This is a genomic window from Streptomyces sp. NPDC111744 (assembly GCF_055634995.1).
This window is the reverse complement of record NZ_JBVKCG010000001.1, coordinates 396273-509176: the sequence shown is the minus strand read 5'-3', so window position 1 is coordinate 509176 and position 112904 is coordinate 396273. Positions and strand designations below refer to the sequence as shown.

The following is a 112904-nucleotide window of genomic DNA, read 5'->3' as shown; positions in this document are numbered from 1 at the left end:
CTCGACCGTCGGCGCAGCGAACTCGCCGAGCAGCTGCGCAAGCTGCTGGTGGTGGTCGCCACGGAAGGGGTCACCGCCCCCGCAGCGGCCCCGGCCGGCGGCGCGACCGCCTTGCTCAAGCGGGCCGTCAAGGGTGCCGCGACCCCCGCGGGCGGGATCAACAGCGACCTGCTCGACGCCCTGCTGGCGGTTGCCAACAAGGCTCTGGAGTGCGGTTACAACGACGAGCTGAACCTCGCCCTGGTGATCAGCGACACCGTGCTCGCCCAGCGCAAGAACTCCCGCGCCGGCTGGCGGCTGCGCGCCCGCATCCTGGAGGGTCTGGGCGAGGAGAACGAGGCCGTCGAGGCCTACGAGCGCTACCTCGAACTCACCAAGGACGACGGTTTCGGCGTCGCCAACCGGATCTCCGGCATGCGCCACGCCGCCGAACGCGAGCGCGAACTCCTGGAGCTCCTCAAGCGTCAGGTCCCCACCGCCACGGACCACGTCCGCGAGGTCGCCACGGCCACCTGGGCCGAGGGTCTCGCCCTGCACGCCATCGGCGACTGGCAGGCCGCCGAGCCCCGCCTGGTGGGCGCCCTGCTCGCCCTCTTCGCGGACGAGGCGCCGGTCAACGACCGGCAGGAGCTGCTCAGCCAGTACCTCGACCTGCGCCTCGCCGAGGGCGGTGACGCCGGTCTCAGCGAGGCCGTCGCGCTCTACGCCGAGCAGCGCCGCTCCCGGATGCGCGGCCCGGTCGGCAACCCGACGATCGACGGCGTGCAGTGGATAACCCTCGGGGAGTTCCGCAACCAGATCGCCGGCAAGTCCGTCTGCCTGATCGCCAACTCCGGCCGCGTGGGCGTCAGTGGCATCGGCAAGGAGATCGACGACTACGACCTGGTCGTGCGCTTCAACTCGTACAAGATCGACCCGAAGCACACCGGCGAGCGCACCGACATCCACGTCAGCATCCACAAGCACGCCTTCAACTGGGAGAAGCCGGTGACCACCCGGCTGATCTTCGGTGGCATCTCGGGCGACTGGAAGCACTCGCTGCGCAACAAGCTGGTGCCCGGCGCCCAGAAGTTCCTCGGCGACGAATCGCTGCGCTGGCCGCTGCGCAACATCGGGCAGGTCGGCGCCGAGACCTGGTCCGGCATCCCGACCTCCGGGTTCAACATGCTGTGGCTGCTCGACTTCCTGGACGTCAGTCCGACCCTGGACCTGATCGGGTTCGACTTCTACGAGAGTGGCGCCTACCGCGTGCAGGAGGCCATGAAGCTGGCCATCACCTCCGTGCACGAATACACCAGCGAGAAGGATTGGGTCATGCGGCGGGCCCAGAGCGTGACCGACATGAGGATCTCCCTGCGATGACGACCACCTTCACCCCGGCGATACCCAACACCAACGCGAGCGCCCTCACCAAGAAGCGCCGGATCGCCTTCGCGTCCTACGTGGACGAGAACTACCTCCCCGGCTTCCTGGTCCTGCTGCGCAGCCTCGCCCTGTCCAACCCGGGCGTCTGCGAGGACTTCGTCGTGCTCTACGACGACCTGCGTCCGGCCTCCATCGCGAAGATCCGCGCCCTGCACCCGCGCATCGTGCTGCAGCGGGTCAACGACACGCACTACGACTCGTACGTCAAGGGCGACCAGGACAACTACCTGGTCCGCAAGGCGTACTTCATCCTCGACATCTTCCGGCTGCGCGACTACGACACGATCATCACCCTGGACACCGACATGGTCGTCCTCGGTGGTCTCGGCGAACTCCTCGAACTCCGCGAGGGCCTCGCGGCCGTGCCGCAGTTCTTCTACGGGCAGCACAAGCTGAACTCCGGTCTTCTGGTGATCCAGAAGGAGTACCTGTCCGACGAGTTCTGCGCGAAGATCGACAAGACCGGCCGCAGCGGCGACTACGAGCTGGACAAGCACGACCAGGGCATCCTGAACGCCGTCCTGGACGGCGACTTCGTCCGCCTCGACGCCAAGTACAACTTCGTCAAGCGGCGGCTCTCCGGCGACCTCCCGGTCCCCGAGGACACGAAGATCCTGCACTTCACCGGGCGCCACAAGCCCTGGCAGGGCGGCGAGTCCGGCTACGCGCAGGCCGAGGACCGCTGGCGCGAGTTCGAGATGACCGACGCCGACTTCCACGCGGCCTACTTCGCCTCCTCCGGCGGCCTCCACCACGACCTGGTCGTCCACTTCGGCGCCCCGCACGTCAAGCGCACCGGTGACGTGGAGATCGCCCGCAAGGTGGCCGCCGCGCACATCGCGGCCGGCGACTACCAGGACGCCGTCGACGTCCTCACCAGCGTCCGCATCCCGCTGGACGAGGCCTGGCCGCACGAGGTGCTCGGCCACGCCCTGATGAGCGTCTCCCGCTACGACGAGGCCAAGACCCAGCTGCTGCTCGCCACCGCCGGCCCCAACCGGGCCGCGACCGCCTTCGCCCGGCTGGCCCAGATGGCCTGGGTGCTCGGCGACAACACCGAGGCCCTGCGGTATGCCACCGCCGGCCTCACCGTCGACCCCACCCACCGCCCCAGCCGCCTGTGGGCCCAGCGCGCGGCCGCCGTCCCCTCCCAGGAGCAGGGCAGCGCCGAGGACCAGCTGGCGCACGTCGCGTTCTACATGGACCGGCAGGGCAACGCGGGCGACAAGCTGCTCCCGGAGACCGTCCGGCTGGGCTTCGGCCCGGACACCACCTCCCGGCGCTGGCACTCCGTGCACGCCCACCGGTACTTCGACCAGGCCGCCCTGGAGCGGGTCAATGCCCGCCGGGGTCTGGTCATCGGCGGCGGCGGTCTGTTCATCCCGGACACCATGCCCAACGGCAACAGCGCCTGGCAGTGGAACGTCCCGGACGAGCACCTGCGCGCCATCGACGTCCCGATCATGGTCTACGCGGTCGGCTTCAACGCCTTCGACGGCCAGTCCTACCGCGCGACCCGGTTCAACGAGAGCCTGCGGCTGCTGGTCGAGAAGTCCAGCTTCTTCGGCCTGCGCAACCACGGCTCCATCGCCAAGGTCCGCGGGATGCTCCCGCCGGAGCTCCAGGACAAGGTCGTCTTCCAGCCCTGCCCGACCACGGTCATGCGCCAGCTGGTGGCCGGCTGGAGCGACCCGCTGTACCGCGAGGACACGGTCATGCTCAACGCGGCCTACGACCGCGCGGGGCTGCGCTTCGGCCACGACTACGCCCACTTCCTCGCCGAGATGGCCAAGGCCGTCCGCAAGATCGGCGAGCACACCGAGGTCAAGTGCGTCGCCCACTCGTTGGACGACGAGAAGATCGCCTTCGACCTGCGCCGCGAGCACGGCATCTCGCTGCCGGTGATCCCGATGTACGACTTCTCCAACGACGAGATCCGTGAGACGTACGCCAAGACCCGCCTGGTCATCGGCATGCGCGGGCACGCCGGCATGATCCCGTTCGGTGTCGGTACGCCCATCATCTCCCTCATCTCGCACCCGAAGATGGCGTACTTCCTCAACGACATCGAGCGGCCCGAGTGGGGTGTCTCGGTCCACGAGCGCGACCTCGGCGAGATCCTCACCGAGCGCGCGATCGACATCCTCGACAACCACAGCCGTACGGTCGCCGATGTGCACGACCGGCAGCAGCAGCTGTGGAAGGTCACCCAGGAGAACGCGGCCCGGATCAAGCAGATCCTCGGCCGGTGACGCCGAAGGGGCGGGCCCGATCCGGACCCGCCCCTCGACAGCGCCCCAAAGGGGCGCGGGGCTGTATGGGATGTGCGGCTACCGCCGCGTGGGCGCGACAGCCACAACGGCGCCGCAGACGAACGACGGCATGGCGCGCCGCTTCCAGCGGAGCGCCTAGCGGCGGACGCCCCGGCGCAGGTTGCGCGCCTTGCGGGCCATCCGGCGGACGGTCGGGTTGCGCGGCAGGAAGCCCAGCTGGGCCGGCACTCCGCCGGGCAGCGCGAGCGAGGTCAGGCGCTTGCGCTTGAAGTAGCGGATGATCGTGTCGTTGAGATGTCTGGTGAGATAGCGCTCGGTCTCCTGGCGCAGCTGCGGGTAGATCTTCGGCTGCATCGCGAAGCCCACCGCGCGGATCAGCTCGCCGAGTTCCGCGACGGTCAGCAGCGCGCGCTGCTCCTCCACGGCCTTGAGGTCGGTGAGCGAGGGCAGCAGCGCGTCGACGACGGTGACCGGGACGCGGTTGCTGTTCTCGTACGGGGTGAGCTTGTCGAGGAGCGTGTCCGTGCCGATCCGGGCGGTCGGCAGGCCGTACAGCGCGGACGCGGTGAGCAGCGCGGTGGAGAAGCAGCCGACGACCAGCGCCGGGCGCATCTTCTGGTACAGCACCTCGGCGAGGACCGTGGTGTCCAGGACGGTGAGGTCGACCTCGAGCTTCTCGGCCTCCTGCTCCAGGGTCCGCGCGAAGCGGGCCGGGGCGGAGGGGTGCGGCTTGAACACGACCTTGGTGTGGCCGAGTTCGACGGCGCCCTTCAACATCCGGACGTGCAGATCCTCCTCCTGCTCGGGGGAGAGGATGCCGAGCGCGGAGAGGTACTGGCCGAGCAGCATGGCCGGTTCCTCGATCTGCGGCAACGCGTCGCCACTGGGCGCCAGTTCGGCCAGCACCTTGGTGAAGGCCGCGGTCGGCACGACCTCGCCCGGGACGCCGAACTCGGTGAGCAGCATGGGCTTGAGGCCCGGCACCAGGTCGAGGTGGAGGACCCGGTCCACCCGGGTGCCGATCAGCGGGTCGATCTTGTTGCGGGTCGGGCCGTAGCTCATCAGGCCGTCGGCGTAGACCGTGACCGGGGCGCCGGTGAACATCTGGGTGAGGCTGAGCGAGGGGTTGACCTGGATGGACTCGACGGCGAACTCGACGTCGTCGTCGCCGAGCCGCCACTCGTGGCGCATGAAGCGTTCCCACAGGGGGAGGTCCTCCAGGCGCGGGGCCCAGCCGCCGGGGTGGAACGGGAAGATCGTCTCGTTGTACGAGATCACGTCGTCGAAGCGCTCGCGCAGCCGCTCGAAGCCGGGCGCCTCGTCCAGGCCCGGGGTGGTCTCCGGGGTCGCCGCGTTGTTGCAGACCAGCAGGATGCGCCGGTCGGCCGGGCGGAAGGCGCCGGAGTCCAGTGCGGCGGCGAGGGTGGCCGTGCCGTAAAGGGTGGACGCCTGGAAGATCTGGGTGGTCACGCGGCGGCCCCCGCGGGAGCGGGACGGCGGCGCAGCCGGCGCAGCTTGGTGGCGCGCTGGAGGTCCATGGAGTCCAGGGCCTCGGCCAGCACGTCCTGCGGCATGCGCCGCAGTGCGGCGGCACTCATGGATTTCAGCTTCTTCGCCACCGCGGGCTCGAACCTTTCGATGGATCCCAGGTGATGGGAAATGATGGCGCAGTAGGTACGGACGGCCTTCGGCAGGAGTTCCTTCGCGTCCGCGTCCTGTGCGGTCTCCTCGATCACCTGGTCGAACGCGCGAATGAAATCGAGCTGACGGACATCTCCGATCTGCGTGAGTGACGAGGCTACGCCACGCCGGTAGAAGACGCCGAGCAGGTTCACCGCCGCGAAGGATTCGGCCTCCCGGTGCAGCTTCCAGATCCACGGCCGGTCCTCGGCAGTGCGCAGCCCGTCCGTGAAGTGGATGAGCCCCTTGTCCACCAGACGGCGGTGGTAGACACCCGCCCACGCGTACGCGTAGTCGACGGAGGTGGACCGGTCGGCGGGCAGGATCGCGTCCCGCGGGTTCATCACGGTGTTGCGGCGGCCGACCGGCACCCGGTGCACGATCCGGGCGCGCGCGGTGCACTGCACATGGTCGGTGCGGACGAAGTCGCAGCCCAGCGACTCGATTGCGTCCACGAGGTCCGGGTAGTAGCCGGGCGCGAGCCAGTCGTCGCCGTCCAGGAAGGTGACGTACTCGCCGCGTGCTTTGTCGATACCGGTGTTGCGCGCGGTGGCCAGCCCTCCGTTCAGCTCGTGTCTGACGTGGACCGCGCCTGGCAGCTCGCGCTCGGCTCGCGCGAGAATCTCTGGCGTCCCGTCGGTCGAGCAGTCGTCGACGAGAATGAATTCGAAGTCCTCACGCGCGTTCGCACGCAGGCTCCTCAGGGTGTCGGGCGCGTATTGCTGCACGTTGTAGAACGGCACGATGACGGAGAGCTTGACCACGTGCAGGACGTTAGATGGGCGCCCGTCATCCGTCTTGACCGTCGCCTTGACATCAGGTGAACGGCATGTGGCGAAGCTATGAACCAGGCCTTCTCCGGGGCTTATCCCGGGCTGATTCGCCATTCGGCGATGTGTTGTTAACCTTCTGTTGGATTCGGGTTCGGGAGATCCTCGGAATGCCTTCCTAGCGTCTTGGGTGTGCCAGCAAGTGCAACGAAGTCCCTGCGGGTGGCCGTCCTGGCGGATTCCGATACTCGGTGGAAGTGGGGGGCGCTCACCGCGAAGCGCCTGATTCCCAACGAAAGCGACAATTCGGACGTCCGGCTCGACGGTTACCTTCTGCGTGGCCGTGCCACCCCCACCGCCCGCCAGCTCCAGGAAGTCGGCGTCCACGCGGACTCGCTCCGCGAAGTGACGGCCGTCGAGTTCCTGCGTGCCATGGAAGCCGACCCCGAGGGCCCCGAGGGCACGGAGTCGTACGACATCCTCGTGCTCTCCCTCGTCGGCGGCGGGGTGCAGGCGATGCTGCACGGGCTGCGCAGTGCCTGGGCCGGCCGCGAGAAGCGGCCCGTCGTCGTCACCGGCTATGTCGGCGTCGTCTACGAGAAGCTCGCCGACGGCCTGCTGCTGCGGCACGGTGCGGACCTGGTCCTCGCCAACTCCCGCCAGGACGCGGACCGGTTCCGGGCCGTGTACGACGGGGTCGGCGCCGACTCCTCCGCGGTGACCGAGGTCGCGCTGCCGTTCCTCGGCGGGGCGCCCTACGAGGGCGAACACGACCCGTACACCGTGGTGTTCGCGGCCCAGCCCTCGGTCCCCGAGAGCCGCAAGGACCGCACCTACCTGCTCAACCGCCTCATCCAGCACGCCCGTCAGCACCCCGAGCGGGAGGTGCTGCTCAAGCTGCGCTCCAAGCCCGGCGAGCACACCACCCACATCGAGGAACTGCCGTACCAGAAGCTGGTCCAGGGCAAGGACGTGCCCGCCAACTTCCGCCTGGTGTACGGACACATGGGCGAGGTACTCGACCGCACGGACCTCCTGGTCACCGTCAGCTCGACGGCCGCTCTGGAAGCCCTGCACCGCCGGATCCCCACCGTGGTCCTCACCGACCTCGGTGTCCGCGAGATGCTCGGCAACCACCACTTCGTCGGCTCCGGCTGCCTCGCCTCCTGGGACCAGCTCGACGCCGGACACCGCCCGGTGCCCGACGCCGAGTGGGTCTCGCGGCAGGGCGTCGCCGCCGACGGCACGTACGCCACCGCGTTCGACGCGGGACGTGAGCGGATCGCCAAGCTGCTCGGCCGGCCCGGCGGTCTGCCGCCCCTGAACCCGTACTACACACCCGAGACCGCGCCCGGTTATCTGCCCGGCATCCTGGCCCGCCACCACCTCGGCCCCGACGGCGTGCCGCTGCCCGGCGCACCGGCCGCCGACAAGGCCCCGGGCCCCGTCCGCCAGATCGTGCGACGGGCCGCACGCGGCGCCTACCGCCACGGCGTCCAGCGGGTGGCCCCCGTGATCCGACGAATGGGAGAGCTGTGAGCGACCGGATCCCGCGCCAAGGAGCCCAGCTCCACGCATCCGAAGGAACAGAGCCGATGTCCCACCCCGAAACGGCCGTCGTACCCCGGGTACTCGCCGTGATCCCCGCGCGCGGCGGCTCCAAGGGCGTGCCCGCGAAGAACCTCCTCCCGGTCGGCGGCGTCCCGCTGGTCGCCCGCGCGGTGCGCGAGTGCCGCGCCTCCCGCCTGGTGACCGACGTCGTCGTCTCGACGGACGACCAGGCGATCGCCGCGGCCGCCCGGTCCGCCGGCGCCGAGGTCGTGCTGCGCCCCGCCGCCATCGCCGGCGACACCGCCACCTCCGAGGCCGCCGTCCTGCACGCCATGGACGCCCACGAGGCCCTGCACGGCGCCCCGGTCGACGTGGTGCTGCTCGTGCAGTGCACCAGCCCGTTCATCATCCGCGAGGACCTCGACGGGGTGGCCGGCGCGGTCGTCGAGAACGGCGCCGACACGGCCCTCACCGTGGCCCCCTTCCACGGCTTCGTCTGGCGCGACGAGGTGGACGCCCCGGTGCCGGCCGGCGTCGGCGCGGCCTCGGCGAGCGGCGGCTTCGGCGTCAACCACGACAAGTCCTTCCGCCCCCGCCGCCAGGACCGCCCCCAGGACTTCCTGGAGACCGGCGCCGCCTACGCGATGCGCGCCGACGGCTTCCGCGAGCACCAGCACCGCTTCTTCGGCCACACCGAGCTGGTGCGCACCGACCCGGCCCGCGTCCTGGAGATCGACGACCCGCACGACCTGGCCCGCGCCCGCGCACTGGCCCCCCTCTTCGACGCGGACCGCCCCGGTTCGCTGCCGACCGCCGACGACATCGACGCGGTCGTACTGGACTTCGACGGCACCCAGACCGACGACCGGGTGCTGATCGACGCCGATGGAAAGGAGTTCGTCTCCGTGCACCGCGGCGACGGACTCGGCATCGCCGCCCTGCGAAAGAGCGGGCTCAAGATGCTGATCCTCTCCACGGAGCAGAACACGGTCGTCGCCGCTCGGGCCCGGAAACTCCAGATCCCGGTCCTGCACGGCGTCGACCGCAAGGACCTCGCCCTCAAGCAGTGGTGCGAGGAGCAGGGCATCGCTCCCGAGCGCGTGCTCTACGTCGGAAACGACGTCAATGACCTCCCGTGCTTCGCCCTCGTGGGCTGGCCCGTGGCGGTCGCGAGCGCCCACGACGTCGTACGCGGCGCCGCACGCGCGGTCACCACCGTCCCCGGTGGCGACGGCGCGATCCGAGAGATCGCCAGCTGGATCCTCGGCCCCTCTCTCGATTCCCTCCCGAAGTAAGGACACCCCACAGTCATGAGCAACTCCCGCCTGCGCACGTTCGGTTCCCGTGAGGTCGGCCCCGGCAAGCCCGTCTACATCTGCGGCGAGATCGGCATCAACCACAACGGTGAGCTGGAGAACGCCTTCAAGCTGATCGACGTCGCCGCCGAGGCCGGCTGTGACGCCGTCAAGTTCCAGAAGCGCACCCCGGAGATCTGCACCCCGCGCGACCAGTGGGACATCGAGCGTGACACCCCCTGGGGCCGCATGACCTACATCGACTACCGCCACCGCGTGGAGTTCGGTGAGGACGAGTACCGTCAGATCGACGAGTACTGCAAGAGCAAGAACATCGACTGGTTCGCCTCCCCGTGGGACACCGAGGCCATCGCCTTCCTGGAGAAGTTCGACGTCCCCGCCCACAAGGTCGCCTCCGCGTCCCTCACCGACGACGAACTGCTGAAGGCGCTGCGCGCCACCGGCCGCTCGGTCATCCTCTCCACCGGCATGTCGACGCCGAAGCAGATCCGCCACGCGGTCGAGGTCCTCGGCTCGGACAACATCCTCATGTGCCACGCCACCTCGACCTACCCGGCGAAGGCCGAGGAGCTGAACCTCCGCGTGATCAACACGCTGGAGAAGGAGTTCCCGAACGTCCCGATCGGCTACTCCGGTCACGAGACGGGCCTGCAGACCACCCTCGCCGCGGTCGCCCTGGGCGCCACCTTCGTCGAGCGTCACATCACCCTGGACCGCGCGATGTGGGGCTCCGACCAGGCCGCCTCCGTCGAGCCGCAGGGCCTCGTCCGCCTCGTCCGCGACATCCGCACCATCGAGGCCTCCCTGGGCGACGGCGTCAAGAAGGTCTACGACTCCGAGCTCGGCCCGATGAAGAAGCTGCGCCGTGTCGCCGGTGTCGTCGCCGAGGCGGAGATCGCCGCGGCCGCCGGCGAGCCGGTCCAGGTCTGACACCCCTGAGGTTCTGAAGTTACTTCTGTTGTCACGACGACGGGACGGTCGTACGTCGATGAGCCCCCGCGCCGGTAACACCGGCCCCCACACACTCGCGTTCGTCGAGAGTCCGGTGCAACTGCTGAACGTGCTGGAGTGGGCGCATGTCCACGCCCTGCGCGGGGCGGTGGAGCCGGTGCCGACGGTGCCCTCACAGGCCCGCCGCGCATCGGCCGCCATATCGGCGGCGGCACCCGGCGCGGAACTCACGATCGTCGTCCTGTCCCCGACGGACCCCATGACCCGGGGCCAGCTGCGCCGTATGGCGGACCTGGCCCGTGACGCGGGCTACCGGGTCCGCTGGGAGGAGGCACGGGGCGGCACCACCGCCCCCTTCCAGACGATCGGCGGCCTGGCGGGTTCCCTCCGCCGGGCCGACCGGATCGTGATGGGGGATCCTTTCTCCCGCTACGTACAGCTTCTGCTGACGATCACCCGCGCCCGTGACCTGGTCATCGTCGACGACGGCACGGCGACGATGGAGTTCGTCTCCCAACTGGCGAGCGGCGAACGCCTGGTCCGCTGGCACCGCAAGGGCGGCCGCCCGGGGGCGAGGGATCTGCTGTTCGCCCCTGTCGCGTCCTCCGCCCGTCGCCGCCTCACCCCCAGTGACCGCCGCCGGGTGGAGGTCTTCTCCTCCATGCCGATGACGGAGACCCCGGCGGGAGTGAAGGTCACCGCGAACGACTTCGGCTGGACCCGTGCCCGCTTCGGCCCGCCGCGCATCACCAAGGGCGCCGACATGGTCGGTACGTCGCTGGTGGAGACGGGCGTCGTGGACGGCGACCGTTACCTGGCGGCCGTCCAGTCCCTGGCCAAGGCACACGGCGCCACGCGCTACTTCGCGCACCGCCGGGAGAGCACCGAGAAACTGCGCCGGCTCGCGGCCGAGACGGGACTGGAGATAGTCCGCCCGGATCTCCCGCTGGAGCTGATCGCCCGCCGCGGCCCGATCGGCAGTACGATCCTGAGCTTCCCGTCGACGGTAGTCCACACGCTTCCCCTTGCCCTGGTCGGCACGGGCGTCCGCGTCGCGGTCTGCGACATCGACCCAGCCTGGCTGACGGCGAACGCGTCACCTCGCGCGCAGGGGTTCCTGTCGGGCGTCACGGGCACGGCGAAGGACGTACACCGGCTGGCGGCGGTGACGAGCCCGGCTTAGGCGGCGGTTCGCTCACCGCACAGTGATCACGGCCTTTCCGCGGGCGTGGCCCCGCTCCACATGGCGCCCGCCCTCGGCGGCGTCGGCCGGCGGACAGGTGCGGTCGACCGTGGGTGCGAGCTGCCCGGCCTCGTCGAGCGCGGTCACGGCGAGGAGATCCTGGTGCGTCGGCCCGTCCGGGACCGCCGGGAGGATCGGCCGCAGCCGCTGCCGTACCCCTTCGTCACCGCCATGAGCCGCGTCGGGCCGCGAGCCGGCCTGGCTGGACCTGGGTAAGAAGAAGGCAAGCATCGCCGTTTTCCGGGTTCGCCTCGGCGCATGCTTATCCGCACGTTACGTTGCATGCAATTAGCCTCGATCGGGGTATCTGAGCCTGCCCTCTCGCAACAGGGAGGTGTTCCGTGGATGCGGCAACCTGGGGGCTCGTCGCGGCGTCGTTCGTGGCCTGCTTCGTAGAGATGGTCGAGGCGAGCACCATCGTCATGGCCATGGGATTCACTCGCGGCTGGCGCTCGGCCCTTGTCGGAGTGGCCGCCGCCCTGGCGGTGCTCGCGGTACTCACGTCGATCGCCGGGTACGCGCTCGGCCGCTGGTTCCCCGAAGCGGCGCTCCAGCTGGTGATCGGCGGCCTGCTGCTGACGTTCGGACTGCAGTGGCTGCGGAAGGCGATCCTTCGGGCGTCGGGCCGCAAGGCCACGCACGACGAGGACGCGATCTACCGCGAGGAGACCGAGGCGGCGAAGGCCGCCGGGAACAGCGTCGGCCGACTCGACATGTTCGCCTTCATGGTCTGCTTCAAGGGCGTCCTGCTGGAGGGTATGGAGGTCGTCTTCATCGTGATCACGTTCGGGCTGAACGCCCACAACGTGCCCGCCGCGGGCCTCGGTGCCGCCGGCGCGGTCGTCACCGTCCTCGGCATCGCCTTCGCCGTGCGTCGTCCGCTCTCGATGATCGACGAGAACCTGCTCAAGTACGGGGTGGGCCTGCTCCTGGCCTCCTTCGGCACCTTCTGGGCCGTCGAGGGCATCGGCCTCTTCCGCGCCGACGGGGCAAGCCTTCACTGGCCGGGCCAGGACCTCTCGATCCTGGTCCTCCTGGCCGGCTGGTTCCTGCTGAGCAGGCTGTGGGTGAGGGCCCTCACAAGGTCCTCGCGTCCGACCTCGACACACCCCGCCACCGCCGACACCGTCGAGGAGAAGACCCCATGAACCTGCTGAAGGCCTTCGCACGTTTCTGGTACGACTTCATCGTCGGCGACGACTGGAAGATCCCCGTGGCGGTCCTCCTGGCGCTGGCGATCCTGGCGGTGACGCTCTCCCTGGGGCTGTTCGGGGACGCCGTACTGACCGTCCTGGGCGGCCTTCTCGTACTGGCGGCCTTCTCGATCAGCCTGGTGATCGACGTCCGATCCCACAGGTCGTGACAGGACCGGGGTGAGGGCGCTCTTCGGCACATCGTGCGGGCTGGAGCCGGGGCGGGACGGCTCATGTCCGTCGGCTGCCGGAGGGTGTCCCCTCGGCCGGGCTGGGAAGTCGGGGGGTGCGGAGAATCCGCGTTCGGTGGCGGTGTGGATGGAGGGCGGGTTCGCGTGCGTACCGTCGGAGTGGAGGAGGAGCTTCTGCTCGTCGACCCGGACACGGGGGAGCCCAAGGCCTCGGCGGCCGCGGTGCTGGCCCGGGCCGCGCTGACCGCTCCGTGGCAGGACGTGTTCGAGAAGGAGCTCTACGGGCAGATGCTGGAGTTCGCCACCCAGCCGCAGTCGGAGATGGCGGACCTGGGCGAGGAGATCGTGCGCTGCCGGAAGGAGGCCGCCCGGCTTGCCGGGGAGCTCGGCTGTACCGTTGCCGCGCTCGCCACCTCCCCGCTGCCGGTCAGCCCCTCCGTCAGCGTGAACGGGCGCTACCAGTGGATGGCCGAGCAGTACGGGATCGCCACTCGTGAGCAACTGGTCTGCGGGTGCCACGTGCATGTGGCCGTGGAGTCCGACGAAGAGGGCGTGGGCGTTCTGGACCGGGTGCTGCCCTGGCTGCCCGTGCTCGTCGCTCTCAGCGCCAACTCCCCCTTCTGGCAGGGCAGCGACACCGGGTACGCCAGTTATCGCCGCCAGGTGTGGGCGCGCTGGCCGTCCGCCGGTCCGGTGGAGGTGTTCCGGTCACCCGCGCGGTATCACCGGCTGGTCGCGGACATGGTGGCCACCGGCGTCATCCTGGACGAGGGGATGGTCTACTTCGACGCCCGGCTCGCCCGGCGCTATCCGACCGTCGAGATCCGGGTCGCCGACGTGTGTCTGCGCGCCGAGACCGCCGTCCTCGTGGCCGCGCTCGCGCGTGCTCTGGTGGAGACCGCCGCGCGCGAGTGGCGGGCCGGACAGGAACCCGTCGACCACGGGGTGGGGCTGGCGCGGCTGGCCGGCTGGCGGGCCGCCCGGTCGGGGCTCGGCGGGGAGCTGCTCGATCCCGTCACCCTGCGGCCCCGGGCGGCGGAGGCGGTCCTGGGCGCGCTGCTGGCGCACACCCGGGACGCCCTCGTGGACAGCGGTGACCTGGCGATGGTGGAAGAGGCTGTTCAGCGGCTGCTGCGGGACGGCAACGGTGCCGACGAGCAGCGGCGGCTGATGGAGGAGACCGGGAGCCTGCGGGACGTCGTCACCGAGTGTGTGCGCCGCACCCAGGCCTGACGTCCCCGGCCGCGGTGCGCCGGGTCAGCCCGGCTTACGGGCCAGGACGAACGCCCGGGGCCATTTCTCCTGGTCCACCGGCTCACGGATCAGGGTGGCCGCCACCTCCAGACCCGCCTTGGCGAGCATGTCGCCCACCGCGTACGCCGGGCGCCAGTAGTAGCGGAGGTCGATCTCGTGGCCGAAGCGTTCGGTGAGGTGGAGGCCCGGTTGCTCGCCCTTCTGGAACGCCAGCAGGACATGGCCGCCGGGGACCAGGACGCGGTGGAAGCCGGCGAAGGTCGCCGGGAGGTGGTCGTCGGGGATGTGGATGATCGAGTAGAGGGCGAGGACACCGCCCAGGGTCTCGTCGGGCAGCTCCAGGGACGTCATCGAGCCCCGGTGGAAGCGCAGGGCGGGGTGGGCCTCACGGGCCAGGGTGACCATGGCGGGGGAGAGGTCGATGCCGAAGGCCGGGACGCCCAGGTCGTTCAGATGGGCGGTGATGTGGCCGGGGCCGCTGCCCAGGTCGGCCACGGGGGCGGTGCCGTTCGCCTTCACCAGCTGGGCGAAGGCGGCGATCATGGACAGGTCCACCGGTAGGTCGGGGAGACCGGGGTAGGCGGCGGAGTAGTCCCTGGCGATCGCGTCGTAGGACGTACGGGTGGTCTCTATGAAGTCGGTCGTCTCCGAGTCCGTCACGGTCGCGCACGCTACCGGGCGGGCGGCCCACGCGTGGCGAAGTCGTCGTTCCGGCTCGCTTCCGTTCCGGTACGTGGACACAAACGGCGTGATTGCCGTGCGGCGTGGTATGCGTGGAAGAGGAAACATAGGTTTTACCCAGCCACGTCCGAGGTCATGCTTCCGCGGTCAGCATTTCTTCCCCTAACGGGCTGAACTTTTGTTGATCTCCGGGCAGTTGACCCTCCGGGCGTCCTACCCTTCAGAGGGTGAACCAATTGATGTCCCTAGAGTCCGAGGCCGACCTCCCAGGGGATGTGCTCCCCGGCGTACTCAGCGAGGAGCTGCACGCCGAACTCGTAGCCTTCCGGCGCGATCTGCACATGCACCCGGAGCTCGGCAACCAGGAGTTCCGTACCACGGCCGCGATCAAGGAACGGCTTGAGAAGGCCGGCCTGCGGCCTCGCGTCCTCTCCTCGGGAACCGGGCTCATCTGTGACATCGGGCCGGGGGCCGACGGGCTGCCCGTGCTCGCGCTCCGTGCCGACATCGACGCCCTGCCCATCCCGGACATGAAGACCGAGTGCGCCTACCGGTCCACCGTGCCCGACCGGGCGCACGCGTGCGGGCACGACGTGCACACGGCCGTCGTGCTGGGCGCCGGACTGGTCCTCGCCGAGCTGCACGAGCGGGGGCTGCTGCCGAGGCCCGTACGACTGCTCTTCCAGCCCGCCGAGGAGGTGCTGCCCGGCGGTGCCGCAGACGCCATCGCGTCCGGGGTGCTGGAGGGGGTGGGGCGGATCATCGCCGTGCACTGCGACCCCAGGGTGGACGTGGGCAGGATCGGGCTCACGACCGGGGCCATCACCAGCGCCTGCGACCGCATCGAGGTTGCCCTGGACGGGCCCGGCGGGCACACCGCCCGACCGCATCTCACCACCGACATGGTCACCGCCGCCGCCCGGGTCGCCGTCGACGTGCCTGCGCTCATCGCGCGGCGCGTGGACAGCCGCAGCGGGCTCGCCGTGACCTGGGGGCGGATCGAGTCCGGGCACGCGCCCAACGTCATCCCGCAGCACGCCGAGCTCTCCGGGACCGTGCGGTGCCTGGATCTGACGGCCTGGCGGCAGGCTCCGGACGTCGTGCACGCGGCGATCGACGAGGTCGCGACCCTGCACCGGGCCAAGTCCGAGATCAACTACGTGCGTGGGGTGCCGCCGGTCGTCAACGACCCGGTGATCACCGAACTGCTCCGGGACGCGATGACCGCCCGGCGCGGCACCGACTCCATCGAGGGGACCGAGCAGAGCCTGGGCGGCGAGGACTTCTCCTGGTACCTGGAGCATGTGCCGGGCGCGCTGGCGCGGCTCGGGGTGCGCACGCCGGGCGAGAGGACCGTGCGTGACCTGCACCAGGGTGACTTCGACGCCGACGACCGGGCCATCACGGTCGGGGTGGAGCTGTTCACGGCCGCCGCTCTCCTCGACGCGACCCGCTAGCAGCAGCGGCTGGAGAAACGGTCGGCCGGCCGCGGGGACGAAGGTGCCCGATCAGGACCCCTTCGTCCCCTTGTGTCACCCCGGTGTAACCGGCGATCTCCACTTGTAACCCGGGGGCGGCACGGTTCGATAACGGCCAGGAGAAACCCCGTTCCCCTCCCCTTCTACGCGCGTTACTGTGCGCCGAAATCGCCACCAGAGGTGGCCGATTGGGGAAGCGGGCCGGTGACGGTGCCGTGGGGACGAAGGGGTGCTTGCTGTGCGTTCTGTCTCTAGGGGAATCTCTCGCAGGTCGAGGGTCTCCCAAGCCGCGGTGACCGTCGCCGTCATCGCCCTCGCCGCCGCCGGGTGCGGTAAGTCCAGCCAGGACAGTGGTGGCACCGCCACGACCTCGTCCGGCAAGTACAACGGCAAGGGCATAGGCCTTGCCTACGACATCGGCGGCAAGGGGGACCAGTCCTTCAACGACGCCGCCTACGCCGGTTTCCAGAAGGCGGAGGCGGAGTTCAAGATTGGCGGGCGGGACGTCGAGCCGAGCGACAACGAGACGGATGCCGACAAGGCACAGCGGCTTGAGCAGCTGGCCAAGGCGGGCTACAACCCGATCATCGGTGTCGGCTATGTCTACGCGCCGGCCGTGAAGGAGGTCGCGGCCAAGTATCCGAAGATCACCTTCGGCATCATCGACGACAACAACGACAAGGCGAAGAACGTCGCCGACATGGTCTTCCATGAGGAGCAGTCGTCGTATTTGGCCGGTGTCGCGGCCGCCACGGCGACGAAGAAGGACCACATCGGTTTCATCGGTGGTGTGGACATCCCGCTGATCCACAAGTTCCAGGCCGGCTTCTTGCAGGGGGCCAAGTCGGTCAACCCGAAGATCAAGATCGAGTCGCAGTATCTGACCCAGACTCCTCAGGAGGGTGGCTTCTCCAGCCCGGACAAGGGTGAGAGTGCCGCGAACGGTCAGATCGACTCCGGTGCGGACGTGATCTACGCGGCCGCCGGTCTCTCCGGCCAGGGTGTGATCAAGTCCGCCGCCGAGCACAAGGTGTGGGCCATCGGCGTGGACTCCGACCAGTACAAGCAGGACGCGCTCGCGAAGTACAAGGACTACATCCTCGGCTCCGCTCTGAAGAACGTCGGCGGCGCGGTGTACGACCTGGTCAAGTCCGTCGTCGACGGCAAGCCGCTTTCGGGCGAGATCCGCGGCGACCTGAAGTCCGGTGGCGTCGGCTTCGCCGACTCCAACCCGAAGTACGTGGCGATGAAGAACGTCGTCGCCGCCGTCGAGAAGGCCAAGCAGGACATCGTCGGTGGGACGGTCACTGTCAACACGCAGTGAGTGTGCCGTCGGCCTGCGGCCCGACCTGCTGACGAGGAAGCCCCGGGGCCAACGCCCCGGGGCTTCCGTATGGTGTCCGCGAGCGAGTGCGCCCTCTGGACGGCGAGGGTCAGAGCCTGTCGGTCTCGACGCTCATTTTGTAGACCTCGACGCCGGACTTCTTCGTGTCGGTGGTGCAGACGCCCTTGGACGTCTCTTTGTCACGGGTGTTGACCCACTTGCCGTAGACGTTGAACGTGCTGCCGGTGGGGCCGATGCAGACCACCTTGACGCGGTGGACGTCGAAGCGGGTGTCTCCGCCGGTGCACTTGCCGTAACCGGTGGACCGGTCCGAGGACGTCCACGTGCTGCAGTTCGTCGAAGCCATGGCGGGCGTTGCCACACCCACCACTGCGGCCGACAGAGCGATGCCGATGCCGCCGTAGCGGCCGTGATCTTGCTCAGTTTCATGATCTTCCCCAAAGATTCAAAGACATACCGCAGGTGGTCGGCCTGCGGGGTGCGTGACTCGATCATGGATCGTGGCGCAGGGCGAGCGGCGAAAAGATCCTTCCGCAGAGGAATCTTTGGCCTGCGGGTGGCTGGTACATGACACTGGTGAGCTCATGCCGGGTCCAGAGTTCGAAACGGTCGGATAACACTCTGGCAAGGCCGGGTTCTCTGATTTGTCTACGCGCGTTACGCTGCGGCGGAACCAGCGCCTGGTATGGGCGCTTGCACAAAGGAGTCTCGTACCATGCGCAGGGTGTCCCGTATTGCGATCGCAGGTGCCGCAACCGCGGCCCTCGCCGTCACCGTGTCCGCCTGTGGGAGCAGCTCGACCAGCTCTTCCACCGGGGGAGGCCAGAGCAAGGGTATCGGTCTCGCCTACGACATCGGCGGCAAGGGCGACCAGTCCTTCAACGACGCCGCGTTCGCCGGTTTCCAGAAGGCGGAGGCGGAGTTCAAGATCGGTGGGCGGGACGTCGAGCCGAGCGACAACGAGACGGATGCCGACAAGGCGCAGCGGCTTGAGCAGCTCGCCAAGGCGGGCTACAACCCGATCATCGGTGTCGGCTATGTCTACGCGCCGGCCGTCAAGGAGATCGCGGCCAAGTATCCGAAGATCACCTTCGGCATCATCGACGACAACAACGACAAGGCGAAGAACGTCGCCGACATGGTCTTCCATGAGGAGCAGTCGTCGTACCTGGCCGGTGTCGCCGCCGCCACGGCGACGAAGAAGGACCACATCGGTTTCATCGGTGGTGTGGACATTCCGCTGATCCACAAGTTCCAGGCCGGCTTCGTGCAGGGGGCCAAGTCGGTCAACCCGAAGATCAAGATCGAGTCGCAGTACCTGACTCAGACGCCTCAGGAGGGTGGTTTCTCCAGCCCGGACAAGGGTGAGAGTGCCGCGAACGGTCAGATCGACTCCGGTGCGGACGTGATCTACGCCGCGGCCGGTCTCTCCGGCCAGGGTGTGATCAAGTCCGCCGCCACGCACAAGGTGTGGGCCATCGGTGTGGACTCCGACCAGTACAAGCAGAGTGCCCTCGCCGCGTACAAGGACTACATCCTGACCTCGGCCCTGAAGAACGTCGAGGGCGCGGTCTACGACCTCTCCAAGTCCGTCATCAAGGACAACAAGCCGCTGTCGGGCGAGATCCGCGGCGACCTCAAGTCGGGCGGCGTGGGTATCGCCGAGTCCAACCCCGCCTTCAAGAACAACGCCGCCATGCAGGCCGCGATCAAGAAGGCCGAGGACGGCATCAAGAACGGTTCGATCACGGTCAAGACCTCCTGACCCAGGGGTCATGACCATGTCGTAGCCATGGTCAAAGGCGCGCCGTAATGGCAGCGTTACGGCCACGGAACGGGGTGCGGGCAGGATCTTCCTCCCGCGCCCCGCCGTAGACCCGGATCCCGACGGGCTACGGCGGGGACCCACCCCGTTCGCGCGGCAGAATGCTCGGAACGGATCGAGAGTCAAAAAAGCTCGGTCAGGTCCGGGCACTATTTAAAGCAGGGGCGCTACGCGCGTAGAGCGACCCCTTTCCCGAGGAGAGTGCGCCATCGACGCGTCCAGCAGCCCTCCGCTCACCGCAGAGACGACAGCCGCGGTCGAGCTGGCGGGGATCACCAAGCGATTCCCGGGTGTCGTAGCCAACCACGACATCCACCTTTCGGTCCGCAAGGGCACCGTCCATGCCCTCGTCGGTGAGAACGGGGCCGGCAAGTCGACCCTGATGAAGATCCTCTACGGCATGCAGAAGCCGGACGAGGGCACCATCGCGATCGACGGCGAGCAGGTCACCTTCTCGTCCCCGGCCGACGCCATCGCGCGCGGCATCGGCATGGTCCACCAGCACTTCATGCTGGCCGACAACCTGACCGTCCTCGAGAACGTCGTGCTCGGCAGCGAGAAGCTGTACGGCATCGGCGGCAACGCCCGGAAGAAGATCCGCGAGATCTCCGACCGCTACGGCCTCGGCATCCGCCCGGACGCCCTGGTCGAGGACCTCGGTGTCGCCGACCGGCAGCGCGTGGAGATCCTCAAGGTCCTCTACCGCGGCGCCAAGACCCTGATCCTCGACGAGCCCACCGCCGTCCTCGTCCCGCAGGAGGTCGACGCACTCTTCGACAACCTGCGCGAGCTGAAGTCCGAGGGCCTGTCGGTCATCTTCATCTCCCACAAGCTCGGCGAGGTTCTGTCCGTCGCCGACGACATCACCGTCATCCGCCGCGGTACGACCGTCGGAACCGCGATCCCCTCCAAGACCACCCCGCGCCAGCTGGCCGAGCTGATGGTCGGCAGCGAGCTGCCCACCCCGGAGACCGCCGAGTCCACGGTCACCGACAAGCCGGTCGTCACCGTCCGCAACCTCACCGTCTACGCCAGCGGCGCCTCCCTCGGCGAGGTCGGCGCGCTCGCCGAGACCGCCACGCCCGGCGCGGCCGGCGCCACCGCCCGCGGCGACGTGCTGGACGAGGCCACCACCCCCGGCGCGGCCAAGCGCGTCCTCGACGACGTCACCTTCACCATCCACGCCGGCGAGGTCATGGGCATCGCCGGCGTCGAGGGCAACGGCCAGACCGAGCTGGTCGACGCGCTGATCGGCACCCGGCACGCCGACTCCGGCTCGATCGAGTTCCTCGGCGAGGACGTCACCCCCTGGGGCACCCGCAAGCGCCGCGAGGCCGGCGTCGGCTACATCCCCGAGGACCGCCACCGCCAGGGCCTGCTCCTGGAGTCCCCGCTCTGGGAGAACCGCATCCTCGGCCACGTCACCGAGAAGCCGAACGCCAAGGGCTTCTGGCTGGACATCAAGAGCGCCCAGGCCGACACCCGCCGGATCGTCGAGGAGTACGACGTCCGCACCCCCGGCATCGACGTCACCGCCGCCTCCCTCTCCGGCGGCAACCAGCAGAAGCTGATCGTCGGCCGCGAGATGAGCCACAACCCGAAGTTCCTGATCGCCGCCCACCCCACCCGCGGTGTGGACGTCGGCGCCCAGGCGCAGATCTGGGACCGCATCCGGGACGCCCGCCGCGAGGGCCTGGCCGTGCTGCTGATCTCCGCCGACCTGGACGAGCTGATCGGCCTGTCGGACACCCTGCGGGTGATCTTCGACGGAAGGCTGGTCGCGGACGCCGACCCGGCCACCGTCACCCCGGAGGAGCTGGGCTCCGCCATGACGGGTGCCGCGTCCGGCCACCTGGAACACGTAGAAACCACCGACGAAGGCGCCGCTGGTCCGGAGGACGAGGCCCGATGAAGAAGTTCGACAAGGAGCGGGTGCTCCTCGCGGTGGCCGGCCCGGTCATCGCGCTCGTCCTCGCGATCGCGCTGACGTCGATCGTGCTGCTCGCCTCGAACCGCAACCCGTTCGAGCCGTACGTGCTGATGCTCCAGCAGCTGCCGTACTCGGACATCCAGGTGCTGATCATCAACCAGGCGGCGATGTACTACATCGCGGCCATCGCGGTCGCCCTCGGCTTCCGGATGAACCTGTTCAACATCGGCGTCGACGGCCAGTACCGCCTCGCCGCCGTGATGACCGCGGTCGTGGGCGCCAACATCGGCCTGCCCGCCTTCCTCCAGATCCCGATGCTCCTCCTGGTCGCCATGTTCACCGGCGCCTTCTGGGCCGGAATCGCGGGTGTCCTCAAGGTCACCCGGGGGGTCAGCGAGGTCGTCTCCACGATCATGCTGAACGCCATCGCCACCAGCGTCATCGGCTATGTCACCCTCGCCAACGTCTGGGGTGTCCAGGTCGGCAACAACCTGACGACCGGCGAGATGAAGAAGTCCGGCTGGTTCCCGGGCATCAACCTGGGCTCCGACGTCGGCGAGATCTACGGCATGGTCTTCGTCGCCATCGCCCTCGGCATCGTCTTCTGGCTGGTCCTCAACCGCACCCGCTTCGGCTTCGACCTGCGCGCCACCGGCGCCTCCGAGTCCGCCGCGGCCGCCTCCGGCGTCGACGCCAAGCGCATGGTCCTGGTCTCCATGCTGATCTCCGGCGCGGTCTCCGGCCTCGCGGGCCTCCCGCTGCTGCTCGGCGACACCCACACCTACAGCCTCAGCTTCCCGGCCGGCCTCGGCTTCACCGCCATCGGCATCGCGCTGCTCGGCCGCAACAACCCCGGCGGCATCGCCTTCGCCGCCCTGCTCTGGGCCTTCCTCGACAAGGCCTCGCCCGCCCTCGACTACGCGACCCCGGTGGCGTACGAGAAGGAGATCGCCACGATCATGCAGGGCCTGATCGTCTTCTCCGTGGTCATCTCCTACGAAGCCGTACGCCAGTGGGGCCTGCGCCGCCAGCAGCGCCAGGTCGGCGCGGAGCTCGCCGCGGCCGCCGCCCAGAACACCAAGAAGGAGGTGGCGGCCTGATGTCCACCGCGACCATCGCCAAGCCGCAGGCGAAGCAGCCCGGCAAGGGCGGCCGCCGAATGTCGCTCCCGGTACTCCTGCTGGTCATCGCCGGCGTACTGATCCTGACCTCGGCCGTCCGCCTGATCACCGGCGCCGACGGCATCACCTCGACCGGCCAGATGTCCACCGCGCTGCGCCTCGCCGTGCCGATCGGCCTCGCCGGTCTCGGCGGTCTGTGGGCCGAGCGCGCGGGCGTCGTCAACATCGGCCTCGAAGGCATGATGATCCTCGGCACCTGGTTCGGCGCCTGGGCCGGTTACCAGTGGGGTCCCTGGGCCGGTGTCGCCTTCGGCATCCTCGGCGGCGCGCTCGGCGCCCTGCTGCACGCCGTCGCGACCGTCACCTTCAACGTCAACCACATCGTCTCCGGTGTGGCCCTGAACATCCTCGCCCTGGGCGCCACCCGCTATCTCTCGAAGTTCACCTTCGAGAACGCCCCCGGCGGCTCCTCCAAGCAGTCCCCGCCGATCGACTCGCTCGGCACGTTCAGCGTCCCGGGCCTGTCCGATTGGCTGAACACGCTCAACGAGAAACACTGGTTCCTGATCTCGGACCTCGGGGGCCTCGTCGGCGGTCTGCTCACCGACCTCTCCCCACTGACGGTCGTCGCCGTCGCGCTCGTCCCGATCACCTGGTGGGTGCTGTGGCGCACGGCCTTCGGCCTCCGGCTGCGCTCCTGCGGTGAGAACCCGGTGGCGGCCGAGTCCCTGGGCGTCAACGTCTACAAGTACAAGTACATCGCGGTGATCATCAGCGGTGGCTTCGCCGGCCTCGGCGGCGCGTTCCTCTCGATCGTCGCCTCCAACGTGTACCTGGACGGCCAGACGGCCGGTCGCGGTTACATCGGTCTCGCCGCGATGATCTTCGGCAACTGGATGCCGGGCGGCCTTGCGCTGGGCGCGGGCCTGTTCGGTTACACCGACAGCCTCAACCTGCGCGGCGGCACGGTCAACGTGCACGCGCTGATCCTGCTGCTCGCGATCCTGCTGGTGTTCGGCGCGGCCTACCTGGCCTGGCGCAAGAAGTACGTCCCGGCCGCCATCACGATCGTCATCTCGGTCCTGATGTTCATCTGGTACGCCTCCACCAACGAGGTCCCGCGTCAGCTCGTGACCGCGACCCCGTACCTCGTCACACTGCTGGTGCTCTCGCTGTCCGCGCAGTCCCTGCGGATGCCGAAGGCGGACGGCCTGCCGTACCGGAAGGGACAGGGCAAGTGACGACCGCCGCCGACTTCGACTGGGAGGCCCTGCGGGCCGAGGCGCGGGAAGCCATGTCCCACGCCTACGCGCCCTACTCCGGCTTCCCGGTCGGGGTCGCCGCCCTGGTCGCCGACGGCCGCACGGTCTCCGGCTGCAACGTGGAGAACGCGTCGTACGGCCTGGGCCTGTGCGCCGAGTGCGGCCTTGTCTCCGAGCTCCAGCGCACGGGCGGCGGCCGGCTGACCCACTTCACCTGCGTGGACGGCACGGGCGGGCTTCTCGTCCCGTGCGGCCGCTGCCGCCAGCTGCTCTACGAGTTCGGCGGCCCGGACCTCCTCCTGGACACCCCGGAGGGCGTCCTGCCCCTCTCCGAGATGCTGCCCCAGGCCTTCGGCCCGGACCATCTCGCCAAGTAACTCCCGTACGGCCCCTCCTCGCCCGGAGGGGCCGCGCGCTTCGCAATGCTTCGAAGGGAACGTCATGGCCATGGACGCCATCTCCGTCATCCGCACCAAGCGGGACCGCGGTGAGCTCAGCGACGAACAGATCGACTGGGTCATCGACGCGTACACGCGCGGCGAGGTAGCCGACGAGCAGATGTCGTCGCTCGCGATGGCCATCCTCCTCAACGGCATGAACCGTCGGGAGATCGCCCGCTGGACGGCGGCGATGATCGCGTCCGGTGAGCGCATGGACTTCTCGTCCCTTTCCCGTCCCACGGCCGACAAGCACTCGACGGGTGGTGTCGGAGACAAGATCACCCTCCCGCTCGCGCCCCTCGTGGCCGCTTGCGGCGCGGCCGTCCCCCAGCTCTCCGGCCGGGGCCTCGGCCACACCGGCGGCACCCTGGACAAGCTGGAGTCGATCCCGGGCTGGCGCGCGCTGCTGTCGAACGAGGAGATGCTGAGCGTCCTTGACGGCACCGGCGCGGTGATCTGCGCGGCGGGCGACGGCCTGGCCCCCGCGGACAAGAAGTTGTACGCGCTCCGCGATGTCACCGGCACGGTCGAGGCGATCCCGCTGATCGCCTCCTCCATCATGTCGAAGAAGATCGCCGAGGGCACCGGCTCGCTGGTCCTGGACGTGAAGGTGGGCACGGGCGCCTTCATGAAGACCATCGAGGACGCGCGCGAGCTGGCCTCCACGATGGTGGGCCTCGGCACCGACCACGGAGTGAAGACGGTCGCGCTTCTCACGGACATGTCCACCCCCCTCGGCCTCACGGCGGGCAACGCGCTGGAGGTCCGCGAGTCGGTTGAGGTCCTGGCCGGCGGTGGGCCCTCCGACGTCGTCGAACTGACCCTCGCCCTGGCCCGCGAGATGCTGGACGCGGCCGGTGTGAAGAACGCTGATCCGGCCAAGGCGCTGGCCGACGGCTCGGCGATGGACGTCTGGCGCCGGATGATCGCGGCCCAGGGCGGCGACCCGGACGCGGAGCTGCCGGTGGCGAAGGAGCAGCACGTGATCAAGGCGCCGTCCTCCGGTGTCCTCACCCGCCTGGACGCGTACGGCGTCGGCGTCGCCGCCTGGCGCCTGGGCGCGGGCCGCGCCCGCAAGGAGGACCCGGTGCAGGCGGGCGCGGGCGTCGAACTCCACGCCAAGCCCGGCGACACGGTCACGGCGGGCCAGCCCCTCCTCACCCTCCACACGGACACCCCGGACCGCTTCGAGTACGCGCTCCAGTCGGTGGAGGGGTCGTACGACATCGCGCCGGCGGGCACGGAGTTCAAGGCGTCGCCGGTGGTGCTGGAACGTATCGCCTGACCAGGTGTTTCCTCGTATGGATGAACGGGATCGGTGGACCTGCACCGGTCCCGTTCGGCATGCTGGGATCGGTGACGCACCGATAGGAGACCGCCGTGAGCGCACTCACCGTCAGCCAGGACCCCGACCAGAACTGGGACGACCTCGTCCGGTACTGGGAGGAGATGGAATGGCCCGAGGGCAGCAAGGTGGAGATCATCGAGGGGATCATCACCGTGTCACCTGCTCCCGCCGTCCGCCACAACGTGATCGCGGCCCGTATCCAGCGTCGCCTCTACTCAGTGATCCCAGAGGAGTGGGAGGTCTTCCAGACCCTGGCGATCTCCGTGCCGTCCCGGCTGGGCATGCTCATCCCGGATCTGGTGGTAACCCAGCTGCCGGAGCACCCCGAGGCGGACTCGCACGTCCCGGCTGCCCTCGCCGAACTCGTCGTCGAGGTGACCTCCAAGTCCAACGCCCGGCACGACCGCGTCAGCAAGCCCGCCGCCTACGCCACCGCGGGCATCCGGCTCTACCTCCTGATCGACCGCTGGGCCCCCGGCGGTCCCACAGCGACGCTCTACGGTGAGCCGAAGGGGGATGTCTACCGGGTCCTCAGCGCCGTCAAGTTCGGCGACCCCATCAGGCTGCCGGAACCGTTCGACCTCACGATCGACACCGGCGAGTTCCCCGTCGACTGACCGGCCCGTCACCCGAACAACGCCGCCACCACGACCAGCACCGGTACCGCCAGCACCGTCGACAGGAGGATCGAGTCGCGGGCCAGTTCCTCGCCCACGTGGTAGGTGCCGGCGTAGGTGTAGAGGTTCTGCGCGGCCGGGAGGGCCGAGGTCACCGTGACGTCGAGGAGTGGGGCGCCGTGGAGGTCGAAGACCGCTGATGCCAGGGCCCAGGCGATCAGCGGCTGGCCCACCGACTTCAGGGCCACTGAGAGGAACACCGGGTGGCGGTCGCGGCCCCGGCCGGGCGGGGTGCTGCCGTGCAGGGAGATGCCGAAGGCGAGCAGCACCGCCGGGACCGACATGTTGCCGATCAGGGTCAGGGGGTCCATCACCGGTCCGGGGAGGCGGATGCCGAGCCCCGAGACCAGGACCCCGGTGAGGGAGCCGACGGCTATCGGATTGCGGAGCGGGGCGAGGAGCCTGCGCCACCAGGGGCCCTTCTCGCCCATGCCCGACAGGTCCAGGACCGTCAGGGCGACCGGGGTGAGGACGACCACCTGGAAGAGCAGGACCGGGGCCACCAGGGACGCGTCGCCCAGCACGTACACCGCGATCGGGATGCCGAGGTTGCCGGAGTTGACGTAGCTGGAGCACAGCGCGCCGATGGTGGTGCGTCCCACGCCCCAGTGGCGCCCGACACCCACCGCCACGAACGCGCCCGCCGCCGCTGCCGTGCTCAGGGCCGTCACCAGGAGGCGGCTGGAGAAGATCACCGCCAGGTCGGCCTTCGCGAGCGTGGTGAAGAGCAGGGCGGGGGAGGCGACGTGGAAGGCCAGTTTGGTCAGGACCTCGCGGCCGTTGACCCCGAGGTGGCCACCGCGCCCGAGGACGTATCCGACCCCGATGACGATCGCGATGACCGCGAAGCCGCTCAGCACCCCCTGCACGGGACCCCCTCGCGGGGGAGGAGACCGTCGGGTGGGTAGGGCTTCGCTGATCGGTGGGACATACAGCTAACCCTCGGGGTCGGTCAGGTGCAGGTCAACGCTGCGATCCCTGTGATCTGCGCGACGACCGTACGGAAGCCCGCCACCCTACCGATGAGTTGTCGAGCCGACGGCGGTCTACCGGTTCGTGGATGCCATGCCCCCCGCTGTGCTCGTGCTGCCCGGCCCCGTCGCCAAGGACGCGGTGCCCGGGCTGTGCGCCGAGGTGCGCATGCTGCTGGCGGGCGGCGCGACCGGGATCGTCGTCTGCGATGTCGCCGGGATCGGGCCGCCCGGGCTCGCGGCCGTCGATCTGCTGGCCCGGCTGGAGCTGACCGCCCGCCGGGCCGGAGGGCGGATACGGCTGCGGGACCCCGACCCCGCCCTACGCTCCCTCCTCCGCTTCGTCGGTCTTCGCCTCCAGGAGGAGGGGGAGGTCGAAGAGCGGGAACCAGCGCTTGGTGTCGAGGAAGAAGTGGAACCCGGTCAGCCGGCCGTCTGAGATCTCCAGGACCTGGACCGCCCAGGGGCTCCAGCCGCCGGTGTCCGGGTCGGGCTTGTACTGGGCGAACCCGGGCAGGCCGTTGACCTGGACCGGGAACAGCCGGGAGCCCTCGCAGGCGGAGCCGGTGGTGGTCATGAAGCCGGCGATGTCCTCGTGGCCGACGAGCCACAGGTCGAACGGCGGCATCGTCATGATGGCGTCCTCGTGGAGGAGCGCCGTCAGCGCCGTCATGTCGTAGCCCTCGAAGGCCGCGACATACCGCTCCAGGAGCTTCTGCTGTTCCTCGTCGAGCGGGTCGGAGACCTCGGCGGTGGCGCCCGACTGCTGCTGCTCGGCCAGTGTGGCCCGGGCCCGCTGCAGGGCGCTGTTGACCGACGCGACACTGGTGCCGAGCAGTTCGGCCACCTCGTTGGCCTTCCAGGCCAGTACCTCGCGCAGGATCAGCACCGCCCGCTGCTTGGGCGGCAGCTGTTGCAGCGCGGCCATGAAGGCGAGGCGGACCGACTCCTTGGCCACGGCCGCCTCCGCCGGGTCTTCCACGGTCGGCAGCACCCGCGCGTCCGGCACCGGCTCCAGCCAGGTGTTGTCGGGCCGGGGCGACAGTGCCGCTCGGGCGAGCGGGGTCGACTCGGAGAGGTCCATCGGGCGGGCGCGCTTGTTGCCCGCGGACAGCATGTCCAGGCAGACGTTGGTCGCGATCCGGTACAGCCACGACCGCAGGCTGGAGCGGCCCTCGAACTTGTCGTAGCTCCGCCAGGCCCGCACCAGGGTGTCCTGCACGGCGTCCTCGGCCTCGAACGACGAGCCGAGCATCCGGTAGCAGTACCCGGTCAGCTCGGTCCGGTGCTTCTCCAGTGCGACGTCCAGCTCCGCCGTCGCCGTGCTGTTGCTCATTGCCGTCCACCCACCCCTGTGGCCGTTCCTGCCCGCGCGCCGTTGCGCTCCAGCACTTGGAAGCTACCGCAGCCCACTGACAATGGCCCCCGAAGTACGGAAAAGTCCAGGTCAGACCGGTTGTTTCATGGACATGAGCAGATGCTGGTGGGCGCTGCCGGAAGACAGCAGCGCCCGCTGCCCGGCCCCCAGCAGCTCCAGCCGCAGGCCGGGCCCCTGTACGCCGGGTCGAAGCCCCGCCCACCTCCTCCGGCGGCCGGCTGCGTCGTCACGTCAGCCGGCGTGCGAATTGCGCTGGTGTCGCCTGGTATTGCTTCTTGAAAGCGCGGATGAAGTGGCTGCTGTCGGTGAAGTGCCAGCGCGCGGCGGCCTCGGAGACGCTGGGCCGTGATCCGGAGGCGGTGAACACCACGGTGTGGATGCCCGCGCCTACCGACGAGGAGCGTGGCGTACGCGGCATCGACCTGTTCGTCCGCAGCGACGCGGAGCAGCCGTCGCACCCGGTGGAGCTGATCGACCGGGGCGAACTGCGCGTCGAGGTCGCCCGGCGGGTGCCGCTGGCCGAGCTGCCGGCCCTGCACGCCGACGCCGACGCGGGCGCACTGCCCAGCGGCAAGGTCGTCGTCGCGCCCGGCGCCTGACTCCCACCTGACTGACTTCCGAGGAGACGACCACGATGATCCCCGACGACGATCCGTCCCGCTCGCTGACCGTGGCGGACCCCGACGATCCCGGCACGACGTACATCTCGCTGGTGGGCAACACGTACGCCATGCTGGTCACCGGCGAGCAGACCAACGGCCGGTACTGCCTGCTGGACATGCGCGTCCCCGACGGTGGCGGCCCGCCGCCGCACCGGCACGACTTCGAGGAGATGTCCACGATCCTCGAGGGCGAGGTCGAGTTCACCTTCCGCGGCGAGAAGCACACCGTGCGGGCCGGAGCCACGATCAACATCCCGGCCAACGCGCCGCACAACTTCCGCAACACTTCGGGTGCGCCGGCCCGGATGCTGTGCATGTGCACCCCCGCCGGCCAGGACGAGTACTTCCTGCGCATCGGCGATGTCGTCGCGGGCAAGGACGCGCCGCCGCCGCAGCTGTCGGAGGACGAGCTCGCGGAGCGCCGCCGCGCGCGGCCGAGTTGGCCTCGACCTACCGCAGCGAGTTCCTGTAGCTCGCAGGGCCGGCATTCGGAACCGCATGTGACGAACCCGTTGATCGCGCCCACGCGGCGGAGCCGCATGTCAGATACGGCCCCGCGCTCCTGACGGGGCGCTTCAGCCGGCGGTGGCCACGACTTCCCGTCGGGCCGCCACCGAGCCCAGTACCGTGAGCGTCACGACGCCCAGGATCGCCAGCAGGCCCACGCCCACCGTCCCGGACCAGCCGCTCGCGTGGAAGGCCAGCGCGCCCACCGTGCTGCCCGCGCTGGAGCCGACGTAGTACGCGGACTGGTAGATGGCGGAGGCCTGGGCCCGGCCGTGGGTGGCCGTCTTGCTGACCGCGGAGGAGGCCACCGCGTGGCCCGCGAAGAAGCCCGCGGTGATCAGGACGAGGCCCAGCAGGACCAGCGGGAGCGAGTCGGCCAGGGAGAGCAGGAGGCCCGCGGCCGTCGTGCCGCCGCCCAGGTAGAGGGCGCCCCGGCGGCCCAGACGGCCGACCAGACGGCCCGCCGTCGACGCCGACACCGTACCGACCAGGTAGACGAGGAAGATCGAGCCGATGATGCCCTGGGGGAGCGAGAACGGCTCCTCGGTCAGGCGGTAGCCGATCACCGTGTAGACGCCGCCGAAGACGGTCATGAACAGTGCGCCGATCGCGTACAGGCGGCGCAGCAGCGGGTTGGCGAGGTGGTCGCGGATCGTGGCGAGCAGCCGGCGCGGGTGCAGCGAGCCCGCCTTGAAGTGCCGCGGGGCCGGGAGAAGCAGCCGGAAGGCCACCGCACAGCCCACCGCGATCACGCCGATGACGCCCACGGCGACCCGCCAGCCCCACTCCTGTGCGACCCAGCCGGTGATGACCCGGCCGCTCATCCCGCCGACACTGTTGCCCGCCACGAACAGGCCTATCGCCGTGACCAGCGCCCTGGGGCGGACCTCCTCGGCCAGGTAGGCCTGCGCCGAGGCCGGCAGCCCGGCCAGCGCGGCGCCCTGGATGCCCCGCAGCACCACCAGCACGCCCAGCGACGGCGCGAAGGGGACCAGGAGGCCCACGGTCACCGCCACCGCCAGCGACGCGGTCATGACCGTACGGCGTCCGAAGCGCTCGGACAGGGCGCTCATCGGGATGACGAACAGCGCCAGACCGCCGGTCGCCGCCGCCACCGTCCAGCTCGCGTCGCTCGCGCTCACCCCGAAGCCGTCCGAGATCAGCGGCAGCAGGGCCTGCGTGGAGTAGAGGAGGGCGAAGGTCGCGACACCGGAGAGGAAGAGGGCGAAGCTCATCCGGCGGTAGCCGGGGCCGCCCGGGCTCATGCGGGAGTCGGAGACGTCGGAGGCGGGGACGGTGGCTGCGGCGCCCACAGTGGTGGACGCCCCGGTACTGGCGGGAGACATACCTCGAACGTACGGACCCCTCTTTGATCCGTCCAATGCATGGAATCGCCATAATCGTTCCCATGAAGCATCAGCAGAGGTCAGCGGAGCGCCTGTCACCGTCCAGTGACACAGAAGACATGACGACGTTGCTGGCTCCACGCCTCGCGTACTTCGCCGGAGTGGCCCGCACGGAGCATGTCACCAGGGCCGCGCAGGAGCTCAACGTCCCCCAGTCCACCCTCTCCCGCGCGATGGCACGTCTGGAGCAGGACCTCGGCGTCGACCTCTTCACCCGCCACGGCCGCACCGTCGCCCTCACCCCCGCCGGCCGGACCTTCCTCACCTCGGTCGACCGCGCCCTCGCCGAGGTCCAGCGCGCCGCCGACGAGGTACGCGCCGACGCCGACCCCACCACCGGCAAGGTCGCCTTCGGCTTCCTGCACACGATGGGCGCGGAGACCGTCCCGGGCCTCCTCCAGGCGTTCCGCGTCGACCACCCCCGCGTCCGTTTCAGCCTCGTCCAGAACTACGGCGAGGCGATGATCGAGAAGCTGCGGGCGGGGGAGCTGGACCTGTGCCTCACCTCCCCGGTGCCGGACGCCCCCGACCTGGTCGGCCGCCGCCTGGACGAACAGAAGCTGCGCCTGGTGGTTCCCGCGGACCACCCCCTGGCCGCCCGCAAGCGCATCCGGCTCGCCGAGGCGGCCGACGAGACCTTCGTGACCCTGGAGCCGGGCTACGGTCTGCGCCGCATCACCGACGACCTGTGCAAGGAGGCCGGGTTCCGGCCACGCGTCGCCTTCGAGGGCGAGGAGGCGGAGACGCTACGGGGCCTGGTGGCGGCGGGGTTGGGCGTGGCCCTCCTGCCCCCACCGGTCTTCCCCCGCCCGGGAGTCGCCGAACTGACGGTCACGGCCCCGAGGGCGGCCCGGGAAATCGGCGTGGCGTGGCTCCAGGGCCACCCGGACACACCCCCGGTGGCCGCCTTCAAGAAGTTCCTGCTGATGAGGAAGGGCAACCTGCTCCCGACCTAGGTGAACGCGCGACCAGCCACAGATCACCCGCAGTCCGGACGCAACGCGACCTCCCGCCCCCTACCGCCGCAACGACCTACCGAACCCCGCAGCCAACGGCATCCGCAACCCGATGGGCGGCGGAGCCGCCAACGCATCCTCCACCGGCCGCGAAACCGCATGCCCGAACAACGCCCCCAGCACGAAGTCCGAAGCCAGCGCGAGCACTTCGTCCCGGTGCTGATGCAGGCCGTGCCCGTCCGAGTGCACCTCGAACCGGCACACCTCCCGGTTCGCCTTCTTCGCCCGCGCCGCCAGCCGGAACGACAGCTCCGGATCCGTCCGCTCGTCGTTCGTGCCGTGCACGATCAGCACCCGGCGCCCCACCAGCTGCCGTACCGGTTCCTCGGGCGCCGCCACATCCGTCTCCGGCAGCCAAGGGGCGACGGAGACAACGGAGTTGACGGCCTCATGGCCACCCGCGCGCAGCGCGGCCCGGCCGCCCATGCCCAGGCCCAGCAGGCACACCGGGACATCGCCGTACCGCCGTACCACCTCGTCGGCCGCCCAGCTCGCGTCCCCCGCGAGATGCGCCTCGCTGCCGTTCCAGCCGCGATAGCGGTAGTGGACGATATGCGCGGCCAGCCCCTCGTCCCGGCCGTCCCGGGCGAGCCGGCGTCCGAGTGCGCGGACGAAGGGCGTCGCCCATACGAGGGACGGTTTGCGGGCGGAGACCTCCTCGCCGCCCGGGAGCAGCAGGACCGCTCCGCTCACCGTCGTCGGCTCCTGGCCGACTGCCCTGCTCAGGCTGGCCGTTCGGACCGGCGTCGCTTGCTGTGCCATGACAGAACAGTGTCAGAAGAAGCGGTGTACGCGACCCGTCCGTGCGGTCACCTTTGCGTATCGACAGAGAACGGGATTCGCAGAGTGCCGAGCGATCTACGCGCGTAGGAGTTACAGTGCGGAAATGACGAGCCAGAGCATCGCGAACACCCCGACACCGGAGCAGATCCGCCGGGCACCGAAGGTTCTGCTGCACGACCACCTGGACGGCGGTCTGCGCCCCGGTACCGTCGCCGACCTCGCCCGGGAGACCGGGTACACCGAGCTTCCCGAGTCCGATCCGGACAAGCTCGGTGTCTGGTTCCGGGAGGCCGCCGACTCCGGCTCGCTGGAGCGGTACCTGGAGACCTTCTCGCACACCGTCGGGGTCATGCAGACCCGGGACTCCCTGGTGCGGGTCGCGCGCGAGTGCGCGGAGGACCTCGCCGAGGACGGCGTCGTCTACGCCGAGGTGCGGTACGCGCCCGAGCAGCACCTCGAGAGGGGCCTGTCCCTCGAAGAGGTCGTCGAGGCCGTCAACGAGGGCTTCCGGCAGGGCGAGGCCCTCGCCCGGGAGAACGGCCGGCGGATCCGGGTCGGTGCCCTGCTCACCGCCATGCGGCACGCGGCCCGCTCCCTGGAGATCGCCGAGCTCGCCAACCGCTACCGGGACCTGGGCGTCGTCGGCTTCGACATCGCCGGCGCCGAGGCCGGCTACCCGCCCACCCGGCACCTCGACGCCTTCGAGTACCTCAAGCGCGAGAACAACCACTTCACCATCCACGCCGGCGAGGCCTTCGGGCTGCCGTCCATCTGGCAGGCCCTCCAGTGGTGCGGCGCCGACCGGCTCGGGCACGGTGTGCGGATCATCGACGACATCCAGGTCCATGAGGACGGCACGGTCAAGCTCGGCCGCCTCGCCTCCTACGTCCGTGACAAGCGGATCCCGCTGGAGCTGTGCCCCAGCTCCAACCTCCAGACCGGGGCCGCCGACTCCTATGCCGAGCACCCGATCGGGCTGTTGCGCCGGCTGCACTTCCGGGCCACCGTGAACACGGACAACCGGCTGATGTCCGGGACCAGCATGAGCCGGGAATTCGAGCACCTCATCGAGGCGTTCGGTTACACGCTCGACGACCTGCAGTGGTTCTCCGTCAATGCGATGAAATCAGCGTTCATTCCTTTCGATGAACGACTCGCCATGATCAATGACGTCGTCAAGCCGGGGTATGCGGAGCTGAAATCCGAATGGCTGTTCCGGCAGACCGCTTCCACCAGCGGTTCTGTCGATTCGCAGGGCTGATCGGACGCCCCGGCGGGGCACACGATGCGGACGGTCCCGCACCGGCCGTCCGCATTCCGGTGTTTGCGGTGGGCGGTCCGGCATGTTTACGGTCGTGGACCGCTCAGCGCTTTCAACGATCCCCGTCACCGTATTCCAAGGACGCAATCAACAATGAAGCAGTCTGCTGCCAAGACCCTCGGTGTCGCCGCTCTCGGTGCCGCCTTCGCCGCCGTCGGCGCGGGTGCGGCCAACGCGGCCCCGGCCGTCCCGGACTCCTCGCAGGCCCTGGACACCGTCACCAAGACGCTGCCGGCCGAGAACGTCTCCAAGGCCCTGCCGGGCGCCGGTGAGGCCGTGGCGCATGGGCAGACCGCCCTCGCGGCCGGGCTCGCCGCCGCCCAGCCGGCCGCCGAGCAGCTTCTCGCCGGCGGCGGCCCGACCAAGCCCGTCGCCGGCCTCCTCGGTGGACTGCCGGTCCAGGGCATGCCCACGCACGGCCTGCCGGTGAACGGGATTCCGATCGGCTGACCTCTCCCCAGCCGATCGGCAACGCCGTTGGGGCGCACCGGTATCGACCGGTGCGCCCCAACGGCGTTGCCCCGCGCAGCTGTCACCAGGCGGTGGCCTTCTCCTCCGAGGGGAGGAGGATCCACAGCGCTATGTAGAGCAGGAACTGCGGGCCCGGCAGCAGGCAGGACAGCAGGAAGATCACCCGCATCGTCGTCGCGGAGGTGCCGAAGCGCCGGGCCAGCGCGGCGCACACTCCGCCGATCATGCGGCCATGGGTGGGGCGGGCGAGGCTGGACATCCGCGGCTCCTTCGTGAGCGTCCGGTTCGAGGCGGCCCGTGCGGCCCCTCATCTGCCCTCCACGGTACGGAGACGAACCGGGTCGAAGCGTCGCTCTACGGGGCGATCCCGACCCTGGGAATCGTCGGGGTACGACCCTGAACCGCGTCCTCCTGGGGGAGGGCCACGGGGCGTCGCAGCTCACGCCGGCGGCGGAGCCGGGAGCGGGCCGCCGGGACCACCGCCAGATGCGCGACGACCACGCCGACCGTGTTGAGGAGGATCGAGTCGACGTCCACCACCCGTCCGGGCACCCCGGTCTGCAGCAGGGCTATGCCGAGCGAGATCAGGGTGCCCGCGGCGGCGGTACGGATCAGGGAGGCGAGCGGGGAGACGCGGAGTCTGCCGTGGACCGTCGGGAGCAGTACGCCCAGCGGGGCGAGCAGCGCGAGTCCCTCGCCGATCCGGTGGGCCGCCTCGCGCGGGCCCAGCGCCAGGTCGGCACGGATACCGGCGAACGGGTGCAGGTTGGCGGGCATCACCCACGGCACGTCCAGCGGCCGCAGCATCAGCCAGGCGACGAACGCGAGATGTGCGACAAGGAGGACACCCCCTGTCACACGGACGCGGATCGCGGCGCTGCCGCCGATGGAGCCTTGACGCTGCACTCCCCCCTAGACGCGCCCGCGCACGCGAACGGTTCCGGATACGCGGGTGAGGTCTCAGACACACGGCGCCCAAGGCACGCCCCAAAGGGACGCCAGGAACTCCGCGGCCGGCCCCCACCGTGCCGCACCCGCCGCACAACCCTCCCCGGCACCCCATGAGGCGCCGCAACACCCCTCAGCGAGAAGAAACCTCACTGGACGGCGGCCGGTTCCCGCTCGGAGAGTTCCGTACCGGGTCCGTGCACTCGTACCGCAGCAGCGGCTCCCGCCCCGGCCCGCCCAGGATCACCGAACCGTCGCCCTCGGCCGCGGCCGAGTCGGAGAGCGTGCACACGATCTGGCCCAGCGCGTACGACGTCAGCTGCGTCGGCGAGGTGCTCAGCCGCAGTGTGTCCTCGGGGTCGCCGGCGCGTGGCCCGACGACCGACATCCCCCCGCGAACGTACGTCGTGTAGCCCGCCGCCTTCTCGGCGGCCGTGGGCGTCTCCGCGAGCTGGTCCAGCAGCCCCTGGGCGACGATCACCCGCCGCTGCGCGTCCGCCGTACCCTCCGGGACCCGTACCTCCCGGTCCACGGTCACCAGCGAGGAGCCGCACAGCAGGAACACCTGCACCGGCACCCCGCGCGCGGACTGCGTCGACAGATCCGGCTGGGTCATCGAGCACGGCACCCGCGAGGGCGCCCCGCCGAAGTCGGTCGGCACCTCGGTGGCCCGGATCCCGCACCCGGAGAGCGCGAGCGCCAGACCGGCGACGGCCAGGAGTCTTCGTACGTGCATCAGGCGCCCTTCTCCCCGGCATCCTTGGTCTCCTCGGTCAGGGCCGAGGCGTCCCGGGGCAGCCGGAACGTGAACACCGCACCGCCCTCGGGGGAGTTGGCGGCGGTGATCGAGCCGCCGTGGATACGGGCGTTCTCGGTCGCGATGGACAGGCCCAGGCCGCTGCCCTCGGAACGCGGCCGGGAGGCGCTCGCCTTGTAGAACCGGTCGAAGACGTGCGGCAGGACGTCCTCGGGGATGCCGGGGCCGTGGTCGCGTACGGCGACCACCAGGTCGTCGCCCTCGATCCGCACCGACACCCGCACCGGCGAACCGCCGTGCTTGAGCGCGTTGCCGATCAGGTTGGCGAGGACGACGTCGAGGCGGCGCGGGTCGAGGCGGGCGTGGATACCGCGCTCGGCGTCCAGCTCCACCGCGTCCAGCCAGGCCCGGGCGTCGATGCAGGAGGTGATCTGGTCGGCGATGTCGACGTCGTCGAGGACCAGCCGGGCCGTCCCGGCGTCGAAGCGGGTGACCTCCATCAGGTTCTCGACGAGGTCGTTGAGGCGGCGGGTCTCGCTGACGACCAGCCGGACGGCGGGCTCGATCATCGGGTCCACCGACCCCGACTCCGCCTCCAGCTCCTCCTCCAGGATCTCGGTCACGGCGGTGATCGCGGTGAGCGGCGTACGGAGTTCATGGCTCATGTCGGCGACGAAGCGACGCGAGGCGTCGTCCCGCGCGGCCATGTCGTCGACCCGCTTCTCCAGCGCCTCGGCCGCGTCGTTGAACGTCCGTGAGAGATCGGCGAGTTCGTCCGTCCCCGACACCCGCAGCCGGGTGTCCAGCTTGCCCTCGCCGAGCCGCCGCGCGGCGACTCCGAGGCGGTGCACGGGCTTCAGTACGGTCGTGGCGGCGGCCTGAGCGAGCAGCGCGGAGCCGATGAGGGCAAGACCGGTGGCGATACCCAGCGACCACGCCAGCGAGTTGAGGTCCTTCGCCTCCGGCCCCAGGGACTTCATCATGTAGCCGGTCGGACCGCCGCCGATCAGCCGCGTCCCGGCGACGAGATACGGTGTGCCGTGGTCGACGACCCGCTGCCAGTACAGGTGGTAGGCCGACTTGTTGGAGTCGGTCAGCTTCTGCTGCTTGTCGACGGCGTTCCGCAGCGGCTTCGGCACGTCGTCGAGCGCGAACGCGCTGAGCCCGTCCGAACTGCCGTACACCGTCTTGCCGCCCGTGTCCTCGCCCACCAGCAGCACGCTGAAGCGCTGGCTGCTGTTGGCCATCTGCCCGGCCGTGCGCTGGAGTTCGTCCTGGGTGGGATGGACGGGCAGCGCTCCGGCCCGGTTCTGCATCTCCTGCTGGAAGTCGCGCAGCACCGCGTCCTGGGTACGGGTGAGCACGGCCTCGCGGTTCAGCCAGTACGCGATGCCGGACGCGGACACGGCCGCGGTCAGCGCGACCAGTCCGAAGACCACGACGAGCCGCAGCCGCAGACTGGTGAAGCGCAGCCGGGAAACGGCTCCCTTGCGGTCCGCGGCCCAGCCGCGGAATCCCCCTTGCCGGTCCGTCACTGAGGAGCGTCCAGGCGGTAGCCGACACCACGCACGGTACGGATCAGGGTCGGGGAGGAGGGCACGTCCTCCACCTTGGCGCGCAGCCGCTGCACACAGGCGTCCACCAGCCGGGAGTCACCGAGGTAGTCGTGCTCCCACACCAGCCGCAGCAGCTGCTGACGGGACAGCGCCTGCCCGGGCCGCCGGCTCAGTTCGAGCAGCAGCCGCAGCTCGGTGGGCGTCAGCTGGAGGTCCTCGCCGTTCTTCGTCACGGTCATCGCGGACCGGTCAATGACGACGTTGCCGTAGGTCGCCGAGTCGCTGGACTCCCGCTCCCCGCGGCGCAGCACGGCCCGGATCCGGGCGTCGAGCACCCGGCCCTGGACGGGTTTGACGACATAGTCGTCGGCCCCGGACTCCAGCCCGACCACCACGTCGATGTCGTCGCTGCGCGCGGTCAGCAGAATGATCGGCAACTGGTCCGTGCGCCGGATCCGCCGGCACACCTCGAACCCGTCGATGCCGGGCAGCATGACGTCGAGGACGATCAGATCGGGCCGCTGCTCACGCAACAGCTTCAGACCGTCCTCACCGGTCGCAGCGGTGGCCACCCGGTGCCCCTGGCGCGTCAGTGAGAGCTCCAGGGCCGTACGGATGGCGTCGTCGTCCTCGATCAGCAACAGGGAAGGCACGGGCTCATTCTGGCCCATGCGGGGGCTGTCGTACGACCTGTGCGGCTCGGAGGTGTCCGCAAACCTCTGTACCGCCACCACCTGTGCATCTTGTGTGGACTCTCTGTGCCGAACCCCTGTGACAGGTCTGTGACAGTCGGCGGATACGGCCGTGAAGGTGGCCCGGCAGAGTTCTCGGCACAGGCAAGGAAACGGCCTGGGCAAGCCGAACTACCGGAAGTCCACGACGGGGGGCGCTAGATGAACACGCTGCAAGGCCACAGCACCAGCGCAGTGATCACGCGCCTGCACGACGTGAACCGGGGTTCCGAGAAGTCCGGTGCCGTGAGCGGGCGGGGGTGCGCTCGCGGCACCGGACGTCAGCACACCGCCTATATGACGGTGGTTGACAGCCGTACGGGGGAGCCGCAAGGGGGATCCGCATACGGGGAGGACACGGGGGAGCGTCGCTCGCTGAGCGAGGCGGAGTTCACCGCCTACGTCCAGGAGCGCCGCGCCTCCCTGTACGCGACCGCCTACCACCTGACCGGTGACCGCTTCGAGGCCGAGGACCTGCTGCAGAGCGCGCTGTTCTCGACGTACAGGGCGTGGGACCGGATCAGCGACAAGGCGGCGGTCGGCGGCTATCTGCGCCGCACCATGACGAACCTGCACATCAGCGCCTGGCGGCGGCGCAAGCTCAACGAGTACCCGACCGAGGAACTGCCGGAGACGCCCGGCGACACGGACGCGATGAGCGGCACCGAGCTGCGCGCGGTCCTGTGGCAGGCGCTGGCCCGGCTCCCCGAACTCCAGCGCACCATGCTGGTCCTGCGCTACTACGAGGGCCGCACGGACCCGGAGATCGCGGAGATCCTCGACATCAGTGTCGGCACGGTGAAGTCCAGCATCTGGCGGTCGCTCCGCCGGCTGCGCGAGGACGACGTCCTCAGCTTCGGCCGTGACGAAATGAACGCCTTCGGGGAGCTTGTCGCCTGAAGGTAAGGGGATCCGGGGGGATCCCGACGGGGAGGGCCCGGGGGGACTCACGGGGGATCGCGAGTCAGGGCCCATGGGGGAGGCACGGGGGAAAGCGAGTCCGGGGGGACTCGGGGGGAAAGCACGGGGGAGCTCCGCACGGGGGACACGGGGGTGTTCGGCGGAGCGACGGGGGAGCGGGACTGGAGGGCCGGGGGGTCCATCCAGTCCCGCTCCCCTTTGCGCCTGGACCGGTGCCGCTCTCGCGGACGTGGTTGCTCGCCGTCGTGGTCCCTCAGTTGATGGTTGCGGTGGTCTTCGCCGTGCCGTGGTGCCCGACGGCCGCCGACGCCAGCCGGCCCAGCGCCTCGTCCCGGTCGCACGGGTGCGCGCCCAGCGACACCTGGCGGCTCACGATCGCCCGCTCCGCGCGCATCAGCCGCCAGCCGCGGCGCAGCAGGAACGGCACCGACTTACGGCCCTCCTTGAGGTCGCGCAGGAAGCGGCGCCGGAAGGTCCGCATCGGGCCCCGGCTCAGACAGAGCGCGTCGGCCAGCAGCCCCAGCTCCCGGCAGCGGTCGACGATCTCGGCGGCGAAGATGCCCTCCGCGATGAACAGCGGGGTACGGCCGATGTGCAGCGTCTCCGCGCCGGTACGGGCGCTCAGCGAGATGTCGTACACCGGCACGGGCGCCGACCCCGTGGCACAGAGCTGGGCGATGGCCTCGACCGCGACATCCGCGTCCCAGGACTCCGGGTGGTCCCAGTCGATGTCCGAACTCCCCGCCACCAGCGGCAGAGTCGGGTCGTCGCCCTCCTTGTAGAAGTCGTCGAGGCGCAGCACGGGCAGCCCGGAGCGGGCGGCGACGAGTGACTTGCCCGAGCCGGAGGGGCCGCACAGCAGCACGACACGGGCGGGAGACGGCGGATGAATGCTCACGGAACACCAGTTTGACGCATGGGGGGCCTCCTGCCGACCCCGCGGGTCGGCTTTGGAGCGTGAGTCACACCTCAACTACCCTGTGTATCGAAACGATTACCCTGCGCACCCAAAGGTGGCATCAGCAATGGCCCGAACCGCGTCCTCCCCGACTCCGACCGCCCAGCGCGCCCTGGTCGCACTCGCCACGGCGGGGGTGGCGCTCGGCGCGGGCGCCGCGACGGCCGCCGCCGACACCCAGCACATCCTGGGCCCCTCGGTGAACACCCGGCCCAGCTCGCTCGGTCACATCGACCCGAAGGCGGGCATGCAGGCGCTGGGCGCCATGCTGCCGTATGTCACGGGGCCGGTGGCCGGGCTGAAGCCCAACCCCCTTGCCGGCACGGGTGTCGACCCGCTGGACAACGGCGTGGGGACGCAGGTGGCCGACTTCCAGCCGGTGTCGTCGAAGATGCTGACGGGGCCGGTGGCGCAGGCGGGGTCGGTCGGGGAGATTCCGGTGGTGGGGCAGGCGGCGGGGGCGCTGGGCCGCTGACCTCGCGGAGCGCCGCGCCTCCTCCGGGTTTGCGAGCAGGCGCGGCCCCTGTGGTCTGCCCGCTGTTCAGGCAGTTCTGCGAGGTGGGTGACCAGGATGTGGGTCACGTCGTCGTCGATGACGTAGAGCACCCGGTCGCGCCGGCCGGCTGTGGTCGCCGTTGCGGCGGGGTCCTGGCCGCCTCGGTGACGCTGGCGACCGGTTCGGGATTCGCCGAGGGTGCGGTGGTGGCGCGGGTCATGGACCCGACGCCGGCTCCGACACCCACGACGTCCGTCCCGGCGTCGGCGGCACCCCTGCCGGCAGCGGTGAGTCCCGCACCGGTACCAGTGAGTCCGGTACCGGTGAGTCCCGCGCCGGTCGTGTTCGTGCCCGCCAAGGCGCCGCCCTCGTGCTCGTGGTCGGTGAGGGCGATTCGTCTTGTATGCATCACGGTGGAGTCGAGGGCCGCGCCCCTCCGGACGGGGACGAGGCGCGGCCCTCCGCTCAGGGGGCCGTCGCTGTCAGTACGACGATCCCGACGCGCCCAGCGCCCCCGTCGGGTGCCAGACCGTCTTCGTCTCCAGGAACGCCGTCATGCGGTCGGTGCCCGGCGTCCGCGTCCAGTCGTCCACAGGCTGTGGACGGAGAACGCGCTTGAGATTGTCGGCCGCCGCGATCTCCAGCTCCTTCGCCAGCGCCTCGTCGGCGCCCGCGAGGTCGATCGCGTTGACGTCCTGGTGGGCGGCCAGGGGCGCCGCGATCTCCGCCGTACGGCCGGAGAGGACGTTGACCACTCCGCCGGGGACGTCGGAGGTGGCCAGCACCTCGGCCAGGGAGAGGGCCGGGAGCGGGGACTTCTCGCTGGCGATCACCACCGCCGTGTTGCCCGTGGCGATCACCGGGGCCACCACGCTCACCAGGCCCAGGAAAGACGACTCCTGCGGGGCCAGGACGGCCACCACGCCGGTCGGCTCGGGGGAGGAGAGGTTGAAGAACGGGCCCGCGACCGGGTTGCCGCCGCCGACCACTTGGGCGATCTTGTCGGTCCAGCCCGCGTACCAGACCCAGCGGTCGATCGTCGCTTCCACGACGGCGGCCGCCTTGGACTTGCCGAGGCCCTCCGCGTCGGCGACCTCGCGCACGAACTGGTCCCGGCGGCCCTCCAGCATCTCAGCGACGCGGTAGAGGACCTGGCCGCGGTTGTAGGCCGTGGCCCCGGACCAGCCGCCGAACGCCTTGCGCGCGGCGACGACCGCGTCCCGGGCGTCCTTGCGGCTGGACTGCGGTGCGTTGGCCAGCCAGTTGCCCTTCGAGTCCGTCACCTCGTACACCCGGCCGCTCTCGGAACGCGGGAACTTCCCGCCGACGTACAGCTTGTAGGTCTTGAAGACAGACAGGCGATCAGACATCGAGGTATGCCTCCAGGCCGTGGCGGCCGCCCTCGCGGCCGAAGCCCGACTCCTTGTAACCGCCGAACGGCGAGGTGGGGTCGAACTTGTTGAACGTGTTGGACCAGATCACGCCCGCGCGCAGCTTGTTGGCGACGGCCAGGATCCGGGACCCCTTCTCCGTCCAGATGCCGGCGGAGAGGCCGTACGGGGTGTTGTTGGCCTTCGCCACCGCCTCGTCCGGGGTGCGGAAGGTCAGGACCGACAGGACGGGGCCGAAGATCTCGTCGCGGGCGACGGTGTGCGCCTGGGTGACGTTCGTGAAGAGCGTCGGGGCGAACCAGTAGCCGGCGGACGGGATCTCGCAGGCCGGGGACCAGCGCTCGGCGCCCTCCGCCTCGCCCTGCTCGACGAGGGAGGTGATCCGCGCGAGCTGCTCCGCGGAGTTGATCGCGCCGATGTCGGTGTTCTTGTCCAGCGGGTCGCCGAGGCGAAGTGTCGACAGGCGGCGCTTCAGGGAGTCGAGCAGCTCGTCGTGGATCGACTCCTGGACGAGGAGGCGGGAGCCCGCGCAGCAGACCTGGCCCTGGTTGAAGAAGATCCCGGTGACGATCCCCTCCACGGCCTGGTCGATGGGGGCGTCGTCGAAGACGATGTTGGCGCCCTTGCCGCCCAGTTCGAGGGTGAGCTTCTTGCGGCTGCCGGCGACCGTGCGCGCGATCTCCTTGCCGACGGCGGTGGAGCCGGTGAAGGCGACCTTGTTCACGTCCGGGTGGGCGACGATCGCGGCGCCCGCGTCACCGTAGCCCGGGAGGATGTTGACGACGCCCTTGGGGAGGCCCGCCTGGCGGCAGATGTCCGCGAAGAAGAGAGCGGACAGCGGGGTCGTCTCGGCGGGCTTCAGGACCACCGTGTTGCCGGTGGCGAGCGCCGGGGCGATCTTCCACGCCAGCATCAGGAGCGGGAAGTTCCAGGGGATGACCTGGCCGGCCACGCCGAGCGGCCGGGGCTCCGGGCCGAAACCGGCGTGGTCGAGCTTGTCGGCCCAGCCCGCGTAGTAGAAGAAGTGCGCGGCGACCAGCGGGAGGTCGGCGTCCCTCGTCTCCTTGATGGGCTTGCCGTTGTCCAGGGTCTCCAGGACGGCCAGCTCACGGCTGCGCTCCTGGATGATGCGGGCGATGCGGAAGAGGTACTTGGCGCGCTCGGAGCCCGGCAGCGCGGACCACTTCTCGAAGGCCTTGCGGGCGGCCCTGACAGCCCGGTCGACGTCCTCGGCACCCGCCCGGGCGACCTCGGAGAGGACCTCCTCGGTGCTGGGGCTGACGGTCTTGAAGACCTTGCCGTCGGCCGCGTCGGTGAACTCACCGTCGATGAAGAGGCCGTAGGCGGGCGCGATGTCGACGACGGAGCGGGACTCGGGCGCCGGTGCGTACTCGAATGCGGTGGTCATCTTTTCCTTGGCCATGGTCGATCAGTCCACCGTCACGTAGTCGGGGCCGGAGTAGCGGCCGGTGGCCAGCTTCTGACGCTGCATCAGCAGGTCGTTCAGGAGCGAGGAGGCGCCGAAGCGGAACCAGTGGTTGTCCAGCCAGTCCGCGCCTGCGGTCTCGTTGACGAGGACGAGGAACTTGATCGCGTCCTTGCTGGTCCGGATGCCGCCGGCGGGCTTGACGCCGACCTGGACCCCCGTCTGCGCGCGGAAGTCGCGCACGGCCTCCAGCATGAGGAGGGTGTTCGCGGGCGTCGCGTTCACCGCGACCTTGCCGGTGGAGGTCTTGATGAAGTCGGCGCCGGCCAGCATGCCGAGCCAGGAGGCCCGGCGGATGTTGTCGTACGTCGACAGCTCGCCGGTCTCGAAGATGACCTTGAGCCGGGCGGCGCCCGAGGCCTCCTTCACGGCGACGATCTCCTCGTGGACCTTGCCGTAGTTCCCCGCGAGGAACGCCCCGCGGTCGATGACCATGTCGATCTCGTCGGCACCCGCGGCCACGGCGTCCCGCACGTCGGCGAGCTTGACCGGCAGCGCCGCGCGGCCCGCCGGGAAGGCGGTGGCGACCGAGGCGACCTTGACACCGGAGCCGGCGACGGCCTCCTTCGCGGTGGCCACCATGTCGGGATAGACACAGACGGCGGCCGTGGCGGGGGTCGTACGGTCCGTCGGGTCCGGGTGGACCGCCTTGGCGCCGAGCGCCCGGACCTTGCCCGGGGTGTCCGCGCCTTCCAGCGTCGTCAGGTCGACCATCGAGATGGCGAGGTCGATGGCGTACGCCTTCGCGGTGGTCTTGATGGAACGGGTGCCGAGGGAGGCGGCACGTGCCTCCAGGCCGACCGCGTCGACGCCGGGCAGCCCGTGAAGGAAACGGCGCAGCGTGCTGTCGGACGCGGTGACGTCAGCAAGTGCGTGGGGTGCGGTGGTGGGCATGGTCACCAGCCGAGCATATCTACGCGCGTAGCGGCTGTACACCCCGAGGGGCCTGTTCTTGTCAGGGGCGGTGGGGCAGACGCCCCTGAAAAGGGCGCGGGGAACTGAGCGAGCAACCACGAACCACCCGCACCCGCGCACGAGACGTATCCCTCACGGCGCGAAGGCGCACGGCTGAGGCAGAATCGCGGCATGACCACGCCCCTCGTCAAGGACCGCATCTACCGCTCGCCCCAGGCGCTGATCGGCGGCGTACTCCTGCTCGCGATCGTCTGCTGGCTGGGCATCGACGCGCTGTTCCGGGGCCACGGCCAAACCCCCTGGCTCGCCCTGGCCGCCCTGATCCTCATCGTGCCGCTGGTGGCCGCCTTCACCCTGCGCCCGGCGGTGTTCGCGGGCGAGGACCGGCTGCGGGTACGGAACCCCTTCCGGGTGATCACGTTGCCGTGGGGGGAGATCGCCTCCCTGCGCTCCGGCTACTCGAACGAGGTGATCGTCAAGTCGGGCGCGAAGTACCAACTATGGGCGATCCCGGTGTCGCTGCGGGGCCGCAAGAGGGCGGCGCGCCGGCAGGCGAAGTCGGAGTCGGACGCGCGGCGCGGGCGGACGGGGTCCGTCGGGCGGGGAGGCGGTGGGTTCGGTATGGGCGGCTTCGGCATGGGCGGTGGCGTGGGTGGTGGCGCGTTCGGGGGCCTACGGGAGGCCGACGACGCGACCGGGCCGGTGCGCGCGGAGACCGACAAGATCATGGACGAGCTGCGGGGGACGCTGGAGAACCGGGGCCCGGCCGAGTCCGCGCAGGGCGAGATCACGGTCCGCTGGGCGTACGAGGTGGTGGCGCCGGCGGTCGCGGGGGCGGTGCTGCTGGCGATCCTGCTGGCGGTGGGCTGACCGACGCGCCGGGAAGCATCCGGAGACGGAACTGGTGGATGCGCGCCCGTTGGTGCCGGGTGTGCCGGAGCTGGGCGAGGGGCCCGACGTGCAGCTCTGGCCCCACCTGCACGGTTGCGCCTGCCCCAAACCGCTGGAGGCACACCGCGCACGCGGCCGCACCGCCGGCGGCTCACGGCGCTCCCGCCGGCGAATCACGGCGCGCTCGGCCATACCAGCAGCATGTACGCCCCGCAGTACGCCGACCCCGCCACCGCGGCCGTCAGCGCGAGCACCCGCAACCGCCGTGAGGCGCGGGCGAGATACCCGGCGACGGGCAGCAGCAGCGGGAAACCCGGGAGGAGGAAGCGGGCCCGCGGGAAGTAGACGCCCCCGCTCGCCACCACGATCACCAGCAGGACCGCGCCGTACACCAGCAGCGGCACCGGCTGCCGGTCCGCGACCGCGAGCCCGAACAGGACGACCGACGCGATGATCGTCAGGCTCACCATGATCAGGAACAGCTCCGGCCGCGCGACCTGCCCGAACAGGTGCCGCAGCCAGCGCAGGGTCTCCGCGCCGCCGTCCAGCTCGTTGTGCCACAGCCGCTGTACGGCGAAGTAGCCGTCCCAGCGGCCCAGTCTGAGGCCCACCCAGCCGACGTACGCGCACCAGCCCAGCGGGGCCAGCACGGCCGCCGTCAGGGCGCGCGCCGAGAAACGGGAGCGCAGGGAGAGCAGGGCGGTGACCGTCACGGCGGCGGCCACCGCGATGCCGGTCGGCCGGGTCAGCCCGGCGAGGACCGATCCCGCGGCCGCCCACAGCCAGCGCTCGGCGAGCACCGCGTACAGCGTCCACGCGGCGAACGCCGTGAACAACGACTCGGTGTAGCCCATCCACTGCACCAGACCCACCGGATACGCCGCCCACAACACGGTGAGCAGCACCCCGACCCGGCGCCCGGCCAGCCGGTCGCCCACCGCGAACACGCCCCAGGCCGCGACGAGCGAGGCCAGCCAGGCGAGGGCGAGCCCGGTGCTGGCCCGGGTGCCGGGGGTCACGACGGCCACGGCCTTGACCAGCAGCGGATACAGCGGGAAGAAAGCCAGGTTGTTGTGGTCGTAGGCGGTGCCCAGTGCGTGTGTGTACCCGTGGTCGGCGATTCCGAGGTACCAGCGGGAGTCCCACTGCGTCGCCAGCATCGGCCACACCCCGTGGTGACGCCGGTGCGCCCAGACGGCGAGGAACAGCAGGCCGGTGAGGCGTACCGCGAGATACCCGGCGAGGGCCGGTGCCGCCCGGCGCAGGGCGTGCCGGGGGGCGGTCGCCGTGGGGAGGTGGGGTCGCCGGGTGCCCGGGATGTGTCCGCTGGGGGCGGTGTCGGGGGCGGTCGATGACACGGCGGCGGCTCCAGTGCGACTACGACGGCTGCGGCGGGCGGTACGGGCGGTACGCGGTACGGGCGGTACCGGACCACCGTTCCCCGGGAGCCGGGGCGGGGCGCGGTGGGTGGGTCGGTCGCCGTCGCGAAATCACCCGTAGGGGTGCCCCCGGGCGGAGGGGCACCCCTACGGGGCGTCAGAGCTGGTGTCAGAGGGCGGGTGAGAGGGGGGTGTCAGATGCCGGCCGCCGTCGACAGGTCCCGCTTGATCGCGGCCAGGGTCTCGGTCGCCTTGGCGCGGGCCGCCGGGAGGTCGGCGTGCGTGGCCACCGGGACGACGACCTCCAGGTAGCACTTCAGCTTGGGTTCGGTGCCGCTGGGGCGGACGACGACCCGGGCGCCGGTGAGGGCGTACCGCAGGCCGTCGGTGGGCGGCAGCTTGTCCGTGCCCTGGGCCAGATCCTCCGCCTTGGTGACGGGGAGGCCCGCCAGTTCGGTCGGGGGCTGCTCGCGGAGGCGCCGCATCGCGTCCGCGATGACGGAGAGGTCCTCGACGCGGACCGAGAGCTGGTCGGTGGCGTGCAGGCCGTGCTCCACGGCGAGGTCGTCGAGGAGGTCGAGAAGGGTGCGGCCCTCCTCCTTGAGGACCGAGGCCAGTTCGGTGATCAGGAGGGCGGCCGTGATGCCGTCCTTGTCCCGGACGCCCTCGGGGTCGACGCAGTAGCCGAGGGCCTCCTCGTAGCCGTAGCGCAGGCCGTCGACGCGGGCGATCCACTTGAAGCCGGTCAGGGTCTCCTCGTAGGGGAGTCCGGCCTTCTCGGCGATACGGCCGAGGAGGGAGGAGGAGACGATCGACTCGGCGAACACGCCGGTCGCTCCGCGCCGGACCAGGTGGGCGGCGAGGAGGGAGCCGACCTCGTCGCCGCGCAGCATGCGCCAGGTGCCGTTGTCCTTGACGGCTGCGGCGCAGCGGTCGGCGTCCGGGTCGTTGGCGATGATCAGGTCGGGGTCGGTGGCGCGGGCCTGGGCGAAGGACAGGTCCATCGCGCCGGGCTCCTCCGGGTTGGGAAAGGCGACGGTCGGGAAGTCGGGGTCCGGTTCGGCCTGTTCGGCGACCAGCAGCGGCTCGGGGAAGCCGGCCCGCGCGAAGGCGGCGAGGAGGGTCTCCTTGCCGACGCCGTGCATGGCCGTGTAAACGGTCCGGGCGGTGCGGGGGGAGCCGGGGGCCAGGACGGCGTCCGTACGGGCCAGGTAGGCCTCCAGGACGGCGTCGTCGAGGGTTTCCCAGCCGGCCTCGGGGCGGGGGACGTCGTGCAGGCTCGCGATCGCGTCGATCTCGGCGGCGATCTCCGCGTCCGCGGGCGGGACGATCTGGGAGCCGTCGCCCAGATAGACCTTGTAGCCGTTGTCGCGGGGCGGGTTGTGGCTGGCGGTGACCTCGACGCCGGCGACCGCGCCGAGGTGCCGTATGGCGAACGCCAGGACCGGGGTGGGGAGGGGGCGGGGGAGTACGACGGCGTGAAGGCCGGCGCCCGTCATGACGGCCGCGGTGTCGCGGGCGAAGTCGGCGGACTTGTGGCGGGCGTCGTAGCCGATGACGACGACTCCGCCGGTATGGCCGTGCTGCCTGAGGTAGGCGGCGAGGCCTGCGGCGGCGCGGATGACGACAGTGCGGTTCATGCGCATCGGGCCGGCGCCGAGCTCGCCGCGCAGGCCGGCGGTGCCGAACTGGAGGGTGCCGCTGAAGCGGGCCGACAGTTCGGTGATGTCCTCGGCGTCGATCAGCTTGGCCAGCTCGTCGCGGGTGTCGGGGTCCGGGTCCTCGGCGAGCCAGGTCCTGGCCCGGGCGATGAGATCGTCTTGCACGGTCGTCGTCCAACCTCTCTCGTGTCGTGCCTGCGGCGCATGCGCGGCTTCGGTGGGGGCGCGCGTAGCGCCTGCGGTTCGGTGGTGGGTCGGGGCCGGGGCGGGGGTATCCGTCCTCGGTCCGGCGGTGCTGTCTCTCAGGGGCATGCTCGGCGACGGACGCCGGCCGCTGCGGGCGGACACCCCCACCCCGTCCCCTTCCCGCCGCGGGCGGCCAACGATCCGCGGCGGCCGGCGCCTGGTCAACGATCCGCCGCGAGTGGTGGATGGTGGGCGGCGGGCCGACGGTCCGTCGTGGGCGCCGGGTGCCCGTACCCGCCCAGGGGGGGCCGGGGAACTGCGCGACCGGCCGCGGCGGGCCGCGGGCGCTCTACGGCCTTCCGTGGCAACCCCTGTCGCGGCGGTTACAGCCTCGACGGTCCGTCGTGGGCGCCGGGTGTCCGTACCCACCCAGGGGCGCGGGGAACTGCGCGACCGGCCGGCGGCGGGGCCGCGGACGCTCTGCGGCCTTCCGTGGCAACCCCTGTCGCGGCGGTTACAGCCTGCCCAGCACCTGCGCCAGCAGTGAGCCCATCCGTGCCGCCGAGTCGCGGCCCGCCTGGAGGACCTCCTCGTGGTTCAGCGGCTCGCCGGTCATGCCCGCCGCCAGGTTGGTCACCAGGGAGATGCCCAGGACCTCCGCGCCCGCCTCGCGCGCGGCGATCGCCTCGAGGACCGTCGACATGCCCACCAGGTCCGCGCCGATGACGCGGGCCATGCGGATCTCGGCCGGGGTCTCGTAGTGCGGGCCGGGGAACTGCGCGTAGACGCCCTCTTCGAGGGTGGGGTCGATCTCCTTGCACAGGGCACGCAGGCGGGGGGAGTACAGGTCCGTCAGGTCCACGAAGTTCGCGCCGACGATCGGGGAGGTCGCCGTGAGGTTGATGTGGTCGCTGATGAGGACCGGCTGGCCGGGACGCATGCCCTCGCGCAGGCCGCCGCAGCCGTTGGTGAGGACGATCGTCTTGCAGCCGGCGGCTACGGCGGTGCGGACGCCGTGTGCGACGGCGGCGACGCCGCGACCCTCGTAGTAGTGGGTGCGGCCCAGGAAGACCAGCGCGCGCTTGTCACCGAAGGAGTACGAGCGGATCTTGCCACCGTGCCCCTCGACGGCCGGCGGCGGGAAGCCGGGCACCTCGGTGACCTGGAACTCGGCGTCAGGAGCGCCCAGGGCGTCGACGGCCGGAGCCCAGCCGGAGCCCATCACGAGGGCGACGTCGTGGGTCTCGGCGCCCGTGAGCTCGCGCAGCCGCGCGGCGGCCGCGCCGGCAGCGGCATGGGGGTCGCCCTGGATGTGGTCCGGAAGAAGAGATGCGTTCACGCGGATGAGAGTAGCCGGTCCTGGCCTACGCGCGTAGATGACTGAGCTCACGGGATGGCGATCGTTGTCTTGTCGTTTCCAACGAGCGCTGTGACGCAAGTAACTTTGTGCCACCTGTAGGTGGTCTGTGCGGCTTGGGCCTCGATGGGGGACGCCGACGGGGTCACTCGTCGGTCACGGGGACGTGCCGCGTGAGGCCGGCAGGGCGATGCCCCTGTGGAACGCGATGCGCTGACGATCGTCCAGCTCGACGCGTCGGTTCCACAAGTGCAGGGACGCGGCGTGTCAGCAGGGCCGCTTGCGCAGCTCCATCACGTAATCGTGTGGTGCGCCGGCCGACTCGGCGGCGTCGGCGATCTCGCCGAGGTAGCGGGCCGAGGGCAGGCCGCCCTCGTAGCCGTTGAGGACGTAGAGCCAGGCGCTCTCCTCGCCCTCCAGCGTGTGCACGCGCACACGTGCCCGGCGGTAGATGCCCATGCCGACGCCCTCCCAGCGGTCCATGGACTCCTCGTCCATCGGGGCGAGGTCGTAGAGGCCAACGAAGACCTGGGAGAGGGGGTCCTCGACGATCGTCGCCAGCGCGCCCTCCCAGCCCATCTGCTCCCCGCCGAAGGTCAGCCGCCATCCGTTCAGCCAGCCGGTGGCGCGCAGGGGCGAGTGCGGAGCGCGGCGCGACATCAGCCGTGCGTCGAGATTGCCGGCGTACGCGGCGTAGAGCGACGACATGGGGAGAGGGTACGGCAGCCGTCCCAGGTACCTCCCCAGCCCCAGGAAGCGTCGGGTGGCGCCCCCGGGCAATAGCACCTTGAGGGGTGCGGGACAATGGAGTACGTGACTCGGATCGTGATCATCGGTGGCGGACCCGGCGGCTATGAAGCGGCGCTGGTGGGCGCGCAGCTCGGCGCGGAGGTGACCGTCGTCGACTGCGACGGTCTGGGCGGAGCGTCGGTGCTGACCGACTGCGTGCCGTCGAAGACCCTTATCGCTACGGCCGAGGTGATGACCAACTTCGACTCCTCGTACGAGGAGCTGGGAATCATCGTCGCCGACGACACCCCACCGCTGGAGCAGGCGGCACGGGTGGTCGGGGTCGATCTGGGGAAGGTCAACCGGCGTGTGAAGCGCCTCGCCCTCGCGCAGTCGCACGACATCACGGCCTCGGTGACGCGTGCCGGTGCGCGGGTCATGCGGGGTCGCGGGCGGCTTGAGGGCATGCAGGCCCTGGACGGGTCGCGCAAGGTCGTCGTCACCGCCGCCGACGGGAGTGCGGAGACCCTGACGGCCGACGCGGTGCTCATCGCCACCGGAGGCCATCCGCGCGAGCTGCCCGACGCCCAGCCCGACGGCGAGCGCATCCTGAACTGGACCCAGGTCTACGACCTCGACGAGCTGCCCGAGGAGCTCATCGTCGTCGGGTCGGGTGTGACCGGTGCCGAGTTCGCCGGTGCCTACCAGGCGCTGGGGTCCAAGGTGACCCTGGTGTCGTCCCGGGACCGCGTGCTGCCGGGCGAGGACCCGGACGCGGCCGCTGTCCTGGAGGACGTGTTCCGCCGCCGTGGCATGAACGTCATGGCCCGGTCGCGGGCCGCCGCCGCCAAGCGGGTCGGGGACCGGGTGGAGGTGACCCTCGCCGACGGGCGGGTCATCACCGGCACGCACTGCCTGATGGCCGTCGGCGCCATCCCGAACAGCGCGGGGCTGGGTCTGGAGGAGGCGGGCGTCAAGCTGCGCGACTCCGGGCACATCTGGACCGACAAGGTGTCGAGGACGACGGCTCCGGGCGTGTACGCCGCCGGTGACGTGACCGGGGTCTTCGCCCTCGCGTCGGTGGCCGCCATGCAGGGGCGTATCGCCATGTACCACTTCCTGGGCGACGCCGTGGCCCCGCTGAACCTGAAGACCGTGTCGTCCAACGTCTTCACCGACCCGGAGATCGCGACGGTGGGCTACACGCAGGCCGACGTCGACTCCGGAAAGATCGACGCGCGCGTGGTGAAGCTGCCGCTGCTGCGCAACCCGCGCGCGAAGATGCAGGGCATCCGCGACGGCTTCGTGAAGATGTTCTGCCGGCCGGGTACGGGGATAGTGGTCGGCGGTGTGGTGGTCGCGCCCCGCGCCTCGGAACTCATCCACCCCATCTCGATCGCCGTCGACAACAATCTGACGGTCGAACAGATCGCGAACGCGTTCACCGTGTACCCCTCCCTTTCGGGGTCGATCGCGGAGGTCGCGCGGCAGCTGCACACCCGGAAGACCGGCAGCGAAGTCTGACGGCCAAAACCGACTCCCCGCTGGTCACGGGGAGTTGTCGAGCATGCGTACGGCATAGTCGCGCGAGGTGGCTCCTATACCACTTGTGACCCTGCTGTGCGAACAACTTCTGCTATTCGGCGCAAACTGCTGAAACCAGACGGTCGTTGGGGTTACTGTCAGTTTCGTGTTCGCTGCAGAACGTCGCCAATTGATCCTCGAAATGGTGCGCGCGAACGGGGCCGTATCGCTCCGTGAGCTCGCCCGCGTCGTCCAGACCTCAGAAGTGACCGTACGGCGGGACGTGCGCGCACTGGAGGCAGAAGGACTCCTCGACCGCCGGCATGGCGGTGCGGTACTGCCGGGCGGGTTCACGCGGGAGTCCGGCTTTCCGCAGAAGTCACATCTCGCGACCGCCGAGAAGACGGCCATCGCCGATCTCGCCGCGGGTCTCGTCGAAGAAGGCGAGGCCATCGTGGTCGGGGCGGGTACCACCACCCAGGAACTCGCCCGCCGGCTGGCGCGGGTCCCCGGACTCACCGTCGTCACCAACTCGCTGCTGGTGGCGCAGGCCTTGGCCCATGCCAACCGGGTCGAGGTCGTGATGACCGGCGGGACCCTGCGCGGCTCCAACTACGCCCTCGTCGGCTCCGGCGCGGAGCAGTCCCTGCAGGGGCTGCGCGTGTCGAAGGCCTTTCTGTCGGGCAGTGGCCTGACGGCGGAGCGGGGGCTGTCCACGTCCAACATGCTGTCGGCGTCCGTCGACCGGGCGCTGGTGCAGGCCGCCGCGGAGGTCGTCGTCCTCGCCGACCACACCAAGCTCGGTACGGACACGATGTTTCAGACCGTGCCGACGGACCTCATCACCCGACTGGTCACGGACGAGCCGCCGCCTCATGACGACCGCGCGGCCACGGAGCTTCAGGCCCTCGCCGATCAGGGGGTGCAGATCGCTGTGGCCGGAGCGTCGGGAAACCCGGGGGGTGATCAGGTCCCGGCGCGGCAGCAACAGCATCAACAGCGTCGGGACGTATCCCTTCCGGGGCCGCGGCGGAGTCAGGTGCCGGGGTCGGGGTTGCGGTCGGCATCGATGCTGGGCGGCGAACAGCCGACGGGGGCCGAGCGGGGGCGGGTCGCCGATATGCGGCGGCGGTGAGGGGCGGAGTGCGTCGCCGGGGGTTCGGTTCGCGCGCGGGTGCGGGTCGCGTGCCTTGCCGGTCGCGCCCACGCGACGGTAACCGCATATCGCCCGGCCCCGTGCCCCTACGTCAGTCCTCTCAGCGTCAGTTGCAGCAACCTGTCCGCCAGAGCCGGGTCCTGCGGGGACTCCTCCGCCGCCAGGGCGATGGCGTGGGTCAGCTGAAGCAGGTCGGCGATATGAACGTCGGCCCGCACGGCGCCCGACTCCTGGGCGCGTAGCAGCAGTGCTCCGCCCGCCTCCCTGATCGGGGTGCCGCACCGGGCCAGGGCCGACGCGGGGTCGGTCGACGACACCGACATCAAGGCCCTCGACAGGCCCCGGTACTCGGCCGCATGGCCGACCACCTCGTGGAGCCATGTCAGCAGGGCCCTGCACGGCTCGGGGGCCGTCAGCAGCTCGCGGGCCCTGGCGAGGAGTTCGTTCACCGCGTCCTCGAAGACCGCGCTCATCAGCGCGTGCCGGTTCGGGAAGTGGCGGTACAGGGTGCCGATACCCACGCCCGCCCGCCGGGCCACGTCCTCGAGCGAGGCGTCGGTGCCGTACTCGGCGAACACGACACGGGCCTCGGCGAGCAGCCGGTCATGATTGCGGCGGGCGTCGGCGCGCATGGGCCGTTCCAGAAGTCTAGGGGTTTCGGCGGATCAGGTCGGCCGTGAGAAGCGGCGCGTCCTGGCCGGGCCGAGCGGGCTCTGGTGCAAGTGGCCGGCTGAGGCGGGAGCAGGGAGTCGACGCCGAGGGGGACACCCTCGGCCGAAGTCCGGGGGACGTCGGCGACCGACGGCAACGCCGCAGATTCACGCACCAGGGCCTGTGACGCCGAGATGATCCGCCGGACATCCCGTGGGTGCCCGGCGAACGGCTGGGTGCCGTTCGCCGGGCGGTGCGGTTCGGGGCGTCGTCAGTCCTTGATCTCGCAGATCACGGCGCCGGAGGTGAGGGAGGCACCGATCTCGGCGGCGAGGCCCTTGATGGTGCCGGCCTTGTGCGCGTTCAGCGGCTGCTCCATCTTCATGGCCTCCAGGACGACGATCAGGTCGCCCTCCTTGACCTCCTGGCCCTCCTCGACCGCGACCTTGACGATCGTGCCCTGCATCGGTGAGGCGAGGGTGTCACCGGAGGCGACCGGGCCGGACTTCTTGGCGGCCCGGCGCTTCGGCTTGGCGCCGGCGGCGAGGCCGGTGCGGGCCAGGGTCATGCCCAGGGACGCCGGCAGCGAGACCTCCAGGCGCTTGCCGCCGACCTCGACGACGACCGTCTCACGGCCGGCCTCCTCCTCCGCCTCGGCGTCGGCCGGGGCGGCGAAGGGCTTGATCTCGTTGACGAACTCGGTCTCGATCCAGCGGGTGTGGACCGTGAACGGGTCCTCGGAGCCGGTCAGCTCGGGCGCGAACGCCGGGTCCCTGACCACCGCCCGGTGGAACGGGATCGCCGTGGCCATGCCCTCGACCTGGAACTCGTCCAGGGCGCGGGCGGCCCGCTCCAGGGCCTCCTTGCGGGTCCGGCCGGTGACGACCAGCTTCGCCAGCAGGGAGTCCCAGGCCGGGCCGATGACCGAGCCGGCCTCCACGCCCGCGTCCAGGCGGACACCGGGGCCCGAGGGGGCGTCGAAGGTGGTGACCGAACCGGGGGCGGGCAGGAAGTTACGGCCCGGGTCCTCGCCGTTGATCCGGAACTCGAAGGAGTGACCGCGCAGCTGCGGGTCGTCGTAGCCGAGTTCCTCGCCGTCGGCGATCCGGAACATCTCGCGGACCAGGTCGATACCGGCGACCTCCTCGGTCACCGGGTGCTCGACCTGGAGGCGGGTGTTGACCTCCAGGAAGGAGATCGTGCCGTCCTGGCCGACCAGGAACTCACAGGTGCCGGCGCCCTCGTAGGCTGCCTCCTTGAGGATGGCCTTGGAGGCGCGGTACAGCTCGGCGACCTGCGCGTCGGACAGGAAGGGGGCCGGGGCCTCTTCGACGAGCTTCTGGTGGCGGCGCTGGAGCGAGCAGTCACGGGTCGACACGACGACCACGTTGCCGTGCTTGTCGGCGAGGCACTGCGTCTCCACGTGCCGCGGCCGGTCCAGGTAGCGCTCCACGAAGCACTCCCCGCGGCCGAAGGCGGCCACCGCCTCACGGACGGCGGAGTCGTACAGCTCCGGGACCTCCTCGAGGGTGCGGGCGACCTTCAGCCCGCGCCCGCCGCCCCCGAAGGCGGCCTTGATGGCGATCGGCAGGCCGTGTTCCTCGGCGAACGCCACGACCTCGTCGGCACCCGAGACCGGGTCCGGGGTGCCGGCGACCAGGGGGGCGCCGGCCCGCTGGGCGATGTGCCGGGCGGCCACCTTGTCGCCGAGGTCGCGGATGGCCTGCGGCGGCGGCCCGATCCAGGTCAGGCCCGCGTCCAGGACCGCCTGGGCGAACTCGGCGTTCTCGGACAGGAAGCCGTAGCCCGGGTGGACGGCGTCGGCCCCCGCCTCGCGTGCCGCGTTCAGGACCTTGTCGATGTCCAGGTAACTGGTGGCCGGGGTGTCACCGCCCAGGGCGAACGCCTCATCCGCGGCGCGGACATGCAGAGCGTCCCGGTCCGGGTCTGCGTAGACGGCCACGCTCGCGATCCCTGCGTCCCGGCAGGCCCGGGCCACGCGGACAGCGATTTCGCCACGGTTGGCGATGAGCACCTTGCGCACGATTGAGGCTCCCTCCTTGAAACAAGCCGAGTTTAGGGAAGGCCGACACGGCACTTCGACCCGTCCCCAATGGTGAGCTTGCCCACACGGAGCGTGATGCGAGGCTCGCCCTACCCGCGAAAGCCCTTGTCGCACCGTTGTACGCAGGACTCCTTCGGAAAACCCTAGCCCCGCGATGTGCTCAAGGTCTCTGTGAGAGCGTGCCGCGCCCCACAACGTTTCTTTGTTGAGTCCCTACGAATGGCCCAACGAATCTTTGCCGACGCCCGGCCTCTTGTCCCCGGGTTTACCCGTTAGTAGCGTTCGCGCTGTCTTGAACGTACTTCAAGTAACAGCGGCTCTCGTGGGGCCGTGACCGAAAGTGGGTGGGGGCCGGTGGTGCGCAGACCGGTGGCATGGGTCGTGGCGGTCGTACTCCTCGCCGAGGCGTTCGGCATCGCCGCGCTCAACTGGTTCATGGGAGTGGTGGTCGACCGTCAGGACATGTCCCTGGCCGGCCTCGACCCGCACAACATGTCGGTGAGCGCGAAGATCGGTGCCGTGGTCTTCGGCCTCTACTTCGCCCTGTGCGCCCTGGTGGCCCTGCTGGTGGCGATACGCGACCGTGCGCCCGCCGGCCTCGGCCGCATCCTGCTGATCAGCGTCGCGGTCGTACACGGCCTGCTGGGCGCCGTGGTGTGGGGCCTGATCGGCTGGACCGCGTTCCTGTTCATGGTGGTCGTCCTCGCGCTCGTCGTGCTGCTGCTGATGACGTACGACCGTACGGAGGAGCCCGGCACCGGAGCGGACGCCGACGGGGGTGCGGACGGGTCCGGTTCCGGTCCGGCGGACACCTCGCAGGCCGGTCCGGAACCGGACCCGAGGAAGGACAGCCCGGCCGCCGGGCCGGTCACTCCGCCGGCGCCCACAACTCCGTGATGCCGACGCCCAGCTCCGCGAGCAGCCGGCGGACCAGGGGCAGGCTGATGCCGATCACGTTGCCGTGGTCGCCGTCGATGCCGTCGATGAAGGGCGCGCTGCGGCCGTCGAGCGTGAACGCGCCGGCCACGTAGAGGGGTTCGCCCGAGGCGACGTACGCGGCGACCTCCGCGTCGGTGGGCTCGCCGAACCGGACGACGGTGGACGCGGTCGCCGACACATGCCGGTTGCTCGCCGTGTCCCAGACGCAGTGCCCCGTCTGCAGGGTGCCGGCCCGGCCGCGCATCGACTTCCAGCGGGCGGTCGCCTCCTCGGCGTCCGCCGGCTTGCCGAGCGCCTGGCCGTCGAGGTCCAGCACCGAGTCACAGCCGATCACGATCGCGCCCCGCACGTCGGGGCGGGCGGCTACGACGGAAGCCTTGGCCTCGGCGAGGGCGAGGGCCAGTTCGGCCGGGGTGGGAGCGGTGACGGCGTCCTCGTCGACGCCGCTGACGATCACCTCGGGGGCGAGGCCCGCCTGCCGCAGGAGGTTCAGCCGGGCGGGGGACTGGGAGGCGAGGACGAGTCTGCGCATGGCGTCAGAGTAGTGGCTGCGGCCTATCTGACGCCCAGCACGATCATCGCCAGCAGCATGGCCAGGGCCAGGAGGACGCCGAGCCGCCGGAGGGTGTTCTGCATGTCCTGCAGGTCCTTCGGCGGCTCGTCTTCCGGGTCCGACCACAGCATGGCACCAGCGTGCGGCTTGGGCCGACGCGGGCGCCTGAGTAGCCGTACTCAAATTGGAGCCCGGAATTTCGCTTCCGTGCGCCCGCAGGGCGGAGCCGCGAATGGATACGGCCTCGCGCCCCTGGGGTGTTGTTCTCAGCTCGGCCAGTAAGTGCGGGTCCATGCAGTCGGGCTCGGGTCGGGGACCCGGCGCCGGGCGATGCGGGACGGGTCGGACCAGGCGGCCCTCGGCCTCGGGGTGCCGGACGGCGCGGCCGCCATGGCAGCTGCCCTCGCCCTTACCACCGCCAGTGCGGCGGCCAGCTCCTCCGGGGTCGGGTTGCCCCGTACGACTCTGATCGTCACAGCGGCTCCTTACAGGGGGATGTTGCCGTGCTTCTTCGGGGGCAGGGACTCGCGCTTGGTGCGGAGCTGGCGCAGGCCCCGTACGACATGGCGGCGGGTGTCCGACGGCATGATCACCGCGTCGACGTAGCCGCGTTCGGCGGCCGTGTAGGGGTTGAGGAGGTGGTCCTCGTACTCCTGGATCAGGCGGGCGCGGACGGCCTCGATGTCCTCGCCGCCCGCCACCGCCTCGGCGATGGTGCGGCGGTGCAGGATGTTGACGGCACCCTGGGCGCCCATGACGGCGATCTGGGCCGTCGGCCACGCGAGGTTGAGATCGGCACCCAGGTGCTTGGAGCCCATGACGTCGTAGGCGCCGCCGAAGGCCTTGCGGGTGATGACGGTGATCAGGGGGACCGTCGCCTCCGCGTAGGCGTAGATCAGCTTGGCGCCGCGGCGGATGATGCCGTCGTGCTCCTGGTCGACGCCGGGGAGGAAGCCCGGGACGTCGACGAAGGTGATGACCGGGACGTTGAAGGCGTCGCAGGTGCGGACGAAGCGGGCCGCCTTCTCGCTCGCCTTGATGTCGAGGCAGCCGGCGAACTGCATCGGCTGGTTGGCGACGATGCCGACCGGGTGGCCCTCGACACGGCCGAAGCCGGTGACGATGTTCGGCGCGTACAGGGCCTGCGTCTCGAAGAACTCGCTGTCGTCGAGGACGTGTTCGATCACCGTGTGGATGTCGTACGGCTGGTTCGCGCTGTCCGGGACCAGGGTGTCCAGCTCGCGGTCCTCGTCCGTGACGGCCAGGTCGGCCTCCTCCGGGAAGACCGGGGCCTCGGAGAGGTTGTTGGACGGCAGGTACGACAGCAGCTGCTTGATGTACTCGATGGCGTCCTTCTCGTCGCCGGCCATGTGATGGGCCACGCCGGAGACCGAGTTGTGGGTGCGGGCGCCGCCCAGCTCCTCGAAGCCGACGTCCTCGCCGGTGACCGTCTTGATGACGTCCGGGCCGGTGATGAACATGTGGGACGTCTGGTCGACCATGACCGTGAAGTCGGTGATGGCCGGGGAGTACACGGCGCCGCCGGCGCAGGGCCCGACGACCAGGCTGATCTGCGGGATGACCCCTGACGCATGGGTGTTGCGGCGGAAGATCTCGCCGTACGCGCCGAGGGAGGCGACCCCCTCCTGGATCCGCGCGCCGCCGGAGTCGTTGATGCCGATGACCGGGCAGCCGGTCTTCAGGGCGAAGTCCATCACCTTGACGATCTTCTGGCCGTAGACCTCGCCGAGGGCGCCGCCGAAGACGGTGAAGTCCTGGGAGAAGACGGCGATCGGGCGGCCGTCCACCGTGCCGTATCCGGTGACGACACCGTCCCCGTAAGGCCGGTTCTTCTCCAGGCCGAAGCTGGTGGAACGGTGCTGGGCGAACTCGTCCAACTCCACGAAGGAGCCCTCGTCGAGGAGCAGCTCGATTCGCTCACGGGCCGTCAACTTGCCCTTCGCGTGCTGCTTTTCGACGGCGCGCTCCGAACCGGCGTGTGTCGCTTGCTGGACACGGCGCTGGAGATCCGCGAGCTTCCCCGCGGTCGTGTGAATGTCGATCTCTTCCGGCTCGGACATCGGGATGCGGCTCCCTGCCTGCTCAAAAGGGGGGACGGTTACTCATCCGTAGCGTAGTGGGGCACCTAGCAAACGGCAGTGCGGCGTACAACACACCTAGGGTGGCTTGCATGACGCCGCGAGATGCAGCAGACGAGAACAACAATCGCTGGTCCGACCTGGACCGTCCACCGCTCGGTGCCGCGGGACTGCGCAGGGCCCTGGTGCGGGAGGGCGGACTGTGGACCGGCGTGGAGGTCGTGCAGCGCATCGGCTCCACCAACAGCGAGCTGGTGTCGCGGGCAGTCGCGGGGGAGGCCGTGGAGGGCGCCGTGCTCGTCGCCGAGGAGCAGACGGCCGGGCGGGGCCGCCTGGACCGCCAGTGGACGGCGCCGGCCCGCTCGGGCCTCTTCTTCTCGGTGCTGCTGAAGCCGGCCGAGGTGCCGGTGGCCCGCTGGGGCTGGCTGCCCCTGCTGACCGGGGTGGCGGTGGCGACGGGGCTGGCACGGGTGGCCGGTGTCGATACGGCACTCAAATGGCCCAACGACCTGCTGGTCACCGTCGGTGACGAGGAGCGCAAGGCCGGGGGGATTCTGGCGGAGCGGGCCGGCGAGGACGGTGTCGTGGTCGGCGTCGGCATCAATGTCACGCTCGGTGCGAAGGAGCTGCCGGTGCCGCAGGCGGGGTCCCTGGCGCTGGCGGGGGCGGTGACCACGGACCGGGATCCGCTGCTGCGGGCGGTGCTGCGCTCGCTGGAGGACTGGTACGGGCGCTGGCGCGCGGCGGAGGGCGATCCGGCGCGCAGCGGGCTCCAGGAGACGTATGCGGCGGGGTGCGCGACGTTGGGGCGGACGGTGCGGGCCGAGCTGCCGGGGGACCGGTCACTGGTGGGCGAGGCGGTGGCCGTGGACGGGGACGGACGGCTGGTGATCGCCACGGAGGCGGGGGTGCAGGAGCCGGTGGGGGCGGGGGACATCGTGCACCTGAGGGCGGCGTGAGGGCGGCGGCCGGGGAGCGGTGCGGGGGTGTGGGGGCTGGGGGCGGTCGGGTTCACGTGCCGGCGCTTGCACGGTGCCGCCTGCGCCCACCCTCCCCCACTCTCGGCTTGCCTCGAGCGGGGGGACCCCCATCGCCCCAGCGGCACGACTGCCCGCAGGCTCGGTCGGCTGACAAGGCGCCCGCACCGCAGCGCCCCGACAGGGGCGCGGGGAACTGTGCGATCAGCCCCCAGGGGCCGCAGCCGGGACTCAAGGTCCCGCAGGGGGCGCCGGCCGCGACCGCGGCCCCTCTCACCACCCCGTAACCCCTGATGCCGGCCCACCTCACGAAGTGAGCTACCGCACAGCTGCCGTAGAGTTGAGGCCGGTCGGTATATGCGACCGCGGCAGATCGGAAGGGCAGCAGGCGTGACCGTCGACGACACGGGCTCCGGCGAGGGCGCGGACGCCGCCGACTCCGGCGAGGACCCTCTCGCGCTGCGCCTCGAAGGCCTGATCCTCGGTGCCGAGCGCCGCTACACCCCGTTCCAGGCGGCTCGCAGCGCCGGTGTCTCGATGGAACTGGCTTCGAGGTTCTGGCGGGCCATGGGCTTCGCGGACATCGGGCAGGCCAAGGCGCTCACCGAGGCCGACGTGCTGGCCCTGCGCCGGCTCGCCGGTCTCGTCGAGGCGGGCCTGCTCAGCGAGGCCATGGCCGTGCAGGTGGCCCGGTCGACCGGGCAGACCACCGCCCGTCTGGCCGAGTGGCAGATGGATTCCTTCCTGGAGGGCCTGACCGAGCCCCCCGAGCCGGGCATGACCCGCACCGAGGTCACGTACCCGATCGTCGAGCTGCTCCTGCCCGAGCTGGAGGAGTTCCTGGTCTACGTCTGGCGCCGCCAGCTCGCCGCCTCGGCCGGCCGGGTCGTGCAGTCGGCCGACGACGAGGAGATGGTCGACCGGCGGCTGGCCGTCGGCTTCGCCGACCTCGTGGGATTCACGCGGCTGACCCGGCGGATGGAGGAGGAGGAGCTCGGCGAGCTGGTCGAGGCCTTCGAGACCACCGCCGCCGACCTGGTGGCTGCCCGCGGCGGCCGGCTCATCAAGACCCTCGGCGACGAGGTCCTGTACGCCGCCGACGACGCCGGCACGGCCGCCGACATCGCCCTGCGCCTCGTCGAGACCATGGCGCACGACGAGACGATGCCGGAGCTGCGCGTCGGCATGGCCTTCGGCACCGTGACCACCCGAATGGGCGATGTCTTCGGAACGACCGTGAACCTGGCCTCCCGGCTGACCTCCATAGCCCCCCGGGACGCCGTGCTCGTCGACTCGGCGTTCGCGGAGGAACTGATCCGCTCCGGCGAGGCGCCCGCCTCGGAGGCGGAGGCCGCTGAAGCCGCGGCCACCGCCGAGAAGGAGGGCGAGGAACCCCCGACGTACCGCTTCGCGCTCCAGCCGATGTGGCAGCGCCCGGTGCGCGGCCTGGGTGTCGTGGAGCCCTGGCTGCTCACCCGGCGCGACGGGGAGTCGACCTAGCCGCGGCCGGACTGGAGCAGCGGGTTCACGCACAGGCCGACGATCGGCAGGCAGACACCGTTGCCCGGCTGATGCGTGTTGGGCGAAGGGGTCGGGGTCGGAGCGGGTGGCGTGGCCGGTGCGCTGGCCGCCGGCGACGTGCCGACCGGCCGTGCCGGGCTCGTCGGGATGGTGGTCGGGACCGTGACCCCGCCGGGCAGCGCGGTGGGCGAGACCGACGCCGATGTGGACGGTGTGGCGGTCCGCGTGGCCGTCGGTGTGGGGCTCGCGCCGCCCATGACGGTGGCCTGCGAGGAGGTGGCCGTGGGGACCGAACCGACGGTGACGGCCGCGTTCGCCGACCGGTCGTTCGCGTCGGAGGTCGGGTCCAGCCGGGGCTCCGCTTCCGCCGTGCCGGGCGTGCCGACACCGCCCTCAGGCGCCATCCGTACGAGGCTCAGCACCCCGGCGGCCAGCGCGAGCCCTCCGGCGGCGAACAGCACCTTGCGGGGCCGGGGCTTGCGATGCCGCCCCCGCCGACTGACTGACGGCGTTCCTGTCATGACGCTCCCTCCCCGCTGCGCGCCCCCGATGCGCCGTGGCGAGCGCACGTTATGCGCTGTCGTGGGGCGTGCGCCGGGAGTCTCCCGGGATGTCACCCGAACGGGGGCGTCCGGAGCCGGTCGGTGCCCCTTTCCCCGGGCCGGGCCCGGCTGCGATGATCGGGTCCAGGCTGTTAACCCGCGTTAACCGGAGGGCATGTCATGAGCGAGGAGCGGTACGGGGAGTTCGTGCTGGTGCGGCGGCACGGTCACGTGACGGAACTCGTCCTGGACCGGCCGAAGGCGATGAACGCGGTGTCGGCGGACATGGCCCGCTCGGTCGTGGCCGCGTGCGCCGCGCTGAGCGCCGACCGGGACGCCCGGGTGGTGGTGCTGACCTCGTCGCACGAGCGGGCGTTCTGCGTCGGCGCCGACCTCAAGGAGCGCAACTCCATGACCGACGCGGAGCTGGTCCGGTCGCGGCCGCTGTCGCGCGGGGCGTACACCGGCGTCCTGGAGCTGCCGATGCCGACGATCGCCGCCGTGCACGGCTACGCGCTCGGCGGGGGCTTCGAGCTGGCGCTGTCCTGCGATGTGATCGTGGCCGACGGCACGGCCGTGGTGGGCCTGCCCGAGGTGTCGGTGGGTGTGATTCCGGGAGGCGGCGGTACGCAGCTGCTGCCCCGCCGGGTCGGGGCGGCCCGCGCGGCCGAGCTGATCTTCTCGGCGCGGCGGGTGGAGGCGGCGGAGGCGGCCGAGCTGGGGCTGGTCGATGTGCTGGTGGAGGTGGGCCAGGACCGGGCGGAGGCGCTGGCGCTGGCGGAGCGGATGGCGGCGAACTCGCCGGTGGGGCTGCGGGCGGCGAAGCGGGCGCTGCGGCTCGGGCACGGGCTGGACCTGAGGACGGGCCTGGAGGTGGAGGACGCGGCATGGCGGTCGGTGGCGTTCTCGGGGGACCGAGCCGAGGGGGTCGCCGCCTTCAACGAGAAGCGGAAGCCGGAGTGGCCCGGGGAGTAGAGGCGGCCGCGGAGGCGGGGCTGGAGACGAGGGCCCCGCAACACCTGTTCGCCGCACCAATGTCCCGAATGAACCCAATCCTCCCTAACCTGGAGTAATGGGTGAGGACAACCGGCTCGCCGCTGTCGTGGCGCTGGCGCAGGGCATGGCCGCGGCCCACACTCCACACGAGTGCTGGCACGCCGCCGCGGCCGGTGGCTGCCGTGCCCTGGACGGCAGCTTCGCCGCGCTCTCCGTCTGGGAGCGCGACCTCGGCCGGCTGCGGGTCCTCGTGAACGTCGGGGAGCGCGCCCCGGACGAGGAGGAGTTCCCCGACGCCGAGGCCTACCCGGTGCACCAGTTCCCGGAGATCACCGAGTTCCTGCACGAACGCTGGGCGGGCGGCGGCGGCCCCAACGCCTGGGTGGAGACGGCCGAGGGTCCCGCCGCCGGCCGCCCCGGTTACTCGCACCAACGGGTCGACGCCCTGCGCCGCAGGGGCCGCGGCTGCTGCCTGGTCGCGCCGATCCTGCTGCACGGCAGGGCCTGGGGCGAGCTGTATGTCGCCCGCGCCGTCCACGCCCCCGTCTTCGGCCGCGACGACGCCGACTTCGCCACCGTCCTGGCCTCCGTCGTCGCCGCCGGGATCGCCCAGACCGAGCGTCTCGAGGAGGCCCGCCGGCTGGCGTACACCGACGCGCTCACCGGTCTCGCCAACCGCCGTGCCGTCGACGTACGCCTCGACGAGGCGATCGACCGGCACCGCACGGACAACGCCGTGGTCAGTCTCGTCGTCTGCGACCTCAACGGACTCAAGCGGGTCAACGACAGCCAGGGGCACGCCGTCGGCGACCGGCTCCTCGAACGCTTCGGCTCGGTGCTGTCCCTGTGCGGGGCGATGCTCCCGGGCGCCCTCGCCGCGCGCCTCGGCGGGGACGAGTTCTGTCTGCTCGTGGTCGGCCCGCCCGCCGACGACGTGGTCAAGGCGGCCGACGAACTCTGCCGCCGGGCCGGGGAGTTGGAGCTGGGGGAGGGGGTCGCGTGCGGGGTTGCCTCGACCGCGGACCCGATCGGGCCGGTGCGCTCCGCCCGCCGTCTGTTCCGGCTCGCCGACGCCGCGCAGTACCGTGCCAAGGCGCTCCGCGCGGACCGGCCGGTGGTGGCCGGGCGGGAGGGGCCGGACGATCCCGTCGTACGGCTGGCCGACGCGCCCCCGCCGGAACGGGCCGACCGGCGCAGCTTCCGGGGCCGCCGCGCACTGTGACGTACGAGTAAGGGGCAACCCCGTACTCCACTAGTGACAGCAACGGCATTCAATGCGTACGCTCCTGAATATGGATATGCACACTGTGGTGGTGGGGACGTCCGGCGTCACCGCGTCCGACGTCCTCGCCGTGGCGCGCGGCGGCGCCCGGGTCGAACTGTCGGCAGAGGCGGTCGCGGCGCTCGCGGCGGCCCGCGAGATCGTGGACGCGCTGGCGGCCAAGCCGGACCCGGTCTACGGCGTCAGCACCGGCTTCGGCGCCCTCGCGACCCGGCACATCAGCCCGGAACTGAGGGCCCAGCTGCAGCGCAACATCGTGCGCTCGCACGCGGCCGGCATGGGACCGCGGGTGGAGCGTGAGGTCGTACGGGCCCTGATGTTCCTGCGGCTGAAGACCGTCTGCTCCGGACACACCGGTGTGCGTCCCGAGGTCGCCCAGACCATGGCCGACGTACTCAACGCCGGCATCACGCCGGTCGTGCACGAATACGGTTCCCTGGGCTGCTCCGGCGACCTTGCCCCGCTGTCCCACTGCGCCCTGGCTCTGATGGGCGAGGGGGACGCGGAGGGGCCGGACGGAGTCGTCCGGCCCGCCGGTGAGCTGCTCGCCGAGCACGGGATCGCGCCCGTCGAACTGCGCGAGAAGGAGGGGCTCGCGCTCCTCAACGGCACCGACGGCATGCTCGGCATGCTGGTCATGGCCCTCGCCGACCTGGACATGCTCTACAAATCCGCCGATGTCACGGCCGCTTTGAGCCTCGAAGCGCTCCTCGGCACGGACAAGGTGCTCGCGCCCGAACTGCACGCCATCCGCCCGCACCCCGGGCAGGGCGACAGCGCCGCCAACATGCTCGCCGTGCTCCAGGGCTCCCAGCTCACCGGGCACCACCAGGACGACGCGCCGCGCGTCCAGGACGCGTACTCCGTGCGGTGTGCTCCGCAGGTCGCCGGGGCCGGACGGGATACGCTCGCGCACGCCCGCCTCGTCGCCGAACGGGAGCTGGCCTCGGCCGTCGACAACCCCGTTGTGCTGCCTGGGGTCGGCACTGGGGGAGGGCGGGTCGAGTCCAACGGCAACTTCCACGGTGCGCCGGTCGCCTACGTCCTCGACTTCCTCGCCATCGCGGTGGCCGACCTCGGGTCCATCGCCGAGCGGCGGACCGACCGGCTGCTGGACAAGAACCGCAGCCACGGCCTGCCGCCGTTCCTGGCGGACGACGCGGGTGTCGACTCGGGCCTGATGATCGCCCAGTACACGCAGGCGGCGCTGGTCAGTGAGCTGAAGCGGCTCGCCGTTCCGGCGTCGGCCGACTCGATTCCGTCCTCCGCGATGCAGGAGGACCATGTGTCCATGGGGTGGTCGGCCGCGCGCAAGTTGCGGACGGCCGTGGGCAATCTGGCGCGGATCATCGCCGTCGAGCTGTACGCGGCTACCCGGGCGATCGAGCTGCGGGAGGGGTTGACGGCGGCGCCGGCCTCGCGCGCCGTGATCGAGGCGGCGCGCTCCGCGGGAGTGCGGGGGGCCGGGCCGGACCGGTACCTGGCACCCGACCTCGCTGCGGCTGAGGAGTTCGTGCGGGGCGGGGCGCTCGTGGAGGCCGCCGAGAAGGTGACCGGAGCGTTGCGGTAGTCGGTCGGTGCGGGTGGGTGGGGGCTGGTCGCGCCCACGCGGCGGTGGCCGCACATCGATACAGCCCCGCGCCCCCAAAGGGGCGCGGGGAACTGCGCACTACTTCAGCTTCGCCGACTGGGCCTTGATCACCGGGGTCGGTACCGTGTACGTCTTCCCCGCCGTCATCGCCCCGATGTTCATCGTGAAGTAGGTCGCGAGCGTGTTGCCGTGGCGTACCACCTCAGCGTGCAGGGGGCCCTTGTCGCCGTCCATGTCCGTGATCGCCGTGAAGGCCACCGACTCGCCGCCGGTGCCCGAGGGCCTGACCGCCGTGACCTTCGTGACCTTCTGCTCGTCACCGGCCGCGCCGCCCGTGAAGCCGGTCGCGCAGGCCTCGATCGCCGACGAGACGGCCTTCAGGGCCTGCTGCGCGCCGTTCCCGTCGTACGACGACAGGTCGAGGGACGTGACGTCCAGGTCCAGTGAGTCCTTGAGCGCCATCTCGAACTTTCCGTCGGCCATGTCGTCGAGGGAGGTCGCGTCGTCGGTCGGGTCCTTCTTGTTCTCCCGGACCGTGCGGCCGATCTCCGTGGCCGCGTCGGCCGGTGCGAGGCCGGAGAGCACGTAGGCCAGCGGGCGGCACTTCCCGTCGCTCGCCTTGACCCTGCTCCTGGCCGGCGGGGCCTCGCCGATCGCGTTGACCCTGTAGCCGTCCACCTCGCCCTGCGCGAGGATCCGCTGCTTCAACTGCGCGGTGCTCAGCGCCTTGACGGTGGAGGCGGAGGCCGCGGAGGCGGCCGTGTCCTTCGAACTCCCGCCGGAGCAGCCCGTCATGAGGGCGAGGGACAGTGCGCCGCCGACGGCGACGGTGCACATCCGCACGCCCGATGATCTCTTCATGAGAGGACTGTGAGTCCCCGGTCAAGGACCGGTCAAGTTGTTTAAAATCCCAGTCGTTCCCGGCGGACCGAATAGACCACGAACCCCGCGCCGACGCCGAGGAAAAGGGTGCCGCCGACGACGTACGGCGTGGTGTCCGGGCCGCCGGTGTCGGCGAGTTGGGTGGCGTCCCCGGTCGCCTCCGAGGTGGCCTCGGACAGCGCCTTGGCCTGCTGGGTGACCTGTGTCGCCGTACTCTCCGACGTGCCGGTTCTCGCCGAGGCGTCCTGCGACGCGTGGGCGGACGGAACGAACCACAGCGCACCCAGGAGCGTGCCTGCGGCGGTGGCGGTCAGCAACGGGCGGCGAGCGGATGACACGGAATATCGATCCCCTTGTGGCGCTGGCGAATTGGCCGTGTGGGGCGATGTTAGTGAAAATCGCGGGTCACGGGAAAGTCACGGGAGGTTTCGGCCGTACGCTCCGGGCATGAGCACTCCAGAGACATCACGTTTTGTACGACTTCGGGTGGAGCTGGTCCTCGAAGTCGAGGACGCCGACGAGGTCACCAAGGCCGCGCTGTTGCGGATCGCCGAGGACCCCGAGCTGCCCGGCGAGGAGCGGACGCATGCCGAGACCGCTGTGACGGAAGACACCGCCGAGGCCCTCGCCTATCTCGTTGATCCGTTCGGCCTGGTCAGCGAGGTGCCCGGGGTCGAGCTCCAGCAGGCCTCCTGGTCCAGCGAGCATGTTTCCTATGATCCGGATTCGCCGGACTGGGACCTCGACGAGGAGGATGGCGAGGGCGGCGACGAAGAAGAGGACGGCATCGGCTGAGCGTTCCGGGGAACCAGTGACCCCGGACGGCAACCGCCGTCCGGGGTTTCGTCGTCTCAGACAGCGCACGGACCGACCCCTGCCGCACCGGCCGCCCCGGCGGACGTGGTGTGCCCCACACATCCCAGGAATGTGGAACGGGACCTAGCGGCCGTAGCGTTGAAGGTTCTTGACGGGGACTCTCGGTGTGTTCGCGGACTCAGCAACGATGGAGAAGCGTGTGATGACGGACAGTAAGCGGCGCAAGGGCCTCATGGCCGCGTCCGCACTGCTCGGCGGTGTGCTGGTGCTCACGGCGTGTTCCGGAGGCGGCGACAAGGCGTCAGGCAGCGGTGAGAGCTCGCAGGCCCAGTCGGACCAGGCGGCGGCGAAGAAGTCGTCCCAGGCCGACATCACGATCACGCCCAAGGACGGCTCCAGCAACGCGTCCATCAACAACTCCGCCGCCGTCACCGTCAGCAAGGGCACGCTCACCAGCGTCACCATGACCACCGCCGACGGCAAGGCGGTCACCGGCGCCCTGTCCGCCGACAAGACGAGCTGGAAGCCCACCGTCCAGCTGGAGCGGTCCACCACCTACAAGGTCGCCGCCGAGGCCAAGGACTCCGCCGGCCTGGTCGCCAACGAGAACGCCTCGTTCACCACGGTCTCCCCGGCCAACAGCTTCATAGGCAACTTCACGCCGGAGGACGGCTCGACCGTCGGCGTGGGCATGCCCGTGTCGATCAACTTCGACAAGCAGATCACCAACAAGGCCGCCGTCCAGAAGGCCGTCACGGTCACCTCCAGCAGCGGCCAGCAGGTCGTCTGCCACTGGTTCTCAACCCAGCGCATGGACTGCCGCCCCGAGACCTACTGGAAGGAGAACTCCACCGTCACGCTGAAGCTCGCGCTCGACGGTGTCGAGGGCGCCTCCGGTGTCTACGGCGTCCAGCAGAAGACGGTCACCTTCCACATCGGCCGCAACCAGGTCTCCTACGTCGACGCCAAGACCAAGGAGATGAAGGTCACCCAGGACGGGAAGACCATCAGGACCATCCCGATCTCGGCGGGTTCGCCCCAGCACACGACGTACAACGGCATCATGGTGATGTCCGAGAAGTTCAAGCAGACGCGCATGAACGGCACGACTGTCGGCTTCACCGACAACGACGGCAAGGCCGAGTACGACATAAAGGACGTGCCGCACGCCATCCGCCTCACCAGCTCCGGCACCTTCCTGCACGGCAACTACTGGGGCGCGAAGTCCATCTTCGGTGCGGTGAACACCAGCCACGGCTGCGTCGGCCTCTCCGACACCAAGGGCGCCAACGACACCAGCACGCCCGCCTACTGGATGTACAGCCACTCGATCGTCGGTGACGTGGTGGTCATCTCCAACACCGGCGACAAGACCGTGGCCCCCGACAACGGCCTCAACGGCTGGAACCTGAACTGGGCCGCCTGGAAGGCCGGTTCGGCCGTCTGACGCACAGCCGACACACAGCTCACCGGTGCCGCCCCCAGGGGCGGCACCGGCGTTTCCGGGGTCCACCACAGCCTTCTCATGCTTCTCTTATTTCGGCCTTATCGAGCCATCACGGTGCGTCCCTACCTTGCGGTCATGTTCTTCACCTACCTGAGGCGCGAACTGCGCCGCCGCAGAAAGGCGGCTCTCGTCGTCGCCTCCGGCCTCGCGCTGGGCATCGCACTGGTCATCGTGGTCAACTCCGTCTCCAACGGCATGGGGAAGGCGCAGGACAAGGTCCTTCAGTCGCTGTACGGCCTGGGTACGGACATGACCGTCACCAAGGCCGCGTCGGCGACCACGAGCAACGCCCAGCGTCCGCGCTTCCAGTTCGACGCGCAGAACAACGGCTCGTCGGACACGCAGAGCAGCGACCGGGTCATGGTGCAGGGTTTCACCACCCTCGCCTCCTCCACCGTCACCAAGGTCTCCGACCAGAAGGGCGTCGCGACCGCGGTCGGCGGGCTGAACCTCAACGTGGTCAAGATCAGCGGCCAGTTCACCCGGGGTCAGTTCCAGCAGAACCAGTCCGGCGGCAACCAGCAGGGCGGCCAGGGCCAGGGCAACGGCGGTGGCAACGGCGCGCCGCAGGGCGAGGTCCGGGGTGGTGGCGCCAACTTCGACGTCAACTCGTACACCGTCTACGGCACCGACGTCTCCCAGACCGGGATCGGCCCGCTGACCTCGTCGAAGATCACCAGCGGCCGTACCTTCAAGACGACCGAGACCGACGCCAAGGTGCTGGTGGCCGACTCGGCGTACGCCAAGGAGAAGAAGTACAAGGTCGGTTCGACCGTCACCATCAACAAGGTCAAGTACACGATCATCGGCATCGCGACGGCCGACAGCGGTGACGCCGCGGCCAACCTGTACATGCCGCTGAAGCAGGCGCAGACGCTGGCCGACGAGAAGAACAAGGTCACCACGATCTACGTCAAGGCGACCGACTCCAAGCAGATCTCGGCCGTCAAGTCGACCATCCAGAAAAACGTCTCGGGTACGACGGTCACCACCTCCGCGGACCTCGCGGACACCGTCTCCGGCTCGCTGTCCACGGCGTCCTCCCTCGCCACCAACGTCGGTAAGTGGCTGTCCATCGCGGTGCTCGTGGCCGCGTTCCTGGTCGCCGGACTGCTGACCTCCTCGGCGGTCTCCCGCCGCGTCCGCGAGTTCGGCACGCTGAAGGCGCTGGGCTGGAAGTCCCGCCGGGTGACCGGGCAGGTCATCGGTGAGGCCATGGTCAACGGCCTGGTCGGCGGCGCGCTCGGGATCGCGCTCGGTCTGGTGGGCGCGTACGTCGTCACCGAGATCAGCCCGAGCCTGGAGGCCTCCCTCGGCAGCGGAGCCGGTGGCGGCGGCAACGCGGGCGGCGGCCCCGGCGGGGGTGGCGGCTTCGGCGGCGGCCCCGGCCGGCAGACCGCCAAGACCCTGGAGGTCGCCCTGACCGCCCCGGTCAGCGTGACGACGATCGCGGTGGCCGTGGGTCTGGCGGTGGCCGGCGGTCTGATCGCGGGCGCGTTCGGCGGCTGGCGGGCGTCGAGGCTGCGTCCTGCGGATGCGCTGCGGCGCGTGGAGTAGCCGACGTGGGCTGGTGGCGGGGTGGGGACGCTTACCGGCGCTTGCAGGGTGCCGCGGCTGAGACGTGCCCCGTAAGGGGCGCGGGGCGGTGTCGAACATGCGGCTCCGCCGCGCGGGCGCGACCAGCCCCCCACCCACCCGCAGCCGACAACGCACCGCACCACCCCAAACCCTCCCAGGAGCCACCATGTACGAACTCAGAAACGTCACCAAGCTCTACTCCCGCGGCAAGGACACCGTCCGCGCCCTCGACGGCATCGACCTCACCATCTCCGACGGCGACCGCCTGGTCATCCAGGGGCCCACCGGCGGCGGCAAGTCCACCCTCCTGCAGATGATCGGCGGCCTGGACCGGCCGACCTCCGGTGAGGTCGTCCTGGACGGCACCGACCTGGCCAAGCTCTCCGAGACCAGGCTGACCCGGATCCGCAGCGAGAACATCGGGTTCGTCTTCCAGTCGTTCAACCTGATCCCGACGCTCACCGCCCAGGAGAACGTCGAGACCGCCCTCGTCCCGCTCGGCGTCAAGGCCAGGGAACGCCGTGAGCGTGCCGCCGAGGCGCTGACGTCCGTCGGTCTCGGCGAGCGCCTCGGGCACCTGCCCTCCGAGATGTCCGGCGGCCAGCAGCAGCGCGTCGCCATCGCCCGGGCCCTCGTCAAGCAGCCCAAGGTGCTGCTCGCCGACGAGCCCACCGGCAACCTCGACGAGGGCATGCGCGACGAGATCATGGACGTACTGGAGCAGATGTGGAAGGAGTTGGGCCTGACCTTCATCATGGTCACCCACGACTCCGCGATCGCGAAGAAGGCCCCGCGGCTGGCGACCATCCGCAAGGGCAAGATCACCGTCAAGGAGAACGCGGGCACGTGAGGTGCGTCACGGAGTGACGGCGCCTAGCACTGAACTCCCGTGCACAACCGCGCAGTTGGGTAACAGTGTCCGCCCCGGCGCGTAACAGTTCTCCTGTACTTCCCTTACCGGTCTCTCATCTATTGAGCCTGCTGATCACCCCCCGGCATACTCCGTATTCCGGGGGGTTGACGCATGTGTGTGCGGGACTGCCCCCGGCCGGGTGGACGGGGAATTCGCCCGGTACACCGTCTCCCAGGGGGAGTCTTGCGCAGACAAGTGAAAAGAGCTGCCGCGGCCACCGTGGCCACGGCAGCAGCCGTCGCCCTCGCCGCCGGCATGACCAGCCCGGCGTCGGCGAAACCGGAGCAGCGCACCGCCGCCACGGCCGCCTCATCGGTCACCGGCAGGCACCACGTCACCCTGATCACCGGTGACCGGGTCGCCCTCGACGCCAAGGGCCGCGTCGTCGGTCTGGAGCGGGCCAAGGGACGGGAGCACATACCCTTCCAGATCCGCAAGGCCGACGGGCACACCCTCGTCGTCCCCGGTGACGCCGTGCAGTTGGTCGCCTCCGGCAAGCTGGACCGACGGCTGTTCGACGTAACCGAGTTGGACAAGGCCGCGACCCGCAAGGCGCAGAAGAACGGCCTGAAGGTCATCGTCGGGTACCAGGGCACCGCCGGCGCCGCCAAGGCCGACGTCCGTGACGCCGGCACCCTGCGCCACAGCCTCAGGACGCTCAACGCCGACGCCGTGCAGACCCCGGTCAAGGACACGCCGGAGCTGTGGGACGCGGTCACCAACGGGGACAAGGCCGCCGCCGGCATCGCGCACGTCTGGCTCGACGGCGTCCGCAAGGCCAGCCTCGACAAGTCCGTGCCGCAGATCGGCGCCCCCAAGGCATGGGCGGCCGGCTACAACGGCAAGGGCGTCAAGATCGCCGTCCTGGACACCGGTGTCGACACGACCCACCCGGACCTCAAGGACCAGGTGATCGAGTCCAAGAACTTCACCACGGCCGCCGACGCCATGGACCACTTCGGCCACGGCACGCATGTCGCGTCCATCGCCGCGGGTACCGGCGCCAAGTCGCACGGCAAGTACACCGGTGTCGCGCCCGGCGCGAAGATCCTCAACGGCAAGGTGCTGGACGACACCGGCTCCGGTGACGACTCCGGCATCCTGGCCGGCATGGAGTGGGCGGCGGCCGAGGGCGCCGATGTCGTCAACCTCAGCCTGGGCGGCTACGACACCCCGGAGATCGACCCACTCGAAGCCGAGGTCAACAAGCTCTCCAACGAGAAGGGCATCCTGTTCGCGATCGCCGCGGGCAACGAGGGCCCCGAGTCCATCGGTTCGCCGGGCAGCGCGGACGCCGCGCTCACCGTCGGCGCGGTCGACGGCAACGACAAGCTCGCCGACTTCTCCTCCACCGGCCCCAGCGCCGAGGGCACCATCAAGCCGGACGTCACCGCGCCCGGAGTCGACATCACCGCGGCCGCGGCCAAGGGCAGTGTCATCGACCAGGAGGTCGGCGAGAACCCGCCCGGCTACCTGACCATCTCCGGTACGTCGATGGCCACCCCGCATGTCGCGGGCGCCGCCGCGATCCTGAAGCAGGAGCACCCCGACTGGGGCTACCAGCAGCTGAAGGCCGCGCTGACCGCCTCCACCAAGGGCGGCAAGTACACGCCGTTCCAGCAGGGTTCGGGCCGGATCCAGGTCGACAAGGCCATCAAGCAGACCGTGGTCGCCGACCCGGTGTCGGTGAACTTCGGTGTGCAGCAGTGGCCGCACACCGACGACACCCCGGTCACCAAGCAGCTCACCTACCGCAACCTCGGCACCAAGGACGTCACCCTCAGCCTCTCGGCGAGCGGCACCGACCCCAAGGGCGCTGCGGCCCCGGCCGGCTTCTTCACTCTGGGCGCGACCAAGGTGACCGTCCCTGCGGGCGGCACCGCCTCCGTCGACCTCACCGCGAACACCAAGCTGGGCGGCACCCTCGACGGCGCCTACTCGGCGTACGTCACGGCGACCGGCGACGGCCAGAGCGTCCGCACGGCGGCCGCGGTGCAGCGCGAGGTGCAGTCGTACAGCGTCACCGTCAAGCACATCGGGCGCGACGGCAACCCGACCGGTGTCTACAACACCGCTTTGATCGGCTACTCGGGCCTCGGTGACGGGCGCGCCTACAACGTGCCGGCCGTCGACGCCGGGACCACCACGATGCGGGTGCCGAAGGGCACATACCTGCTCGACGCCTGGATCGCGAAGGACTTCACCACCTTCGACGGCGGTCTCGACTGGCTGGTCCAGCCCAAGCTGAGCGTCACCAGGGACCTCACGGTCACCATCGACGCCCGTACCACCAAGTCGGCCGACATCACCGTGCCGGACGCGCAGGCCAAGCCGAACTCCGCGACGGTCGACTACATGTACGACCCGGCGGCCACCGGGTTCGGGGTCGGCTTCGACACCTTCGACAAGATCCGGGTCGCGCCGCTGGGCGGCGAGGTCACAAGCGGTCTGACCCAGTCCTGGAGCGGCCAGTTCACCAAGGGTGCCGACGAGGAGTACGACGTCGCCACCAGTGCCCAGGTCAAGAAGCTCCAGGGCGACAAGGTCCGGCATTTCAAGACCGGTGAGCTCTCCACGGTGAAGAACTCCGTCGGCGCCGCCGCCTCCGGCAAGACCGGTTCGGTCAGCCCGTGGGGCATCGTCGGCCAGGACGTGGTCGGCGGCGGCAGCGTGGAGCAGAAGCTGCCCGGCACCCGCACCTTCCACCTCTCCACCGTGGACGGCGCCCTGTGGGGCTTCGACGTCGCGCAGTACAGCGGCCACGACGCCCAGGGCCTGCCGATCGCCGACGCCTACTACACGGCCGACCCGCAGCCGTACAAGGCGGGCAAGACCTACAAGAACACGTTCAACAGAGCGGTCTTCGGCCCGCATCTGACCAGCGACTACGGTCTGTACCGCGACGGCAACCAGATCTTCGGCATCGTCCCGCTGTTCTCCGACAGCGCCAAGCACGCCGGGTCCTCCGACTTCCTGTCGGTGAACACCACCCTGTACCGCAACGGCACCAAGGTGGGCTCCAACAAGGACCCGCTGTTCGGCGGCGGCGCCTTCACCGTGCCGTCCGCCGACGCCGAGTACAAGCTGACCACCTCGGTCATCCGCTCGGTCAAGGTCGCCGCCGCCTCCACCCGGATCGACGCGAGCTGGACCTTCCACTCGAAGAAGTCGGCCGGCGGAGCCCCGGCCCAGCTTCCGGCCTCCACCGTCCACTTCGGCGCCAACACCGGCTCGGACAGCCGCGTCGAGGCGGGCAAGAAGGTCACCTTCCCGGTGACCGTCGAGGGCGCGGCCGCAGGCCGCAACCTGAAGTCCCTCGCGGTCTACGTGTCGTACGACTACGGCAGGACCTGGAAGGAGCTGACGGTCAGCCACGGCAAGATCACCGTCAAGAACCCGGCCAAGGGCAAGGCCATCTCGTTCCACGCCAAGATCGCCGACAAGAAGGGCAACAAGTCGACGATCTCGATCTACAACGCGTACTACGCCAAGTGAGCCGTAGCCGCTGAGCGGATCCACAGCGAGCGGCCCGCCGGAAGCGCGGCTTCCGGCGGGCCGTTCCCCATACCCGGGGCAGGTCAGGGGGCGGGGGCGACCCGGGTCGCGTCCGTGCCCCAGCTGGCCAGCAGCCGCAGCGCCTCCGCCGACGCCGAGCCCGGTTCCGCGTGATACGTGACCAGGGCCTGGTCCGGGTCGTCGGGCAGCCGGAACGACTCGAAGGTGAGGGACAGCGGGCCCACCAGCGGGTGGTGCAGCCGCTTCACCCCGTGGCTCTTCTCCTTGACGTCGTGCGTCGCCCACAATCGGCGGAACTCCTCGCTCTTCACGGAGAGTTCGCCGACCAGCGCGGACAGCCGGGTGTCGTCGGGGTAGCAGCCCGCGTCCATCCGCAGCTGACAGACGATGTCGATCGCCTTCTGCTCCCAGTCGACGAAGAGATCGCGGTAGTCGGGCCGCATGAACACCAGCCGCGCCCAGTTGCGTTCCGCGACGGGCAGTTCTCCCCAGTCACCGAAGACCGCCGCCGCCGTCCTGTTCCATGCCAGGATGTCCGAGCGGCGCCCGTAGACGTACGCCGGTACGCTCTCCATGCTGTCCAGCAGCTGGCCCAGCGCCGGGCGCACCTGCTGCGGCCGCGCCGACGCCTTCCTCTTGTGCTGCTTGCCCTTGGCGAGATGGATGAGATGCGCGTGCTCGGCGTCGGTGAGCCGCAGCGCGCGGGCGATCGCGTCCAGCACCTCCGCCGACACGTTCCGGCCGTTGCCCTGCTCAAGGCGTGTGTAGTACGCCACCGACACCCCGGCCAGCTGGGCCAGCTCCTCGCGTCGCAGCCCCGGCACCCTGCGGTGCCGCCCGAAGTCCGGCAGCCCCACGTCGGCGGGGAGCAGCCGGGCCCGCCGGGTGCGCAGGAACTCGCTGAGCTCGGCACGCCGGTCCAGGGGCGGGGAGGGGGACGTCGGGGGCTGCTCTTCCATACCTCCAGTATTCACGGTCGTACGCACGGGAACCTGACCCCGCCAGTGGTAGGCACGCCAGACGTACGCAGAGGCGAGGACTGGGTAGCGGCCGTGGCGTGGAGGAGGCTGGACGCGTGCCCGGAGAAGGAGAAGGCAGCCGGGCACGAAGACACCGCTAGGAGAACCCCCCTGATGACCACTGTTGCTGCTTACGCCGCGCCCGCCGCGAAGGCCCCGCTGGAGCGGACCACGATCGAGCGGCGCGCGGTAGGTGAATTCGACGTCCTCATCGACATCGAGTTCGCCGGTATCTGTCACTCCGACATCCATCAGGCCCGGGAGGGCTGGGGCACGGCGATCTTCCCGATGGTGCCCGGTCACGAGATCGCGGGCGTCGTCTCCGAGGTCGGCCCGGGTGTCACCCAGTACGCGGTGGGGGACCGGGTGGGCGTCGGCTGCATGGTCGACTCCTGCCGCGAGTGCGACAACTGCAAGGCCGGTCTGCAGCAGTACTGCACTGGCAGCGGCCCGGTCTGGACGTACAACGGCGTCGGCAGGGACGGGCAGCCCACCTACGGCGGCTACTCGCAGAAGATCGTCGTCGACGAGAGCTACGTCGTCCGCATCCCTGACGGCCTCTCCCTCGACGTCGCCGCTCCGCTGCTGTGTGCCGGCATCACCACCTACTCGCCCCTGAAGCACTGGGGTGCGGGTCCCGGCAAGAAGGTCGCGGTTGTCGGTCTCGGTGGTCTGGGCCACGTGGGTGTCAAGATCGCGGCGGCGCTCGGCGCCGAGGTCACCGTCCTGTCCCAGTCCCTCCGCAAGAAGGACGACGGCCTGAAGCTGGCGCCACCGACTACCGCGCCACCGGCGACCCGAAGACCTTCGAGGACCTCAAGGGCACGTTCGACATCATCCTCAACACGGTCTCGGCGCCGCTCGACTTCGACGCGTACCTCTCGCTGCTGCGCACCGACGGCGCGATGGTGAACGTCGGTCTCCCGGAGGAGCCCGCCCCCCTGCTGCTCTCCTCCGTCTTCGGTAAGCGCCGTGTCCTGACCAGCTCCAACATCGGCGGAATCCCGGAGACCCAGGAGATGCTCGACTTCTGCGCCGAGCACAACCTGGGCGCCGAGATCGAGGTCATCCGCGCGGACCAGGTCAACGAGGCGTACGAGCGGGTCGTCAACAGCGACGTCCGCTACCGCTTCGTGATCGACACGGCGACGATCTGAGTCACTTTCGCCTGCCGAGCAGGTAGAGCAGACAGGGGCCGCCGACCAGGGAGGTCAGCGCACCCACCGGGATCTCCAGCGGAGGTACCAGGGTGCGGGCCACCAGGTCGGCGGTCACCACCACCAGGCCGCCCGTCAACGCCGAGCAGACCAACGGCAGGTGAGGCGTGCGGGTGAGCCGCCGGGCCAGCTGCGGCGCGGTCAGCGCGACGAACCCGATCGGCCCGGCGGCCCCGGTGGCGGAGGCGGCGAGCACCACGCCGAGGAGGGTGAGGCCGAGGCGGGCCCGGTCGACGGGCAGACCGAGGGCGGCGGCGGTGTCGGGGTCGAGACCCAGGGGCCGCGCGGCCCGGCTCGCCCACACCAGCCCCGGCAGGGCGAGCAGCAGGACGACGGCGAGCGGGCCGGCCTGGTCCCACCCGCGGCCGTTCAGAGTGCCGGTCAGCCACAGCTTGACCTGCTCGGCGGCGTCCAGCTCGCTGTCGGTGAGACACAGCTGGACGACGGCGGACAGCGCGACGCCGATACCGGCGCCGGTGAGCACGGAGCGGCTGGGCGGCATGCCGTGCCGCCAGGCGAGGGCGTACGTTGGGCAGGAGGAGGTCCCACCGATGACCGTGAACCTGAACCACACCATCGTCGCCGCACACGACAAACACGCGTCGGCCAGGTTCCTCGCCGACATCCTCGGTCTTGAAGTCAGCCCGCAATACGGCCCGTTCGTCCCGGTCGCGATACCGAACGGCGTCACCCTCGACTACATGGAGACCCCCGGGAACATCCCGCCGCAGCACTACGCCTTCCTGGTCTCCGAGGACGACTTCGACCAGATCTTCACCCGCGTCCGGGAGGCCGGCCTCCCCTACTGGGCCGACCCGTACCACAGCCGCCCCGGCGAGATCAACACCAACGACGGCGGCCGCGGCACCTACTTCGACGACCCCAACGGCCACCGCCTGGAAATCCTCACCCGCCCCTACGGCAGCGGCGGCTGACCCAGCGGCACGGACTCCCCGGGCGCGTACGACCGTACGACCGCACCGGCCCCCTCACCGTCCGACGGCCGTACGACATGCACGCGCCCGCGCCCTGCGACCAGACCCCGCTCGTCCGTCACCGTCAGCACGGTGTTCTCGTCGATCGCGACGCCGTACGGCACCCAGCCGTGCGACACGGCCGCGACCAGCCGGGCCAGCGTGCCCCACTGCGCCGCGTGCACGTCCACCGCGAAGGGCACGAGGCCGAGGGCCGGCCTGACCTCGATCTCGTCGAGGTCCTCGGCGGTGTCCGGCGGGCAGACCGGGACGCCGTCCACCAGCCAGCCGCCGACCACGGCCCGCTGGGCGGCGAGAACGGCCCCTGCGGAGAACCCGGCGTAGGGGATGCCATGTTCGGCAAGCACTTCGGGCAGCAGCTCCAGACACTCCGCGAACGCGTCCTGATATGCGGGCGTGAGCCCACCGCACACCAGCAGCCCGTCCAGCCCGTCCTTCAGCAACTCCGGTTCGAACCGCTCCCCGACCGGCACCGGCACCGGCACCGGTACGCACTCGCCGGCGGCCCGCAACGCCCCCGCGTACCGCCCGAACTCCTCCTCCCCGTCCCCCTCGTCGACGATCACACACCCGATACGACGGCTGCCCCCGCCCGCGGCCCGCAGCAACGGCCCATACACCTCGGGAGCGTCCCACCCCCCACCGACGAGAAAGATCTGGCCGCTCATGGCCCGGTGTCCGCCGTGGCGGCGGTGTGGCGCGGTCACCCCCGCAGCCCCTTGATCCCGTCCTGCGCGGCCATGACCAGCTCGATTCCCCGGTTGTCGTGCGCCGGTTCGCGCATCTGGTTCGTCACGTACGCGATCACCATCCGCTCGTCGGGGTCGACCCAGACCAGTGCGCCGCCCCAGCCGCCCCAGCCGAGGGCGCTGCCGAAGAGGCCGTAGCCCAGGCCGTACCGGGCAGGCATGCCCAGGACGCGGTCCTCACCGTCGAACTGCACCTCCCGCGCCCGTTCGCACCCCTCCGGTGACAGCACCCGCACCCCGCCGACGGTTCCGCCGCAGGCGAGCAGGGACTGGACGAGGGCGATGGCGCGGGCGTTGCCGAAGCCGCTGGCCGCGGGGATCTGGGCGCGCCGCCAGGCGAGGCTGTTGCCGTCCCGGACGCGCAGGGTGGCGACACCGGGGCGTTTCGCGTCGCTGTCCCGCGCACGGGCCGCGTAGTCCTCGTCCTCGCCCGGTGGCGGCACGGTGAGCGCCACCCGCCCGTCGTGCTCGGCACCCAGCCCGACATGGAAGTCCGCGCCCAGCGGCCCGGCCACCTCGGCGGCGAAGAACTCACCCGGGCTCCGCCCGGTGATCCGGCGCACCAGCTCACCCACGAGAAACCCCTGGGTGAGTGAGTGGTACCCGGCCGCCGTCCCCGGCTCCCACTGTGGAGCCTGCCCGGCGAGCCGGGCCGTCGCCGACGTCCAGTCGTACAGCTCCTCGATCGGCCCCTCCCAGTCGGGCAGCCCGGCGGTGTGCGAGAGCAGATGCCGTACGAGCACACTCTCCTTCCCCGCCGCGGCGAACTCGGGCCAGTACCGGGAGACCGGCGCGTCCGGATCCAGCTCGCCCCGGTCGACGAGCACCAGCGCACACAGCGCGGTCATCGTCTTGGTCACGGAGAACACATTGACGATGGTGTCCCGCTCCCATGACACATGCCGCCCCGCGTCGGCGAACCCACCCCACACATCCACCACGGCCTCCCCGTCCACGAAGACGGCGACGGCACCTCCCACATCCCCCTCGTCCAGGAGTCCGGAGAGCATGTGGGGCACAGCGGCGAACAGCTCGTCGTAGGAGCCATGAATGTCGGCCATACGCGCCATTCAGCCGTCCCCACCGGGCCGGGGCAACCCTATTTCCCGGGGCCGGCTTCCATGACTCGCGCGGGTCGGCGGACGGTGACCGCGAGCCGGTCGGGTGGGGTACGGAATCGCGCGGCGTCCTCACGCGTTGAGGCGAGTGGGCACGGGACGCCGGTGATGTGCGAGCCGAATAGCCCGAGTGACCGAGCTGACAGAAATTGGAGGGTCCGTGATGGCTGCGCAGACGCAGAGGGCCGTGCTGGCGGGCGGATGCTTCTGGGGGATGCAGGACCTGATCCGCCGGCTCCCGGGCGTGACGGGGACCCGGGTCGGATACACCGGGGGTGACGTGCCGAACGCGACGTACCGTAACCACGGCACGCACGCGGAGGCCATCGAGATCCTCTTCGACCCGGAGAAGACCGACTACCGCGCGATCCTGGAGTTCTTCTTCCAGATCCACGACCCGAGCACCAAGAACCGCCAGGGCAACGACATCGGCCTCAGCTACCGCTCGGCGATCTACTACGTGGACGACGAGCAGAAGCGGATCGCCGAGGACACCATCGCGGACGTGGACGCCTCCGGACTGTGGCCCGGCAAGGTCGTCACCGAGGTCGAGCCGGTCGGCCCCTTCTGGGAGGCCGAGCCCGAGCACCAGGACTACCTGGAGCGTTACCCGGACGGCTACACCTGCCACTTCCCGCGCCCGGGCTGGCGACTGCCGGCCCGTACGGAGGGCTGACCGCGAGACGGCCCGGCGCAAGGCGGAGGCTGCCCGGCAGTACCCCGGAGCCGGGCCGCGCTTGCGGGGCTGCGGTGCCCCGCCGTACGCGTCGGTCAGACCGTATCCGGGCACTCCAGGCGGCAACCACCGTCCGACGGCCGTCGCGCTGCGGTTGCCGCCGCCCAGCCCACCTCGTCAGCTGGAACCGGGGACCGCCCGTGCGCAGGGGACCTTCCATGGGCCGGAACCTGGCTCGACCGCCCATACGACCGACACGCGTCGTAAGGCGCACCGCCACCCGGGAACCGGCCAGATCCGCGGCTGCAGACGCCGACGCCGTATCCGTTTCATGGGTACGGGAGCAGAAGAACACCGCTGTCGACCCGTCTCAGAGCCGACGGTACTTGTCGATGTCCTCCGCGAACTCCTGGATGGCCTGTGCGGTGAGCGTCGGTCGCGTGTCGGCGATGGCGGTCATGTAGTCCTCGGTCGTTGCCGGTCGGCCCTGACGATGGGTGACTTCGTGCTCGAATGCCGCCTGTGCGCCCTTCCGGGCGGCGAATTCGATGTCGGCCGGGGTGAACAGCTCGCTCGCCCGGACGAGTTGGGCGATGTCCACCGACTCGGCGGAGGCCCTGAGATAACGGCTCCAGATCGCCGCGCGGGCGGTTGCGTCCGGCGGCCCGATGGGGATGACGTAGTCGAACCGGCCCGGCCGCAGGAACGCCGCGTCGAGAGAGCGGACCGAGTTGGTGGCACAGGCCAGCAGCCGCGCGTCGCGCTCGCGGAAGACGGGGATGAGTTTGAGCAGCTCGTTGGTAACACCGTGCCCGGGATCGACCGCCTTTCCGGAGCGCGCACCGGCGATCTCCTCGACCTCGTCGATGAAGAGCAGGACCGAGTCCAGTTCTGCCAGGTCCGCGAAGACCTCCCGGAGTGCCACGGCCAGGCCCTCGCTCGTGTCGGCCGCGAGCCGGGAGGGGAAGAGTTCCACGAACGGCCAGCCGAGCCGTGAGGCGACCGCTTTGGCGAAACTGGTCTTTCCGGTGCCCGGCGGGCCGAAAAGGATGATCGCCTTGGGCGGGGCGACGCCGTAGCGGTCTGCCAGCGCGGGCTCGGTCAGCGGGAGCACGACACGGCGTTCGACGACCTGCTTCTCCTGCTCCATGCCGGCCATGGCGTTCCAGAGCCCGTCGGGCAGCATGCGACCGCCCAGCGCCGTGAGGACCTCCGCGTTGGCGGTTTCGGGGGGTTCGAGCTTCTCGAAGTAGGTGAGACCCTCGTGGAACCGGTAGCCGGAGTTCTCCAGAGCCTTTGTCCCCGGGGCGCCTGCGGGCAGCAGCGCGCTGATGTGGCGCACGCCCAGTGCCCGCAGGCGCCGCTCGAGATCGGAGAGGAGGGCGCTCCCGATCCCGCGCTCGCGCCAGCGGGAGGCGAGCGCCACCAGGAGGATCCACCCCCGCTTTCCGTACGCCTGTGCCACGGCCATGCCGACCAGTTCATCGCCGACAACTGCGACGACCGCCGGCTGTCCGGCCTTGGCCGCCGTCATGACCTCGGAAACCGCGAACACCTGGTCCTCGTGGGCCTGGCGGCTCTGATCCCAGATGTCGATGGCCTGGTCAAGATCGTCTTCGTGATAGTCACGCAGGTGCCAAGCGGGCATCGCCACCACCTCACACGGCGCGGGGGTCCCATTGTTCCCTCCGAAGCGCTGTGTGACGAACCCAGGCGGGCTAAGCGACGTGTTCCCGGTGGACGAGGCGGCCTACCTGTCCCTGCCTTCCGGGGCGGGGGCGCGACGCCCGTGGGGCAGCAGCTCTGCTGCCCTTGGACCATGACCTCCGGGGCTCACGCCGAAGTGGGCGTCCTGAAGCCGTGAAGCCGGCCGCCACAGCCACGTCATCCCCCCTTCCCGGCACCGGATGGCTGACTGCTGTGCGCGGTCCGGGCCCGAGCCGGAGGCCGGGCCGTGGGCAGGGAAGTCAGTCCTCCAGGCGGACCGGCATCAGAAGCGAAAAGGCGCCCGCGTCGTCGGGCCGTCGGACCGCGATCGGCGCCGTGGGGCCGCCGAATTCCAGGATCAGTCGGTCCCGGGCTCCGGCGGCCAGCGCGTCCAGGAGGAACCCGCGGTTGACCGCCACGCGGTTCGGGTCGTCGTCACCGTCGGTGCAGAGCGTCACGGTGCCGCCGTCCTCCACCCTGAGGACGCTGAGGTCGTGCGCTCCGGCCTCGCCGGAACGGACAGGGCCGGTCTCCAGGGCCTTCCGGAAGGCCGCCACCTCGTCAAAGAGGGCCGCAACTCAGTCACTGTCGAGGCGCCCCCGTGCGCCCAGGTGACCGAGGCCATGTCGAGCGCGGCCAGCGCCGTCGGCAGAACAAGGCTCAGCAGACAGAAACCGCAGAGCGGAACAAGGGCGCGCGGCGCCCGCAGAGTTGCGCCCAGCGGGCAGATCCCCCGCAGCACCCCGGCAAAAGGGAACCGACAACAACGCGCCGGAGTGTGCCGTACCGCAGGTCAGGACGGGTATTCGGCTCAGCTCGGCAGCGTGGCCGGGTTGCCGCCGTTCGCCTCGTAGCCCGCGACCGCCAGCGCGCGGTAGAGGGCGAACTCCGCGGCCGGGTTCGCGGACAGCGTCCACGGCAGGGCCCCCACATGCCCGTCGACGTGTATCAGCTCGCCCATGGCCTCCGCCCAGCGCTCGGAGCGGACCAGGAAGAAGACCAGCAGATGCCGGACGTGGGCGAGCATCGGGTCGTCCTGGCGGGCCGAGTGCACCGCGTGCAGGGCGCCGTGCACGGCCTTGGTGACGACCTCGCTCTGGTAGAAGCTCGCCACCAGGTTCACCTCGGGGAGGTGCTCGAAGACCGCGAACAGCGGCATCGCGGCCAGCAGCGAGCCCTGCGGGGCGCGCGCGGCGGCGGCCTCGGCGAAGGAGTACGCCAGCTCGCGCGAGCCGTGCCACTTCTCGCACCAGTAATGCAGGGCCGCCAGATGCGCGCCCATGTGCGTGGGCGCACGGTCCAGGATCTTCAGCCACAGCTTCTCGAACTCGGGCTGCGAGTAGTTAAGCCCGCGGGCCACCGAGAGCTCGACGATGTACGGCACCGGGTCCCCGGGGGACAGCAGCGCCGCCTGCCCGCAGGCGTCCCTGGCCTCCTCCATGATGATCCGGAAGTCGTCCGTGCCCGGGGTGGACGTCCGCCACGCCTGCTGGACCAGGAACTCGGCATGCACGGCCGCGCCACCCGCGTCCTTGGGGTGCTCGGCCCGCCACACCCGCAGCCACTGCCCGCCCGGCGTCTCACTGACCCCGCCCGGCCGCTGCTGGAGCTCCAGCGCCGCCGCGCCGGCGAAGGCCTGCACGCGCTGCCAGCGCAGCTCGCCCGCGATCTCCGTGCCCGCGAGCAGCTGCGCCGCCGCGTGGTAGTCCTGGGTGCGCTGCACGAGGTCCAGAACGTCGAGCAGGTCCTGGTCGGGTCCGGGCATCCGGATGTCCAGGTCCTCCTCGCGCACGAAGCCGTAGTCCGCCGGGTCGGCGGCGTCCGGGTGGCTCGGGTGGACCTGCTCGATCATGCCGCGCCGCCGCCGCAGGACGGGGAGCAACACAAAGCTCAGCAGGAGCAGCGCCATCAGGGCCCAGAGAATCGCCATGCGTCAAGCGAACCAGACGGCGCCGACAATTGGCCAACCAGTGTCGGCGCCTGTGGACAACTTGCCGGGTGTCGAGAAAGGGGCGGTGGCAGGTGGTCGTTCGGCCGCGGGCCGGTGGGGGTGGGGTCGCGCAGTTCCCCGCGTCCCCTTGGGGCGCGTGTTCGGGGTGCGTGACCACTAGGCTCATGACCTATGAGCGACAGGCACATCAGTCAGCACTTCGAGACGCTCGCCATCCACGCGGGCAACACGGCGGACCCCCTCACCGGTGCGGTCGTACCGCCGATCTACCAGGTCTCGACCTACAAGCAGGACGGCGTCGGCGGGCTGCGCGGCGGCTACGAGTACAGCCGTAGCGCCAACCCGACCAGGACCGCCCTGGAAGAGAACCTCGCCGCGCTGGAGGGCGGGCGCCGCGGGCTCGCGTTCGCGTCCGGGCTGGCGGCCGAGGACGCCCTGCTGCGCACGCTGCTCAGCCCCGGCGACCACGTGGTCATCCCGAACGACGCCTACGGCGGCACGTTCCGGCTGTTCGCGAAGGTCGTCTCCCGGTGGGGCGTGGACTGGTCCGTCGCCGACACCAGCGACCCGTCGGCCGTGCGGGCCGCGATCACCCCGAAGACCAAGGCGGTCTGGGTGGAGACCCCGTCCAACCCGCTGCTCGGCATCACCGACATCGCCGCCGCCGCCGAGGTCGCCCATGGCGCGGGCGCCAGGCTCGTCGTCGACAACACCTTCGCCACGCCGTACCTCCAGCAGCCCCTCTCGCTGGGCGCGGACGTCGTCGTGCACTCGCTGACGAAGTACATGGGTGGTCACTCGGACGTGGTCGGGGGCGCGCTGATCGTGTCGGACCAGGCGCTGGGCGAGGAGCTGGCGTACCACCAGAACGCGATGGGCGCGGTCGCCGGGCCGTTCGACTCGTGGCTTGTGCTGCGCGGTACCAAGACGCTCGCGGTGCGCATGGACCGGCACAGCGAGAACGCCACCAGGATCGCCGACATGCTGAGCAGGCACGCGCGCGTGACGCGTGTCCTCTACCCGGGCCTGCCCGAGCACCCCGGTCACGAGACCGCCGCCAAGCAGATGAAGGCCTTCGGCGGCATGATCTCCTTCCAGGTCACGGGCGGCGAGGAGGCGGCGGTCGAGGTCTGCAACCGCGCCAAGGTGTTCACTCTGGGTGAGTCCCTGGGCGGTGTCGAGTCGCTGATCGAGCACCCGGGCCGGATGACGCACGCCTCGGCGGCCGGTTCCGCGCTGGAGGTGCCCGCCGACCTGGTGCGCCTGTCCGTGGGCATCGAGAACGTCGACGACCTGCTGGAGGACCTCCAGCAGGCGCTGGGCTAGACGCGCGGCTGGCTCACCAGCCGACGATGGGCGGAGTCGTCGTGGACGGCGGCTGCGCCCAGGGTCGGACCAGCGCCGCCCATACGGTGAACGCCACCGCCGCCGCGCACAGCAGCAGCCACAGCAGACGGCGGCCCGCGCGTCTGCGGCGCAGCATGCGGCCGCCCCGGCGGAGCACCTCGCCGTAGAGGTCGGGCGGCACCGGTGACGGTGTCTGTTCCATGATCCGCCGGGCGGCGGCCTCGCGTTGGGTGCGGTTCACGACGGCGCCACCTTCGCCCCCAGAACCGTGGGCGCCGCTTTCCCGGGCGGATGCAGCAGGGTGGCGGTCGCCCGGTCGCAGAGGGCGTGCACGCGTTCCGTGGGCAGGCCGAGCAGCGCCGCCGTCTGCTCCTCGGCGACCCCCTCGTACAGCCGTAGCACCAGGATCAGGCGTTCCTGGGGTGTGAGGACGGCGAGGGCGCTGCGCGGGTGCGGGCGGGTGCGGCTGAGCGGGCCGCCGTACTGGTGCCAGGCGGAGTTCGCGAAGCGCAGGGCGAGGTGCTGGCGGGCCAGGTCGTACGGGTCCTCGCCGCGCAGCCGGTCCCAGTACGCGTACGTGTGCGCGAGGGCGAGGGTCAGCAGGCGCCGCGCGCGTGGGTTGGCGTCCGGGGCCTCGGCGGTGAGCAGGGTCGCGGCATGCAGCAGCCGTCCTGCCGCGCCCGCGACGAACGACTCGAACTCCCGGGCCCGGCGGGCGTCCTGGAACGCCTGCCGATCGCGCACCGTGCCTCCCCGTCTGCGGGGCCCCACCGCGTCACGGGACCGGGACGCGGAGACGACGGGGGCCCGGTCTCATCTGAGGCCAGGGGTGACCCCACGGTCAAGAGCCGCGCGGCACGCACGCGTGCCGGATGTTCCGCGGACCGGTCCCGGTCGGGGTTCAGGACGCCGGCGGTGTGTCCGTGCCCGGCTGGACGGTCATCCGTGCGGACAGGGCGCTGTTGAAGCGCGTGAGCAGCGCGCAGAACGTCTGGCGCTCCTCCGGCTCCCAGTCCCGGGTCAGCTCCGCCATCAACTGGCGCCGCGACGAGCGCACTTCGTCCAGCCGCGACAGCCCGCGCGGGGACAGCTGGAGCACCACGGCCCGCCCGTCCTCGGGGTGCGAGGTGCGCTTGACGAGCCCGGTGTCGACCAGCGGAGCCACCTGCCGGGTGACCGTGGAGGAATCGATCCCCATGCTCGCGGCGAGTGCCTTGACCCCCATGGGGCCTTCCTTGTCGAGGCGGTTGAGCAGCAGATACGCGGCGCGGTCCATGGAGTTGCGCACCTGCCCGACGCCGCCGAGCCGGGTCTGTTCGGCACGGCGGGCGAACACCGCCACCTCGTGCTGCAGCGTGTCGAGGAGACCGGTGTCACCGACGGTCGTCATGTCCATCGACATTTCAGGTGTTGTGGGCATGGCCGGAGGCTCACTTCATGAAGAGTGCTGGTGTGGGGGACAGAGTACGCGGACGGGGGGTGAGTCGTACCGGGGCTGCGCAAACCGGTCTCGGAGGTTGGTCACACCCGAGCCTTTGGCCTGTGAACTGCGAGACTTGGGTCATGAGCTACAGCACGGCTGACTCCTTGCACCCCGTCACCCTCGACGACGTACGCGGCGCTCAGAAGATGCTCACGGGCGTGGCACGGGTGACCGCGATGGAGGGCAGCAGGCATCTGTCCCAGCTGGTCGGCTCGCCGGTGCACCTCAAGTGCGAGAACCTCCAGCGGACCGGTTCGTTCAAGCTGCGCGGCGCGTATGTGCGCATCGCCGGGCTGCTGCCCGAGGAGCGCGCCGCCGGGGTCGTGGCGGCCAGCGCCGGGAACCACGCCCAGGGCGTGGCACTGGCCTCCGCGCTGCTCGGCGTGCACGCCACGGTGTTCATGCCCAAGGGCGCCCCGCTGCCCAAGATCAGCGCGACCCGCGAGTACGGCGCGGAGGTACGGCTGCACGGTCAGGTGGTCGACGAGACGCTGGCCGCCGCCCAGGAGTACGCGGCCGAGACCGGCGCGGTGTTCATCCACCCCTTCGACCACCCCGACATCATCGCCGGTCAGGGCACGGTCGGCCTGGAGATCCTGGACCAGTGCCCGGAGGTCGGCACGATCGTGGTCGGTATCGGCGGCGGCGGGCTCGCGGCCGGGATCGCGGTCGCGGTGAAGGCGATCAGGCCGGACGTACGGATCGTCGGCGTCCAGGCGGAGGGCGCGGCCGCGTACCCGCCCTCGCTCGCGGCCGGGCGCCCGGTCTCGGTGGAGAACCCGTTGACGATGGCCGACGGGATCAGGGTCGGACGTCCCGGCGATGTGCCGTTCGCGCTGGTCGAGGATCTGGTCGACGAGGTCCGCACGGTCGGCGAGGACCAGCTCGCCGCCGCGCTGCTGCTCTGCCTGGAGCGGGCCAAGCTGGTCGTGGAACCGGCCGGCGCAGCCCCGGTCGCCGCCCTGCTCGGCGAGCCCGGCAGCTTCGCCGGACCGGTCGTCGCCGTGCTGTCCGGCGGGAACGTCGATCCGGTGCTGATGCAGCGGGTACTGCGGCACGGCATGTCCGCGCAGGGCCGCTACCTGGCCGTACGGCTACGGCTGACCGACCGGCCGGGCGCCCTGGCCACCCTCCTGGGAGTGCTGTCGACGGTCGACGCCAACGTCCTGGACGTGAGCCACGTCCGGACCGACCCCCGGCTCGGACTCTCGGAGGCGGAGGTCGAGCTGCACCTGGAGACCAAGGGACCCGTGCACTGCACCGAGGTCGGGCAGGCGCTGCGCGAGGCCGGCTACACGGTCATCGACTGAGCGGGGGTTTCGGCTCCCGGCGGGAAACAACCAGGTCCCGGGTCTGTTCACTCACTCGTTCGGGAAAACCTGTCGACGGACGCGATACATCGCGTTATGGTGTGTTCGCGTGGCCACGGCCGCGCCCGCCTGCCGTCGCGCCGGCGAAAACCATAGGCGGCCCGAAGCGCGCATACCTAGCCTTTTTCGAAGAATCCTCGACGACGTGGAGACTCATATGCCAGGCGCCATCTATGCCGAAGGCCTGGTCAAGACCTTCGGCAACGTAAGGGCCTTGGACGGCGTCGACCTCGATGTCCCCGAAGGCACGGTCCTCGGACTGCTCGGGCCGAACGGCGCGGGCAAGACGACAGCCGTCCGCTGTCTGACGACCCTGCTCCGCCCCGACAGCGGCAAGGCGGTCGTCGCGGGCATGGACGTGGTCGGGCAACCGGACGCCGTACGCCGCTCCATCGGCCTGTCCGGACAGTTCGCGGCGGTCGACGAATACCTCACCGGCCGCGAGAACCTGCAGATGGTCGGCCGTCTCTACCAGATGCGGGCCAAGCAGGCCAAGGACCGCGCGGTCGAGCTGCTGGAGCAGTTCAACCTCGCCGACGCAGCCGACCGCCCCGCCAAGACCTACTCCGGAGGCATGCGCCGCCGCCTCGACCTCGCGGCCGCCCTGGTCGTCTCCCCGCCCGTGATGTTCATGGACGAACCGACGACCGGCCTCGACCCCCGCAACCGCCAGCAGCTGTGGGAGGTCATCAAACAGCTCGTCTCCGGCGGTACGACGCTGCTGCTCACCACCCAGTATCTGGAAGAGGCCGATCACCTCGCCCATGACATCGCGGTCGTCGACCACGGCCGGGTCATCGCCAAGGGCACCTCCGACCAGCTCAAGGCCCGCACCGGCGGCGAGCGCGTCGAGGTCGTCGTGCACGAGCGCGGTCACATCCCGACCGCCGCCGAGGTGCTGCACGGCTTCGGCAAGGGCGAGACCACCGTCGAGGAGCACACCCGCAAGCTCACCGTCCCCGTCGCCGGCGGCGCCAAGCTGCTCGCGGAGGTCATCCGCGAGCTGGACACCCGGGGCATCGAGATAGACGACATCGCACTGCGCCGCCCCACCCTCGACGACGTCTTCCTGTCCCTGACCGGACACATGGCCGAGGAGAAGGCCGAGGGCAACGGCGAGCAGGACCAGAAGGACACCCGCAAGGACAGCCGCAAGGAGGCCGTGAAGTGAGTGCCGTCAGCGACACCGTGCGGGTAGCCGCCCCCGGCAACGCCGTCAGCCAGTCCTTCCGCGACTCGATGGTGGTCGCCAAACGCAACCTGATCCGGATGTCCCGGATCCCCGAGATGCTCATCTTCGGACTCATCCAGCCCATCATGTTCGTGGTGCTGTTCACCTATGTGTTCGGCGGCTCGATCACGGTCGGTTCCTCCACCTCCACGCAGGCCTACCGCGAGTTCCTGATGGCCGGCATCTTCGCCCAGACCGTCACGTTCGCCACGGCGGGTGCGGGTGCGGGCATCGCCGACGACATGCACAAGGGCCTCATCGGCCGCTTCCGGTCGTTGCCCATGGCGCGTGGTGCGGTGCTGACCGGGCGCACTCTCGCCGACCTGGTGCAGACCGCGCTCACCCTCGTCGTCCTGGCTGTCGTCGCCCTGATCGTCGGCTGGCGCACGCACGAGAACCTCGGCAAGGTGCTCGCCGGATTCGGCCTGCTCCTGCTGCTCGGGTACGCGTTCTCCTGGATCGGCGCGCTCATCGGCCTGTCCGTGCGCACCCCTGAAGCGGCGACCTCGGGCGGTCTGATCTGGCTGTTCCCGCTGACGTTCATCTCGAACGCCTTCGTGGACGCCGGCAAGATGCCGGCCTTCCTGCGCCACATCGCGGAGTGGAACCCGTTCAGCGCGACCGTGCAGGCCAGCCGTGATCTGTTCGGCAACCTTCCGCCGGGCTTCAGCGCATCCGACGCCTGGCCCATGCAGCACCCGGTCTGGGCCTCGCTGATCTGGTCGGTCGTGATCATCCTGGTCTTCCGGACGCTCGCGGTCCGCAAGTACCGCTCGGCCACCGCGTGACGCAAGGCAGCCATGACAAGGCCCCCGGCGTCACCCAAACGCCGGGGGCAGGTGTCTGTTCGCGTCAGCCGGAGTAGGGCTCGGCCTTGAGGATCTTCACCTTGGCCTTCTTGCCGTTTGGCAGCTCGTACTCCGCGTCCTCGCCCACCTTGTGGCCGATGACACCGGTGCCCAGCGGGGACTGCGGGGAGTAGGTCTCGATGTCAGCGCTGGCGTACTCGCGCGAAGCGAGGAGGAACGTCGTGGTGTCGTCCTCGTCACCGTCGAAGGCGATGGTCACCACCATGCCGGGCGCGACGGCGCCGTCCGCGGAGGTCGGAGCCTCGCCGACCTTGGCGTTCTCCAGAAGCTGGGTCAGCTGGCGCACACGGAGCTCCTGCTTGCCCTGCTCCTCCTTGGCCGCGTGGTACCCGCCGTTCTCGCGCAGGTCGCCTTCCTCGCGCGCGGCGGCGATCTTGGCGGCGATCTCCGTGCGCGCAGGACCAGACAGGTACTCCAGCTCGGCCTTGAGCTGGTTGTACGCCTCCTGGGTCAGCCAGGTGACGTTCTCGCTGGTCTGGGTCACAGGTGCTCCTCGTCGGTACTGGGAATACAAAAGCATCGCCCTACCCAGAAGCATGTTCCTCCATGGAAGGGCGAAACCACGAGCCTAACAATTCCAGGGCGTAAGGGGGAGGACATAAGCCATTAGAATCATGTCAACGCAGGTCAGCGCCCACGTATTCGTGGCCGGTGTCAGTCGGCGTGGCAGCCGAGCAGCTCCGCCGTGGTGCCCCGGGCCGTCGTACGGAGCGTGACCACCCGGTCGATCTCGGTCGCGGAACCGGTGAAGCGGAAGTCCGCCCGGCCCACTTCGGAGCCGTCCGCCGCCTGGGAACGCAGCGTGCAGTAGCCGGAGGCGCCGGAGTCCTTGTGGACCTCCAGATGCACCTTGACCGCGCTGTCCGAGGCGTCGAAGGCGACGACCTGGGCGCTGATCTCACTCTTCACCACATAGTGGTAGGCGAAGTAGCCGACCAGGGCGAGCAGCAGGGCACCGAGGACCACGCCGGTGATCTTGAGCCTGCGGTCGGCGACGTCGTCCGAGGAGCGGCCGTAGCGGCCCTCGGGCAGCCGCGTACTGGCGGTACTCATGATCGTCCTCCCGGCAAGAACCGCCTCCGGACCCGGCAGGACCCGACCCCGGAATTATTCGCCCCCCGATTCGGTCACTATAGAAGCGCCGATCGCACCCGAGGAAACCGGGGCGCCGACTTACTGAGGATTGAGTCTTGACTGACCAGCTGCGACTGATGGCCGTCCACGCCCACCCCGACGACGAGTCGAGCAAGGGCGCGGCCACCATGGCGAAGTACGTGTCCGAGGGGGTGGACGTGCTGGTCGTGACCTGCACGGGCGGGGAGCGCGGCTCCATCCTCAACCCCAAGCTGCAGGGCGACAAGTACATCGAGGAGCACATCCACGAGGTACGCAAGAAGGAGATGGACGAGGCCCGCGAGATCCTCGGCGTCAAGCAGGAGTGGCTCGGCTTCGTCGACTCCGGTCTGCCCGAGGGCGACCCGCTGCCGCCGCTCCCCGACGGCTGCTTCGCCCTGGAGGACGTCGACAAGGCGGCCGGCGAGCTCGTCCGCAGGATCCGCGCGTTCCGCCCGCAGGTGATCACCACCTACGACGAGAACGGCGGCTACCCGCACCCCGACCACATCATGACTCACAAGATCTCGATGGTGGCCTTCGAGGGCGCGGCCGACCCCGAGAAGTACCCCGAGGGCGAGTTCGGCCCCGTCTACCAGGCGCAGAAGCTCTACTACAACCAGGGCTTCAACCGCCCCCGCACCGAGGCGCTGCACCACGCCCTGCTGGACCGCGGCATGGAGTCGCCGTACGCGGACTGGCTGAAGCGGTGGAGTGAGTCCGAGCGCACCGAGCGCACCCTGACCACGCACATCCCGTGCGCCGACTTCTTCGAGATCCGCGACAAGGCGCTGATCGCCCACGCCACGCAGATCGACCCCGACGGCGGCTGGTTCAAGGTCCCGATGGACCTCCAGAAGGAGGTCTGGCCGACCGAGGAGTACGAGCTCGCGAAGTCGCTCGTCGATACCTCCCTCCCCGAGGACGACCTCTTTGCGGGCATCCGCGACAATGCCTGACATGAGCGCAAGCGCAAGTCTGGCACTGACGCATCTCGTCCCCCTCGCCAAGGAGGTCGACGAGAACAAGGTCACCCCCGGCGTACTCGGCTTCATCGTCTTCGCGGTGATGGCCGTGGCGGTCTGGGGCCTGATGAAGTCCATGAACAAGCACATGCAGAAGGTCGACTTCAAGGAGTCCCCGGACGCCAAGGCGGACCCGGGGACCCCCGTGGCCGACCCCAAGGGCTGACCGCGGTCACGCCCCACCCGGCACCGGCACCCCCATCACCTCACGGGCGTGCCGGCTGGGGACCATGCCCAGGCGCCAGCCCTGCCAGCCGGACTCCAGGGTCACCCCGCGCTCAAGGAGCAGACCGTACGTCGTGACGTGCTCGGTCAGCTTCTCGTCGCGCAGCGGGTGGGCCGTCCGGGAGAGCTGCGCCAGGTCCTCCTGGGCGACAGCGGTGCCCACCTCCACGCCACCGGGTGCGGCGTAGGGGAGCAGGGTGCAGCGCAGGAAGTGCGCCCAGTCCTCGCCGCGGCGGTCGCCGTACGAGGAGAACAGGGTGACCGCCTCGTCGCACAGGGCCAGGGCCTGCTGGGTGCGGGTGTTGCCGGCGTCCACCACGGCCAGCTCCAGACAGGTCCAGGCCTCGCCATGGACGACACCGATGCGCTGGAAGTCGGCGCGGGCGTCGACCAGCAGCTGACGGGCGAAACCCGAGTTGCGCAGCGAGCCGGTCTGGGCCGCCCGCTGGTCGCGGGTCACCCGGGCCGAGTGGTGGCGGGCACAGGCAAGCCCGTAGACGTCCCGCATCCGGGAGAACATCGTGCGCGAGCGCTCCAGCTCACGGACCGCCTGGTCCAGGGTGCCGGTCTCCTCCAGGGCCTGGCCCAGGTAGTAGACCGTCCAGGCCTCGCCGCGCGCGTCCTCGTTCTCACGGTGCCGGGCGGCCGCCTGACGCAGTGCGTCGACCGCCGGGGACGCGTCACCGTCCACCAGCCGGGCCCGCGCCAGCTGGGTCAGCGCCCAGGCCTCGCCACGGGCGTCGCGGGTACGGCCGTAACGCTCCAGCGCCGCCCCCAGCTCCCGCTCCGCACGCGGTACGTCACCCATCCGCAGCGCCAGCTGACCGAGCTGGAAGTGCGCCCAGGCCTCGCCGTGCACCGAACCGCCCTCCCGGTGCAGCACCAGCGACCGGGTGAGCAGGTCCAGCGCCTCCGCCAGCCGGGCCCGGTCACGCTGCACCGCCGCGAGCGCGTGCATAGTCCAGGCCCGGTCGGTAGCCAGCTGGGGAGCCGCCTGGAGATCCAGGGCCTCCTGGAGCTTGGCCGCCGCCTCGGTGAGGTGGCCCTGATGGTGCAGGGTGATCCCGAGGGAGCACAGGGCACGGGCCGCGCCGGCGTCGTGGTGCGCCTCCATATAGAGGTCCACGACCGAGGTGAGGGTGGTACGGGCCTTGTCCAGTTCGCCCAGCTGACGGGCCGCGATACCGGTACGCCACTGCACCGAACGCACCAGCAGACCCTGGTCCACCGCCTGCGCCAACTCGCTGATCTCACCAAGCCGGTAGAGGTCCCCGCGCAGCAGGCAGTAGTCGCACAGCGCACCCAGCAGATTCTGCACGGCCGCCTGGTCGACGCCCTCCGCATGCCGCAGCGCCGCCGTGATGAAGCTCGACTCGTCGTCCAGCCAGCGCAGCGCCTCCTCAAGCGATGTGAAACCGTGCGGGCTGAACCGGTCCGAACGGGTCGACACGTTGCCGTCCACCAGTCGCAGCACGGAGTCGGCCAGCTCCCCGTAGTTCACGATCAGCCGCTCCTGTGCCGCCGTACGGTCGGCCGGCTCCTCCTCGTCGGCGAGGCGGGCCTGGGCGAAGGCACGGACCAGGTCGTGCAGCCGGTAGCGGCTGCCCCGGACATGGTCGAGCAGACCGGCCTGCGCGAGTGCGACCAGATGACGGGTCGCCTCCGCCTCGTCCGTGGCCAGCAGAGCGGCCGCGGCCGCCGCGCCGAGCGAGGCCCGGCCCGCCAGCGCCAGCCTTCTCAACAGACGGCGCCCCATGTCCGACTGGTCGGTGTAGCGCAGCCACAGCACCCGCTCCACCGGCTCGACCGGGCCGTACGCGCCCAGGTCCGTGGCCAGTTGGAGCGGCGAACGCGAGCCCAGCGACGAGCCCGCCACCCGCAGCGCCAGCGGCAGCCCGCCGCACAACTCCCGGATCCGCTCCGCGGACTGCGCGTCGTACGGCCCCGACATGTCCTGCGCCGCCGCGTCCAGCAACTCCTCCGCACCCGCCGCGTCCAGCGCCGTCACCGGAAGCTGGTGCACCCAGGCCGGCAGGTCAGCGGGCAGGTCGAGCCGCTCCCGGGCGGTGACCAGGACCAGGCTGTCCGAACGCTCCGGGATCAGCGTGCGCACCTGCTCGGCATCCGAGGCGTCGTCCAGCACGATCGTCACCGGAAGACCCGTGAGGTGCTGGTGGTACAGCTCGCTGAGCCGCTTGACCTGCTGGTCGGCCGAGGAACGCTCACGGAACAGCAACTGTTCGCGCGGCGCACCCAGCCGGTTGAGCAGATGCAGCAGCGCGTCCCGGGTGGGCAACGGCGGCTCCCCCCGGCTGTCGCCGCGCAGATCCACCACGACCGCACCCCGGAAGAAGTCCTTCAGATCGTGGGTGGCCCGGATCGCCAGCGTCGTACGGCCGGAGCCGGGCTCCCCGTACAGGACGACCACCGTCGGACGGGTCTCCGTGGTCGCCCGCGCCGCCTGCGCCCACTGCCGGATCCGTGCCAGTTCCTGGTGACGGCCGGCGAACGGACCCTCCGGGTCAGGGAGCTGACCGAACGACTGCTGCAGCACCGTACGCCTGCGGGCCGCCGCGCTCTTGTCCGCGCCGCGCAGCCCCGGGCCCTGCTTCTTCGGTCCCGTGGACGCGCTGAGCACCCGCTGCTGATCGAGGAACGGACGGATCCCACGCACCTCCAGCGCCGTCAGCCACTGCAGACGCAGCTGTTCGGGACCGCCGGGCTGACCGGCCGCGCCGGCACGGTGATGAGCGGCGGGGAGATGAGCACCGGCGACCTTGACGACCGTGGCGGCCGCGCCGATCACACCGACGGCCACGCCCGCGCCGAGCGCCGTACCGGCGCCGGTACCCAGGGAGAGGTCGGCGACGACGGCCGCGCCCGCAGCAACGGCCGCCACCAGCAAGGGAGTTCCGGCGCCCTCTCTGGCGTACCGCTGGCCGAAGCTCTGCCGGCCGGCCTCCGACTCGTCGAGAGCGTGGGTGTAACTGTCGTACTCCTCGGCTGCGCTCTGTGCCATCGCGTCCAGGCCGCCGCGCGCCCGTGACAGCAGCAGCTGTCCGTCGACGCGGCCCCCGGAGCGGCGGACCTCCTCCTCCACGGCCTGCACCAGCAGCCGGTCGGCTTCCGCCCGGTGGGCGTCCCGCATGTCCCGTCCCCCTCCAGCGGCAACTCCATTGCCTAAGAGTGTCCTTGGCGGAGAGCGAAGTTGCGAGAGGGCCGGATCATCGAAGAACGGGTCGGCTAGCGCGGCACACGCTCGCTCTGCCGCCCCTTCGACAGCGCCAGGAAGACGCACGCTGCGGCCAGACCCGTCTCCGCGACCGCGCTGCCGAGCGCCTCCAGCAGCGCTGTGCCCACCGCCGACGTGGTTATGTCGAACCAGGCGTCCAGGAGCGCGACCGATGCCGTCGCCGAAGCCGTCAGGCGGGCCCGTGCGTCGCCGCGCAACTCCAGCACCGCCGTCGCCGCGCACCCTGTCGCCATCAGGACGTCCAGCCCGATCCAGGCCAGCGACCAGTTGTGCACCTCGGTCCTGGTGGGCAGCGTCAGCGCCAGCACCACCGTCCACGGCACGAGCAGCACAGAGGACGAGCCGAGCAGGATCAGTGCCCACCGCTTCGTCCGCTTCATCAGCCGCGCCTTCGTCGTAGTCAACTGATCCAACGCGACCGACCTCCACCTTGTTCCGTCACCTTTGCCGCTTCCCGCGCGGTGCCTCCGCATGTCCCCACCGTAGATCGCAGAGAAAGTTCTGCAAAGGAAATTCGGCGTACGTCAGGGACGTCTCAGGGTTCTCAGGGTTACGGTGATCGCATGACCGACGGCACGCCCAGGACGGCCGCGGCGCCCGACCCCGCCGCACACGCCGAGTTGACCGGCCTCGAACGCACCGCCCTCTACAAGTCCCTCGGCAACCCCCTGCGCCGCCGGATCCTCGACTACCTCGGCCGCCACGGCGAGGCCAACTCCACCGTGCTCGCCCGCGAACTCGGTGAGAGCTCCGGCACCACCAGCTACCACCTGCGCAAACTCGCCGAGCAGAAGCTCATCGAGGAGATCCCGGAGAAGTCCGCCGGCCGGGAGCGCTGGTGGCGGAGCCTGCCCTTCAGCCACACCACACCCGACCCGGCCACCATGACGCGGGAGGAGTACGCGGCGGCCGAGCACCTCGCCCTCCTCAAGATCGAGATCGACACCAGGCTGTTCCGCCGCGCCCACGAGGAGTACCGGGGCCCCGAGGGCTGGGCCCAGGTGCAGCGCTCCGGCACCTGGATGACCAAGGACGACCTGCACGCCTTCGTCCACGCCTACCAGGAACTCCTCGACCGCTACAGCCACCCGGACGACGCGGTTCCCGAGGGGGCGCGCCGGGTCAACCTGCGCTTCTACGCGGCACCGGACACCGTGGACGAGGAGAGCGGTGCACCGACCGACGGGTGATGTGACGCGTTCACGGTGACCCCCAGGTCGCTCGATCGTTCTTGTGACTGTCGAGCTGAATGTCGAACGGGGAGCAGTGAACGACCTTGTCGCACCTGAACGCAGTGGGCTGATCCCTGTGGCGTCGTACGCCCGTACATCCGAGGACTTCCGTCAGCGGGACCGGCGTGGCGTGCGTCACCAGTTGCGGATCAACGAGCGGACCGCCCAGCAGCAGGGCTGCCGAGTCGTCGCCGTATGGAGAAGGCGGAGGCGGTCAGCTGGGACACGGCCCGTCGAGGGACGGGCGGGAGCCTGTGGGGGAGGATGGGCGTATGCCGAACCGACTGGCTCATGAAACGTCCCCCTATCTCCTTCAGCATGCCGACAACCCCGTGGACTGGTGGCCCTGGTCGGCGGAGGCGTTTCAGGAGGCACGGCGGCGAGGGGTTCCGGTGCTGCTCAGCGTCGGTTACTCAAGTTGCCATTGGTGCCACGTTCTCGCTCGGGAAAGCTTCGAGGACGAGGCGACGGCAGCCTTCATGAACGAGCACTTCGTCTCCATCAAGGTCGACCGTGAGGAGCGGCCGGACGTCGACGCCGTCTACATGGAGGCCGTGCAGGCCGCCACCGGGCAGGGTGGCTGGCCCATGACCGTGTTTCTCACGCCCGACGCCGAGCCCTTCTACTTCGGTACCTATTTCCCGCCCGCGCCGCGTCACGGCATGCCCTCCTTCCGGCAGGTCCTGGAGGGTGTTCGGGCCGCCTGGGCCGACCGGCGGGACGAGGTCGCCGAGGTCGCCGGGAAGATCGTCCATGATCTCGCCGAGCGGGAGATCAGCCATCAGGGCGCCCAGCCGCCCGGCGAGCAGGAACTCGCCCAGGCGCTGCTCGGGCTCACCCGCGAGTACGACGCGCAGCGCGGCGGGTTCGGCGGTGCCCCGAAGTTCCCGCCGTCCATGGTCATCGAGTTCCTGCTGCGGCACCATGCCCGTACCGGCTCCGAGGGGGCGCTGCAGATGGCCGCCGACACCTGCGAGCGTATGGCCCGTGGCGGCCTCTACGACCAGCTCGGCGGCGGCTTCGCCCGGTACTCCGTCGACCGTGACTGGGTCGTGCCGCACTTTGAGAAGATGCTGTACGACAACGCCCTGCTGTGCCGGGTGTACGCGCACCTCTGGCGTGCGACCGGGTCGGAGCTGGCCCGCCGGGTCGCCCTGGAGACCGCCGACTTCATGGTCCGGGAACTGCGCACTCACGACGGCGGGTTCGCCTCCGCCCTCGACGCCGACAGCGACGACGGGACCGGCGGGCACGTCGAGGGCGCGTACTACGTGTGGACGCCCGCGCAGCTCGGTGAAGTCCTCGGCGCGGACGCGGACCTCGCCGCCCAGTACTTCGGTGTCACCGAGGCCGGCACCTTCGAACACGGCCAGTCCGTTCTGCAACTGCCGCAGCAGGAGGGCGTGTTCGACGCCGAGAAGGTGGAATCCATCAAGCGGCGGCTGCTGGCGAAGCGAGCCGAACGCCCCGCGCCCGGCCGGGACGACAAGGTCGTCGCCGCCTGGAACGGGCTCGCCGTCGCCGCGCTCGCCGAGACCGGCGCCTACTTCGACCGCCCCGATCTGGTCGAGGCCGCTGTCGGTGCCGCCGATCTCCTCGTACGGCTGCATCTCGACGACCACGCGCGGATCGCCCGCACCAGCCGGGACGGCCAGGTAGGCGCCAACGCGGGCGTGCTGGAGGACTACGGCGATGTCGCCGAGGGCTTCATGGCGCTCGCGTCCGTGACCGGTGAGGGCGTCTGGCTGGAGTTCGCCGGGCTGCTGCTCGACCATGTCCTGGCCCGTTTCGCCGACCCGGAGACCGGTGCCCTCTACGACACCGCCTCCGACGCCGAGCGGCTCATCCGCCGGCCGCAGGACCCGACCGACAACGCCACGCCGTCCGGCTGGAGCGCGGCCGCCGGTGCGCTGCTCGGCTATGCGGCCCACACCGGGTCGGAACCTCATCGCACCGCGGCGGAAAGGGCGTTGGGCGTGGTCGGGACGCTCGGGCCAAGGGTGCCGCGCTTCATCGGGTGGGGGCTCGCCGTCGCCGAGGCGCTGCTCGACGGGCCGCGTGAGGTCGCGGTCGTCGGACCCGACGAACGGGACAGCCGCACTGTGGCCCTGCACCGCACCGCCCTTCTCGGTACCGCCCCTGGCGCAGTCGTGGCCATGGGGACTCCGGAGAGTGACGAGTTCCCGCTGCTCGCCGGGCGGCCGCTCGTCGGAGGCGAGGCCGCCGCATACGTCTGCCGCAACTTCACCTGCGACGCCCCGACCACCGACCCGGAGCGGCTGAAAGCGGCACTGGGAGGCTGAAACTCCAGGCGGGCTGTCCCGGCCGGGGGAACAAGTGGCCGGATTTGCGCGTCTGTTCGGATAGATACCGCTTACGCCATGGCCGTTCCGAAACATGCTATTTATCGGAACGGCTGCCGCGCTTCACAGATCCCCCCTAGGCTCTGCACAGAGACGCGACGGTAGTGACTCACCGTTGTGTACAGGGGGCTTTGGGATCTGGGGGGATCTTCTTTTGCTGACGTCTGTCTTCATCACGGTCGTCTCGCTCGCCTTGTTCTGGATGGCTGCCTTCACCCTGTGGTGGCAGATGCACGCGTGGCGTACGCCCGAGGTGCTCGCGTCCACCCGGTTCGGCAGACCTGACGGGGGCGAGCATCTGTCGTTCTCGCTGCTGCTGCCGGCGCGGCATGAGCAGGCCGTGCTCGACCACACCATCCAGCGGCTGCTGGAGTCCACGCACACCGACTTCGAGATCATCGTGATCGTCGGACACGACGATCCGGAGACCACCGCGGTCGCCCGAGCGGCCGCACAACGCGACAAGCGCGTCCGGGTCGTCGTCGACACCCACGAGAAGAAGAACAAACCGAAGGCCATGAACACGGCGCTGCCGCACTGCCGCGGCGATGTCGTCGGGGTCTTCGACGCCGAGGACCAGGTCCATCCGGAGCTGCTCGCCCATGTCGACCACGCCTTCCGCACCACGGAGGCGGACGTCGTCCAGGGCGGTGTCCAGCTCATCAACTTCCACTCCAGCTGGTACAGCCTGCGCAACTGCCTGGAGTACTTCTTCTGGTTCCGCTCCCGGCTGCATCTGCACGCGCAGAAGGGGTTCATCCCGCTCGGCGGCAACACCGTCTTCGTACGGACGGCCGTGCTCAGGGAAGCCGAGGGCTGGGACCCCGACTGCCTCGCCGAGGACTGCGACCTGGGCGTACGCCTGTCGTCCGTCGGCAAGAAGGTCGTCGTCGCCTACGACTCCGACATGGTGACCAAGGAGGAGACCCCGGGCTCGCTCATGTCGCTGCTCAAGCAGCGCACCCGCTGGAACCAGGGGTTCCTGCAGGTCTACCGGAAGCAGGACTGGAAGCAACTCCCGGGCTTCGGGCAGCGGTTGCTCGCCCGCTACACCCTGATGACGCCGTTCCTGCAGGCCTTCTCCGGAGTGATCATCCCGCTGAACGCGGCGGTCGCCCTCTTCCTCGACGTCCCCGTCGGCGTCGCCTTCCTCACCTTCCTGCCGCTCGTCACCGCCGCCGTCACCTTCGTCTTCGAGGTGGTCGGCCTGCACGACTTCGGCAAGCAGTACGGGCTGCGCGTGCGCTTCATCCACTACGTGAAGCTCGTCGTCGGCGGCCCCTTCTACCAGGTCCTCCTCGCCGGAGCGGCGATCCGCGCAGTGTGGCGCGAGCAACGCGGCCGGAACGACTGGGAGTTGACCACTCACGTCGGCGCGCATCTCACCGCGGCCGAGACGATCCGAGAGGACGTTCCTGCGTGACCTCCACTCTTCCCGCGGTGACCACTCACAAGGTCCCCGCGCAGCGCAGAGCTGTGCCGAAAACAGGTCCGACCGGTCGGACAGCGCCTCCGCCCCGGCTCCGTTCCTCCCGTTCCGACCTGCTTCTGTGCGGTGTGCTGCTGCTCGCGATCCTCGCGGTCCAGGCCTGGAACATCGCCGACTACCCGACCCTCAGTGACGACGAGGGCACCTATCTGGCCCAGGCCTGGGCGGTCCAGGAGGGCCGGGGCCTGGCCCACTACACCTACTGGTACGACCATCCGCCGCTGGGCTGGATCCAGATAGCCCTGCTCACCTGGATACCCTCCGCCATCGACCCCGGGCTGATGACCGTCGGCTCGATGCGTGTGGCGATGCTGCTGGTCAGCGCTGTCAGCACGGTCCTCGTCTACGTCCTCGGCCGCCGTCTCTCGCTGCCCCGCTGGGCGGCCGGCCTCGGTATGGCCCTGTTCGGGCTCTCGCCGCTCTCGGTCGTCCTCCAGCGTGAGATCTTCCTCGACAACATCGCCGTGATGTGGCTGCTGCTGGCCTTCTGCCTGGCCGCCTCGCCCAGCCGCCACCTCTGGCACCACTTCGGCGCGGGCCTGGCGGCCGCCGCGGGCGTGCTCACCAAGGAGACGATGCTCGTCGTCCTGCCCGCCCTGCTGGTCACCATGTGGCGGCACGGCCACGCCGACACCCGCAAGTTCGCCCTCACCGGCGCCGTCACCGCCTGCACCCTGGCCGGACTGTCGTACCCCCTGTTCGCCCTCCTCAAGGGTGAGTTGCTGCCGGGCGCCGGCCATGTCTCGCTCTGGGACGGCATCAAGTACCAGATGTCCAGGCCGGGTTCGGGCTTCATCCTGGACACCTCGTCCGGCTCGTACGGTGTGCTGCACTCCTGGCTGTACTACGACCGGGTGCTGCCCGCCGGCGGACTCGCCGCGGCCCTGCTGCTCCTCGTCGCCCACCGCTGGTCGGTCACCGCCCGCGCGCTCGCCGGACCGGCGCTGACCGTGGCGATCCTGGCCGCCGTCGCTCTTCGCCCCAACGGCTATCTGCCCGCGATGTACATCATCGGCACGCTCCCGTTCCTCGCCCTGGTCCTCGCCGGGGCCGCCGCCTCCGTCACCCACGCGGTGCTGCGCAGGTGGCGGGCCGAGGGCGAGAAGCGGGCCGTGACCTACGGCCGGTACGCGCTGGCCGCCGTACTCGCCCTGGCCGCCGGGGCGTACACCGTGCCCAAGTGGTACGACGGTGATCGCACCGCCGTCACCGCCGACGCCAACGCCTCCTACCGGAAGGCCTCGCACTGGCTCGGCACCCGGGTCGCCGACCCCGTCCGCACCCGTGTCCTCGTCGACGACGCGCTCTGGCTCGACCTGGTGCACGACGGCTACCGGCCGGGCCTCGGGGTCATCTGGTTCTACAAGGCCGACCTCGACCCGGCCGTCACCAAGACCATGCCGCACGGCTGGCGGGACCTCGACTACGTGGTCGCCTCGCCGACGGTACGGCGGGACGCCCGCGACCTGCCCAACGTCAGGGCCGCGCTCCAGCACTCCACCCCGGTCGCCACCTTCGGCACCGGCGCGGACCGCATCGAGATCCGGCAGATCGCAGGGGGTGCCAGTTGAGCAGCCACGAGTACACCGTCCCCGCGGCGGGACTGGAGGCGACGGAGGTCCCCGAGCCGGGCGCCGTCACCATCGTCGTACCGACCTTCAACGAGTCCGGGAACGTTCGGCAGTTGCTGCACCAGATCACCGAGTCGGTGCCGGCGCGGCTGCCCTGTGAGGTCGTCTTCGTCGACGACTCCACCGACGACACCCCCGAAGTCATCCAGCAGGCCGCGCAGGACTGCCCGTTCCCGGTGGCGGTAGTGCACCGCGAGGAGCCGGTGGGCGGGCTCGGCGGGGCCGTCGTGGAGGGGTTGAAGGCGGCCACCTCCGAGTGGATCGTCGTCATGGACGGAGACTGCCAGCATCCGCCGTCCCTGGTATCGGAGCTGGTGGCCACCGGGGAGCGGAGCAACGCCGGGCTCGTCGTCGCCTCCCGGTACATCAAGGGCGGCAGCCGGGCCGGGCTCGCCGGCAGCTACCGGATCGCCGTCTCGCGCGGGGCGACCTGGCTCACCAAGTCCCTGTTCCCGCGCAAGCTGCACGGCATCAGCGACCCGATGAGCGGCTTCTTCGCGATCCGGCGCAGTGCGGTGACGGCCGATGTGCTGAAGCCGCTCGGCTACAAGATCCTCCTTGAGCTGGCCGTCCGGAGCCGGCCGCGCGAGGTCGCCGAGGTCCCCTTCGTCTTCCAGGACCGGTACGCCGGCGAGTCCAAGTCGACCGCGCAGGAGGGCCTCCGCTTCCTGCGCCACCTGGCCGGCCTGCGCACCGCCTCGCCCGTCGCCCGCATGGTCGGCTTCGGGCTGATCGGGCTGAGCGGCTTCGTGCCGAACCTCGTCGGGCTGTGGGCGCTGACCGCGCTCGGTCTGCACTACGTCCCCGCCGAGATCCTCGCCAACCAGCTCGGCGTCGCCTGGAACCTCGTCCTCATCGAGCATCTGCTGTTCCGCGACCGGCGGGCCCATCGCCGCTGGTGGGACCGGGTCGGCCGGTTCGCGCTGCTCGCCAACGCCGACCTGGTGCTGCGTATCCCGCTGATCGCCCTGTTCGTCGGCCGGTTCGGGATGGGCGCGCTGCCCGCCACCGCGCTCGCCCTGGTGACGACGTTCGTCCTGCGGTTCGCCGGGACCGAGGCACTGGTCTATCTGCCGCGCCGCACGAAAGACGCAAGGAGAGCCGCGTGACCAAGAAGCACAGAAGGACGGCACTGGTCGGGGTGGGCGCCCTGACCGCCGGACTGCTGCTCACCGCACCGCAGCCCGCCGAGGCGGCCAACCTCGTCAAGAACCCGGGCTTCGAGACCGCCGGCACCGACGGCATGCCGTACTGCTGGGAGAAGTCCGGCTGGGGGGACAACGACTTCGGCTTCGAGACGACGACCGACGCCCACAGCGGTGCCAAGGCGATGAGAGTGACGCTGAGCCGGCGGGTCGACGGCGACCGCAAGGCGCTGATCACCGAGTCGACCGAGTGCGCGCCCGTCGTCACGGCGGGCAAGCAGTACGACCTCTCGCTCTGGTACAGGTCGACCACCCCGGACACGGCGGTCACCCTGTTCCGGCACGACACCACGGCCGGCTGGCAGTACTGGACCGACCTGAAGACCCTGGACATGGCCTCCGCGTACACCCGGGCGACCGTCCGCACACCCGAGGTCCCCGCCGGAACCGACCGCATCACCTGGGGTGTCTCGGTCTACGGCACGGGCTCGGTGACCACGGACGACTACACCATGGACCAGGTGGCCGATGTCGTGCCGCCGCCTCAGTGCACGGGCACGAACGCCCAGTGCGCGGACGGCAGCTGGCAGGTGCTGCCGACCCAGAACCCGGTCCGCTCCATGCACTCGGTCGTCCTAAACAACGGCAAGGTGCTGCTGATCGCCGGCTCCGGCAACAGCGAGGAGAACTTCGCGGCGGGCAGCTTCACCAGCGCGCTGTACGACCCGGCCAACGGCACGTACAAGGTCATCCCGACGCCCAAGGACATGTTCTGCTCGGGGCACGTGCAGTTGCAGGACGGCCGGGTGCTCGTGATGAGCGGCAACAAGGCCTACCCGGTCGCGGGCGGGCACGGCTACGAGGGGTACAAGGACTCGTACGTCTTCGACCCGGCCACCGAGACCTACACCAGGACGAACGACCTGAACGACGGCCACTGGTACCCGTCGGCGACCGAGCTGGGCAACGGTGACGTCATCTCCTTCGGTGGGCTCCGGGAGGATTCGTCGGGGTCGGTGACTGCGGAGTACTGGTCGGACGCCCAGCAGAAGTGGCTGGGTCTCGGGGACGTGCACCAGACCTGGTCGTACTGGGGGCTGTACCCGGCCATGATCCTGATGCAGGACGGGCGGCTCTTCTACTCCGGCAGCCATGTCTTCGGCAACAACATCCCGGGCACCGGCTCCGCGGTCTACGACTACGGCGCCAACACGATCACGCAGATCCCAGGGCTCCGGAACAAGGACGAACGCGACCAGTCGGCGAGCGTGCTGCTGCCTCCGGCGCAGGACCAGAAGGTCCTCACGCTGGGCGGCGGCAACATCGAGTCCAACCCGGACGCGAACCGGCTGACGGACCTGATCGACCTGAAGGACCCGAACCCGTCGTACGTCGCCGGGCCGCCCCTTCCGCAGGGCACGGTCGATCTCGGCAACGGGCCGGTGGCCGAGACCGGGAACCAGGGCAAGATGTACGTCTCCGCCGTACTGCTGCCGGACGGCAAGGTCCTCGAGACGGGCGGCGCGCTGCACAACCGCGCCAACCCGGTGTACGAGTCGTCGATCTACTCCCCGGACACCAACGCGTTCGACTCCGTGGCCGCGGATCCCGAGGCCCGCGGCTACCACTCGTCGGCGTTCCTGCTGCCCGACGGGCGGGTCATGACCACGGGTGACAACCCCGGGAACGGGACGTGGAACCACAACGTGTCGATCTACACCCCGCCCTATCTGTACAAGGGTGCGCGTCCGACGATCACTTCGGTGATCAACCAGGAGTGGAAGTACGGCGACACCCAGCGGATCACCGTCGACCGGCCCGTCGCCAAGGCGGAGCTGATCCGTCCGGCCGCGGTCACCCACTCCTCCGACCCGAACCAGCGGTTCGTGGATCTGCCGCTGTCCGTCGACGGCAACAACGTCGACCTCAACGTCACCAGCAATCCCGATCTGGCTCCGCCCGGCTGGTACATGCTGTTCGCGGTCGACGCGAACGGGGTGCCGTCGGTGGCCAAGTGGGTGCATCTGCAGGGGCCGGCCGCCCTGGGGGATGCCTCGGCGCACGTCCACTCCTTCGCCGACTCCCTTTCGGGGAAGACCTCGGGGGCGGGGAAGAAGCGGGCCTCGCAGCCGGTCGGTACGACGGTCTCCGGGTGCGACCGGCACTACGGGTCGGTGAACGTGTGTGTGCCGACGGTGTTCCCGAGGGGGGTCAGGAAGACGGCGGCGGCTCGCTGCGCCTGGCTCAAGCTGAATCGGTACGGGCGGCTGACGGTCAACGGCAAGGATGATCCGCTGGGGCTTGACCGGAATCGGGACGGGGTGGTGTGCGGGGTGGCTGATGTGCGGTAGTCGCTGCGGGTAGGCGGGGGCTGGTCGCGCCCCTTCTCGTGTGCGTGTTCGAACGAATCGCGCTTTCCGCTCGTCGCGCCGAAACATGTCATTTATCGGACGAGTTCGTGCTCTTCATATCACCCCCATATGATCCTGCCCGCGCCGTGACGCGTGTGACGCGCTGTCACGGCCGGGGAGGGATTGGGGAACTGGGGGTCCTGCGCACCTGTCGTCCGCCGGTTCTGCATGCCTGCGGCGCTTGGCGTGTGAAGATTTTGTAAGTGAAATTTGCATTTTGTGTGACCCCTGTTCACCCAAGATCTCCTAGCATCGCTGGAACAGTGCCCGGTTCTGTCACTTTTGGACCGCGGCAGCCGTGTTATGTGGGGGGAGTGCACAACATTGTCCGAGTTCTTCGACCAGGTCTGGTCGTGGATCGTCGAGGCTGTGGGGGAAACTTCGTGGCGAGAGCTGATGCCGCTGGGGCTTGCCGGACTCTTCGTCTGGGCGCTCTGGCTGTACCGAGCGGTGCTCTCCCGGTTCGCCAAGCCAGTCGTCAACAACTTCCGCACCAGTGTTTCCGTGGTGGTCCCGGCGTACCGGGAAGACCCCGACATCCTGCTGGAATGCCTGGAGACCTGGCTCGCCCAGGATCCCGCTGAGATCATCATCGTCCCCGACGTGGAGGACCACGAGGTTCTGCACCGGCTGTCGCTGGTGGAGGACCCCCGGGTCCGGGTGCTCGCCTTCGAACACAGGGGGAAGCGTTCCGCGTTGGGGGTCGGCATGCGCGCGGCCACCGGGGAGCTCCTCGTCCTGGTGGACTCCGACACCCGCTGGGAGCCGGGGCTGCTGGACGCCGTACAGATGCCCTTCGCGGACCCCACGGTCGGCGGGGTGGGCACCCAGCAGAACGTCTACCAGCGCACCACCAGTGTCTGGCGCCGAATAGCCGACTGGCTGGTCAACCTCCGTTACTACGACTACGTTCCGGCCATGGGCCGGGCCGGCGCCGTGGCCTGTCTGTCCGGCCGTACGGCGGCATACCGCCGCGAGGCGGTCCTGCCGGTGCTGGAGAACCTGGAGAACGAGTTCTTCTTCGGCCGCCGCTGTGTGGCGGGCGACGACGGCAGACTGACCTGGCTGGTGCTCGCCTCGGGCTACAAGACGGTGCACCAGTCCTCCGCGCGGGCGATCTCCATGTTCCCGTCGTCCTTCAGCGCCTTCGTGAAGCAGCGCGTCCGGTGGAGCCGCAACTCCTACCGGTGCTATCTGACGGCGGTCTACAAGGGGTGGCTGTGGCGGGCCCCGCTGGTCACCAAGATCACCGTGCTGCAGATCCTGCTCACCCCGGTGACCATGGGCATGGCACTCGGCTACCTGCTGCTGAGCCGGCTCGACTTCAGCGGGCGGGGCATTGTCCTCACCCTGGTCTGGCTGATGCTGGGCCGTGCGGTCCGCGGCTACTCGCATCTGCGCAGGCATCCGCAGGAGATCCTGCTGCTGCCGCTGACGGCTCTCGTGGTCATCATGATCTCGCTGCCGATCAAGCTGTACGCCTTCGTCACCATGAACAAGCAGGGCTGGCTCACCCGCAGCTCCACCAGCGTCGGAGGCGAGGGCCAGAGCGCGTCCACCCTCTCCGGCGGCGGGCAGAACCACTCCGCTCTCCAGCCGGAGGTGATCTGACGTCATGTCAGCACAGCTCGTCACTGCCAGAAGACCGGGCCCCGGCATCCGGCTGCGCCGGGCGGGTGCCAGATCGGCGGCGCTGCTGGGCGCCTTCGCGGTGGCGGTCACGCTGCTGCTGGGCACGTCCACCGCGGCCCACGCCGACGGGGACGGCGACAAGCAGAAACTGGCCGCGGAGGACGCGGAGACCCAGGCCGCGCTGGTCGCCGACGAGGACCACCGGCTCAACCAGGTACGGGCCTTCACCTCGGTGGCGCCCCTGCAGAGCACCAAGTGGACCGTGCCCTTCCGGCTGGACACCGACAACGGATACACCCTGGTGCTCACCCAGCGCAGCAACGCCTACACCATCGCCGACCTGCTGAAACTCGCCCCGCAGACCTTTGTGCGGCGCAAGGACGGCTCGTATCTGCTGACCGAGAACATCTACCTCAACGTCGGCGCCAAGCTGAAGCTGTCCAACCCGGGCGGCCTCACGCTGCGGATGGCCAGCAACCGCACCGGCTTCGTCTCCATCGTCTCCTTCGGTGGCGAAATGGCCCTCCAGGGCACCGCCCAGGCGCCGTTGACGATCACCAGCTGGGACCCGCAGGCCAACAAGGCCGACACCGACGTCCGGGACGGCCGCGCCTATATCCGCACCATCGGCGGCCAGTTCGAGATGACGCACACCAAACTCTCGAACCTCGGGTTCTGGAGCGGCCGCACCGGCGGGCTCAGCCTCACCGGCACCGACCGGCCGAACACCGGCTCGCTGCAGGACACCGGCCAGGTCCACGGCAAGACCGCGCGTGACCGGGCGAAGGCGCAGGCCGACACGCAGAGCGGGAGGTCCGGCAACAGTGATGTCACGGCCATGCCCTCCGGCGAACTGACCACTCCCGACGCCCGCTTCTCCACCGGCGGCCTCTCCTATGTCTCCGGGTCGATCACGCACTCGACCATCACCGGCAACGCCTTCGGGATCTTCATCTCCAGTGCCACGGGGATCGAGATCAGTGACACCACCGTGCAGGACAGCCTGGAGGACGGTGTGGTGCTGCACCGGTTCGTCTCCAGCTCGCTCGTGCAGCGCACGGTCGCGAAGGACAACGGCGGTGACGGATTCATCCTCTCCCGCGCCACTCAGCAGGTGCGGGTCAGCGGCTCCACCGCCGAGGGCAACGGCGGCAACGGCTACACCCTCAGCGGCAAGCCGCTCGCCGACGGCCCCTCCGCCTCCGGGCAGGCCGTCGACAGCTACGGCTCCAACTCGGTCGCCAACAGCGTGGCCAAGGACAACGGCCGCTACGGTGTCGAGGTGCTCGGCGGATTCGACGTCGGGGTGCAGAACAACCGTATCGAGGGCGGTGACATGGGGATCGTGGCCCGCCTGGCGGCGGACAAGGTGTCCATCACCGGCAACCGTCTGACCGGCCAGAACCGGCAGGGCATCTCGGTACGGGACGGCGTCACCGGCGCCACGGTCACCGGCAACATCATCGACGGCCCGGAGACCGGCGTGTACGTCCGCGACTCGGCCGCCGAGATACGCGGCAACACCGTCCAGGACGCGACCAACCACGGTGTCAGCCTGGTCGGTGGCGTGGACGGTACGACGGTCTCCTTCAACGTGATCGGCGGGGTCGGACCCAGCGCACTGGACTCCAGCCGCTCCCACGGCGGAGCCGACATCAAGGAGAACCAGACCTTCGCCTGGTACGACACCAGTTCCTTCTGGGTCAAGGTCAAGCACTACGCGAGCCCGATGACTCTGCTGTGGACGGGCATCCTGCTGCTGATCCTGTTCTCGGCCGTCATGGGCCGGCGCAGACGGCGGGCCCGGCTGGCCGGCCGTATCGTCCATCCGTACTCCGACAAGGCACCGCTGCCCACCCCGCCCCCGAACGAGATCGAGGTGGCAGGCCGCCGGAGGACTCCGGTGATGAGCGAATGAGCGACGACACACCGGACGGCGCAGGGGCCGGTACATCGGGAACGCAGCCCACGGCGGGGGAGCGGTTGCGCCGGATCCGGCTCTCCGGCGGTCCGCCGCTGTGGGTGGCCTCGGCCGCCCTGGTGATCTCGGTGGTGGCGCTTGTCGCGGCGGCCGCCTCCGGCGGAGACGGCCCGTCCGTGGTGTACGGGGCGGGCCCCGACGCGGGTCCCACCATTCCGGTGGCCACACCCACGGACGACTCCGGTGCCACGGCTGCCGATCCGGCCCCGAGCGGTACGACGTCCGACGGGGGGACGGCCGCCCCCACGGCGGCCGGCTCCGCCTCGGCCGCGGCGTCCGGACCGGTCAAGTGCCCGGCTGCCACGGTCACCGTCAGCGACGCCAAGTCCCTTGCGCGAGCCTTGGACCAGGCCCAGCCCGGCGATGTCATCAAGATGCAGGACGGGGTGTACGACGACCGGTTCACCGCCGCCAACCCCGGCACCGCGGACCGGCCGATCTTCCTGTGCGGCGGCCCCGGCGCGGTGATCGACGCCGGTGACGTCGGCGGCGGCTACGCCTTCCACCTGGACGGCGCCAGCCACTGGCGGCTGCTCGGCTTCACGGTCCGCAACGGCCAGAAGGGGGTCGTGGCCGACAAGGTCCAGGGCACCGTCATCCAGGGCCTGACCGTCGAGAACATCGGCGACGAAGGCATCCACCTGCGTGACTTCAGCTCCGGCAACGTGGTCGAGGGCAACACCGTCCGCGACACGGGCAAGCGCAAGGAGACCTTCGGCGAGGGGATCTACGTCGGCTCCGCGGAGTCCAACTGGTGCACCATCAGCGACTGCAAGCCCGACAAGAGCGACGACAACATCATCCGCGGCAACCATGTCAGTGCCACCACCGCCGAGTCCGTGGACATCAAGGAGGGCACCACCGGCGGCTCCCTCATCGGCAACACCTTCGACGGCGCCAAGCTCAGCGGGGGTCACAACGACTCCTGGGTCGACGTCAAGGGAAACGACTGGCTGATCAAGGGCAACGTCGGCCGCCACTCAAGTGAGGACGGGTTCCAGACCCACCAGATCCTCGACGGCTGGGGCACCGGCAACGTGTTCCAGGCCAACACCGCGCAGGTGGACGGTCCCGGCTACGGCTTCCATCTCGCGCCCGTCGCGAACAACAAGGTCGCCTGCGACAACAAGGCCAGCGACGCGGCGAAGGGTCTCGCCAACGTCGCCTGCTCCTCCTGACGGCGAGGGGCCCGGCTCACACCCGGGCCCCGCACCCAGCCGCAGGTTCCTCTTCTTCACCCACGCGCGTCTTCGGCATGCGCGTTTCTGCTCGGGAATCCTCTCGGAGGCATCATGGACACTCTTCTCGACGGCACCGACGCTCCCCGTCTCACGGTCATCGGCACCGGCTATCTGGGCGCCACGCACGCCGTGTGCATGGCGGCACTCGGCTACGAAGTGCTCGGCGTCGACGTGGACCCCGGCAAGATCGAGCTGCTGAGAGCCGGGGAGGTGCCGTTCTTCGAGCCAGGGCTGCCCGAACTCCTGGTCAAGGCCCAGGAATCCGGTCGGCTGCACTTCACCACCAGCCTCGCGGAGGCCGCGGAGTTCGGCGACATCCACTTCGTCTGTGTGGGCACCCCGCAGCAGCCCGGCTCCTACGCCGCGGACCTGCGCCATGTGGAGGGCGCGGTCACCGAACTGGCCCGGCATCTGCGCCGGCGGGCCCTGGTGGTCGGCAAGTCCACGGTGCCGGTGGGCACCGCGGCCCGGCTGGCGGAGCTGGTCCGCTCC

104 protein-coding genes and 2 pseudogenes (2 of these 106 cut by a window edge) are annotated in these 112904 nt (G+C 70.3%); 59 read left to right on the top strand and 47 right to left on the bottom strand.

Annotation, left to right across the window (positions count from 1 at the left end; all coding sequences use genetic code 11):
• Both ACZ7OO_RS02390 and ACZ7OO_RS02385 read left to right on the top strand, forming a co-directional pair.
• Positions 1–1362, top strand: partial view of a glycosyltransferase family 29 protein gene (locus ACZ7OO_RS02390; protein WP_471500673.1) — the 3' portion only. 99 nt of this gene lie to the left of the window's left edge; only the last 1362 of its 1461 coding nucleotides appear in the window; its start codon lies beyond the left edge, outside the window; it ends in the stop codon at positions 1360–1362.
• Entirely contained in the window at positions 1359–3677 is a 2319-nt protein-coding gene (locus tag ACZ7OO_RS02385; RefSeq protein WP_471500671.1) for a glycosyltransferase, read from the top strand. The genes ACZ7OO_RS02390 and ACZ7OO_RS02385 overlap by 4 nt, the downstream gene beginning before the upstream one ends.
• Before the next feature lie 156 nt (positions 3678–3833).
• Here ACZ7OO_RS02385 and ACZ7OO_RS02380 read toward each other — a convergent pair whose 3' ends face one another.
• Complete coding sequence (locus ACZ7OO_RS02380) at positions 3834–5168, bottom strand: polysialyltransferase family glycosyltransferase (protein WP_471500669.1); 1335 nt, start codon at positions 5166–5168, stop codon at positions 3834–3836.
• On the bottom strand, positions 5165–6142 hold the full coding sequence (locus ACZ7OO_RS02375) for a glycosyltransferase family 2 protein (protein ID WP_471500667.1): 978 nt from the start codon (positions 6140–6142) through the stop codon (positions 5165–5167). The genes ACZ7OO_RS02380 and ACZ7OO_RS02375 overlap by 4 nt, the downstream gene beginning before the upstream one ends.
• Positions 6143–6340: 198 nt before the next feature.
• On the opposite strand from ACZ7OO_RS02375, the gene ACZ7OO_RS02370 reads away from it, so the two are divergent.
• Genes ACZ7OO_RS02370 through ACZ7OO_RS02355 form a run of 4 tightly spaced genes read left to right on the top strand, consistent with a single transcriptional unit; the run spans position 6341 to position 11149 of the window.
• Positions 6341–7687 (top strand): DUF6716 putative glycosyltransferase, encoded by a 1347-nt coding sequence (locus tag ACZ7OO_RS02370; protein ID WP_471500665.1) that lies wholly within the window; start codon positions 6341–6343, stop codon positions 7685–7687.
• Between the two features lie 56 nt (positions 7688–7743).
• Entirely contained in the window at positions 7744–8994 is a 1251-nt protein-coding gene (locus tag ACZ7OO_RS02365) for a cytidylyltransferase domain-containing protein (RefSeq protein WP_471500663.1), read from the top strand.
• Positions 8995–9009: 15 nt separating this feature from the next.
• Positions 9010–9945, top strand: a complete 936-nt coding sequence (locus ACZ7OO_RS02360; protein ID WP_471500661.1) for an N-acetylneuraminate synthase family protein — start codon at positions 9010–9012, stop codon at positions 9943–9945.
• Between the two features lie 58 nt (positions 9946–10003).
• On the top strand, positions 10004–11149 hold the full coding sequence (locus tag ACZ7OO_RS02355) for a hypothetical protein (protein WP_471500659.1): 1146 nt from the start codon (positions 10004–10006) through the stop codon (positions 11147–11149).
• Positions 11150–11161: 12 nt separating this feature from the next.
• Here the strand turns inward: ACZ7OO_RS02355 and ACZ7OO_RS02350 are convergent, their stop codons facing one another.
• Positions 11162–11440, bottom strand: a complete 279-nt coding sequence (locus tag ACZ7OO_RS02350) for a zinc-binding dehydrogenase (protein WP_471500657.1) — start codon at positions 11438–11440, stop codon at positions 11162–11164.
• 110 nt (positions 11441–11550) lie between these two features.
• Between ACZ7OO_RS02350 and ACZ7OO_RS02345 the strand changes: the two genes are divergently transcribed.
• From ACZ7OO_RS02345 to ACZ7OO_RS02335, 3 genes are all read left to right on the top strand, one after another.
• Positions 11551–12357 (top strand): COG4280 domain-containing protein, encoded by an 807-nt coding sequence (locus ACZ7OO_RS02345; RefSeq protein WP_471500655.1) that lies wholly within the window; start codon positions 11551–11553, stop codon positions 12355–12357.
• The gene (locus ACZ7OO_RS02340; RefSeq protein ID WP_471500653.1) at positions 12354–12572 is read left to right on the top strand and encodes a hypothetical protein; all 219 of its coding nucleotides are present in this window, start codon (positions 12354–12356) and stop codon (positions 12570–12572) included. Before ACZ7OO_RS02345 ends, ACZ7OO_RS02340 begins: the two co-directional genes overlap by 4 nt.
• A gap of 165 nt (positions 12573–12737) precedes the next feature.
• Positions 12738–13826 carry a glutamate--cysteine ligase gene (locus tag ACZ7OO_RS02335; protein WP_471500651.1) on the top strand — a complete coding sequence of 363 codons (1089 nt, stop codon included), beginning with the start codon at positions 12738–12740 and terminating at the stop codon, positions 13824–13826.
• A 24-nt stretch (positions 13827–13850) separates the two neighbouring features.
• On the opposite strand, the gene ACZ7OO_RS02330 is transcribed toward ACZ7OO_RS02335, so the two are convergent.
• Entirely contained in the window at positions 13851–14507 is a 657-nt protein-coding gene (locus tag ACZ7OO_RS02330) for a class I SAM-dependent DNA methyltransferase (protein WP_471500649.1), read from the bottom strand.
• 260 nt (positions 14508–14767) lie between these two features.
• Between ACZ7OO_RS02330 and ACZ7OO_RS02325 the strand changes: the two genes are divergently transcribed.
• Both ACZ7OO_RS02325 and ACZ7OO_RS02320 read left to right on the top strand, forming a co-directional pair.
• Positions 14768–15985 (top strand): M20 family metallopeptidase, encoded by a 1218-nt coding sequence (locus ACZ7OO_RS02325; RefSeq protein ID WP_471500647.1) that lies wholly within the window; start codon positions 14768–14770, stop codon positions 15983–15985.
• Between the two features lie 313 nt (positions 15986–16298).
• A complete protein-coding gene (locus tag ACZ7OO_RS02320; RefSeq protein WP_471500645.1) occupies positions 16299–17330 on the top strand; it encodes a BMP family lipoprotein in 1032 nt (343 codons plus the stop codon).
• Between the two features lie 109 nt (positions 17331–17439).
• Here ACZ7OO_RS02320 and ACZ7OO_RS02315 read toward each other — a convergent pair whose 3' ends face one another.
• Positions 17440–17697, bottom strand: a complete 258-nt coding sequence (locus tag ACZ7OO_RS02315) for a hypothetical protein (RefSeq protein ID WP_471500643.1) — start codon at positions 17695–17697, stop codon at positions 17440–17442.
• Positions 17698–18066: 369 nt separating this feature from the next.
• On the opposite strand from ACZ7OO_RS02315, the gene ACZ7OO_RS02310 reads away from it, so the two are divergent.
• The 7 genes from ACZ7OO_RS02310 (at position 18067) to ACZ7OO_RS02280 (ending at position 25894) form a co-directional block, all read left to right on the top strand.
• Positions 18067–19116: a BMP family lipoprotein gene (locus tag ACZ7OO_RS02310; protein ID WP_471500641.1), complete on the top strand. Its 1050-nt coding sequence runs from the start codon at positions 18067–18069 to the stop codon at positions 19114–19116.
• 268 nt (positions 19117–19384) lie between these two features.
• On the top strand, positions 19385–21088 hold the full coding sequence (locus tag ACZ7OO_RS02305) for an ABC transporter ATP-binding protein (RefSeq protein WP_471501237.1): 1704 nt from the start codon (positions 19385–19387) through the stop codon (positions 21086–21088).
• Positions 21085–22206, top strand: a complete 1122-nt coding sequence (locus ACZ7OO_RS02300) for an ABC transporter permease (RefSeq protein WP_471500639.1) — start codon at positions 21085–21087, stop codon at positions 22204–22206. The genes ACZ7OO_RS02305 and ACZ7OO_RS02300 overlap by 4 nt, the downstream gene beginning before the upstream one ends.
• Complete coding sequence (locus tag ACZ7OO_RS02295; protein ID WP_471500637.1) at positions 22206–23468, top strand: ABC transporter permease; 1263 nt, start codon at positions 22206–22208, stop codon at positions 23466–23468. Before ACZ7OO_RS02300 ends, ACZ7OO_RS02295 begins: the two co-directional genes overlap by 1 nt.
• Positions 23465–23866, top strand: coding sequence for a cytidine deaminase (locus ACZ7OO_RS02290; protein WP_471500635.1), 402 nt, complete (start codon positions 23465–23467; stop codon positions 23864–23866). The genes ACZ7OO_RS02295 and ACZ7OO_RS02290 overlap by 4 nt, the downstream gene beginning before the upstream one ends.
• Before the next feature lie 64 nt (positions 23867–23930).
• Positions 23931–25214 (top strand): thymidine phosphorylase, encoded by a 1284-nt coding sequence (locus tag ACZ7OO_RS02285; protein ID WP_471500633.1) that lies wholly within the window; start codon positions 23931–23933, stop codon positions 25212–25214.
• 95 nt (positions 25215–25309) lie between these two features.
• Complete coding sequence (locus ACZ7OO_RS02280) at positions 25310–25894, top strand: Uma2 family endonuclease (protein WP_471500631.1); 585 nt, start codon at positions 25310–25312, stop codon at positions 25892–25894.
• A gap of 8 nt (positions 25895–25902) precedes the next feature.
• Here the strand turns inward: ACZ7OO_RS02280 and ACZ7OO_RS02275 are convergent, their stop codons facing one another.
• Positions 25903–26823 carry an AEC family transporter gene (locus ACZ7OO_RS02275; RefSeq protein WP_471500629.1) on the bottom strand — a complete coding sequence of 307 codons (921 nt, stop codon included), beginning with the start codon at positions 26821–26823 and terminating at the stop codon, positions 25903–25905.
• Between the two features lie 196 nt (positions 26824–27019).
• Here ACZ7OO_RS02275 and ACZ7OO_RS02270 point away from each other — a divergent pair, with 196 nt between their 5' ends.
• Positions 27020–27364 (top strand): STAS domain-containing protein, encoded by a 345-nt coding sequence (locus ACZ7OO_RS02270; RefSeq protein ID WP_471500627.1) that lies wholly within the window; start codon positions 27020–27022, stop codon positions 27362–27364.
• Here ACZ7OO_RS02270 and ACZ7OO_RS02265 read toward each other — a convergent pair.
• Together ACZ7OO_RS02265 and ACZ7OO_RS02260 are read right to left on the bottom strand one after the other, a co-directional pair.
• Positions 27248–28261 (bottom strand): sigma-70 family RNA polymerase sigma factor, encoded by a 1014-nt coding sequence (locus tag ACZ7OO_RS02265; protein ID WP_471500625.1) that lies wholly within the window; start codon positions 28259–28261, stop codon positions 27248–27250. The two genes, ACZ7OO_RS02270 and ACZ7OO_RS02265, sit on opposite strands and share 117 nt — an antisense overlap.
• A 268-nt stretch (positions 28262–28529) precedes the next feature.
• On the bottom strand, positions 28530–28721 hold the full coding sequence (locus tag ACZ7OO_RS02260; protein ID WP_471500623.1) for a helix-turn-helix domain-containing protein: 192 nt from the start codon (positions 28719–28721) through the stop codon (positions 28530–28532).
• On the opposite strand from ACZ7OO_RS02260, the gene ACZ7OO_RS02255 reads away from it, so the two are divergent.
• Both ACZ7OO_RS02255 and ACZ7OO_RS02250 read left to right on the top strand, forming a co-directional pair.
• Positions 28681–28902 carry a hypothetical protein gene (locus tag ACZ7OO_RS02255; protein WP_471500621.1) on the top strand — a complete coding sequence of 74 codons (222 nt, stop codon included), beginning with the start codon at positions 28681–28683 and terminating at the stop codon, positions 28900–28902. The two genes, ACZ7OO_RS02260 and ACZ7OO_RS02255, sit on opposite strands and share 41 nt — an antisense overlap.
• Before the next feature lie 35 nt (positions 28903–28937).
• A complete protein-coding gene (locus ACZ7OO_RS02250; protein ID WP_471500619.1) occupies positions 28938–29531 on the top strand; it encodes a cupin domain-containing protein in 594 nt (197 codons plus the stop codon).
• Between the two features lie 9 nt (positions 29532–29540).
• On the opposite strand, the gene ACZ7OO_RS02245 is transcribed toward ACZ7OO_RS02250, so the two are convergent.
• Positions 29541–30818, bottom strand: coding sequence for an MFS transporter (locus tag ACZ7OO_RS02245; RefSeq protein ID WP_471500617.1), 1278 nt, complete (start codon positions 30816–30818; stop codon positions 29541–29543).
• A 62-nt stretch (positions 30819–30880) separates the two neighbouring features.
• On the opposite strand from ACZ7OO_RS02245, the gene ACZ7OO_RS02240 reads away from it, so the two are divergent.
• The gene (locus ACZ7OO_RS02240; protein ID WP_471500615.1) at positions 30881–31834 is read left to right on the top strand and encodes a LysR family transcriptional regulator; all 954 of its coding nucleotides are present in this window, start codon (positions 30881–30883) and stop codon (positions 31832–31834) included.
• Between the two features lie 60 nt (positions 31835–31894).
• On the opposite strand, the gene ACZ7OO_RS02235 is transcribed toward ACZ7OO_RS02240, so the two are convergent.
• Positions 31895–32656 (bottom strand): prolyl oligopeptidase family serine peptidase, encoded by a 762-nt coding sequence (locus tag ACZ7OO_RS02235; protein ID WP_471500613.1) that lies wholly within the window; start codon positions 32654–32656, stop codon positions 31895–31897.
• Positions 32657–32780: 124 nt separating this feature from the next.
• Between ACZ7OO_RS02235 and ACZ7OO_RS02230 the strand changes: the two genes are divergently transcribed.
• Together ACZ7OO_RS02230 and ACZ7OO_RS02225 are read left to right on the top strand one after the other, a co-directional pair.
• The gene (locus ACZ7OO_RS02230) at positions 32781–33938 is read left to right on the top strand and encodes an adenosine deaminase (protein WP_471500611.1); all 1158 of its coding nucleotides are present in this window, start codon (positions 32781–32783) and stop codon (positions 33936–33938) included.
• A gap of 153 nt (positions 33939–34091) precedes the next feature.
• A complete protein-coding gene (locus ACZ7OO_RS02225) occupies positions 34092–34448 on the top strand; it encodes an ATP-binding protein (RefSeq protein WP_471500609.1) in 357 nt (118 codons plus the stop codon).
• Between the two features lie 82 nt (positions 34449–34530).
• On the opposite strand, the gene ACZ7OO_RS02220 is transcribed toward ACZ7OO_RS02225, so the two are convergent.
• From ACZ7OO_RS02220 to afsQ1, 5 genes are all read right to left on the bottom strand, one after another.
• On the bottom strand, positions 34531–34728 hold the full coding sequence (locus ACZ7OO_RS02220) for a PspC domain-containing protein (protein ID WP_089099209.1): 198 nt from the start codon (positions 34726–34728) through the stop codon (positions 34531–34533).
• Between the two features lie 95 nt (positions 34729–34823).
• The gene (locus tag ACZ7OO_RS02215) at positions 34824–35375 is read right to left on the bottom strand and encodes a VanZ family protein (protein ID WP_471500607.1); all 552 of its coding nucleotides are present in this window, start codon (positions 35373–35375) and stop codon (positions 34824–34826) included.
• A 175-nt stretch (positions 35376–35550) separates the two neighbouring features.
• A complete protein-coding gene (locus ACZ7OO_RS02210; RefSeq protein ID WP_471500605.1) occupies positions 35551–36153 on the bottom strand; it encodes a hypothetical protein in 603 nt (200 codons plus the stop codon).
• The gene (locus tag ACZ7OO_RS02205; RefSeq protein WP_471500603.1) at positions 36153–37709 is read right to left on the bottom strand and encodes an ATP-binding protein; all 1557 of its coding nucleotides are present in this window, start codon (positions 37707–37709) and stop codon (positions 36153–36155) included. Before ACZ7OO_RS02205 ends, ACZ7OO_RS02210 begins: the two co-directional genes overlap by 1 nt.
• Positions 37706–38383 (bottom strand): two-component system response regulator AfsQ1, encoded by a 678-nt coding sequence (gene afsQ1 / locus ACZ7OO_RS02200; RefSeq protein WP_174855921.1) that lies wholly within the window; start codon positions 38381–38383, stop codon positions 37706–37708. The genes ACZ7OO_RS02205 and afsQ1 overlap by 4 nt, the downstream gene beginning before the upstream one ends.
• Positions 38384–38623: 240 nt before the next feature.
• Between afsQ1 and ACZ7OO_RS02195 the strand changes: the two genes are divergently transcribed.
• Positions 38624–39361, top strand: a complete 738-nt coding sequence (locus ACZ7OO_RS02195; RefSeq protein ID WP_471500601.1) for a SigE family RNA polymerase sigma factor — start codon at positions 38624–38626, stop codon at positions 39359–39361.
• A 274-nt stretch (positions 39362–39635) separates the two neighbouring features.
• Here the strand turns inward: ACZ7OO_RS02195 and ACZ7OO_RS02190 are convergent, their stop codons facing one another.
• Positions 39636–40280, bottom strand: coding sequence for a uridine kinase family protein (locus tag ACZ7OO_RS02190; RefSeq protein WP_471500599.1), 645 nt, complete (start codon positions 40278–40280; stop codon positions 39636–39638).
• Positions 40281–40407: 127 nt separating this feature from the next.
• Between ACZ7OO_RS02190 and ACZ7OO_RS02185 the strand changes: the two genes are divergently transcribed.
• Positions 40408–40815, top strand: a complete 408-nt coding sequence (locus tag ACZ7OO_RS02185; RefSeq protein ID WP_471500597.1) for a hypothetical protein — start codon at positions 40408–40410, stop codon at positions 40813–40815.
• Between the two features lie 103 nt (positions 40816–40918).
• Here the strand turns inward: ACZ7OO_RS02185 and ACZ7OO_RS02180 are convergent, their stop codons facing one another.
• From ACZ7OO_RS02180 to deoC, 4 genes are all read right to left on the bottom strand, one after another.
• Positions 40919–41245, bottom strand: a complete 327-nt coding sequence (locus ACZ7OO_RS02180; protein WP_471500595.1) for a hypothetical protein — start codon at positions 41243–41245, stop codon at positions 40919–40921.
• 73 nt (positions 41246–41318) lie between these two features.
• A complete protein-coding gene (locus tag ACZ7OO_RS02175) occupies positions 41319–42206 on the bottom strand; it encodes an aldehyde dehydrogenase family protein (RefSeq protein ID WP_352219574.1) in 888 nt (295 codons plus the stop codon).
• Positions 42199–43635 (bottom strand): aldehyde dehydrogenase family protein, encoded by a 1437-nt coding sequence (locus ACZ7OO_RS02170; RefSeq protein WP_471500593.1) that lies wholly within the window; start codon positions 43633–43635, stop codon positions 42199–42201. The genes ACZ7OO_RS02175 and ACZ7OO_RS02170 overlap by 8 nt, the downstream gene beginning before the upstream one ends.
• Before the next feature lie 21 nt (positions 43636–43656).
• Entirely contained in the window at positions 43657–44607 is a 951-nt protein-coding gene (gene deoC, locus ACZ7OO_RS02165; RefSeq protein ID WP_471501235.1) for a deoxyribose-phosphate aldolase, read from the bottom strand.
• Between the two features lie 192 nt (positions 44608–44799).
• Here deoC and ACZ7OO_RS02160 point away from each other — a divergent pair, with 192 nt between their 5' ends.
• The gene (locus ACZ7OO_RS02160; protein WP_471500591.1) at positions 44800–45498 is read left to right on the top strand and encodes a PH domain-containing protein; all 699 of its coding nucleotides are present in this window, start codon (positions 44800–44802) and stop codon (positions 45496–45498) included.
• Positions 45499–45692: 194 nt separating this feature from the next.
• Here ACZ7OO_RS02160 and ACZ7OO_RS02155 read toward each other — a convergent pair whose 3' ends face one another.
• The 4 genes from ACZ7OO_RS02155 to ACZ7OO_RS02140 all read right to left on the bottom strand — a co-directional run bounded on the left by ACZ7OO_RS02155 (position 45693) and on the right by ACZ7OO_RS02140 (position 50810).
• Positions 45693–46877, bottom strand: coding sequence for a hypothetical protein (locus ACZ7OO_RS02155; protein ID WP_471500589.1), 1185 nt, complete (start codon positions 46875–46877; stop codon positions 45693–45695).
• A gap of 215 nt (positions 46878–47092) precedes the next feature.
• Positions 47093–48724 carry a phospho-sugar mutase gene (locus tag ACZ7OO_RS02150; protein WP_471500587.1) on the bottom strand — a complete coding sequence of 544 codons (1632 nt, stop codon included), beginning with the start codon at positions 48722–48724 and terminating at the stop codon, positions 47093–47095.
• Positions 48725–49259: 535 nt separating this feature from the next.
• On the bottom strand, positions 49260–50084 hold the full coding sequence (locus ACZ7OO_RS02145) for a purine-nucleoside phosphorylase (protein ID WP_471500585.1): 825 nt from the start codon (positions 50082–50084) through the stop codon (positions 49260–49262).
• A 285-nt stretch (positions 50085–50369) separates the two neighbouring features.
• Positions 50370–50810 carry a gamma-glutamylcyclotransferase family protein gene (locus ACZ7OO_RS02140; RefSeq protein WP_471500583.1) on the bottom strand — a complete coding sequence of 147 codons (441 nt, stop codon included), beginning with the start codon at positions 50808–50810 and terminating at the stop codon, positions 50370–50372.
• Positions 50811–50906: 96 nt separating this feature from the next.
• On the opposite strand from ACZ7OO_RS02140, the gene ACZ7OO_RS02135 reads away from it, so the two are divergent.
• Together ACZ7OO_RS02135 and ACZ7OO_RS02130 are read left to right on the top strand one after the other, a co-directional pair.
• Entirely contained in the window at positions 50907–52355 is a 1449-nt protein-coding gene (locus ACZ7OO_RS02135) for an NAD(P)H-quinone dehydrogenase (protein ID WP_471500581.1), read from the top strand.
• 166 nt (positions 52356–52521) lie between these two features.
• Positions 52522–53490, top strand: a complete 969-nt coding sequence (locus ACZ7OO_RS02130; protein ID WP_471500579.1) for a DeoR/GlpR family DNA-binding transcription regulator — start codon at positions 52522–52524, stop codon at positions 53488–53490.
• 107 nt (positions 53491–53597) lie between these two features.
• Here the strand turns inward: ACZ7OO_RS02130 and ACZ7OO_RS02125 are convergent, their stop codons facing one another.
• Together ACZ7OO_RS02125 and ACZ7OO_RS02120 are read right to left on the bottom strand one after the other, a co-directional pair.
• Entirely contained in the window at positions 53598–54143 is a 546-nt protein-coding gene (locus ACZ7OO_RS02125; protein WP_471500577.1) for a TetR/AcrR family transcriptional regulator, read from the bottom strand.
• Between the two features lie 290 nt (positions 54144–54433).
• The gene (locus ACZ7OO_RS02120) at positions 54434–56206 is read right to left on the bottom strand and encodes an acetyl/propionyl/methylcrotonyl-CoA carboxylase subunit alpha (protein WP_471500575.1); all 1773 of its coding nucleotides are present in this window, start codon (positions 56204–56206) and stop codon (positions 54434–54436) included.
• Positions 56207–56581: 375 nt separating this feature from the next.
• Between ACZ7OO_RS02120 and ACZ7OO_RS02115 the strand changes: the two genes are divergently transcribed.
• Entirely contained in the window at positions 56582–57124 is a 543-nt protein-coding gene (locus ACZ7OO_RS02115; protein ID WP_471501233.1) for a hypothetical protein, read from the top strand.
• On the opposite strand, the gene ACZ7OO_RS02110 is transcribed toward ACZ7OO_RS02115, so the two are convergent.
• The 4 genes from ACZ7OO_RS02110 to ACZ7OO_RS02095 form a co-directional block, all read right to left on the bottom strand.
• Positions 57096–57698 (bottom strand): Maf family protein, encoded by a 603-nt coding sequence (locus ACZ7OO_RS02110; RefSeq protein ID WP_352219596.1) that lies wholly within the window; start codon positions 57696–57698, stop codon positions 57096–57098. The genes ACZ7OO_RS02115 and ACZ7OO_RS02110 overlap by 29 nt on opposite strands.
• A gap of 23 nt (positions 57699–57721) precedes the next feature.
• Positions 57722–57850 (bottom strand): morphogenic membrane protein MmpB, encoded by a 129-nt coding sequence (gene mmpB / locus ACZ7OO_RS02105; protein WP_352219597.1) that lies wholly within the window; start codon positions 57848–57850, stop codon positions 57722–57724.
• 135 nt (positions 57851–57985) lie between these two features.
• Positions 57986–58195, bottom strand: coding sequence for an acyl-CoA carboxylase epsilon subunit (locus ACZ7OO_RS02100; RefSeq protein ID WP_471500573.1), 210 nt, complete (start codon positions 58193–58195; stop codon positions 57986–57988).
• A 9-nt stretch (positions 58196–58204) separates the two neighbouring features.
• The gene (locus tag ACZ7OO_RS02095; RefSeq protein WP_471500571.1) at positions 58205–59800 is read right to left on the bottom strand and encodes an acyl-CoA carboxylase subunit beta; all 1596 of its coding nucleotides are present in this window, start codon (positions 59798–59800) and stop codon (positions 58205–58207) included.
• Positions 59801–59910: 110 nt separating this feature from the next.
• Here ACZ7OO_RS02095 and ACZ7OO_RS02090 point away from each other — a divergent pair, with 110 nt between their 5' ends.
• Both ACZ7OO_RS02090 and ACZ7OO_RS02085 read left to right on the top strand, forming a co-directional pair.
• Positions 59911–60777 carry a biotin--[acetyl-CoA-carboxylase] ligase gene (locus ACZ7OO_RS02090; protein WP_471500569.1) on the top strand — a complete coding sequence of 289 codons (867 nt, stop codon included), beginning with the start codon at positions 59911–59913 and terminating at the stop codon, positions 60775–60777.
• A gap of 408 nt (positions 60778–61185) precedes the next feature.
• On the top strand, positions 61186–62295 hold the full coding sequence (locus ACZ7OO_RS02085) for an adenylate/guanylate cyclase domain-containing protein (protein WP_352219601.1): 1110 nt from the start codon (positions 61186–61188) through the stop codon (positions 62293–62295).
• On the opposite strand, the gene ACZ7OO_RS02080 is transcribed toward ACZ7OO_RS02085, so the two are convergent.
• Positions 62292–62837, bottom strand: coding sequence for a hypothetical protein (locus tag ACZ7OO_RS02080; RefSeq protein WP_471500567.1), 546 nt, complete (start codon positions 62835–62837; stop codon positions 62292–62294). The genes ACZ7OO_RS02085 and ACZ7OO_RS02080 overlap by 4 nt on opposite strands.
• 201 nt (positions 62838–63038) lie before the next feature.
• Between ACZ7OO_RS02080 and ACZ7OO_RS02075 the strand changes: the two genes are divergently transcribed.
• From ACZ7OO_RS02075 to hutH, 3 genes are all read left to right on the top strand, one after another.
• Positions 63039–63833 (top strand): enoyl-CoA hydratase/isomerase family protein, encoded by a 795-nt coding sequence (locus ACZ7OO_RS02075; RefSeq protein WP_471500565.1) that lies wholly within the window; start codon positions 63039–63041, stop codon positions 63831–63833.
• Between the two features lie 97 nt (positions 63834–63930).
• Entirely contained in the window at positions 63931–65076 is a 1146-nt protein-coding gene (locus ACZ7OO_RS02070; RefSeq protein ID WP_471500563.1) for a GGDEF domain-containing protein, read from the top strand.
• A 76-nt stretch (positions 65077–65152) separates the two neighbouring features.
• Complete coding sequence (hutH, locus tag ACZ7OO_RS02065) at positions 65153–66706, top strand: histidine ammonia-lyase (RefSeq protein ID WP_471501231.1); 1554 nt, start codon at positions 65153–65155, stop codon at positions 66704–66706.
• 99 nt (positions 66707–66805) lie between these two features.
• Here hutH and ACZ7OO_RS02060 read toward each other — a convergent pair whose 3' ends face one another.
• Both ACZ7OO_RS02060 and ACZ7OO_RS02055 read right to left on the bottom strand, forming a co-directional pair.
• Positions 66806–67588 carry a hypothetical protein gene (locus tag ACZ7OO_RS02060; RefSeq protein WP_471500561.1) on the bottom strand — a complete coding sequence of 261 codons (783 nt, stop codon included), beginning with the start codon at positions 67586–67588 and terminating at the stop codon, positions 66806–66808.
• Between the two features lie 41 nt (positions 67589–67629).
• Positions 67630–67947, bottom strand: coding sequence for an LAETG motif-containing sortase-dependent surface protein (locus ACZ7OO_RS02055; protein WP_471500559.1), 318 nt, complete (start codon positions 67945–67947; stop codon positions 67630–67632).
• Between the two features lie 109 nt (positions 67948–68056).
• Here ACZ7OO_RS02055 and ACZ7OO_RS02050 point away from each other — a divergent pair, with 109 nt between their 5' ends.
• The 5 genes from ACZ7OO_RS02050 to ACZ7OO_RS02030 all read left to right on the top strand — a co-directional run bounded on the left by ACZ7OO_RS02050 (position 68057) and on the right by ACZ7OO_RS02030 (position 75918).
• Complete coding sequence (locus tag ACZ7OO_RS02050) at positions 68057–68404, top strand: hypothetical protein (RefSeq protein WP_471500557.1); 348 nt, start codon at positions 68057–68059, stop codon at positions 68402–68404.
• 223 nt (positions 68405–68627) lie between these two features.
• Positions 68628–69872 (top strand): L,D-transpeptidase, encoded by a 1245-nt coding sequence (locus ACZ7OO_RS02045; protein ID WP_471500555.1) that lies wholly within the window; start codon positions 68628–68630, stop codon positions 69870–69872.
• A gap of 135 nt (positions 69873–70007) precedes the next feature.
• Positions 70008–71489: an ABC transporter permease gene (locus tag ACZ7OO_RS02040; RefSeq protein ID WP_471500553.1), complete on the top strand. Its 1482-nt coding sequence runs from the start codon at positions 70008–70010 to the stop codon at positions 71487–71489.
• A gap of 187 nt (positions 71490–71676) precedes the next feature.
• The gene (locus tag ACZ7OO_RS02035) at positions 71677–72360 is read left to right on the top strand and encodes an ABC transporter ATP-binding protein (protein ID WP_471500551.1); all 684 of its coding nucleotides are present in this window, start codon (positions 71677–71679) and stop codon (positions 72358–72360) included.
• 318 nt (positions 72361–72678) lie between these two features.
• Positions 72679–75918, top strand: coding sequence for a S8 family peptidase (locus ACZ7OO_RS02030; protein ID WP_471501230.1), 3240 nt, complete (start codon positions 72679–72681; stop codon positions 75916–75918).
• A gap of 83 nt (positions 75919–76001) precedes the next feature.
• Here ACZ7OO_RS02030 and ACZ7OO_RS02025 read toward each other — a convergent pair whose 3' ends face one another.
• A complete protein-coding gene (locus ACZ7OO_RS02025) occupies positions 76002–76898 on the bottom strand; it encodes a helix-turn-helix domain-containing protein (protein ID WP_471500549.1) in 897 nt (298 codons plus the stop codon).
• A 174-nt stretch (positions 76899–77072) separates the two neighbouring features.
• On the opposite strand from ACZ7OO_RS02025, the pseudogene ACZ7OO_RS02020 reads away from it, so the two are divergent.
• Positions 77073–78115 (top strand): annotated as a pseudogene (locus tag ACZ7OO_RS02020) (NAD(P)-dependent alcohol dehydrogenase).
• Position 78116: 1 nt separating this feature from the next.
• Here ACZ7OO_RS02020 and ACZ7OO_RS02015 read toward each other — a convergent pair.
• A complete protein-coding gene (locus ACZ7OO_RS02015; RefSeq protein WP_471500547.1) occupies positions 78117–78752 on the bottom strand; it encodes a FecCD family ABC transporter permease in 636 nt (211 codons plus the stop codon).
• On the opposite strand from ACZ7OO_RS02015, the gene ACZ7OO_RS02010 reads away from it, so the two are divergent.
• On the top strand, positions 78727–79110 hold the full coding sequence (locus tag ACZ7OO_RS02010; RefSeq protein ID WP_471500545.1) for a VOC family protein: 384 nt from the start codon (positions 78727–78729) through the stop codon (positions 79108–79110). The genes ACZ7OO_RS02015 and ACZ7OO_RS02010 overlap by 26 nt on opposite strands.
• Here ACZ7OO_RS02010 and ACZ7OO_RS02005 read toward each other — a convergent pair.
• Positions 79092–79877, bottom strand: a complete 786-nt coding sequence (locus ACZ7OO_RS02005; RefSeq protein WP_471500543.1) for a type 1 glutamine amidotransferase family protein — start codon at positions 79875–79877, stop codon at positions 79092–79094. The two genes, ACZ7OO_RS02010 and ACZ7OO_RS02005, sit on opposite strands and share 19 nt — an antisense overlap.
• Positions 79874–80980 (bottom strand): serine hydrolase domain-containing protein, encoded by a 1107-nt coding sequence (locus ACZ7OO_RS02000; RefSeq protein WP_471500541.1) that lies wholly within the window; start codon positions 80978–80980, stop codon positions 79874–79876. Before ACZ7OO_RS02000 ends, ACZ7OO_RS02005 begins: the two co-directional genes overlap by 4 nt.
• A 220-nt stretch (positions 80981–81200) precedes the next feature.
• Between ACZ7OO_RS02000 and msrA the strand changes: the two genes are divergently transcribed.
• Positions 81201–81713, top strand: a complete 513-nt coding sequence (msrA, locus tag ACZ7OO_RS01995) for a peptide-methionine (S)-S-oxide reductase MsrA (protein WP_450754624.1) — start codon at positions 81201–81203, stop codon at positions 81711–81713.
• 370 nt (positions 81714–82083) lie between these two features.
• Here msrA and ACZ7OO_RS01990 read toward each other — a convergent pair whose 3' ends face one another.
• The 3 genes and pseudogenes from ACZ7OO_RS01990 to ACZ7OO_RS01980 all read right to left on the bottom strand — a co-directional run bounded on the left by ACZ7OO_RS01990 (position 82084) and on the right by ACZ7OO_RS01980 (position 85350).
• On the bottom strand, positions 82084–83361 hold the full coding sequence (locus tag ACZ7OO_RS01990; protein WP_471500539.1) for an ATP-binding protein: 1278 nt from the start codon (positions 83359–83361) through the stop codon (positions 82084–82086).
• Between the two features lie 319 nt (positions 83362–83680).
• Positions 83681–83980 (bottom strand): annotated as a pseudogene (locus tag ACZ7OO_RS01985) (DNA polymerase III subunit beta); the annotation flags it as partial.
• A gap of 251 nt (positions 83981–84231) precedes the next feature.
• Positions 84232–85350 (bottom strand): hypothetical protein, encoded by a 1119-nt coding sequence (locus ACZ7OO_RS01980; RefSeq protein WP_471500537.1) that lies wholly within the window; start codon positions 85348–85350, stop codon positions 84232–84234.
• A 192-nt stretch (positions 85351–85542) separates the two neighbouring features.
• On the opposite strand from ACZ7OO_RS01980, the gene ACZ7OO_RS01975 reads away from it, so the two are divergent.
• Positions 85543–86697, top strand: a complete 1155-nt coding sequence (locus ACZ7OO_RS01975; RefSeq protein WP_471500535.1) for a cystathionine gamma-synthase — start codon at positions 85543–85545, stop codon at positions 86695–86697.
• Positions 86698–86710: 13 nt separating this feature from the next.
• Here ACZ7OO_RS01975 and ACZ7OO_RS01970 read toward each other — a convergent pair whose 3' ends face one another.
• From ACZ7OO_RS01970 to ACZ7OO_RS01960, 3 genes are all read right to left on the bottom strand, one after another.
• The gene (locus ACZ7OO_RS01970) at positions 86711–86959 is read right to left on the bottom strand and encodes a hypothetical protein (RefSeq protein ID WP_471500533.1); all 249 of its coding nucleotides are present in this window, start codon (positions 86957–86959) and stop codon (positions 86711–86713) included.
• Complete coding sequence (locus tag ACZ7OO_RS01965) at positions 86956–87462, bottom strand: sigma factor-like helix-turn-helix DNA-binding protein (RefSeq protein ID WP_471500531.1); 507 nt, start codon at positions 87460–87462, stop codon at positions 86956–86958. Before ACZ7OO_RS01965 ends, ACZ7OO_RS01970 begins: the two co-directional genes overlap by 4 nt.
• 157 nt (positions 87463–87619) lie before the next feature.
• Complete coding sequence (locus ACZ7OO_RS01960; protein ID WP_471501228.1) at positions 87620–88114, bottom strand: MarR family winged helix-turn-helix transcriptional regulator; 495 nt, start codon at positions 88112–88114, stop codon at positions 87620–87622.
• A gap of 167 nt (positions 88115–88281) precedes the next feature.
• Between ACZ7OO_RS01960 and ilvA the strand changes: the two genes are divergently transcribed.
• The 3 genes from ilvA to ACZ7OO_RS01945 all read left to right on the top strand — a co-directional run bounded on the left by ilvA (position 88282) and on the right by ACZ7OO_RS01945 (position 91590).
• On the top strand, positions 88282–89511 hold the full coding sequence (ilvA, locus tag ACZ7OO_RS01955; RefSeq protein ID WP_471500529.1) for a threonine ammonia-lyase: 1230 nt from the start codon (positions 88282–88284) through the stop codon (positions 89509–89511).
• Positions 89512–89728: 217 nt separating this feature from the next.
• Entirely contained in the window at positions 89729–90742 is a 1014-nt protein-coding gene (locus ACZ7OO_RS01950) for an ATP-binding cassette domain-containing protein (RefSeq protein WP_471500527.1), read from the top strand.
• Positions 90739–91590, top strand: a complete 852-nt coding sequence (locus ACZ7OO_RS01945) for an ABC transporter permease (protein WP_471500525.1) — start codon at positions 90739–90741, stop codon at positions 91588–91590. The genes ACZ7OO_RS01950 and ACZ7OO_RS01945 overlap by 4 nt, the downstream gene beginning before the upstream one ends.
• A gap of 64 nt (positions 91591–91654) precedes the next feature.
• Here ACZ7OO_RS01945 and greA read toward each other — a convergent pair whose 3' ends face one another.
• Positions 91655–92155: a transcription elongation factor GreA gene (gene greA / locus ACZ7OO_RS01940; protein ID WP_352219632.1), complete on the bottom strand. Its 501-nt coding sequence runs from the start codon at positions 92153–92155 to the stop codon at positions 91655–91657.
• Positions 92156–92325: 170 nt separating this feature from the next.
• On the bottom strand, positions 92326–92724 hold the full coding sequence (locus ACZ7OO_RS01935; protein ID WP_471500523.1) for a DUF4307 domain-containing protein: 399 nt from the start codon (positions 92722–92724) through the stop codon (positions 92326–92328).
• 158 nt (positions 92725–92882) lie between these two features.
• Here ACZ7OO_RS01935 and mca point away from each other — a divergent pair, with 158 nt between their 5' ends.
• Positions 92883–93743 carry a mycothiol conjugate amidase Mca gene (gene mca / locus ACZ7OO_RS01930; RefSeq protein WP_471501226.1) on the top strand — a complete coding sequence of 287 codons (861 nt, stop codon included), beginning with the start codon at positions 92883–92885 and terminating at the stop codon, positions 93741–93743.
• The gene (locus tag ACZ7OO_RS01925; protein ID WP_471500521.1) at positions 93736–93975 is read left to right on the top strand and encodes a hypothetical protein; all 240 of its coding nucleotides are present in this window, start codon (positions 93736–93738) and stop codon (positions 93973–93975) included. The genes mca and ACZ7OO_RS01925 overlap by 8 nt, the downstream gene beginning before the upstream one ends.
• A 6-nt stretch (positions 93976–93981) precedes the next feature.
• Here the strand turns inward: ACZ7OO_RS01925 and ACZ7OO_RS01920 are convergent, their stop codons facing one another.
• The gene (locus ACZ7OO_RS01920; protein ID WP_471500519.1) at positions 93982–97182 is read right to left on the bottom strand and encodes a tetratricopeptide repeat protein; all 3201 of its coding nucleotides are present in this window, start codon (positions 97180–97182) and stop codon (positions 93982–93984) included.
• 95 nt (positions 97183–97277) lie between these two features.
• Positions 97278–97667, bottom strand: a complete 390-nt coding sequence (locus tag ACZ7OO_RS01915) for a hypothetical protein (RefSeq protein WP_471500517.1) — start codon at positions 97665–97667, stop codon at positions 97278–97280.
• Between the two features lie 183 nt (positions 97668–97850).
• Between ACZ7OO_RS01915 and ACZ7OO_RS01910 the strand changes: the two genes are divergently transcribed.
• The 10 genes from ACZ7OO_RS01910 to ACZ7OO_RS01865 all read left to right on the top strand — a co-directional run.
• Positions 97851–98477 (top strand): ArsR/SmtB family transcription factor, encoded by a 627-nt coding sequence (locus tag ACZ7OO_RS01910; protein ID WP_471500515.1) that lies wholly within the window; start codon positions 97851–97853, stop codon positions 98475–98477.
• Positions 98478–98791: 314 nt separating this feature from the next.
• Positions 98792–100822 carry a thioredoxin domain-containing protein gene (locus tag ACZ7OO_RS01905; RefSeq protein WP_471500513.1) on the top strand — a complete coding sequence of 677 codons (2031 nt, stop codon included), beginning with the start codon at positions 98792–98794 and terminating at the stop codon, positions 100820–100822.
• Between the two features lie 214 nt (positions 100823–101036).
• The gene (locus tag ACZ7OO_RS01900; RefSeq protein ID WP_471500511.1) at positions 101037–102305 is read left to right on the top strand and encodes a glycosyltransferase; all 1269 of its coding nucleotides are present in this window, start codon (positions 101037–101039) and stop codon (positions 102303–102305) included.
• The gene (locus ACZ7OO_RS01895) at positions 102302–103942 is read left to right on the top strand and encodes an ArnT family glycosyltransferase (protein ID WP_471500509.1); all 1641 of its coding nucleotides are present in this window, start codon (positions 102302–102304) and stop codon (positions 103940–103942) included. Before ACZ7OO_RS01900 ends, ACZ7OO_RS01895 begins: the two co-directional genes overlap by 4 nt.
• On the top strand, positions 103939–105111 hold the full coding sequence (locus ACZ7OO_RS01890) for a glycosyltransferase (RefSeq protein WP_471500507.1): 1173 nt from the start codon (positions 103939–103941) through the stop codon (positions 105109–105111). Before ACZ7OO_RS01895 ends, ACZ7OO_RS01890 begins: the two co-directional genes overlap by 4 nt.
• Entirely contained in the window at positions 105108–107498 is a 2391-nt protein-coding gene (locus tag ACZ7OO_RS01885; protein ID WP_471500505.1) for a galactose oxidase-like domain-containing protein, read from the top strand. The genes ACZ7OO_RS01890 and ACZ7OO_RS01885 overlap by 4 nt, the downstream gene beginning before the upstream one ends.
• Before the next feature lie 384 nt (positions 107499–107882).
• Positions 107883–109169 carry a glycosyltransferase family 2 protein gene (locus ACZ7OO_RS01880; protein WP_471500503.1) on the top strand — a complete coding sequence of 429 codons (1287 nt, stop codon included), beginning with the start codon at positions 107883–107885 and terminating at the stop codon, positions 109167–109169.
• 4 nt (positions 109170–109173) lie between these two features.
• The gene (locus tag ACZ7OO_RS01875) at positions 109174–111108 is read left to right on the top strand and encodes a right-handed parallel beta-helix repeat-containing protein (protein WP_471500502.1); all 1935 of its coding nucleotides are present in this window, start codon (positions 109174–109176) and stop codon (positions 111106–111108) included.
• On the top strand, positions 111105–112349 hold the full coding sequence (locus tag ACZ7OO_RS01870) for a right-handed parallel beta-helix repeat-containing protein (RefSeq protein WP_471500500.1): 1245 nt from the start codon (positions 111105–111107) through the stop codon (positions 112347–112349). Before ACZ7OO_RS01875 ends, ACZ7OO_RS01870 begins: the two co-directional genes overlap by 4 nt.
• 114 nt (positions 112350–112463) lie before the next feature.
• Positions 112464–112904, top strand: the start of a protein-coding gene (locus ACZ7OO_RS01865; RefSeq protein ID WP_471500498.1) for a UDP-glucose dehydrogenase family protein. Its footprint extends 903 nt past the window's final position; only the first 441 of its 1344 coding nucleotides appear in the window; the start codon lies at positions 112464–112466; its stop codon lies beyond the right edge, outside the window.

Coding starts and splice junctions, on each gene's coding strand:
- ACZ7OO_RS02030 (WP_471501230.1), top strand. CDS start 72,679: ATGACCAGCCCGGCGTCGGCGAAACCGGAGCAGCGCACCGCCGCCACG.
- ACZ7OO_RS02135 (WP_471500581.1), top strand. CDS start 50,907: ATGGAGTACGTGACTCGGATCGTGATCATCGGTGGCGGACCCGGCGGC.
- hutH (WP_471501231.1), top strand. CDS start 65,153: ATGCACACTGTGGTGGTGGGGACGTCCGGCGTCACCGCGTCCGACGTC.
- deoC (WP_471501235.1), bottom strand. CDS start 44,607: ATGCCCACCACCGCACCCCACGCACTTGCTGACGTCACCGCGTCCGAC.
- ACZ7OO_RS02195 (WP_471500601.1), top strand. CDS start 38,624: ATGAACACGCTGCAAGGCCACAGCACCAGCGCAGTGATCACGCGCCTG.
- ACZ7OO_RS02080 (WP_471500567.1), bottom strand. CDS start 62,837: ATGACAGGAACGCCGTCAGTCAGTCGGCGGGGGCGGCATCGCAAGCCC.
- ACZ7OO_RS01910 (WP_471500515.1), top strand. CDS start 97,851: ATGACCGACGGCACGCCCAGGACGGCCGCGGCGCCCGACCCCGCCGCA.
- ACZ7OO_RS02170 (WP_471500593.1), bottom strand. CDS start 43,635: ATGACCACCGCATTCGAGTACGCACCGGCGCCCGAGTCCCGCTCCGTC.
- mca (WP_471501226.1), top strand. CDS start 92,883: ATGGCCGTCCACGCCCACCCCGACGACGAGTCGAGCAAGGGCGCGGCC.
- ACZ7OO_RS02340 (WP_471500653.1), top strand. CDS start 12,354: ATGAACCTGCTGAAGGCCTTCGCACGTTTCTGGTACGACTTCATCGTC.
- ACZ7OO_RS02185 (WP_471500597.1), top strand. CDS start 40,408: ATGGCCCGAACCGCGTCCTCCCCGACTCCGACCGCCCAGCGCGCCCTG.
- ACZ7OO_RS02385 (WP_471500671.1), top strand. CDS start 1,359: ATGACGACCACCTTCACCCCGGCGATACCCAACACCAACGCGAGCGCC.
- ACZ7OO_RS02140 (WP_471500583.1), bottom strand. CDS start 50,810: ATGTCGTCGCTCTACGCCGCGTACGCCGGCAATCTCGACGCACGGCTG.
- ACZ7OO_RS02125 (WP_471500577.1), bottom strand. CDS start 54,143: ATGCGCGCCGACGCCCGCCGCAATCATGACCGGCTGCTCGCCGAGGCC.
- ACZ7OO_RS01915 (WP_471500517.1), bottom strand. CDS start 97,667: ATGAAGCGGACGAAGCGGTGGGCACTGATCCTGCTCGGCTCGTCCTCT.
- ACZ7OO_RS02095 (WP_471500571.1), bottom strand. CDS start 59,800: ATGTCCGAGCCGGAAGAGATCGACATTCACACGACCGCGGGGAAGCTC.
- ACZ7OO_RS01935 (WP_471500523.1), bottom strand. CDS start 92,724: ATGAGTACCGCCAGTACGCGGCTGCCCGAGGGCCGCTACGGCCGCTCC.
- ACZ7OO_RS01925 (WP_471500521.1), top strand. CDS start 93,736: ATGCCTGACATGAGCGCAAGCGCAAGTCTGGCACTGACGCATCTCGTC.
- ACZ7OO_RS02235 (WP_471500613.1), bottom strand. CDS start 32,656: ATGGCACAGCAAGCGACGCCGGTCCGAACGGCCAGCCTGAGCAGGGCA.
- ACZ7OO_RS01980 (WP_471500537.1), bottom strand. CDS start 85,350: ATGGCGATTCTCTGGGCCCTGATGGCGCTGCTCCTGCTGAGCTTTGTG.
- ACZ7OO_RS02220 (WP_089099209.1), bottom strand. CDS start 34,728: ATGTCCAGCCTCGCCCGCCCCACCCATGGCCGCATGATCGGCGGAGTG.
- ACZ7OO_RS02075 (WP_471500565.1), top strand. CDS start 63,039: ATGAGCGAGGAGCGGTACGGGGAGTTCGTGCTGGTGCGGCGGCACGGT.
- ACZ7OO_RS02225 (WP_471500609.1), top strand. CDS start 34,092: ATGAAGCAGTCTGCTGCCAAGACCCTCGGTGTCGCCGCTCTCGGTGCC.
- ACZ7OO_RS02260 (WP_471500623.1), bottom strand. CDS start 28,721: ATGCCGCGTACGCCACGCTCCTCGTCGGTAGGCGCGGGCATCCACACC.
- ACZ7OO_RS02035 (WP_471500551.1), top strand. CDS start 71,677: ATGTACGAACTCAGAAACGTCACCAAGCTCTACTCCCGCGGCAAGGAC.
- ACZ7OO_RS02295 (WP_471500637.1), top strand. CDS start 22,206: ATGTCCACCGCGACCATCGCCAAGCCGCAGGCGAAGCAGCCCGGCAAG.
- ACZ7OO_RS02285 (WP_471500633.1), top strand. CDS start 23,931: ATGGCCATGGACGCCATCTCCGTCATCCGCACCAAGCGGGACCGCGGT.
- ilvA (WP_471500529.1), top strand. CDS start 88,282: ATGAGCTACAGCACGGCTGACTCCTTGCACCCCGTCACCCTCGACGAC.
- ACZ7OO_RS02265 (WP_471500625.1), bottom strand. CDS start 28,261: ATGAGCAACAGCACGGCGACGGCGGAGCTGGACGTCGCACTGGAGAAG.
- ACZ7OO_RS02040 (WP_471500553.1), top strand. CDS start 70,008: ATGTTCTTCACCTACCTGAGGCGCGAACTGCGCCGCCGCAGAAAGGCG.
- ACZ7OO_RS01990 (WP_471500539.1), bottom strand. CDS start 83,361: ATGCCCGCTTGGCACCTGCGTGACTATCACGAAGACGATCTTGACCAG.
- ACZ7OO_RS02245 (WP_471500617.1), bottom strand. CDS start 30,818: ATGTCTCCCGCCAGTACCGGGGCGTCCACCACTGTGGGCGCCGCAGCC.
- ACZ7OO_RS02000 (WP_471500541.1), bottom strand. CDS start 80,980: ATGGCCGACATTCATGGCTCCTACGACGAGCTGTTCGCCGCTGTGCCC.
- ACZ7OO_RS02045 (WP_471500555.1), top strand. CDS start 68,628: ATGACGGACAGTAAGCGGCGCAAGGGCCTCATGGCCGCGTCCGCACTG.
- ACZ7OO_RS01960 (WP_471501228.1), bottom strand. CDS start 88,114: ATGGACATGACGACCGTCGGTGACACCGGTCTCCTCGACACGCTGCAG.
- msrA (WP_450754624.1), top strand. CDS start 81,201: ATGGCTGCGCAGACGCAGAGGGCCGTGCTGGCGGGCGGATGCTTCTGG.
- ACZ7OO_RS02015 (WP_471500547.1), bottom strand. CDS start 78,752: ATGGTGTGGTTCAGGTTCACGGTCATCGGTGGGACCTCCTCCTGCCCA.
- ACZ7OO_RS02110 (WP_352219596.1), bottom strand. CDS start 57,698: ATGCGCAGACTCGTCCTCGCCTCCCAGTCCCCCGCCCGGCTGAACCTC.
- ACZ7OO_RS02255 (WP_471500621.1), top strand. CDS start 28,681: ATGCCCGCGCCTACCGACGAGGAGCGTGGCGTACGCGGCATCGACCTG.
- ACZ7OO_RS02365 (WP_471500663.1), top strand. CDS start 7,744: ATGTCCCACCCCGAAACGGCCGTCGTACCCCGGGTACTCGCCGTGATC.
- ACZ7OO_RS02300 (WP_471500639.1), top strand. CDS start 21,085: ATGAAGAAGTTCGACAAGGAGCGGGTGCTCCTCGCGGTGGCCGGCCCG.
- ACZ7OO_RS02325 (WP_471500647.1), top strand. CDS start 14,768: ATGTCCCTAGAGTCCGAGGCCGACCTCCCAGGGGATGTGCTCCCCGGC.
- ACZ7OO_RS02050 (WP_471500557.1), top strand. CDS start 68,057: ATGAGCACTCCAGAGACATCACGTTTTGTACGACTTCGGGTGGAGCTG.
- ACZ7OO_RS02025 (WP_471500549.1), bottom strand. CDS start 76,898: ATGGAAGAGCAGCCCCCGACGTCCCCCTCCCCGCCCCTGGACCGGCGT.
- ACZ7OO_RS02360 (WP_471500661.1), top strand. CDS start 9,010: ATGAGCAACTCCCGCCTGCGCACGTTCGGTTCCCGTGAGGTCGGCCCC.
- ACZ7OO_RS02240 (WP_471500615.1), top strand. CDS start 30,881: ATGAAGCATCAGCAGAGGTCAGCGGAGCGCCTGTCACCGTCCAGTGAC.
- ACZ7OO_RS02315 (WP_471500643.1), bottom strand. CDS start 17,697: ATGGCTTCGACGAACTGCAGCACGTGGACGTCCTCGGACCGGTCCACC.
- mmpB (WP_352219597.1), bottom strand. CDS start 57,850: ATGCTGTGGTCGGACCCGGAAGACGAGCCGCCGAAGGACCTGCAGGAC.
- ACZ7OO_RS02160 (WP_471500591.1), top strand. CDS start 44,800: ATGACCACGCCCCTCGTCAAGGACCGCATCTACCGCTCGCCCCAGGCG.
- ACZ7OO_RS02355 (WP_471500659.1), top strand. CDS start 10,004: ATGAGCCCCCGCGCCGGTAACACCGGCCCCCACACACTCGCGTTCGTC.
- ACZ7OO_RS01875 (WP_471500502.1), top strand. CDS start 109,174: ATGTCAGCACAGCTCGTCACTGCCAGAAGACCGGGCCCCGGCATCCGG.
- ACZ7OO_RS01905 (WP_471500513.1), top strand. CDS start 98,792: ATGCCGAACCGACTGGCTCATGAAACGTCCCCCTATCTCCTTCAGCAT.
- ACZ7OO_RS02180 (WP_471500595.1), bottom strand. CDS start 41,245: ATGCATACAAGACGAATCGCCCTCACCGACCACGAGCACGAGGGCGGC.
- ACZ7OO_RS02310 (WP_471500641.1), top strand. CDS start 18,067: ATGCGCAGGGTGTCCCGTATTGCGATCGCAGGTGCCGCAACCGCGGCC.
- ACZ7OO_RS02230 (WP_471500611.1), top strand. CDS start 32,781: ATGACGAGCCAGAGCATCGCGAACACCCCGACACCGGAGCAGATCCGC.
- ACZ7OO_RS02250 (WP_471500619.1), top strand. CDS start 28,938: ATGATCCCCGACGACGATCCGTCCCGCTCGCTGACCGTGGCGGACCCC.
- ACZ7OO_RS02090 (WP_471500569.1), top strand. CDS start 59,911: ATGACGCCGCGAGATGCAGCAGACGAGAACAACAATCGCTGGTCCGAC.
- ACZ7OO_RS01870 (WP_471500500.1), top strand. CDS start 111,105: ATGAGCGACGACACACCGGACGGCGCAGGGGCCGGTACATCGGGAACG.
- ACZ7OO_RS02070 (WP_471500563.1), top strand. CDS start 63,931: ATGGGTGAGGACAACCGGCTCGCCGCTGTCGTGGCGCTGGCGCAGGGC.
- ACZ7OO_RS02175 (WP_352219574.1), bottom strand. CDS start 42,206: ATGTCTGATCGCCTGTCTGTCTTCAAGACCTACAAGCTGTACGTCGGC.
- ACZ7OO_RS02010 (WP_471500545.1), top strand. CDS start 78,727: ATGACCGTGAACCTGAACCACACCATCGTCGCCGCACACGACAAACAC.
- ACZ7OO_RS02060 (WP_471500561.1), bottom strand. CDS start 67,588: ATGAAGAGATCATCGGGCGTGCGGATGTGCACCGTCGCCGTCGGCGGC.
- ACZ7OO_RS01950 (WP_471500527.1), top strand. CDS start 89,729: ATGCCAGGCGCCATCTATGCCGAAGGCCTGGTCAAGACCTTCGGCAAC.
- ACZ7OO_RS02210 (WP_471500605.1), bottom strand. CDS start 36,153: ATGCACGTACGAAGACTCCTGGCCGTCGCCGGTCTGGCGCTCGCGCTC.
- ACZ7OO_RS01920 (WP_471500519.1), bottom strand. CDS start 97,182: ATGCGGGACGCCCACCGGGCGGAAGCCGACCGGCTGCTGGTGCAGGCC.
- ACZ7OO_RS01975 (WP_471500535.1), top strand. CDS start 85,543: ATGAGCGACAGGCACATCAGTCAGCACTTCGAGACGCTCGCCATCCAC.
- ACZ7OO_RS02350 (WP_471500657.1), bottom strand. CDS start 11,440: ATGCTTGCCTTCTTCTTACCCAGGTCCAGCCAGGCCGGCTCGCGGCCC.
- ACZ7OO_RS02270 (WP_471500627.1), top strand. CDS start 27,020: ATGCCCCCCGCTGTGCTCGTGCTGCCCGGCCCCGTCGCCAAGGACGCG.